The following is a 115,343-nucleotide window of genomic DNA, read 5'->3' as shown; positions in this document are numbered from 1 at the left end:
TCTTTAGGCACTATCAACACAGATATTGGATTAAAAATAACCGATGACGACAAACTGGTTTATTCTGGTTTTATTAATACCGAGAGTTTTAATATTGGCAAAATCTTAAACTCAGAAAACAACCTGAACAAGGTCACAATGGACGTGTCTTTGCAAGGATACAGGGCCGGAAAAAACAAATTTAATTCATTTATTAAAGGCACCATTGACTCCATAGATATCAAAGGGTATAAATACGAAAAAATAGAACTCAATGGACTCATATCCAATCGTAAGTTCGACGGAAAAATAAAACTCAATGATCCCAACGCACAACTTTTGTTTAATGGCAAGGTTGATTTCAGCGGTAAAATACCCCAATTTAATTTTGGAGCTACCTTAAGCAATGTGAGGTTAGACAAATTAAACATTGCCCCAAATCTATTCAACAGCAAAATAGATTTCAAGCTTGACTCCAAATTAAGCGGGCAAAATATCAACACCCTCTCCGGCGACATATTACTCCACAGTGGAAAAATTTTTGTGGACAATATGGAACATGTGATTGATTCATTGATCATTGTTTCAAAACAAGATCAGTTATCCAAAAGAATATCCGTCTTTTCAGAGCTATTTGACGCCGAGCTTTCCGGTCGCTATAATATTAGCTCCATTCCGGATGTACTCCATCAAATTTTAGCACAGTATTTACCCTCGGCATTTGCGGTTCCGGAGGCGATTAAATATTCTGATCAATTTAATTTCTTTCTAAAGACCAAAGAATTTTCGTCTCTATTACAAGCCCTCACACAAAAGGTAAAGATTTCAGATGGCAGCCAAATCGTCGCCAACGTGGATGGAGAGAGCAATCAACTCCATATGACCGCTGATTTTGGTGAAATTAAATACAACTCCATCATAGGCCAAAATTTATCTTTTCATTTAGAAACGGCCAACAACAAGCTAAACTCGCAACTATCCAGCGAATTATTTGGCATCGAAAACCTACTGCCGCTGCACAACCTGAGTACTGCTCAATATATTAATAATGATTCTATTCAACTTCAAATAAACTGGGACGATAAAGCAGAAAAAGCGAGCAAAGGAAATATCCATACCCAAACACGAATAAACAAAAGCAAAGAAGGACAGCTATTCACACTCATTGAATTACTTCCTTCAACCATTACTGTAAAAGATTCGGTATGGCAAATACAAGAATCCCAAATAAACATTAGCCCCAACAGTTTAAGAGTAAATACCTTTCGGGTTCACCATCTCAATCAAGAAATTAATATCAATGGCTCTGTTCATAAAGACAAAGAGGGTACACTGGTAACTTTCATCCAAAATATGGATCTAAATAACCTAAGCTCCATATTCAACATTGAAAAAATTAATCTGGAAGGAACATTAAATGGCTGGATACGCTTAAAGAATAATTTTACACAACCGATCATAACCAGTAGTTTATCACTCAATGGTTTTCGAATAAACCAAGAAGACATTGGCCATCTTACAGTGGAATCCAATTGGAACAACATGCAAAAAGCAGTGATAGTAAGTACCCAAATAAAAAAAGATCGTCTAACATCACTTAACGGAATGGGTTATTTCAAACCTTCTTCCAAAGATTTCAGCTTTAACTTCGCTTTGGACAGTCTTCCCATCAGCTTTCTGGATCTGTACATAAGCAAGGTTATTCAGGACCTTAAAGGTACCGCATCGGGAAATATAAAGTTATTAAAAACAGACTTTGGATTAGGATTGGAAGGTGGTGTTCAAGTAAATAAGGCTAAATTCAATGTTGATTTACTTAAGTGTTCCTTTAACCTGGAAGACTCGGTATTATTTACACCAGAAAGAATTCACTTTAAAAACATGACCGTTACAGACCCCAAAGGCAAAAAAGGAAAATTTAACGGTACCATCGATCACCGCAACTTCCGTGATATGGATTTTGATTTATATGTACATGCAAACAATATGCTATTACTCAACACCAAGAGTAATGACAACCCCTTGTATTATGGTACTGTTTATGCCACTGGAGATATGGCCATCACTGGTTCCACCTATGATTTAACACTTGACTTAAACGCAAAAACGCAAAAAAACACAAAGCTATACATACCTATTTCCGACGATGAGGAATCACTGGACAATAATTTTATTCGCTTCATCACGCCCAATAAAACCGATTTGGTGATTTCTACTCAAGAAGAAAAAGATGAGGAATACAAAGTTGACTTGTCTAACTTCGCCTTAAATATGGGCATTGAAGTTACTCCGGATGCGCAAGTTCAGGTAATCTTTGACCCCTCAGTGGGAAACATACTAAAAAGCTGGGGCAAAGGAAACCTGCAAATACAGATCAACAAAGAAGGAGAAGTAAGTTTCTTAGGAGAATACAAGGCTGAAAAGGGAGATTATCTATTCTCTTTAGAAAACATTGTAAACAAAAGGTTCGATATAAACAAAGGAGGATCGGTTATTTGGGAAGGTGACCCATACAATGCTATTATAGATATAACCGCCACCTACAAGTTAAAAACCTCACTTCAACCTCTCACCAGCGTTTCCAGTGCTTATAGCGAAGAAAACGATGTTTCAACCAGGGTGCCCATTAACTGCGAACTTATATTGAGCGAGCGTCTATCTCAGCCAAAAATTAATTTCAACATAAGTGCACCAACACTGGAACAAAGCACACAAAATATCATACAAGAAGCCATTAGTACAAACGAAGAACTCAATAGACAAGTCCTTTCGCTATTGGTTCTCAATAAATTCTATACCCCAAGTTACAATACTTCCAATTACAGCGGAAGTGTAGTCAATAGCGCCAGTCCGGCTAACACATACACCTACGAACTATTATCCGGTCAACTGAGCAATCTGGTTTCGCAAATGATCGATGACGTAGACGTGGGCATTAGTTACCGTCCTGAAGATGAAATATCTAGTGAGCAGATAGAAGTAGCACTATCAACCCAGATTTTTAATGACCGGGTTACCCTGAACGGAAATGTTGAATATGGAAAATACGACAAGCTAAGTACCATCAATCCCAACTCAAGCAATATAGTAGGTGATTTTGATTTAGATGTAAAACTAAACAAATCAGGCAGTCTACGTGCAAAGGCCTATACACATAGCAATGATGATTTTAGTTTTGACAACTCCCCTACCACCCAGGGAGTAGGCCTATCCTACCAAGAAGAATTCGATACCGTTGGTGAACTTATCCGCAAATACTGGAACTGGTTTAGACCCCGACGAAAGGAAAAGGAAAACCAAAGAAAGAATCAACAAAACACGGTAAAAGAAGAGTAATCACACTCCTGTATCAAAGCAATAACCTCAACAGCAACACTGCTACCAAACCCACTCTTAAACAAACAGTTACTTCGCATAAAATCCATCATTTTTCAAATTAGTACATATCATATGGTTGGAATGTACAAAACATTGTATTTTTTAGTTATTTTCGTGCACAAATTCAAGTGCTAGGTATGAGTATTAAAATTGAAGAAGTCGTAAACCAAGGTCAAAGAAAGAAGTTTGTTGCTTTCCCGTACCAACTATATAAGAATAATAAATACTGGGTTCCTCCCATGAAGGCTGACGAACTAAGTTCCATCACGCCCGAGAAGAATCCTGCATATGACTTTTGTAAGGCCAAATTTTGGTTGGCATATAGCAATGGTAATGTGGTTGGTCGTATTGGTGCAATTGTTAATGACCTTTGGATTGAGAAAATACAAAGAAAAATTGGGCGAATTACACGTATTGAATTTATCAACGACCATGAGGTAGTTAAGCAGTTGACCCAAACAGCCGAAGAATGGTTGAAATCTCAAGGTATGGAAGGAGTAATGGGACCTTTGGGTTTTTCCAACCTAGATCATTCAGGCGTGCTGATCGAAGGCCACGACAGAATACCTTGCATGGCCAGCGATTATCATTTCGACTACTATAAGGAGCATATTGAAAAGCTCGGATACACCAAAGAACGTGATTGGCTGGAATTTAGAATCACCTTTCCAGATGCACTACCCGAAAAAGCTTTTAAAGTAGCTGCCATGATAAAGAAACGCTATGGTTTAAAAACACTTAAACTTTAAGAAAAGCAGCGAACTAGAACCCTATCGAGAAATGATATTTAAGGTTTTTAATGAGGCTTTTGTCGGTTTATTCGGGACATTCAAATTGCCTGATAGATTGGTTAAATTTTATATCGATAAATTTTTTCCGGCAGTAAACCCCCGTTACGTAAAGGTAATGCTCGACAAAGATGAACAATTGGCCGGATTCCTTGTGGCACTACCTTCCTTGTCTAAAGCACTGCAGAAAGCAGAAGGGAAATTATGGCCCTTGGGATGGTGGTATATAAAACAAGCCTTGGCCAAGCCCAAAGAAATGGATTTGATGTTAACAGGAGTAAAACCTGAATTGCAAAAGATGGGAGGCGTTTCTTTATTGATGAATGATCTGTGGGAAACCGCCAATGCTGACGGAATTAAATTTGTAGAAACGACAGGTATGCTGGAAGATAACCATGTGGCTATTCAAATGTGGAAATCATTTGAACATATCCAACATAAGCGTAAACGCTGTTATAAAAAGATTTTTTAATTTCATAGGTTTCGGTCATAGACAATCATCTTGCTCTTTTGTATAATATAGATGCAGAAGCATGCCTATTCTCTATGACCGAAACCCTATTACCTTAGGTCAGACAAAGGCGGCTCCGGTAAAAAATGCTTTAATTCCTTCACCGCTTGAATGGGGTCAGGCGCATTAAAAACAGCACTTCCAGCCACCAAAACATCAGCTCCAGCATTGATTAAGCGCTGGGCATTGGCCACGGTAACCCCACCATCAACCTCAATAAGGGCTCTACTTCCTTTTTTCTCAATAAGCCTTTTTAGATCCGTCAGTTTTTTAAAGGTATTCTCAATAAACTTTTGACCACCAAACCCGGGATTAACAGACATCAACAACACCAAATCGACCTCTGTGATAATTTCTTCCAATAGAAAAACTGGCGTATGGGGATTAAGTGTTACTCCCACTTGCATACCTTCTTTTTTAATGGCATCAATGGTACGATACAAATGCGTACAAGCCTCGTAGTGAACATTCAACAAATCAGCACCTGCTAGTTTAAAGTCACGAATATACCTATCCGGATCCACAATCATTAAATGCACATCAAAAGGTTTATCAATATGCGGACGTAAAGATTTAATCACAGGTAAACCAAAGGATATATTAGGAACAAACACACCGTCCATAATATCCAAATGAAGCCAATCTGCCTCACTTCTATTAATAATTTCTATTTGCGATTCCATCTTGCTGAAATCGGCAGCCAATAAAGATGGGGCTATTAAGTGCTTCATTTTAATTTATTTTCTATTGAACCAAACGTCTGTCTCATGGAAACAATATGCATACCAAGTAAAAAAACGATCAACGCGGTACAATCATATCATTATTCTTTTCCCGTCACAAAAGTAGTAAGGAATAATGAAAGAAAAAAAGCACAAGATTATCCCAAATAAGATCTCAGTATTTTACTCCGGTACGTGTGCTTCAATCGCTTTATGGCCTTTTCTTTTATTTGTCGCACTCTTTCTCGGGTAAGATTAAACAAATTTCCAATCTCCTCCAACGAATATGGAGGCTCCCCATTCAGTCCATAATACAACCTGATAATATCCGCCTCCCGAGCCGATAAAGTTGAAAGCGAACGATCTATCTCTCTCCGTAAAGAATCTGATAAGAGTTGATTATCCGGACTCACAGAATCTGTAGACAGCAAGGTATCATACATATTATTGTCCTCATCCTTACGTAAGGGTGCATCCATCGATATATGCTTGCTCATAGCCTTCAATGACTCTTTCACCTCTTTAGGTGCCAGATTGAGCACCTGTGCGATCTCCTCAGAGGTGGGTTCTCGCTGATACTCCTGCTCCAGCCTCGAAAAGGTGTTGTTCACCTTATTCATCGAACCAATTTTATTCAAGGGTAATCTAACAATCCGAGCCTGCTCTGCCAATGCCTGCAGAATAGATTGACGAATCCACCAAACGGCATACGAAATAAACTTAAACCCACGGGTCTCATCAAAGCGCTGAGCTGCTTTTATCAACCCCAGGTTACCCTCGTTAATTAAATCCGGCAAACTTAAACCTTGGTTTTGATATTGTTTAGAAACAGAAACTACAAATCGCAGGTTTGAATTAATGAGTTTCTCCAATGCAGATTGATCGCCCTGTTTAATTTTTTTGGCCAGCTTGACTTCTTCTTCAGCACTTATTAATTTAACCTTACCTATCTCATGAAGGTACTTATCCAATGAAGGAGTCTCTCTGTTTGTAACCTGTTTCGTTATCTTAAGTTGTCGCATAAGTAGATAGCTTAGGGTGTATTGTGTATAATATGTTTACGGTAAATATAACAAAAAAAGTAAGTTATAGTTTTACATATTGAATAAAAATTACAAGCTTTACATGAATGTGTAAAATATTCAGATAAAGGAAAATTATCAAAATAATTTTGCGATTTAGTTCATATTGATTAAGTTTGCATCAAATCTTCTAGGCATCATTCTTTAAAAATAGAATCAGTTGGCCTTTCAGAATACAAAAAATCAAGTAAAAACAATATAACAACGTTGAACAGTAGTTCATTTCATTTAAATAATTCCCCCAAGAGAATTTATTGGTAAAAATTATGTACGATATTCTTGAATTGAATAAAAAGCTCCTTACTGAATTGAAGGAAATTGCCAAGGGGCTAAAAATTAAACGCGTGGATTCTTTTAAAAAGCAAGACTTAATCTATAAGATTCTTGATGAGCAGGCTATTGCAGCCTCAGAAAAGAAACAAAGCGAAAAACCTTCAGAAAAAAAACCTGTAAAGAGAGCACGTACTCCAAAGGTTCAAAAAGCAACAACTACTACTAAGGTAGAGGCAGAAACTAAACCAAAACCAGAAACAAAGGAACGAAAGGCTGTTGAAACACCTGAAGCTCCTTCGGAGAAAAAAATGGTCAAGGCGGATAAAAAACCGCAGGATAAAAAGCCGCAGGATAAAAAACCAGCAGAAAAAGTAGTTGAAGAAGTTAAGAAAGAGCAGAAGGCTCCTGCCCAAGCTCAAAAACATGAGGAAGCACGAGAAAAGACCAAGGACAGTCCTGAAAACCGTCGCCAACATCGCCAAAACAATGAAGATGGAGGTCGTCGTCGTCCTCATGACAACCGCGATCAAAGAGGTGGAAAAGACAACAACGGTTACCGTCGTCAGGATAAACAAGATAAATCATTCGATTTTGATGGTATTATCTCAGCATCCGGTGTATTGGAAATCATGCAAGATGGGTATGGATTTTTAAGATCATCTGACTACAATTACCTTAACTCTCCCGACGATATTTATGTGTCTCAATCACAAATTAAATTATTTGGGTTGAAAACCGGGGATACAGTTCTAGGAACCATTCGTCCTCCCAAAGAAGGTGAAAAATATTTCCCACTGATCAAAGTAGAACAAATCAACGGTAGGTCTCCACAGATCGTTCGTGACCGTGTTCCTTTTGATCACCTGACCCCCATCTTCCCTGACGAGAAATTCAAGTTAACAGGAAATGGTAAGGAAAGCTTATCTACACGTATTGTAGATATGTTTGCTCCTATTGGTAAAGGACAACGTGGTTTAATTGTAGCCCAGCCTAAAACGGGTAAAACTGTATTATTAAAAGAGGTTGCCAACGCAATTGCGGCTAACCACCCTGAAGTTTTCATGATCATCCTTTTGGTGGACGAACGTCCTGAAGAGGTAACAGACATGGCACGTAGTGTAAACGCAGAGGTTATTTCGTCTACATTTGACGAACCCGCAGAGCGTCACGTTAAAGTAGCCAATATAGTATTGGAAAAAGCCAAAAGAATGGTTGAATGTGGACATGACGTGGTTGTACTATTAGATTCTATCACCCGTCTAGCACGTGCATACAATACGGTATCTCCAGCTTCTGGTAAAGTTCTTTCAGGCGGTGTGGATGCCAATGCTCTTCATAAACCCAAACGTTTCTTTGGAGCAGCACGTAACATTGAAGGTGGAGGTTCTTTAACTATTTTGGCAACCGCCTTAACAGAAACAGGCTCAAAAATGGACGAAGTAATCTTTGAAGAATTTAAAGGTACCGGTAACATGGAGCTCCAACTGGATAGAAAATTATCTAACAAACGTATTTATCCAGCTGTGGACGTAACATTATCCAGCACACGTCGCGAAGACTTGCTGATTGAAAAAGAAAATATGAACCGTCTGTGGATTTTACGTAATTATCTATCGGATATGACGCCTATCGAGGCAATGAATTTCCTTCAGGATAGGTTAAGAAAAACCAGAAATAACGAAGAGTTCTTGATTTCTATGAATGATGGTTAATTCTCTTTGTAAAAGAAAATAATAAAATGGCTTCTCCGTTCATTCAGGGAAGCCATTTTTTGGTACTTTTTTTGATGTGAGAAAGAGCACCAGACAAAAAATACTTTTATATGAAGATATTCGTTTTACATTCATAAACTATTTATATTTTTACGCAAAATAAAAAATACCATATATTCATGAATCCTATATTATTGATACAAAATGCAACGGAACAAACTGCTGAACTGGCAGAAGCTGTTGCTGAAAACCAAATGAATTATATTGACATGGCTATTAAAGGTGGATGGATTATGATTCCACTGGTTCTTCTTTCTTTTGTGGCTGTTTATATCTTCTTTGAAAGATATTTTGCCATCAAAAAAGCAGCTTCGGAAGATTTAAGCTTCATGAATAAAATGAAAGAATATATCCATGAAGGAAAAATTGACTCCGCTTACTCCCTTTGTCAACAAGTGGATAATCCAGTTAGCCGCATGATCGAAAAAGGAATTAGCAGAATCGGACGTCCGCTCCAAGATGTAAACACAGCCATTGAAAATGTTGGAAACTTAGAAATAAGTCGCTTAGAAAAAGGATTACCTACCCTGGCAACCGTAGCCGGTGGCGCCCCCATGATTGGCTTTCTGGGAACCGTTATAGGAATGATAAAAGCATTTTTTGATATGGCCAACGCAGGTAATAATATTGATGTTAGTCTGCTCTCATCAGGTATATATACTGCAATGGTAACAACAGTAACCGGACTGGTAGTGGGTATTATTGCATACTTTGCATATAACTTCCTGGTAGCCAGAGTGGAAAAAGTAGTCTTTAAACTCGAAGCCAGAACCATGGAGTTTATGGATCTATTAAACGAACCAGCGGCATAACAGACCAAAGATTTTAAGTATTCATATGAAACAAGCCATGAAAATGGTTTCACACACAGGAGGATAATTAATGTTGGAGAGTTCCATATGGCCTTTGAAAGGTAAAATTAACCATATGAAACTATCTTTACTTATCTCTTACCTAAATTTCTTTTAATCCAAAAGATATGGCTTTAAAAAGAAGAACCAAAATAAGTGCCAGTTTCAGCATGTCAAGTATGACGGACATCGTGTTTTTGTTACTGATATTTTTTATGATAACATCCACCATGGTGCATCCCAATGCCATCAAATTATTAATACCGAAACAGGCAACTAAAAAAGTGGTGATTGAAAAGTTTATCAATGCCCGCGTTTCGTCTGCTGGTAATTTTTATGTGAACAACAAAAGAGTGTCGGAAGCGACCTTGGAAGATGCACTGCTGAAAACATTTAATTCCAGTGATAAAACATTCATTAAATTGAGAACCGATAAAAATGCGCCTACCGGAGAGGTGGCCAAAGTGTTAGACATTGCTGAATCGCATCAAATAAAAGTAGTATTGGATATTAGGTAGGCCAATAACGAATAAACAACTAAAAAATGGCTTTAAAAAGAAGAAGTAAAGTAGATTCCGGCTTTAGCATGTCGAGTATGACCGACATTGTGTTTTTGCTCTTGATATTCTTTATGATCACCTCTACCATGGTTACTCCACCGGCCAATAAGGACCTGGTTCTGCCCAAGAGCGACCATCAAGTATCGGCCAAGCCCAATACTACCATATCGGTGACAAAAGATTTGAAGTACTTTATTGCAGGAGAAGAGATTTCTTTTTGGAAAATAGAACGTCGATTGAAAGAAATTATGGCTGCCGAACCAGAAACATACATAGCGCTACATGTGGATGAAACAGTGCCTTTTTCTGTGGTTGGTAAAATCAGGGACATAGCCATCCGAAACAAATACAAACTTATTCTGGCCACACAAGCAAGATAACACAAGGTTTATCAAAGTTTAAAACAATGGAAAAAAAATATAACAGTCAAGGTGTAATTGGATCCGTAATTTTTCATGTATTGATTCTTTTGTTGTTAATTTTCTTTGGATTAACCACGCTTCCTCAGGAAGAAGAGGGCATATTAGTGAATTTAGGCAATGTTGAGACAGGCCTTGGTGCCGTTGAGCCCCCCAAATCCAGTCCAAGTCCTAGCCCCACAGAACCACAGACTACTCCCCCTCCACCAACCCCCAGGGAGTCATCCACTCCCAAAGCGGAAGAATCAATAAAAACACAAGACTTTGACGAAGCTCCTGAGATAAAGAGTGCTGAACAATTAAAAAAAGAGAAAGAAGAAAAACTTAAAAAGCAACAAGAGGAAGAAGCTCGCATTAAACAACTGGAGGAAGAAAGAAAAAAACAGGCCGAGGCTGAGCGAATAGCTAAGGCCGAAGCAGAGGCAAAAAGACAAGCAGAACTGGAACAACAACGCAAACTGGAAGCTGAAAGAAAGAGGAAAGAAGAAGAAAAAAGAATCGCTGATCAAACCAGAAATACCGTAGGTAACGCCTTTGGAAAATCCAATAGCAACAGCACTTCAGAGGGAGATGCCGGTGGCTCAGGTAATCAAGGTTATGTGACTGGCGACCCCAACAGCAAGAACCGCTCAGGTAGTGGACTAGGAGATTCTGGCACTGGATTCTCTCTGGATGGTCGTTCTCTGATCGGTTCTCTTCCATACCCTTCGTACAATGCCAATGAATCCGGAATCATAGTGATATTGGTGACCGTTGACAAGTATGGTAAGGTAATCAGTGCTGAATATCAGCTCAAGGGCTCAACAATTCAGAACTCCACTTTAGTAAAATCGGCCATAACTGCTGCTAAAAAAGCAAAATTTAATTCAGATACCAATGCAGCTGCCTATCAAAAAGGAACCATTACCTATCATTTTGAACTCAATTAATAAGGCATAGCATCGTTATGGTAAATAAAACAAGTTGGCGAACACTTGATTGATAGCCATTTAAATGAGTTATATATTTACTAATGCATTTTTCTGTTTTACATTCCCTAACAAATAAACAAAGCAATACCATTAAAAAGAATTATTATATTAGCACAGACAATTAATTCGAAAAAAATAAATTATTTTTTTATTCATATACCAATCGATTTAGTTCATACAAGAATGTCATTTATGTGGAGATATTTCATATTAGTCATATTTTTGACTACACAATCTGGCATTTACACCACAGCTCAAATTCGGACAGAAGTAAAGCTGAGTATGGATTCTCTACCCGATAAACTACCCAGCATAGGTAACTTGGCAGCGCACATTCACCATCGTTTTTCTAACCAAGAAGATATGACTGCTGCAATATATTACTGGATAGCTAAAAACATAGCATTTGATTCCAAGGAACATTTTGCTAAAAAGAAGAAATTCACCTATAATTTCAGGTATAAAACACAGGATGAAAAAAAAACAGAAGATACAAAAGATAAACATGGGATTGGCCGAGGAAGCCTTCAAACGTAAAAAAGCCCTTGCCAAAGGTTATGCCCTGCTGTTTAAAAAACTATGTAATAATGCCGGACTTGAATGCGAGGTAGTGGAAGGCAGTTCTAAACAAACATTAAAATATATAGGGCGCAAAGCAGGACGAAGCAATCATATTTGGAATGTAGTTAAGATTAATAAACGATGGCATTTGGTAGATGTAACTTGGGGTGCAGGTATGGTAAGTGAGAAAAGTAAAAAATTCATCCCTCACTACAATGAAGCTTTTTTCATGACAAGCCCTGCTTATTTTTTCCTCCATCACTATCCAAAAAACAAAAAGTGGTTATTATGCGATCGTAGCAAAGAGGAATTTGCCATACTACCATTGTTCCATCCCATCTATTTAAACTCCGATATTATTCTAAAAAGTCCCTCGGTAGGACTATTAACACCCTCCTACGGCGACACATTGCAGATACAATTCAAACTGCAAAATCCAATGAATAGCTTTGAATCATCATTTAGTTATGCTTATGAAGAAGATCGAAAACCAGCTTTCTTAGAAGTTCATATAGACGAAGATCAAATTATACTTCAGATACCTACAAAAAAGAAAAAATACGATTATTTAACCATCTATCGCAATGATTCCCCACTGGTCTCCTTCAAAATTAAACTACTATCCCATTAAACCAATGATCGTTGGTTGTCTGTTTGAGTAACCCCTGTATAATAAACTTTTGGCAATGACCCAAAACTTACCCGGCAACTATAACAACGCACCAACTACATATCCCTTCTGGTAAAAATAGAGCCAGCACTTTCATTCCATGCCCGACATACAAAAAAAGGGTGTCCCTAACGGAACACCCTACATACATATAATGATGTCAGTAAATAATTACTTAACAACTTCGTAGTTCAGTTCAGAAAAACGCTTATAAGTACTATAACGCCATTTCGCATTTTGTTCTGCGGCATTGAATAGTTCAGCAGCCTCAGCAGGGAATGCTTTAAGCAAAGCAGTATATCTAACCTCTCCTTTCAAGAACTGCTGGAATAAATCCCATTGTGGTTCTTTAGAGTCTAACTGGAATGGATTCTTTCCTTCTTCTTCCAATTGTGGGTTGTAACGATATAGATGCCAGTATCCACATTCAACAGCTTTTTTACTCTCAGCTTGCGAAGCACCCATACCTGCACGCAGACCATGGTTAATACATGGTGAATATGCGATAATTAAAGAAGGTCCAGGATAGGCCTCTGCCTCTTTAAGTGCTTTAAAATACTGTGCTTGGTTTGACCCCATGGCCACTTGAGCTACATAAACATAACCATAAGTAGTTGCCATTAAACCAAGATCTTTTTTACGTATTTTCTTACCTGAAGCTGCAAACTTAGCCACTGCACCCACAGGAGTAGATTTAGAAGCTTGTCCACCTGTATTTGAATAAACCTCGGTATCCATCACTAAAATGTTCACATCCTGACCAGAGGCCAAAACATGATCCACACCACCGTAACCGATATCATAAGCCCATCCGTCACCACCGAAGATCCACACTGATTTTTTCACCAGGTAATCTTTCAATGCAAGTATTTCTTTAGCCACTGGAGCCGACTCTACCTCTAAGGCAGCCACCACAGCTTTAGAAACGGAAGTTGTTGTATCTCCATTCTCTTTATTAGCTAACCAAGCCTCAAAAGCTACTTTCGTGTCAGCATTAACGGCATCCATATTTTCGTTCATCAAACGTTCAATACGATCGCGTAATTTATTCACTCCGGTAGCCATACCAAGTCCATATTCAGCATTATCTTCAAATAAAGAGTTAGCCCAAGCCGGCCCTTTACCTTCTGAATTTTTACAATATGGAGTAGCAGGAGCCGAACCACCATAAATTGAAGAACAACCTGTAGCATTAGCTACCATCATACGATCGCCATACAACTGAGTAATCAATTTGATATAAGGAGTTTCACCACAACCAGCACAAGCACCAGAGAACTCAAACAAAGGTTGAGCAAACTGAGAAGCTTTCACGTTTTGTTGTTTAGGCATAATTGTATCCTTTATAGATACGTTTTTCACCATATAATCCCAACGTTCTGCTTCAACACGCTGTGTATCCAATGGCTTCATCACAAGCGCTTTGGTTTTAGCAGGACAAACATCTGCACAGTTTCCACAACCAGTACAGTCTAGTGCAGAAATTTGTATTTTATATTGTAAGCCATCAAAACCTTTACCATTGGCTTTTTTAGCCACAGTACCCTCAGGAGCGCCCGCCAACTCATCAGAATCTAATAAGAAAGGACGAATAGCAGCATGAGGACAAACGTAAGAACATTGGTTACACTGAATACAGTTGTCTACTTGCCACTCAGGAATATTTACAGCAACACCACGTTTCTCGTATGCCGTTGTACCAGCAGGGAAAGTACCATCTTCATATCCATTAAATGCAGACACAGGAAGATCATCACCTTTTTGCGCATTAATAGGAAAAACAATATCCTTAATAAAAGCAGGCACATCATTGGAGTGCTCTACAGCTTTACCCTCAAGCTTAGCCCACTCTGCAGGAACAGCAACCTCAGTAACAGCACCACCACACTCAACTGCTTTGTAGTTCATATTAACAATGTCTTCACCTTTTTTACCAAAAGACTTCACAATTGCTTCTTTCATTTTCTCCACTGCAAAATCGTAAGGAATCACCTCTGCAATTTTAAAGAAAGCAGACTGCATAATGGTATTAGTACGGCTTCCTAATCCTATTTCCTCGGCTATTTTGGTAGCATTAATGATATAGAATTTTATTTCGTTGGCAGCCAGGTATTTCTTAACATTCTCTGGCAAACGATTTTTTGTTTCTTCGGCATCCCAGATAGAATTCAGAAGGAAAGTACCTCCCTTTTTAAGTCCTTTAAGCACATCATACTGCTGAAGATATGCAGGAACGTGACATGCAACAAAGTCCGGTGTATTTACCAAATAAGGGGAACGAATTGGAGTATCACCAAAACGAAGGTGAGAAATAGTAATACCTCCTGATTTTTTAGAGTCATATGCAAAGTAAGCTTGTGCATATTTATCTGTGTTATCACCAATAATTTTGATAGAATTTTTATTGGCACCTACCGTACCATCAGAACCTAAACCATAAAATTTACCTTCAAAAGTTCCTTCCTGAGCAAAAGAAATTTCTTCTTTCATAGGTAATGACTTGAAAGTAACATCATCCACAATACCTAAAGTAAATTGATTTTTAGGTTCAGCAGCAGCTAAGTTCTCGTATACCGATATAATTTGTGTTGGGGTAGTATCTTTAGATGAAAGTCCATAACGTCCACCGATGATTCTTGGTGCATTTGCTTTTCCGTTAAAAACTTCCACAATATCTAAATACAAAGGATCACCATTAGCTCCTGGTTCTTTTGTTCTGTCCAGAACACATAAGTTTTTCACAGTAGCAGGTACAGCCTTCATAAAATATTCAGCAGAGAAAGGACGATAAAGGTGTACGGAAATCAGTCCCACCTTTTTGCCTTGAGCATTCAAATAGTCAATGGCTTCTTTAATGGTATCTGTGATCGACCCCATAGCAATCACTACGTCTTCGGCATCCTCTGCTCCGTAGTAGGTAAATGGAGCATATTTACGACCTGTTATCTTCGTAATCTCATCCATATACCTGGCTACCATATCAGGTATTGCATCGTAATATTTATTAGATGCTTCACGTGTTTGGAAGTAGATATCTGGGTTTTGAGCAGTACCTCTGGTAACAGGATGTTCTGGATTTAAAGCATTATCACGGAAGGCTTGAAGTTTTTCCTGATCAATAAGACCTTTAAGATCTTCCATATCGATGCTTTCAATCTTCTGAATCTCATGAGAAGTACGGAAACCATCAAAGAAATGCATAAATGGAATTCTTGACTCAATCGAAGCTAAGTGAGCAATACCAGCCAAGTCCATTACTTCTTGCACGCTACCTGTTGCTAACATAGCAAATCCGGTTTGACGTGCGGCCATCACATCACTGTGGTCACCAAAAATAGATAATGCTTGCGCGGCCAGTGAACGCGCACTTACGTGAAATACTGCAGGCAATAACTCACCTGAAATTTTGTACATATTTGGGATCATCAAAAGTAATCCCTGTGAAGCGGTAAACGTTGAAGTTAATGCACCTGCTTGTAACGAACCGTGTACTGCTCCTGCAGCACCAGCCTCGGATTGCATCTCTTCCACTTTTACTGTCTCTCCAAAAATGTTTTTTCTTCCACCAGCAGCCCACTCGTCGATGTACTCTGCCATAGTAGATGAAGGCGTAATGGGATAGATTGCAGCTACTTCGCTAAACATATAAGCGATGTGTGAAGCGGCATAATTACCATCGCAGGTAATAAACTTCTTTTCTTTAGCCATTTGTTTAATATTTAAGTTTTAACTACTATTATTTAGAACTACTCTAATTTACTGAATATCAGGTAATAAAAATACAACAATTTCCTAATTGCATTTAAATTTTAATACAAAAATCCAAAAAGCCATAAGGGAATATTCCCTGGACTTCCTATTTCTATCATATCACGCGCTTGCAAAACGCCTGGTTTATATTTAGGACAGTCCCCATTTCCACAGATCACAAAATGATCCTTGTCATCCACCTTAAAATCCGCTATTTTTGAATAAGTTAATTCATGATTACATCCCACCTGGTTATAAAAAAATGTTTTATGCAAAACATCTTTAGCTGGTTCCTCTCTACGTATCACATACACCAGGTTAGGATTATGCAAATAAATCAAAGAAGGCTTCTTTTGCATATCTTCGGGACCATCGTACAATAATTTCACCAAACGAGCCTGGCGAAGATAATAAAGGTAATTCATGACCGTGGCTCTGGAAGTATTGATATGAGCACTTAGCTTACTTACATTGGGTTGAAAAGGCGCCTCTCCTCCAACTCTATTTAGCAACTTCCTCAACCGAGGTAAATACTTCAACTCAATCTGACGGAGAAAACTAATATCAATTTCCAATATGAAATTAAGACTCTTCATCAAATTCTCTGCGTAATGCGTATCATCCAAAAAAAACGGATAGTAACCATGCTTCAAATAATCATCAAAATATGCCAATGGCCGTATTTTGGTTACAATATCGCCAGCTATTTCTTCATGCCTCTCTAAAATTTCAGAAAAACTATAGGACTCAAAGTCAATGCCGGTTTTAAGTTCCAAAAACTCACGAAAAGAAAAACCTTCTAGTTTATAAGAATGAACGATTTCTTTAAGATGGGGGTTCTCTTCACGTAACCTCATTACGGTTGAACCGGAGAATACGATTTGTAGGTCGGTAAAATTATCATAGCAGTATTTCAATTCTTTCGACCAACCCGGATATTTATAGACTTGATCTAACACCAATGTTTTACCACCTGTTTTTCGAAACTGATCGGCAAAGGAAATAATGGTATTTTCGGTAAAATATAGATTGTTCAAATTCACATACAAACAAGCCTTATCAGTCCCATAAGTACGCTTGGCAAAATCCAACAGAAAATCGGTTTTACCTACTCCCCTGGTCCCTTTAATCCCAATTAGACGATGACTCCAATCAATCTCGTCCATTAACTTACGCCGCAAAGGAACTTGTAAGTTCTCAATCAGATATTTATGTGTTTCAAAAAATGACTGCACCTTGTCCTTTTGTAATTATTTACACGACAAATGTAATATTCGCAAACATTAAATTGCAATCTCCACATTACATTTTTTGACAAAAGCTGTAATTTATACTTAATAAAAATAAGGTTTTTAGCCACTATGTCAAAGGATCAATGCTGTAACGCTTCACACGTTTACCCTTCTAACCAACACTTGAACTCTTTTATTCTTTCGCGCGACACCATAACACCTTCATTGGTACCGGCTACTATTTTAATTTTAAGACGCGATGGTCCCTGCACAATAACATCCTCAATGGCACTCAGGCTGACAATGTATTTTCTACTGATTCTGAAAAACTTTTTTGGATCCAACATGTCTTGCAATTTATCCAAAGCAAAATCTATCAGGTAATTTCTTCCTGTTTGAGTCAATAGATAACTGGCCTTTTCATGACTATAGAAGCAAGCAATTTCCTTGGTGTAAACAGGACGAATATGCGCACCTACTTTTACAACAAAACGTTCTTTATATTGGGATGGTATATTTTGAATGGTATCCAATAGTTTTGAAATATCCGGCTTCAAGACTAGGTCATCTTTCTTTTTAGAGAATTTCTGATACTTCATCAAAGCATCACTCACATTTTCCCGGGTCAGCGGTTTCAACAAATAATCAACACTATTTACCTTAAAAGCCTGCAATGCATATTGATCATAGGCTGTGGTAAAAATGATAAATGAAGAAATGGGGACCCGTTTAAATATTTCGAAACAAATACCATCACCCAAGTGCACATCCATAAAGATCAATGGTGGATGTGAATTCGACTTTAACCACGCCTCTGCACCATCAACACTATCCAACACATCTAGCACTTCAACATCTTGATCACATTCTTTGATTAATAATGTAAGATGTGTAGCAGCCAAGGGCTCATCTTCTACAATCAATACTTGCATAATAAGTTAACTATTTAGTCATCAGACATAAGAATTAGAAAATCCATCAACACCATCACAGTATTCCCTCAAGCTTATTTTCCATTTTCAACAAGGGTACTTTCACCCTAAAATATCTATCCGTTTTATCCACCACAAAAGGTTTATCTGTTAAATAGTGATATCGCTCACTTAAATTTTTCAAACCCACTTTTTCACCATCTATAGGATTCAGATAAGGTTGATAGTTATTTTCTACCACTAAATAATCATCCTCCGGGTATATCTTAATCACTAATTTATTCTTTTGACTAACTTGATTATGCTTAATGGCATTTTCAACCAACATCTGTAAAGTCATTGGAATCAGCCGATAAGCTTTCGATTGATCAAAGTGCGTCTCTACAACCATATTAGACCCAAACCGTTCCATCTGCAGATCTAGATATTTTTTTACGAAATGCATTTCTTCTTCAACTGAAATAATATCTCTTCCTCTAAATCCCAGCAAGTCTCTATAAAATCCCGACAACTTATCCACAAACACCCCTGCTCTTACAGCATCTATACGAATCAATGAGCTTAATACATTCAAGCTATTAAATAAAAAATGTGGATTTACCTGGTTCCGCAATACTTTATATTGCAACGATATCGCCTCCTGTTTAAGCTCTTCCTTAGCCACCAAGGATTTTTTCCATTCAAAAAAGAAAGCCCTGGCATAAAAAAACTGAGTGATAAAATACAGAACCACATACTCAACAATCAATATTCCTTTTCCAAAGGGCCAAAACTGTTCCCAGCTTAAGTCCATTAAAAAACCAAACCAAAACCAATTGGTAAAAAATATCACAATGGACGAATACATCGTAGTTACCCCCAAGGCTACCAAAAAACTAGTAACAGGACGCTTGATCCATGATAACCATCGCTCATCTACCAAGGAAAAAACGTAACCATTGGCAAAAAGACCATATCCAATCATCAAAGAATAACCTACATTACGTATGAAATTCCTAAAGTTGGAAGGCAGATGCCCACTTAATAGTAAGCTTGATAATATTCCTATAAGAATACAAACACCTCCTATTATTAAAAAGCGCTTAAAACTCCACCTACTATTTTTCATATGTTTATAATTTGTTTCTTAATGGTCATATGGAACTCGCCGTGATAATCATTCACCTGTGTGAGAGATCACTCTCATGGCTCGTTTCATATGATTAAATTAAATTTTCAAAGGTCATATTTGTTTATATTCATCTACTCCTTTCTATCACCCTTCTTCAGATATAAAACCTGCAGAAAAATAGCGAAAAAATATCATCTTCTATTCTACTACATATTGTTTCAACATTTCTTGTGTATGCCATTGTCCCCATGAAGGCCACAAATCTCCTTTGGGGCTTTGTTGATTAAAGAGTGCATTGGCTTTTTCAAACAAGGGTTTGGCTTTTTTCTTTCCCCCACCAAACATGGTGGGCGTATGATATATATTATTCGCCCTACAGTAATACAAGCGAGGATTTTCGTTGTCCAGTTCTTCAGCCCTATCCAACGAAGAGTTGGACAATATAGAATACTTCATGCCACTAGCCGGACCTGTGATACGCATAGAATAAAGTAAAGCCTGTAAAACATATATTTCTGATTCCTTCGGCTTAAATTCCAATAACCTGTCCATATAGCTTTGTGCCACATCCAGGTGCCGAGCTATTTCTTCATCCGCTTTCACAAAAAAAGCTATACGCACTAACGAATATGAGGCATAATACAAGGGCAACCATTTATCCTGCTCCTTATTAGCTACTCGATAAAAAGATGCAGAGATAGCCTGTAACTCTCGTGCTGTCTGCACCTTATACATTTGTTTTATATTATTTCGCATTATCTCTTCATAAGTTTCTGCCGATGCATTTGCTCCACATATAGAAACGATCATAAACACAGTAATTGTAACAGTCAATATTTTCATGATAATGGTATTTTATGCCGAACTATACCGGCGGTTATTTTAAAGTTATAAATATTCCTATAAAAGCAGACTGTTGTATGTCATTTCTTATGGGAAGGTAAACAGAAGATCCGTCAGGTCTGGAGATAGGACTTTGTTGATATCCATAAATATTATTTGTCCCTAACACATTAGATAAAGACAAATAAACAATGGTTTGGTTGCCTAACACCTGAGTGAGGTAACTCAGGTTCATATCCAGTCCATGTGTACATGCTCCATGATGTGTCACAGTGCCTTGAGAGCTATCCTCATACCAATTTCTTCCACTGGCCACCCAATACGTTCCTCCCAGCAAACATCTAATAGCCGAAAACCAATATTTCCCAACTACTGAAGCATTATGTTTGGACACGAAAGAAGGTCGTGCATAAAAGTCAAAATTTTTATATTTACGATGCGTATCCATCAAGGAATATGACAACCAGTATTCCAGATTCTTGATGGACGTATTATCGCGCCAAAACACATCCACACCAGCGGCTTCGCCATAACCTGTGCTACGATAATAATCAGGATCGGCATATTCATTCCCTTCATATTTTACCAGGTGGCTGTATTTTTTGTAATAGGACTCTATCCTCAAGAAACGTTCATCCACACGGCCGGCCTGATAAGCTAATATATAGTGACGGGCACTTTCAAAAGTTAGATTGGATGAAAATTTTAAGGCATCAGGGTGCGGATTCTGATAAAAATGACCATAAGAAGCAGATAACTGGCTCCGCTTACCTGTTGCCATAGCAATACCCAGTCGAGGCGCTACACTACTTCTTTTTAACAAAGAAGAGTATTCATACCTGAGTCCTGTAGATAAGGCCACATTTTTAGATAACTGAATCTGTGTTTCTGCAAATATCCCGGTTAAAAAATCTCGAAACCCGGGTTTATATTCCATTGAATCGGGATGTGCCCTATAAGTTTGTGCAAAATCACTCAATGTATGACTAACTCCATATCTCAACTTTATATCATCACCCAAGGCATGAACCACCATCATCCTCATTTCTATATTGGCCTCCTTGTTTTCAATATGTTGCCAGCCATAAATAATATTTGGATGATCAAAGGTGAGCGAAACGCCTGCCTTTATGGACGTCTTATCATTTAATGGTTGTCGATAGGTTATATTTCCATAGTAATTATGATTTTTCGAGTCGGTGATATAATTCAAATCCTCCCTCTCACTATTGGTCTTAAAACGGCTTTCTCCCACATCAGCCGTAAAATAAGCTTTCAACATTCCGTTCTTTTTTGTTTTATGCCGATAAATAACACTACCACTGGTAGCCTCCGTGGGCTTTTCCCAATCTAATTTAGTATCGACCATACCATAGTAGGGCAACATATTAATATAACTGCCAATTATAGAAATAGAATTATTCTCCCATGCATCGGTATAATTAGCTTCCATCCCAAGACTCATTAACGACAGTGACAAAACATCTTCGGTCATCAGATCATTACTTTCCAGTACCAATACCGAAGACAAAGCCTGTCCATATTCCGCAGAATATCCACCCGTATTAAACATGACACCCGAAAACAAAGAAGGCGAAAAACGTCCACGTGTTGGTACATCAGGTACTTTAGAATAATAAGGCTTACCTGCTAAAACTCCATCAATAAGTGTTTTGGTTTCATAAGCCTCTCCTCCTCTCACCAACAAGCGTCCGTCATCATTGGCATGTTGGGTTCCGGGTAGTGTATTTAAAGCACCTGTCACATCCCCCAAAGCACCAGCAGTTGTATAAATATCCCGAGATTTCATGACAGATCCTTTGTACTTATCCCCTGCAGCAAAACTACCTGCCGTTACCGTTACTCCTTCTATACTTTGAAAACTTTCTTTGAGAACAATATCTATTGTATACCGCCCAGGTTTCAAAACCTGCTCAAATAGTTGATAACCAACAAATCGAGCCACCAAAACCACCTCACCTTCTTCTTGGGTAAAAACATCAAACCCACCATTTAAACCTGAAATATTCCCATCGTAGGTATCTTTAAAATAGATATTAACACCTACCAATGGGTCTCCCTCTATATCGCTTACTTCTCCAACAACACGCGTTTGCGCAGTAAGCTGAACCGATAGTATAAAGGATAATATAATAAGAAAAACTGTCTTCATAATCTTTTAATGTTAATGACAATTCAAAATTGCCAACAAACTCACAGATGAAAAAAAAGAGATTACTGAGCTGTTGTTTTTTCAGGATGAACGGTGCATGTTTAACCAATACAAAAGGCACACTGCAATAATGAGATATTCCAATTTAACATTCATTACATCTCCCCATAACAATGCAAAATAATTCAAAGTAAAGCATTGGATGTTGAACACTAAATGATGGAACCATGGATAGAGAAACCTCCAAATGAAAACTATTTGCGAGTAAGTGATATAAATATTATTTTTGAGACCTATCCTGTTGATACAATCTATCAACGATGTTTTATCATATTTTTTACAGGCTCCATAATCATTACATATTCAAAAACAACACACAAACAACATGAAGACTAAAACATTATGTGCTATTTTATTTATATTCACTAAAACTATTTATATAAATGCACAAATCGACACGCTTTATTATAACAGTTATTGGTACGAAACAATAAAAGAAAGAGCTGAATATTTTAGACCAAAACCAGTTAAAAACAATGACTTTTTTTTGATAAATAACTATTTCATCAGTGGCGAATTAGAGATGTCAGCCCAATCCTCCTCCATAGAAGAAGATATTTTCGAGGGTGAAGTAAGGTGGTATTACAAATCCGGAAAGCTGAAAGAAACTGCCAATTACAAAAATGGTTTAATGGAAGGATATGTATGCCAATACGATTCCACAGGACAACTTTTGGCAAAATGCCTCTATAAAGACAACAAAGCTTACCATGGAATTTACTATACCCAAAAAAAAGATATCAGTGTTTTTAGTCATATTAAAAATGGCATATCTACATTAGATGAAATAACAGACATCAATGCGCAGGGCAAGGCAAAAATTATGGTTGAACTGCTGAATGATCACTACCAGCAGAAGATATTCAATATCAAAGGTGAATATATTGGTAAAGGTGAATTTGACCAAGATGGCCATAAAAAGAACGGGATATTTGCCGATATAATGTTCAGACCCATGCAAATATTTAGTTTAGAATATGTAACAGAGGGCAAAGTGGATTCTACATGCTATTTTTATAGAAATGGTTTGATTAAACAAATAACTAAGGGTGAAGGTGATAACAAAACAGACACCTACTTCGATCAATCAGGTAAACAAATGGGTACATTACACTACAAAGGTAAGTATCCTTATGAGGGTTTAAAACTTGAATTTCCGGTTAATATGCATGTTTATTGTGACCATGTGTCCCGTTATATGAAATACAAAAACGGTTATTTACATGGTCAATACATCGAATACCACACCAATGGTCTGCCTCGCGAAGTTGGTCAATATACCGAAGGAGATAAAGATGGCCTTTTTAAATATTACGATGAGCAGGGTAATTTATATTGTGAAGGCTGGTTTAAAAAAGGGAAAAAAATGAATGGTGAATTTGGTTCATATACCAACTACTTGGATAAAAAAATATACAAAGATGGGACGTTTATAGAAGGATATACACATCATAAAAATGGGGTACTTAAAGAACATGTCATCATAGATTCATTGCGCCTATATTATGACAAACAAGGAAACGAAATTGCACGATCAAGCGATAAGAATAACCGCGTTTATAATGGGACAAGTGCCCGTTTTAGAAACAATGGTAATATCGACAGTAAAAACTTCTACCGAAACGGACGTTTATTTAAGACGCTAAAATATAGAAAATATGATGGAAGTTTAAAGCTGGAATACTACTACGAAGATGGGAGAAAAACAAAAGGAATTGCATATTATTCAAGCGGTGAAATATTTGCAAAGATTGAAAGTCCGAATAGTAATCTTGAAAAATGGACCTATTTTAGCAAAGAGGGTCATGTAATAGCTATTTTTGAAAAGAGAGACCATGTAAAAAATGGCGACCTATACGACTTTGACAATGACATCATTGATAATATTACCCGCTACAGAAACGACACCGTCGTATACAAAAAACAATTTACTTCTGGGGGCAATGTATTATATGAAGCAGATTTTAACGGGTCTGTTAAATATTATAACAAATGGGGAAAAGTAATAGCACAAGGAAGCTATCGCGATGGCCAACCTTACGATGGAACCTTTTACACTTACGACCATGATCTTCACGTCAAAAAGATATTCCACATGAAAAATGGGGTAAAAAAGAACTTATAGAGGAAACTTGAAATAAAATACTAGCATCCAAACATATTGGTTAAACTCTGAAAAAAAATTGCTGTTACAACGATGAATGATAAAAAAAGAAACAGCCTAATTCTACTTTAACAGATTTATTGCTTTGAATAACAGAGGTCTATGTCACGCTGTCGCTTTTCATGTCGCTGCTGCAGTTTTTCCAGCATCCGTTCATCGGTCATTTCACGATAAAATTTGTATACCATAAAATCCATAATGTCTCTTGCCGACAACAATGGGACTTCGTCTTGATTCAATAGTTTTTCTTTCAGCATAAAGCTGCCCACCATTAAGTTGAGGGCTACTTGGTGATGCCATGACAGCCATTTGCGGGTTTGGAACTGATCCAAGCCTACTATCTGTTTTTGCTCTTTGAAGCTATGCTCAATGAAAAAGCGTTGTGCCTGCATGTATGCCAGCGCCTGATGCGTGTATTGAGCAAGTTCTGCGTTAGTGAACGAATATTTTATTTCTACTCCCTGCTTTGTCTTTCTTTTCGAAATGACCAGCAACCGTTTCTCAACAATGTTCTGAACCTTATCCCAAATGTAAACTGTCTTAAAATGGAACAATCCCTTCAGCTTTCCCTTGGCAGAATCACGAATGTCAAGCTTTTTCCAGTCCTTGTTTGTAAGCGTTTCTATATATTCGTTAGCGTTTACCGATGGGGTGCTTGCCTTCGGCCTTTTGGGTGGGCGCCCACGATTGCTCTTTCGCTCTGGAATATGTAGTTCTGGTTTTTCAAGGTGGATTTTTTGATCGCTATGAATGTCAAGCATGTACACCAAACCCATATCCTCAACCGAACGGGTAAACGCAAGGTCATTGCCATAAAGTCCATCCCCCCCAACGTAATCGAACTCGATACCCATTTCCAGTTGGTGCTTCACAATATCTGTAGCCAGCTCCGGTTTTGTCTTGAAAACCCTGTCCTCTTTGGGGATGCCAGCAGTTTCACACCTGGCGTTGTTAGTACACCATGACCTTGGAAGGTACAGTCTCGTGTCGACCAACGCTGCATATTTGTCCGTGCACAAGCAACCAAAAACTGCAACCTGCGAGTTTGCAGTCTTCCCAACGTTCCCGCAATACTGGTGATCAACACCAATGCTTTTGTCACCTTTTTTCACCCATCCGCTTTCGTCTATGAGTAATCCTTTTAATTTTTGGTTTGGGAGTGATTGGTCTACCTGATTTGCTATTTGGTCGATGACAGCTCTTGCATCCCAATTGGATTCGGTGATAAAATGCTGCATCTTATGGTAGTCTGCGTTTAATGTCTCAGTGATGCGTTCGATGTTTTTCAAATCGCTTAAAGCTAGACCTTCGACGTATTGAGTAGCTTTGTCGAAGTTGGATTTTGTTCTATTTTTAAAATGGTGCTGAAATTCAGATAAATACACTTCAAGTCGGTTGTTGACCGCTAGCAGTGTTTTACCATTATTCGTATATTTTTTTAAGTTTTTCGCCCGTTACCCATTGCAAACTTGAGTTTTGTTCTTTGTTTCAATTGCAATATACTAATTTACTGTTTATTACGAAAGAAAAACAATACTAAATTATCGTTTTTTCAGTGATCATTTTAATCTGTTAAAGTAGAACTAATTGTAAACAAAAAAAGGATATCACAATAAGCAATATCCCAAAAACGGAAGAAACCGTTCATGAATGAACAGCTTCTTTTAAAAATTTTATTTTTTAAATTCAACAAGCTTCCATCGTGCCACATTGTTCTTAGACCATAATAATACGTTAGAACCTTTCTGACCGTGAACCGTTTCAGACGAAAGACAATTGCCACCCTTTGTCATGATATAAACATAGCCATCTTTATCATTAACAATCTTAAATCTTTGAGCATCAGTAAGATTAATTTGATATTGAGTGACATTGGTTTTTCTTTTATCAATTCCTTTATAAAAATCAAGTGCCTTACCTGAATTTACATTTTTAATATAATAATACCCTCCGGTAGCATTTATAAAAGTAAACTGCTGACCTGTAGATTTATTATTATCCCACAACTGAACATTAGCTCCATTGTCTTTACTACCTTTGTGTACATCGAGAACTCGTCCTGACTTGTTCACAATTTGATATTTAACACCTTCTTTAACTTGTGCCTGTACAATGGTTACTGCAACAAAAAGAAATAACACTGTAAAAACATTTTTCATCATTTAAACTTTTTAATTATTAATAATACACATATAATCTTCTACTTATGCATTCGCCTTAGAACAACCCATTACTCTTCATTATAAGCCACTTATACAAGTAGATTCATATATTTTAAATCCTACTAAAATGGTATACGCTATACCTCACGAACAGTTACTAAAATATTCAAAAATCAAGAAATTGATGAAAATACGATTGTTCATATATAAACGAAGGCTGTTTTTTTCCACAAGCCTTCGTATTAATTTTCAAACAGTTCGATCTCACAATAAGCCTTACAGCCAAATATCTATTACACTACTATAAGATTTATTTCCTGTCGAAGATATAGCGACCACCTGATAGTACATCTTAACGTTTTTACCCCTATCACAATCTTTTATAGAAGTACCGCTTACTTCACCTACCTTTGATTTATAAGCCATATTCTTTGAACTAGCCACATACACCCAATATTTAACTGCGTCGCTAGCCTTATCCCAGCTAATAGACACACAATTTTCATTCAAACTAAGAGACACTCCCTCAGGTTTACCCGGAATAATCTCATTCGAAACAGGTTCTTCATAAACCATATCCTGCACAACAGTTTGTCCTAATATTTCTCCATCTTTATTTTTGGCCACTACCTGTAAATAATAAGTTTGTCCATTCTCCCAACCCATATCTTTTGTATAGGCAATCATATCCACTAATTGGCTATACTCCCAATCTGGATAAAAGTATTTATCGGTTGCAGCTAACTTAAAATCACCATCTGGTTCAGATGAACTATACATCTCAAGTACTAAGTCGCCATATCCTGTCCAATCACTTTGATCTGCAAATAAATCTGAAGCGACTATCAAGACCTTCATTCTTAAACCTTTTCCATAGCTCTCCTCATATCCATAAGACTCTATCTTCAAATCTACAATTTCACTGGCAGTTGTAAAAGATACTGTTGCTGCATCAGAAAAAACCAACTCTTCATTTCTTTTATTAAAAGCATACAAAAACAAAGTATATTCAGTATCTGCCTCTAAGGATGAGATCCGAACATTATTCTCACCTTCGGTAACATCGTCGATGGTTATTAGAGGGACCGACTCTCCAGTTCTGGTCTCGGCATATATGCTTATACCATCACATGTCCCACTATAGGTGAATTGAATATCAACACTCGTTTTTTCTGGAGAAAGTGCGGTCGCTTCCGTTGGGGAAGAAGGAGCAACAAGAGGTGCTTCCTCGTAAGTTATTTGTAAGATAGCCAGCAATTTACTAGCTTCAGAATCAGCATACGCTTTTACTTCAACAATATCATTATCTTCAATTTCAGTAATCACTGCCTGTGTACCTGTATAAGGAATATCAGATATACTCTGACCTCCCACAAATACATAATAGGCAAGAGCACCTTCATAAGCATTCCATTGCAGAAGCACCGTACCATGATTTTCTGTAATATTTCCACCTGTAATCTCTCCGATTTGCACTTCATTGTCATCATCTTTACTACACGACATCATCACAAGAGTAAAGAGAAGAATCGTAAATAATTGAATTTTGTTCATGATTTGTTTTTTTTGTTAAGTAATTTATCTTAAGTATTATTTATGGTTATACACCCAAAAAAACTCTGGAGTATATTTAAACTTCCTTTTAAATGATTTGGGATAACAAGCCATGAAATCGGGGTTATCGCCAAAAAGTTCTACAAACTCTTTATTTCTAAATGAACCAAACAAAAAAGGAATGAGACCAGGTTTTTTAATCAACAAGCTCTCTCTGGTACCTTTCTTTTGCACTCGGAAAGAAGAGTAATAATCTCCCATTTCTCCCCCACCAAACAGGAGCGAGAATAAATTAAAATCTTTTCCAAACTCAGATTTCATATGACCAAGACTCACGTAAACCTTATATTTATCCGCAAAACCATTATTTACCAGCAACATTAATTGTGAGTTTTCCTTTCCTTTAGCTGATACTTTTGTAACCACCCTTTCGAGGATAAGTGGCTTATAATATTTCTCCTTATTAAAGGAATCAAATTGGGAGATATTAAAAGGAAGATTTTTATTGCTTACATCACTGGCATTTTTCCCGCCAATACTTATACCAACATTAATAGCAATATCCTTGTCAACAAACTTCATGTCGGGATTAAAAACAACACGTTGCACATCAGCTTCTTTAATTTGATGCAATTCTCCATCTGTTCCATGCCATTGCCATTTATTCATTTTAATGGTCATTCCCTGTTTAAATTCTCCTTTAATCGACTCTCCTGAACGAAGTGTGATAACACCTGTACCTGGCAGGGGAAATTTTTCAAAACCATCTCTGAACGATACACATTCAACCGTCGGGTTCTGTGCCCACAATACGGAAGTCAACCCAATTAAAACACCTAGGATTTTGATTCTTTTTCTCATGTTCATTACTTTTTTTATCATGTTTTTTAAGCTAAATTTCAAATAAAACATCCATATATCGGACTTATATCGAAGGCCAAATATAGGAGACAAATAGCCACAAACTACCCGTCAACACTAGGATTTAAAGATTCTGGAATATTTTTAAAGATTTCGGAATGTATACACATCGCAAAAAAAAGTTTTTGAATTAGAAGGCTTTTGAATATTTTTGCCTCCTTTCAAAAAAAATCTATGAATTCAACTATTACAACTTCTATTATTGCTCTGCTCTTAGTCATCATGTCTGCATGTGGAAAGAACAGCACATACGATTCTCAAATTGAAATCATCCATGAACAAGCGGTGAAAAATCATAGAACATCACGAGATTCTATCCCATACTTTCTTAATGAGTGTTTAAAATATGATACACTTCAGTTATCTGATTTATCTAAGGCCCGTATTCTTCATATAAAAGGTCTTGACTATGAGGCAAAATTAAATTATGACAGTGCAGGCATTACCTTTTTAAATGCTGCCTCGCTATTAAACGACCATACTTTGAAAGCCACCTTACTATTACGGTCGGCAGTTGATGTATTAACAAACCAAGAATATAAGAAGTACAATCACATAATGGCAGATGCAGAAAAATTGGTAAATAAGTTGAATGACCCCATTCATCTTGCAGCATTCCAGGCTAAAAAAGGTGAGTATTATATTGAAATTGCAGCATACGAAAAAGCGATCCCGTTTTTCACCAAAGCCGATAGTATATTAGAAAACCACGATATTCTAATAGGCCGCGAGTATTTTCAATACCGCATTGGATTTTCTTATCGTCGCTTATCTAAATATTCTCAGGCATTTGACCATATAAAAAAATCCATCTCCTTTTCCACCCAATTAAACAACAACTACAGGTTAACCTTGAACCTACTGGACATTAGCAGGATGTACAGAGATGCGCAACGGTTTGATGAAGCACTAAAATGGGAACAAAAGCATCTCGACCTTGCTACCGCACACCAAAACAGGGAGCAAATACAAAGGGGCTATGAAAACATGGGGATTATTCATGCTGGAAAAAAAGATTGGGATACAGCAGAAACATATTTCAAAAAATCATTAAAGATGGCTATTGAGATAAATGAACCCGCAAGTGTTGGCGATGCCTTGAGCAATACCGGAAATTTTTACTATCTCAGGGGCGATTATGATAATGCACATCACTATTATCAAAAAAGCTATGAACACAGAAAAAAACACTATAATAAACCTTTGTCAATTATATCTAGCTTATTCCACCTTGGAGACCTCGATCTGGTAAATCAAAATTTCAAATCAAGTGAAGCCAACTTAAAAAAAGCCGTTTTTCTGGCCGATTCAGCAAACCTCATTGGCTGGGCTGTTACTGCAAGTAAACGCCTTGTTGATATCTATAAAAAAACAAACGACTATAAAAAACATACAAAAGCACTGGAACAGTATGTTAGTTATAAAGACAGGTGGAACAGTGAAGTACAAAACACCAAATTTAATAAGCTCACTTTACAGTACGAAAAAAAGCATAATGAGGCCATTATTGCAATGCAGGCCAACCAACTTAAAATCGGCAGACTTCTTCTGATAATCATAAGTATATCTCTAATTTTTGTAATTTCAATCACCGTATTTATTTTCATTCATAAAGCAGCGAGATTAAGAGCTTTTAGGGCTATCTACCGACAGCAATTACTCGTAAATGATCAAAAGCGCGTAATCGAGAGTCTGCTTAAAGAAGTGAACACAATAAAACCCGAAAAATCAGAAAGCGTATTACGTTCCCGTTTAGTGGAGTTACTTGAGAAACAAGAGATTTATAAAAATCAAGATGTATCTCTTGAATTTGTGGCCAATAAACTGGCCACAAACATTACATATGTTTCTAAACTTGTTAACAGTGAATTTAATTGCAACTTCAATACCCTCATTAACCAGCACCGTATAAATTATTGCAAAAGCTGCATAAAGGATAATGAGGAAAAAATACCCATGAAAAGTATTGGTCTCAATGCAGGATTTAAATCACAATCAACATTCTACGCAACATTTAAAGAATTTGTAGGTATGACCCCACTACAATATGCAAAAATTAGCAAAATGGAAATAAAACAGAAAGCTAGCTCAAACCTCGTTTAAAATTGAAGGTAGTAGAAGGTTGCAGTTGTTCCGAAGCTTTAAATTTCTTGAACAATTTTGCTGGTAAATGTTTGGATGGTGACTCTGTGCGTAAATCAAACATAAACCTAAAAAAACCTTCTTTTTTGAGGAGTTGAGCATACTGCAATAAAGCCACTGGAGTATTTGAATACACCGAAGTCATGCCATTACGCACATAACGCTTGAACGCTTTATCTGTATTATCCATAAATTCATTTTCAGGATGATAAACTTCCACGGGCATACGTGCAAAAAACAGCTCAGGGTTGGCATACACCGGCACAATACCATCTCTGGACGTACCATTCTGCAGGTTTTCGAAGTCATTTTCAACAGGATAGGTAATACACTGCACACCCAAGGACTTGATACCTCTGACAGCTGCATCATTATACACATATACCCGCTCGTTGGTAATCACTCGACACCCCTTTGGCAACATATCCAATTGGGATAAATGACTCAGTACAAAATTTTTCATCCCACTCCGACATAGCCACTTGATATCTTGTAACATTTCCTGCAAATGGGTTTCTGGAATAAAACCCGGAAGTTCCACATAAAAACGTGACAAATTTTTCTTAAAGAAGGGACTATCAAATGGTATTTTTCGCCAATCTTTTCTGGGAATATCCAATAATATTCCTTTAAAATCATCCACCCTCAGTTTACGCAACCATTCAATATTATCAATACGTACAAAAAACTCAAGATGGCTACCTTGTTGATTTTTAATCTGTATGTCCTGTCTAATTTTCCTCTTATAGGCACCACTAAGCGACTTTACATTCTGATGTTTTAAAGCATCAAACTTATTGGAAAAGTTACGTGATGGTAAACCTATTAAATAAACATCGTCTCCCTTTCTGATGTGTTTACTGGTAAATACGTGATAAACGTCATTCTCCTCACGCACCTCTTTCACCTTTACAGAAACAGACTCTCCCAATTTATTAACAACACGCAACTGTTGTCCCGCCTCAATGGAGAGTTTTGATTGAACAAAAAAACCATCATCACATAATTTTTTTACCGCACCCAGAAAAATCCCATTATTCGTATTATTAGAAATAGCTCCTTTCACTTTACCTCCCATGAAATATTCAGTTTTTTCACGACCGAAATCCCACTTCAGCATTTCTTCTGCTTCAGGCAGCTTGTCGGGATCATCAATGACCATCCGGTATGCCTGAGCCACCCGATAGACATAGGCAGAGGACTTCATTCTCCCCTCAATTTTCAAAGAGGCTACTTTCATCTTGGTGAAATCAGGTACCAACTTAACTTGCTGGTTATCCTTCAACGAAAATATAGCATGCTTTTTACCATCATCCTTAAAGACCCGTCTACAAGGCTGGGTACACTGTCCCCGGTTCGCACCTTTACCCCCTAGATAACTACTAAACAAACACAATCCAGAAAATGAATAACACAAGGCTCCATGCACAAAAACCTCCACCTCAATTTGTGCTTTTTGCATTATCAGCTGTAACTCAGCATGGGTCAGCTCCCGCGCCATAATCACCCTATCAATCCCAGCTTTTTTCGAAAAGTTAGCCCCAATAGAGTTATGATTAGCCATTTGTGTACTGGCATGAAGAACCAAAGAAGGAAAGAATTTTTTTGCCAGATACCATATCCCCCAATCCTGAATAATAACAGCACTCACCGAGGTCTGAGACAGAAAATTTAGTACATCCAACAATTCCGGAATCTCATAGTTCTTGATGACTGTATTGAGTGTTACATAGATTTTAACATTCTTCTTCCCTGCAATATCCAACATGGTAATCAATTGGGCATTTGAAAAGTTAACGGCGCGACCGCGTGCATTAAACTGCTTTAATCCCAAAAATATGGCATCTGCCCCACCCTCAACTGCCGCATGAAACGACTCAATATTCCCTGCCGGGATTAACAACTCAGGTTTAAAATCCATCTAATAAATTTTCTGTGCTACAAATATTTTTGCAAAAGTAATAAAAAAGTCTGCAGATTACATCCCCATAGCCAACAGAAGGAAAAACAAATCAGGCATACCCACGTATCTTATATACAAGGTATCCTAACCATTCTTTAAATAACAGTTCCCAAGTAGCCATCACAGATGCCGATGGAATCAAGCATTCCCAAACTTCAGGTGGTCTATTGGCTTGCAAGGCGTCAGTCTTAAAAGGAGTCACATCTATGCCTGCTTTAGCAAAGCAGCCCAAAGCTCTTTTCATATGAAAACCCGATGTCACCAACAAAAACTTTTTATCTGCTATACCTTCTCTCTGTAGCATCTTTAATGTTTCTATTGCATTTTCATGAGTATTTCTGGATTTCCATTCCGTTAAAATAGAATCTTCCGGCACTCCCAACCCAACAAGGTAATCCTTCAAAAACTCACCACTACTTTTTTGCCTAACAATAATCCGACTAGAACCGCCTGTAAATATAAAACGCTGTGCTTTGCCTTCTTTATACAAACGCAAAGCTTGCAACAAACGGTCGCTACTGCGGGTAAATTGAATCCGTTGAGATTTTGCACGATAATTTGAAAATCCACCCAACAAAATAATACCTTCAAACTGATTCAATCCACTGGTGTCTTCCAACTCACCTTCCCACCACCCACTCACATGATAATACAAAAGTTGGTTAGAAAAAACAATCAAAATACCCAAAGCCCCTAACAATAACCATCTTCGCCATTTGAATCTTTTAAAAACAACATACGCCCACAACAAGCTCAGAACCCACCAAATGGGGGATATAAGGAATAACAATATTTTAGAAAGAATAAAAAACATGTATGAAAATTATTTTAATGCTTGAAAAATACAAAGAAGATTTGATATATTGTAAAATCATTTCAGATGGAAGCAAAACAAAAATTATCATGCATTTTAAAGAGCTAATAAAATCGAGATATGCCGTTCGGACATATCACGAGAACAAGGTAAACCCAACATTAATAAAACAAGTCGTCAATGCAGGCAGGCTTGCTCCATCGGCTGCCAACCGTCAGCCCTGGAAATTCATTGCCGTCGACGATGATGAAATTCTGAACAAAATTCATGCAGCATATCCCAGAGAGTGGTTTGCTAAAGTCCCCAATCTTATCATTGTATATGGTAATCACGAGGAATCATGGAAAAGATCATTCGATGGAAAAGATCATTGCGACATAGATACCGCAATAGCGATCGATCACATGACCTTGGCGGCCACAGAGCTTGGATTGGGAACATGTTGGGTCTGTCACTTTAACCCCCAATTAATACAGGAAGTGATTCAAAATGAGCCATATTGGGAACCCATGGCCATACTCACCATTGGTTACCCTGTTGAACTAAAGGCTCCACATAAAAAACGCAAAACAATAGAAGAGGTATTAAGCTTTAACGGCTGGTAATCTAGCTAATAAAAACCATTTTACACCAGAATTTAATTCAGCGTTTTTTCACTTTCTTTCCTGCGGCATTCACATTCATTCGTGAAGTGAATTCAATCATGTGAGGTATTTTGTAGACGGCCAACCTGGTGCTACAAAATGCCTTTACCATTGTTTCGTTTAACACCACATCAGAGTTATTCACCACCAGTGTTGCTTTTATAGCTTCCCCCAGAATATCATCAGCCTCTGCACTAACAGTACAATCTACCACTCCTGGCATCTCAACAAGCACAGCTTCTATTTCACGGGGACTTACTCTTTTTCCGCCTGCCTTAATAATTTCCTTTTTTCTAGCTGCATGATAAATAAAACCATCCTCATCTATTTTTCCTAAATCACCAGTATACAACCATCCATTTTTAATAGTAGACGCTGTCTCTTGCGGATCAAGGTAATAACCTAACATAACATTATCTCCCCTGGCAATTATTTCGCCCACCTCACCAGGCTGAATAGGATCCCCACATTCATTCACCACCTTTAGTTCCACACCGGGCATCCCTTTTCCTATAGAACCAAGTTTATCTTTTAAACGTTCCGAAGGCAAGTATGACAAACGTGCTGTGGCCTCTGTTTGACCATACATTACAATAAACTCTACCCCCGGTTGTACCTCCTGAAATTCCTCAATAAAAACATCATGTAATTTACCTCCTGCCTGTGTTACATACCGTAAATGCGGAAATGTCTGCGATGTGAAAGTATCTGATTTTCTTAATAAAATCTGAAAATGACTGGGAACCCCGGCAAAGCCGGTACATCTATATTTTTCAAGATCTTCCAATACCGTACCTAAAAACAAAAAGCGATTATTCAAAACTATTTTACCTTTCACTTTTAAATGTGTATGTAAAAGAGATAATCCGTAACAATAAAAAAAAGGTAAGACACACTCCATGATATCGTCTGAGGTAAGTTGTAAATAAGAGATAATAGAGGAAGTGTTGGCGATGATGTTTTTATGGGATATCATCACTCCTTTGGGAATAGCTGTTGAGCCTGAAGTATAAATAATCTGAGCCAAGCTGTGCATATCAAAGTCTTCCTCCTCCTTGTATTTGACCTTTATTTCACTGTCAAAAATTCTTAGAAGATCCTCTTCATTCCATACCTCTCCCAGTTCCACTTTCATTCTGTTTTGAAACATGGCAGTAACAAATGCGATCCTTACTTTCGCTTGCTTCTTTATAAAAGCCACTGACTTGTGCTCTGTTGCCGGATTTAAGGGAATCACCACATTACCTGATTTCATAATAGCCAGATAACAAACAATGAAGAAATTATTATTAGGAGATAACAAAATAATATTATTTCCACAGCCCACTACCCTTCTCAAATGATTTGCCAATGCAGCCACCTGCCATTTCAAATCATAAAATGACAATTGTTCCTTCTTACCCAAGACAAACAAATCTTCTTTTCTTACTTTCTTAGGCAATAAATAATCAACACAATTCATGTTCAAGCATTTGTTAAATAATGGCTAAAGAAAAACCTCGCAAGATCACTATGCAAAATACTGCTTTTTATTAAAGATATACTATGATCACTCACACAGGCAGGATGCTAAATATAATAATGATGTAGAGGTGCAGTCCGTAAATATTCCGTGGTTTTCTTTTTACGTGCAAAATTTTTAAAAATATTTGCCACCTCTACTCTTGTCATCTCCATTACAAGAGCTACCTCTTCAGGCGAATAACCATTTTCCCAACCATACCACAGCAGATCCATTATTTCAAACGGCATTTGATAAAAAAATTCTTCTTGTGTTTGCTCAGCCGAATAGGTATCTGTGGTAGGTGTCCGGTCAATAATACCCTGCGGTACTCCCAGATGCTTTGCTATTTGATATACCTGCGTTTTATATAAATTACCAATAGGCATCACATCTGCCGCACCATCGCCGTATTTCACAAAAAAGCCCTGTTGCACTTCATGTTTATTCGGTGTTCCTATCACAGCGTAATTCAAGGCCTCAGCATGATAATACAACATATTAGCCCGGCTCCTTTGTTTAAAGTTAGAAGCGGCCACAATCTGCAGGTATTCTTTCATAGGTAAACGAGCTGACTTCTCAGAACCATCTGCGAATGTCACTGACACATAATGTACAGGGGGTAAATTTTTATTGACAAACTCCTGCGGTATTACCACCTTCATCTTATCCACCGACGGATCATATTCTGGTATCACTCTCTGCACAGCTTCATCTCTCCTGACGTAGCACCCAAAGCCATCCAAGGCACCACTAATATTTTCAACAATGCACTGCACACCAAACTTATCAGCCAGTTCTCTCGCCAGACTCTCGCTATCAGGACTAGAATCTGTTTCAGGTAACATAAGTCCCAATAATCTGTCCGCACCAAATGCACGCACTGCAATAGCCAAAGTAACAGAAGAATCAATTCCTCCACTAATTCCAATTACGCCACCATATCGTCTAAATTTTTTATTCACATCTTCACGAAGTTGCTCACAAATAGCATCAATCACTTCATCTATATTAGTGATATGAAGAATATCCTTACTAAACAGTTGACGGTTCATTTGTATATTTTTTTAGTAAATTACTAATAAATTCGATTCATCACCCTTCCCCTATTGACTTCATCGGGTTTAAGGGGTTTATAATTTTTTATATATAAATCAAATAACACCTGAGTAGACAGCATCCCCATCAGTGCCATATTCTCCACCTCACTAACAATATGGTTTTGACGAAGTTTAGACACCAACTTCGCAACACTCTGGGGGTCAAAAGCCCCCAGGTCTTTTAATTTGGAAACATCTAATGTCGCATCCACAAACCCAGACTTTTCATTCAACAAGGCCTGAGAAATAGGAGCTCTATAAGCCTGTTTCGGCCTATTTAAAACTGAGTGAGGAATCACATCTTTCACTACCTGCTTAAGTAAGAATTTCTCATCGAGTCCTGCAATTTTTAGATCATCAGGTAATTGGGTACAAAACTCCACTATTCTATGATCCAGAAAAGGATAACGCCCTTCCACAGAATTACCCATGGCCATTCTATCACCCTGCGAAGACAATAAATACCCTGACATAAACATCTTAGACTCTATAAACTGCGCCTTTGCCAATGGTGAATAAGCTTTCACTTCAGCAGCAATTAACTCTTCATACTTTTGAACAAGGCTATTATCATCAACATTATATTCCTTTGACAAAAATTTTCTGATTCTACTGGTATTATTCCAACGCAACAAATGAGAATATGCAGGAGAACTTGTTTCTGATAATTTATATCCAAAAAAAAGTTTTAACCCCGCTGCCCCGGAATGGGCTATATGCGGCAAATAGGGGTATAATTTTTTCAACAACAAAGGGCGCCATTTCGATTGGGGATATTTAGACCAGAAATGACGAATAATTGCTTCTTTAAATATATTATATCCACCGAGCATTTCATCGGCCCCTTCACCAGTAATAACCACTTTAATACCCTTGTCTCGTACCAATTTTGATAATTTAAACATCGGAAAAGGAGCTGTTCTTAAAATCGGTATTTCTGCATGCCAGATTACTTTCTCAAATAACCCTGCCACATCTTCATTTTTAAATGACACCGAATGGTGTTTAGTATCAAAATGCTGCGCAACCTGCTTTTGAAAAACGGACTCGTCATAATCCTTCTCCTCAAAACCAATAGAAAACGTACGCAATGCTTCCGGAAACATCTTTTTTATAAAAGCTGTGGTTGTCGTAGAATCGATACCTCCACTCAGATATGCCGCCACTGGCACATCAGCCCTCATCCTTAAGCTAATCGCATCACGAAAGAGATCACGAAATTGATCCACTGCATCCGTCAATGATATTTGTTGTCTATTAGCAAAAGACAAAGACCAATAGGGTTTTATAATGATATTTCCATTTTTAATTTTAGCATAATTTCCCGCAGGTAACTCATAAATATTTTTGAATGCAGTATTGGGCGATAAGGTCGTCCAAAAGGTAAACACTTGATTTAAACCTTCAACACTCAATGCTCTATTTACTCTGGGAAATTCAAACAAGGCCTTTATTTCAGAGGCAAAAACCAAGCTATTGTGATCTGGTTTGGTATAAAACAAAGGACGAATACCCATTCTATCACGAGCCATAAAAAGTTCTTTTTCCAGCGTATCCCAAATCACAAAAGCAAACTGTCCGTTCAATTGCGAAAGACCTTCGGCACCATATTCCTGATACATATGAAGCACCACCTCTGTATCACACTCGGTATAAAACCGATGCCCCTTTTTCTCCAGTATTTTTTTTAGTTCCGGATGATTATACACCTCTCCGTTATAAGCTATCCAGTACCTTCCATTCTGCACACTCATGGGTTGAGTACCAGAAGCGATATCAACAATACTCAATCTAACATTACCAATACATGCGTTATCTGATAAGAACAAACCACAATCATCAGGTCCTCTATGACGAATACGAGTTAACATTGCATTCAACACAAACTCAGTATGTTTAACCCCACTATTATTTAAAAATCCTGCAATACCGCACATAGCTTAGCTTTTTACATGAGCCATAGAATATTATCATCCTCCAGCCGACAACAACTACTGAAAAGCTATTTTACGCTGCTTTTTTTTTCTCTATATACGCTGCTATTCTTTCCACACTTCCAAAGTTCTCCTCCTGTAGTTCGGTATCCTCAGCGGTAATATTATATTCGCTTTCTAAAAAACTAATAAGACCCAACAACCCCATAGAATCAAAGATTCCTTCGTCAAAAATCAAAGTTTCATCACTGATGCTTGTTGGATCACAAAATGTAGTCTCGGCAATAAAATTCCTTATTTCTTCCTTCATATCGCGCATTGTTATTTATTCAATATGTTACCATAACACAAACCAAATCTATAATATTTCAACCAATTGATAAAACTTCTTTGTCCAATGTATTAAAACTATACACAAAGATCTATTTTTCAATACATAATACATCACACAAGAGCCTATCGGCTATTTCAATACCAGTTCCTTATCCAATTCGGCATATTGGCTATTCTGTGATTTATACTCTGGCACCACTTCTTTCATCCTGGTTACCAGTAATTGGTTATTCTCCATTTTGAGTGCCAACAACATACTCTTGAGCTTATCATTCACTAGCGCATAGTTATACCTTCTCACATTAGCAATCATTATTTTTTTATGATGTGTTGGCAAAGTATTTTCCTTAGAAGCCAACAGTTCTTCGTACAGTTTCTCTCCAGGTCGTAATCCGGTATAACTAATTTCAATATCTTCTCCTAATTTCAAACCAGACAAACGAATCATCTCTTTAGCCAGATCATCCACCTTCACTGGATCACCCATATCAAACACAAATATTTCACCGCCATGACCCATAAAACCGGCTTCTAAAACCAATTGACACGCCTCTGGTATGGTCATGAAATATCGCGTAATATCCTTATGAGTAACGGTTATAGGCCCTCCCCTTTCTATCTGTTTTTTAAACAAAGGCACAACAGAGCCATTGGATCCTAATACATTACCAAAACGAGTAGTCACAAATTCCGTATTGACACCTTTCTGTTGCGAGAGCGCCTGTATATATATTTCACATATTCTTTTGGAAGCACCCATTACGTTGGTTGGGTTAACGGCTTTATCGGTAGAAATCATCACAAACTTATCAACCTTATACTCCACAGCCAGGTCTGCCAATACTTTTACACCGCCTATATTCACGCGTATCGCTTCATAAGGAAACTGCTCCATCATTGGTACATGTTTGTAGGCCGCTGCATTAAACACTATTTGGGGACGATACTTATCAAAAACACCCTGCATTCGATATTCATTGGTAACATCAGCCAAGATCACATCAAAGGGCGCATCACTATGACTAAGCAATAACTCTTGCTGCAAGTCGTACAATGCCGACTCTGCCACATCCACCATCACAATTTTTTGAACGGGAAAACGCAACAACTGCCGCACTATTTCTGAACCAATGGATCCCGCAGCTCCCGTAACAAGAATTACTTTTCCACCTAAACCATTCATGATCTGCAATTGATTCAACTTAATCTCCTCTCTGCCTAGTATATCCTCTATGCGAATATCTCTAATCTGATTTTGATTGGAAATCCCATCTACCCAATTACCTACCGAAGGCATCACCTTAAGTTTCCAACCTTTATCTAAACAAGACTCCGCTATTTCATGTTTACGTTGAACTGTAATATGGTTAATCGCTAAAATAACCACTCCCACGTTTTTATCATCTCCTACGTGCAAAGCTTTTTTCCAACTGATAACAGGGATAGAATGTAAGTTCATATTACATTTAGTTGAATTATCATCTATAAAAGCTACCACATTGTAATGATTGTTCTTATCACTCCTAATAGCTTCCAAAGTAATTTGGCCCATTTCTCCTGCTCCATAAATAAATACATTGGTATAAGTATTTTTCTTGGTCAAGGAACTATAAGTTTCTTTCACAACCATTCTGAAAGCAAAACTAATAACTGCTGTCATCAGAAAATGGAAGATAAGAACTAGACGAGGAACATTAAACAAATGATAATTAACAAGGTCCAACACTGTATTTGTCAACATTAAAAAGCTAAATGCTGCAAAACAGGCCACCGCCAATAACTTAAACTCATTATAATTACTATGTCGGATAACGCCTCTATAGGATCTGAACAAAAGGAATGAGATCAGATATACAAAACATACCCACCCCCCATTAAACACCAATTCTGAAACTGAGTACGAAGAAAGCTGAATATTTAAACGAAGAATAAAGGCAATTAAAAAAGCATTGACCGAAATACCAACATCTATGACTAAAATCCACCAAGGAGAGATGACCCGCCCATTAAAAATATTTAACAAAATAGTCTTCATGATTTCACTTTTGGTTTCTAAAACTAAGTTTATGATATTCGTTGTTAATCACGGGTATTACCTAAACAAATTATAACTTTTCTACGTGTAATCTGAATATAGTTAGCCATTAACTTATGAATTATGATGAACGACAAAATAGCTTGGGTAAAAGAGCTCAATGATATTGCAAAAAAGGGCAAATCCATTTCTTAAGATTTACCCTTTGATGCATATCTTCAAAGTTGCATACTTCTAATAATAAAGCAATCGGTGTCTAATGTGCAAGAAGAATCAAAGCAGGCATAAATTCACCCGACCGATCTTCGTAAAATCGATCACACATGATACACTAAGCAACTATTCGACACCTCATTGGGGGGCAAACCTATTGGTTGGATTGTCCATATTCTAAAATATCTTCAGAATATGTACCATCAGATTCCAAAACCGGTCTTTGCTCAACTGGTAATTCGGGAATACTTTCAATAAAAGCAATATCTTCATCCGAGAGCGTTTCTCCCGTATCCGTAAGTTTATGTATCATGGTTTGCAATTTAGCTGCCATATCAGTATACTCTGGCAAATCAGACGATCCAGCCTTAAGACTATTATCAACATACATTTCGTAATTTACCATTCTCCATTGTATCAGATCCAAAAATCGCCATAATACCTTAGAACTAGTCACACCTAATATCTCATAAATCCCACTATAATCAGGGGTATCCATATGCAAGTTAGCACAATACAAGCGAATGGTAATAGTCCTTGTTTCGCCTGCTCCTAGGTTTAGCCAAGTAGTCTGTATTTGAATTCCATGCTGAAAATCACCAGCTACACATTTCCAAACCAAACCTTTAGGAAAGAAAACTGTTCTTCTGGAAACACTATTATTCTGTAGAGTAACCTTTAAGATCACATCCTGCCCACTACCAAAACTATCCCAATTGGAATAAGACTTTAGGCTTGCAGCTGTTATCTCTTCCTCTTCCACAGCACCTGTAATCGTACCCACAATACTTATATCCTCTGGCATATCGAAACTTTCCGAAATTTCTAACTGCCCTTGATTATTACCCATCCCAGGTATATTTCCTGGTGCTTCCTGCACAGACTCCTTCTCGCAAGACACAAAACCCAGTGCAACAAAACACATCACAACACTAAACAAATTCTTCATAATCATTTCGGTTTACATTTATTTATTGTACAATATAAGCTAACGGTACATGAGTAAGAAGCATTAATTGACAAACGCTTTTAGTTTATTGACTAAACTAAAACTCTAAAAAACAAGCTTTTCACTAAAACACACCAATCTTTTAGTATTTACAAATTAAACCCGCTTTAAGAATGCTGATTTCACTTTGATACAAGCCTATTTCAGCCTGTTTCAGGAGTTCATTGAAAACAAAGATAAAGACACAAGAAAAACCACCACTTAGAAAATACTCTGTAAAACTTTTATGTCGAAAAGTTTAAAAAGGGCTAATATTCAAATATTTGAAACTATATTAAAATTAACTCGTAAATTTGCACAATAGAATATAATCCATACTTTTAAAATAAAACGACTTAAATTTTCGTTAGCGCAAGGAAGGCTTTTAGAAATAGAATGAGCCTTCAGACAACACAACACAACACAACACAACACAACACAACACAAAATTCACAACAATGAAGAAGTTAATACTGATTGTATGTATGTTTTTACCGATATTATTATCGGCACAAGACATTGGGGGAGATTACTACGTAGCAGTTGATGGGGACGATTCGGGCCCCGGGAGCTACGAAAGACCTTTTGCCACCTGGCAGAAGGCATTTGAAACAGCCCAGGCTGGAGAGACAGTTTACTTTAGGGGAGGTGTTTGGTATCCTCAGGATCATTCAAGAGGAAGTACCATCTGTGAAATTCATGTTGGTGATGGCATTGGACATGCGGGAACCAGAGAAAAACCCATACGTTTTTTCGCCTACCCGGGAGAAAAACCTGTTTTAGATTGTTCACAGGTGGACATGACAGGAAACCGGTTTAACGGGGCATTGGACTTTTACGAAACAAGTTGGATTCATGTCAAGGGGCTTACCATACGTAACGTTCCTCAACCCGAATCAGGCGAACTAGCTAGTGGCGTTGGCGCAGGCATGTGCAGCTATATGACTTTTGAAAATTTAACCGTTCATAATGTTGGTGGTCGTGGTATGAGCTACTGGGGAGTAGCTGGACATCCTGACATCCCTGAAATACCTACTGACACCACCCGTTTTATCAATTGCGATATATACGACTGTGTGGACCTTTTAAGCGAGGTTCCCGGTAACGGCTCCGATGCTGTCAAGATGGACGCCGAGGAAGGTACCTATTTATATTTTTATGGTTGTAGAGCCTGGAATTGTGGAGACGACGGTTTTGATATCAGTGGTCCGGGACTAACAATTTTTGAGAAGTGCTGGTCGTTTGGTCATAAATTAGAAGATGCATTGGATGGTAATGGTTTTAAATTTGGGGCCAACAGAGGCTCTGGAGCAGTACAAACAGCTGATGGCAACACGCTAATAGGCCCCAATATTCCTGGCGTACGTAAGATAGTAAAAAATTGTATTTCGGCCAACAATGCGGGTTTTGGCTTTTATGAACTGGCTTATTCACCCTATTACCCTAACCGTGCCTTGGTATACAATAACTTTTCATATGCCAATGGAATTGGTATAGAAATCAATGTAAACCCTGCTTTTGAAGGAATTACACCCAGCACATACTATAACAACATTATCTACAAAACCGTTCAGGATGATGCAGGGGGCAGACCTTACAATCTATCTAGTGTCAACACCTATACCGAAAGCAATAACACATGGGACTTTGCCGGCCCCGAAATCATTGGTAGCTTACCTTGGTGGCAACCAACTGACTCAGTCATTGTTACAGATGACGATTTTGTGAGTTTAGATTTGTCACAACTGGAACTTCCCAGAAAAGAAGACGGATCTTTACCTGATATCACTTTTGGAAAGCTAAACACAGGCTCTGATCTGATTGATGCGGGTATTGATGTGGGCACTCCATACTATGGAGACAGTCCGGATATAGGATATGCAGAATATATCCCAAACAACTACAATCCATTAAAAATCACTCAGTATTCACCCGAGAAAACACTCGACATGGTCTCGGTTTCTTATTATTCTCCAATAACAGGCTCGGTTTCTGTAATTGTTTTAAACGAAACAGGAAACCAATTACTATCATCCAGCAGTAATGCCACTGAGGGATATAACAACAAGGTAAACATTGATTTATCAACATATGAATCTGGAATTTACACCGTCAAACTTAACGATGGCTCCTCATCTGTTTCCGTAAAAGTCACCAAAATACCTGCTGATATTGATGTTGATTACAAAATTGTTAAAAAATTCCCGAACCCAACCACCGATCTGTTTGCTATCCAATTTACTTGTCCGGAACCAGCTACCTTATCTGTAACCGTTTCCGACGAATTGGGAGAGGTCGTTATGTCAGACTACTACCCTGCTCAGCAAAACCTAAATAAAATGGTGCTAAATCTTTCACCATTAGAAAAAGGAAATTATAAGATAACCTTAAACAAAGACAACAACATACTGAGCACCAAGGTTACGAAACAGTAATAGCGACAGCTATCCCATTAATATTTAAAAAAACCGCATGCCAAAGGACTTCCTTTGTTGCATGCGGTTTTTTTAAACAATACGCTTCACTTCTTGTTTTTTAATTAAAAATAAACGTTCTTAATAGTACATATATTTTTATTATCTGGAACAAAAAAATAATACATAAACAATATGAAGGGTATATTATATTTTCTCATCTTCCCGGCATTAATAATAAGCATACTTTCGTGTGACAATACCAATGGCACAGTAAATAATGAGACTATGGAAACAGATATAAACATTGTATTTCTTCACCACAGCACAGGAAGTTATATTTGGAACGGAATAAATCGCACAATACTTGTGAAAATTGCAGATAGAGTAAGTCCTTGGCTTTTTGAATTCATTACAGGCGGCCCACGCGTACCGTCCTTAATGCGGCAATACAATGAGAAAAACCACACCAGATATAGCTTTACGGAGATGGAATTTCCTAAAAAATCACCCTACGGTTGGAACAATTATCCTTACGATTATTACAACATATGGGTAAAGAATGGTGGGCCAACCCCCTATATGGAAGAACCTACCCTTGAGATGTTGACCCAACAATATCAGGTAATTGTTTTTAAACACTGCTATCCATCCAGCAACATTGTGGAAAATCAGGATTCAGCAGACATTCATTCAGAAATAAAAACCTTGGCAAACTACAAGCTTCAATATAATGCGTTAAAAAGAAAAATGCACGAGTTTCCAAATACTAAGTTTATTGTATCAACGGGTGCTGTGCAAGTTAAATATTACCTACCTCAAGACCAAGCATTGAGAGCCAAAGAATTTCACAACTGGGTTATTAACGAATGGAATGAACAAGGAGATAATATATTTATTTGGGATCTATATGAGCTTCAAACAGAAGGTGAGCTATATTTTAAAGATGAATGGGCCCTTACACCTTATAATTCGCACCCAGGTGGAAAATTCTCTGAGAAAGCTTCGCAATTATTCTTTAACCGTGTTTTAGATATTGTTGAGCACAACGGAGAAAACACCGCACTGACAGGTCAAGGCTTGAAATGACATAGAGAACACATCACCCAAAAAAAGCCGGTCCCCAATGTGTCCGGCTTTCATATCAATAAAATAGTTTGTCTCTCAATCGTTGAAAAAAGACACTTACATTTTTATAATTTTTTTAGCACCACCAACATCCGACTCTAGCACCACAAGATAAATACCTTTAGGCAATGAGCTTATTTGAAAACGGCAGGCACTACCATTTATTTGTTGCACATCCAAAAGCTGCCCTGAAAGACTATGCAAACTTACCAATTGTCCTTCAGCATTTGTATCACAACTTACATTTACCTGATCCTGGCTTACACTTACCTTGATTCCTTCATCGTCATTTTTCTTTTGAATATCAGTTGGTTGATCCCCTTCCCAACCGGCCAATCGAGCCAACATCCACCACATAGCTTTTCCCAACCTCATAGCACCCACTGTACCAATATGCCCAATATAATCTCCCTTCATATTATCAGGATGAATAATTGGAAATCTTTGCTCCACAGAATTATGATCAGTCCAAACCGTAGTGGCCTGCTCCCCTTTGTCATTATAACTTAAAATATCAGCCAGATCGAAAAAATACACATCCTCTTTTCCCTCCACATAATCTCTAATGTATTGCCACTTCAAATATTGCTGATAACCACGTTCATTAATATTCCATCCTTGCGTATCATTATCGTCTACCGGACCTGTAGAAAATATAACTTTGGTCTTAATATCTTGATCTTCGCAATATTGATTATAGGCTTCTACACTATTAATATAATTATTCATACTAACGCCATTGCCTACAAGCAGCGAGTCCATCCGATTCAAACCAAAAGGTAAATTACCATCCTTCCCATATAAAGTACTTCCTGCCCATCTCACATGGTAAACCGGATCTACCTCGCCATAGGGTCCATTACCATATACATGATCAAAATTCGCATCAAATGACCAACCATACAACATGGCAAACAATTCCGGGCCGTTATCATGACAATATTGCAAATGCTTCTTTATCCTCTCCAAAGCCACATCGTTTGTCCACCAGTCCCCTCTACCTATAATATATGTCCATTGATCCGGCGTCGAATAGCTTCCCCAAGTCGCCCCACTACTTCTTAAAGCATTGGTTTGATAGCCATTAGGAACACCATCATACTGAACTGTAACCGGGTAATTAGAATCTATATCATATAATTCTTGCAGACCACGATGATAAGCTGTAGCATGTGAAGCGCCCGATATGGAAACCCACTTTGTTTTAACAATATCAATCCACTTTTGAGGAATTCTATCATACTGATCAACCACGGTATGATCTGCCACCACCTGTGCATGATTCATTAAGTACATGGCTAAAAATACCATGAGAACAACCTGTTTTTTCATATATTTAAATTTATTTTTCAATGGTCATATGGAATTTTCCAACATTAATCATCCTCTTGTGTGAAACAATTCCCAATGCTGGTTTCATAAACTATCATCGATTAAATTATGGAGACACCATCTTTGCTTAAAAAAAGGATTAAAAAACACGCAGCACACCCCTTACTCGCTCTGCATAAATACTAAAGTAGAGATAATAAATAACAGGCAAGCCCTGCTGCAAATCAAACACGCGTACGACAAAAAAGTTCGTTTAAAAACGGTATTAGCTATACATCAGGTACTCAAAAACCCTTGTCTCTCAATATCCTTATAAATTCATGATTAAAAACAACTACTCCCTTTTGATTAAGGTGGTTACTGTCAAAAAAATGCAATGTATCGTTGAGCTCTATTATTTCATTAAAATTAAGATAATCTCCGTATCCATGCATGACATCATCAAACGCATCATTATTACTATAAGAATCATAAAGTGCGGAAGTAATAGGAGCAAATACCAGTACCAATGGAATATCTTTCTTTCTAATGATGGACAAGGTATTCTCAAATGCCTGGAACTGCGAATCATTAAAATCCCAGGACTGAGTACGAAAGTTTTCCTTCTCAAAATAAGATATATCTTTCTCTACATATCCTCCTGTGACATAAGTATCTCCATCAATATACATCGGCTCTATATATTCTGATCTGGCGTTAAACGGATCGCGCAGAAACTGATACAACAAGGTATTATACAATCTTATATTCCATAATCCTAAAACTTTCCATAAAGACTTCATATCCACACGATCGTTGTACAAAATATCAACGAATGACTCAACCCCGTCTATAGAAAAAGTAGTTGGGTAAACTTCATACACAATCATCTTAGGATTAAGCCGTTCCAAATACCTATCCAATAAAATTTCTGTCTGCAACGGTGTCTGTGCACTAGAACCCAAATTAAACGAACGCCAACCTTCCTCCGCAAAAATACGAGGATCAAACCCTCTGTAAGTATGCGAGGATCCCAAGAAAAGAACATCCACATTGTCTGTTTCCTTGGCTTCCTTTAAACGAGAAAAAGTGTGTCCAACAATGGCCTTATTTAATATATTAGGTGTAGCAATGGCAGGCAAATACCTACCAGTTACAAATATTAAAATGCAATAAACAACTATTGCAAAAGGTACAAACTTTACAAAAAGCTTTAAAAATTTTATCATCAACTCAATAATTTAGAACTGAAAGTATATAAAAGGACTCTCTTCTGTTTTCATATAAACCCCAATAACAAATACAATTACAGCATAAATAAACCAACGATAAGGTCTGTTAAACCTACGCTCCAATGATTCCAATGCATATTTATTCTCTCGTCCCAACCACTCTACCACAACCGCCAAAACAATCAATACTACACTAACAAAAGCCATACGTAGATGAAGGAAGTTAGGTCTTTCAAACAATGATTTAGAAAAGACACCAGCTATATAACTAAACGCATGGTCTAAATCTTTAGCTCTAAAAAATATCCAGGCAAAAAGGGTTAATGAAAACGTGACTATGATTGAAAAGAAATCTTTAATAGAAGGCCATATATTTCCTTCAGCAACCACTCCCAAATGGGTTCTATTTTTACCCATAAGCAATAACGGCAAAAAATAAAGGGCATGCAAAACACCCCAAACCATAAAAGTCCAATTTGCCCCATGCCAAAAGCCACTGATCACAAAAATAATAAAGGTATTACGTATTTTCATACGAATTCCGCCCCTACTGCCTCCCAATGGAATATAAACGTAATCACGAAACCAGGTAGACAAGGAGATGTGCCAACGTCGCCAAAACTCGGCAATGTCTCTTGAAAAATAAGGAAAAGCAAAATTCTGCATTAAATGAAACCCAAATAAACGCGAAGTACCAATAGCGATATCTGAATAACCCGAGAAATCGCCATAAATCTGAAAGGTAAAAAACAAGGCCCCCAAAACCAAGGCACTACCATTCATATGCCCTGAATTATTAAAGATATCGTTGGCAAATGTGGCACAATTATCTGCTATTACTACTTTTTTAAATAGCCCCCAAAGAATCTGTCTCATACCATCCTTGGCCTTATCCAACTCAAACACCCTTTTTTTGTAAAATTGAGGAAGAAGTTGTGTAGCACGTTCAATAGGCCCAGCCACCAATTGAGGAAAAAAACATACAAAAGCAGAAAAAGCAATAAAATCTTTAGTAGGTTCTAATTTTCGTTTATATACATCGATGGTATAACTTAAGGTTTGAAAAGTGTAAAAACTAATACCTACTGGCAGGATAATATTTAAAGAACTAACACTGATTTTAGTACCAAAGAAAGCAAAGGCATCCACAAAATTATCGAGAAAGAAATTGTAATACTTAAAGAATCCCAGGAATCCTAGATTTACAATAACACTTGTCCACAACAACATTTTTCTTCGATTATCTCTTTTCTCCACCAGCAGTTTACGACCCACTGAATAATCAATGACCGTGCTAAAAAGAATCAAGGCCAGAAATCTCCAATCCCACCAACCATAAAAGATATAGCTCCCCACCACAATAAATATATTCTGGAGTCTCAGACGTTTTGCCACCAGCCAATAACACAGAAAAAACAAGGGCAAAAAAACCGCAAAATCAATAGAATTAAATAGCATTTAGCAAAGATTGAAGATCTAAATTATACGATGACAGCACTTATTCTTTCTTACTTTTCCAACGAAAAACTTTGGACGTTCCGGGCAGTACACTACTGTTATCCGGTACATTCATATAAACAGTAGCATTGGCTCCTATTGTTACATTATTTCCAATAGTAATCTTACCAAAGATTACAGCACCTGCATACACCTTTATATTATCCTTTAACACCGGAGCTCCATCATCCGTTCCTCCAATGGTGACCTGTTGATATACAGTACAATTTTTACCAATTGCTTCGGCCCCTATAGCCGTAGCAAAACCATGTGTAATGGTAAATCCTTCACCTATACTTTTGGTTTGGATAAATAACGATGACTGTTCTCGACAAATAAATTGCAGCAAAAAGGAAAACGGCCTGGTTCGATAATAAAACAGATTACGAAACTCCTTACACAGAGAAAGCAAATACAGTAAACCAAAGTAAGTCCCGTAATTCTTTTCCATATCAGCCAAAGCCCTTTTCATATCGGCTTTAATAATTTGCTTGTTTCTATGAACAGAAAACAAAACCAAGTGCGGAAAGCAACGAATTGCATTAAACACTATTAACATATACTCTTGTGGCCTCATTTTTTATACGCTTTATCTAAATACACAAATAACAAAATAGATATACATTTCCTAATCGCTAAATACCAAACATCATATCCCGTGCAACACTCATCCCATTCATATAAAAATCTATATGCTCCAGCTCCAGATTACTATTGATACCCAACCTAGGTATTGAAAATATATTTTGTGCTTGATGTCGGGATATATTTCTTTTTTCAGTGGTAAAGGCCATTTTTAAGTTACATCGCCGTGCTATATCAAATTCCCGTTGACCTGCCTCCACCGCTGTTCCATATGGATAAGCAAAATACTCCATCTTTTTATTGGTAATTTGCTCTAACACAGCGATCGACTCCTTCATTTCACGCACCGCATCATCCTCTGTCATGGCACTCAATGCCATATGATGAACGGTATGTGCACCAATGGTTACAAGAGGATGATCACTCATCATGCGAACCTGATCAGGGCAAAGCATTAACTTTTGATTCAATCCGCTCATTTCTACATCCGTATTTTTTATCACGGTCTTTAACAAGTCCATGTATTCTGTCTTGTTTTTACACTTTAATATCAGTGTTTTTATTTTCGCAAATGCCGTTCGTTTTTCTTCATCATTCCTCAGGCTATACTCATAAGTTTGGGTACCATAGCTAAAACTCAATTCTTCCTGATTTAAAATAAGGTCTTCCATAAGATACCACCACATAACACTTGTATCATTAAGAAATCCGGTAGTTACAAATACTGAAAAAGGAACCTTGTATTTTTCAAAAACAGGTAAGGCATGTGTTAAGTTATCCAGATACCCGTCATCAAAAGTGATTGTCACAAAACGCTTGCTTCTTTTTGAGGTCGTTAATCGACGGTAACACTCATCCAGTGAAACGATATCTATCTTTTGCGCAATAAAATGCTTTATAATGTTTTCCAGATAATCCTGACTCACCTGCAATCCCTTAGTAATCAGACGCTCATCCTCATTAAAAATACGATGAAACATTATAACATGTCCAACTCCTCCAAACCATGGCCTGAACAACTTATAAAGATGTGTTTTATGTATTAGCTTTGCTCTACTCATTGTTTCCTTATCATTTTTATTCCACACCCCAAATTATTTAACTCTTTTGTCGGCTTAGTGATGATGCCACGACGCATATTTAGTCTTTGCAAGAAAACTCCAAATACTGCGTTATTCTCATTTTTGAAACAGTCATTTACAATCAGTAAACTCCTTGGTTTCAAAACTATCGAAAGCCTTGTCTTTGAAGCTTTCTTATCAAAGACTGAAAAAACAGTCCTTTTCTTGCAGCCACTATTTAAATAAAACACTGTTTAATAACATCAACAATTTTGCTCCTGTCCGATTCCGAAAGATTAGAGCCCGACGGAAGGCATATACCCTTCGAAAAAAGATCTTCCGACACTCCATTCAAATAAGCAGAATACCGTTCAAATACAGGTTGTAAATGCATCGGTTTCCAAAGCGGTCTGGACTCAATATTATGTTTCTCTAATTCAGCACTTATTTCAGCATGAGTAACACTGCTTTTTTCAGGATCAATTAACATGGTAGTCAACCAACGATTGGAAAAAAAACGCGCATCTGATTCTTCCTGAAAAGACAAACATGCTATTTCCTGTAACTGTGCCTTATAAAAACTAAAGTTATTTCTTCGTTGCTGAACTCGATCATCAATAACTTCCATTTGGCCACGTCCTATCCCTGCTAAAACATTACTCATTCGATAATTATAGCCAATTTGGCTATGTTGATAATGAGGGGCTTGATCTCTGGCCTGCGTAGCCAGAAACCGTGCATCATCCACCTGTTTTTTGTGATTAGACAGCAAAGCTCCTCCTCCAGAGGTAGTGATAATTTTGTTGCCGTTAAAGGATAAGGCAGACATCATACCCCATGATCCCAAGGGCTTTTCATCATATCTGCTACCCAAAGCTTCTGCTGCATCTTCAATAATGGGTACCCCATAATAATTAGCCACCTCCACTATCTGATCCATTTTTGCAGGCATACCATATAAATGAACAATAATAATGGCCTTGGGCATAAAATGCTGCCCTTTGGCTTTCCTTGCCTTTAATGCTTGCTCCAGAAGTTCCGGATCCATATTCCAGGTATCTCTTTCACTATCAATAAATACAGGCTTAGCACCTTGGTATACAATTGGATTAACTGAAGCTGAGAAAGTAAAGGTAGAGACCAACACCTCATCCCCAACCCCAACCCCTAGCATGATCAGTGCCAGGTGAATAGCAGACGTTCCAGAACTAAGAGCTGCCGCGTACTTCACCCCACAGTACTCCGCCAGTGTTTCCTCAAATGCATTTACATTGGGTCCAAGAGGTGCAATCCAATTATTATCAAAGGCTTCCCTTATGTATTTCTGTTCATCTCCTGACATATGCGGAGAAGAGAGGTATACTCTCTGCTTATTTGTATGCATCGAATTACTTTTTAGGTACTGCTATAATTTTTTCTTTGAAACGATAAAAAACAACGCTATCGTCATTCACATTCTGATCTACAATCATACCGGCTGATATTTTGTTTCGATGCCCCAATGAAACACCGGGCAATGTAGCACTATTAATCCCAAACAAATTCTCATCACCAATGCAGGTATTCCCTGAGAAACTGACATTGGGACTAATAAAATTAAAACTTCCCATCTTCGTATCATGACCTAAACTAGCACGAGAATTAATCAAGTTATAACATCCCACATGTACATTGGGTCCAATATTTACATTGGGTCCCAAAATAGTTCCGGTTCCAATACGTGCCGACTTAGAAATATAAGCCGATTGGTGAAACAAGGAGATAAAACGTGCTCCCTTTTTTAAAAAATCATCAATTATAGGTCTCCTGTATTTTATATTGGCAATGGCCATTATATAAAAATATTTAAGAGAAACATCATGATTTCCAAGGCTTCCCAGATAAGGCGCATCATAGTTATAAGACTTATAGCTATCCGGATCATCATCAATGAATCCTATCACATTTATATCCGGGTTTCCATTCCTTCCCTTGGAACAAATTATATAATCATTCACCTCAGCGGCATGTCCTCCTGCCCCTATTATTATAACATCAACCATCATTTTTTAGTCTATTTTGCCAAATATCCGCCATCCACTATCATATTGGTTCCAGTAATCCATTTGGAACCCTCTGATAATAAAAAAGCACAAGCATTGGCCACATCCTCTGGTTCACCCAAACCAAGCGGATGTTGTTCTTTTACAAATTCAAGCGCCTCTTTATTTCTGGAATAAATGGCTGATTTCGACATGGGAGTTTCCACCACTCCGGGCGATACTGTGTTCACCCTTATTTTACGAGCACCCAATTCTACAGCCATGGATTTAGAGGCCGACACCAGTGCCCCTTTGGTCATGGAATGAAGTGTTTTTCCTTTTGCTCCTACCACCCCCATTACCGAACTCAAAAAAATAACACTGCCTCCCTCCTTGGAAAAGTTAGAGGAACTCACTACATATTTAGTTAAATTCAAGGCAGAAAACACATTTGTTTCCATAAAACTGTTCATTTTATCAACCGATAGTGCATTCAGCGGTAAAGTAGTAGAAACACCAGCACAATTGATTAATCCGGATATCATTCCCAAACGCTGAGTCAAATTCTTCACCATAGCAGGTATGCGATCGAACTCACATAAATCTATCTGCACAGACTCATGTCTATCTTTATGGTGCATTGCTTCCATGGTTTCGCTTAACCTATTTTCATCTCTACCAAGCAAAACCACAACTGCACCCAGCCGACTACAAGTAATGGCACATTGTCTGCCAATGCCCGAAGAAGCACCAGTAACCAGCACTAATTTATCATTCAATGTAAATGGATGATTACCCATGAATATAGTTTTAGGTTCAATGATCAATTACTTATACACAACACCCCTATACCTCTACAATGTCTGCCACATAACAATCTTCCACATCAAGTATAGCCGTACCCCATGACAACCCCACCCCAAAGCCACTTAACATCAAACGAGTATGACTCTTAAGCTTATCTTTTAATTCAGACACAATGGTTATAGGGATGGATACAGAGGAAGTATTGCCATATTTTTCGATGGTAGATGGGATTTTATCAGCAGGCAGCTTCAGTTTTCTGGCGATAAATCCATTGATATAACTATTGGCCTGATGAAAAACAAAATAATCGACTTTATCAAGATCATTCTGTGCATACTCATTCAGACGTTTAAAATCGCGTGGTATTTCACGTAACACGAAATTAAATACATCCGCACCATTCATATAAGCCTGTTCATCAGATCTCATATTGCCGTACTCATCTATCACTTTTTCCTTGACGGTTTCCTCACTGGACATCTGACGATATCCTCCTGCCGGAATTTTTATCAGTGATTCCCTTTCACCATCTGAATTCAATGAGAACCAACTCTTTCCAAATTCACCACCCCCTTCAACCAGGGCAGCAACACCTGCATCACCAAATAAAAAACTGGTTTTACGATCTCTTTTTGAATACACCTTAGACCTGGTTTCTCCATCCAATATCAATGCTCTTTTTACTGCTCCAGAACTGATCATCGAAAAGGCGATGGAAAGACCATATAAAAAAGCCGAACACCCCAAGGTGACATCAAAAGCAATGGTTGATTTGGGCAACTTCAAACGTTCCTGCAAAATAATAGATGTGGCAGGCATTCTGTAATCAGGTGTTTGAGAAATAAATATTAACAGATCAATTTCTTCCCTATTAATATTCATTCCTTCTAACAGTTTCTCAGCAGCAGCAAAACACAAATCTGACGCACACGTATCCTTATCTGCAAATCTGCGCTCCTTTACTCCTATTTTATCAACAACTTCTTTTATCTCATCCTTCGAAAAGAACTCGTCATAATTGTAATTGTCAATAACATGCTTGGGCACAGCTCCTGCAATCCCCTTTATTCCAATATTATCAAAAGAAAACAAAGCCATTATGGTAGATATTTAGTTTTTTGCAGAAACGCGTTTAAAAAGGTCTTCAACCGTAACAAAAGTATTATACTCTTTCATTTCCAGTTCCACCCCAAAATCAGCATCCAGCATAGCCAATACTGATAGCTCAGCCAAAGAATCATAACTTTCATAATCTCTAAAATGATCCGAAAAATTAATTTCTGATTCTTCCATTTCTAGCGCTTCAGCCAGCGCAACAATAAATTTATCTTGCATATGATTAAAAATTAATAAAACTTCACTGAGCTGTGCAAATTTCAATCATTCACCTGTGTGTCCAATTATTTGCACTGCCCATGCCAGTTTCATATGTTTATATTTTCTTTCAATGGTCACATCTAACATGCCCCAATTGTCATTTTTATGAATGAGAAAAGGTTCATCATGACTCATTTGAAAAAGTATCATCCAAGCCAATAAAACAGGCGCGAGTTACATACCGAATATAAACTTTTTTTAGCGTATCTTTTTTAGAAAAAGATATTATTGTCTCATTTTTTACACCAATTCATCATTCTATTATACGAACTACCATAAAGGCTTCCGCATAACGATAACCAACAGTGCATCCCCTGTATTTAGCCAATGAAGAGATAGCTTCAAGTGACCTTGAATTAGGGAAGGCTCTCAGTTGACTTTTAAACTCCTCCATGGCTTTTAACTTAAATGAGAATTCATTGCTAACATCCACAAAATAAGTGGGTACAAAAATATCTGATGCAAAAGGAGCAGCCCATTCTGTTTCCGATAGAGTTTCGTATGCATACAGCTTTTTTACTGTATTACCCTGTACAGGTCTGGCAGCCACCAGGCCAGCATTGAATACTGCTTGATGATCGTGATGAATATCTCCCCTGTGTGGCAAAAACAATTCGTGTATTTTATACTGCTGAATAACCTTAGAAATCTCACCTGACATATCAGCCTTGGAAACCAGATCCAGATCTGGTGCTGGAAAATCAAGAAAGATAGTCTCTTTCACTCCCAAAATTCGGTGAGCCTTCTTGGCCTCTTCCCGCACGTTTAGCACTTTCTCCTCACTGTATCGTTTTGCAGATCCACGTGTAACCACCAACACGTACACATGATGCCCTAATAAGGATTTCTTTTTTATCAATCCACCACAACCCAATACCTCATCGTCGGGATGAGGAGCTACAATCAAAATATTATGTGTCATAAAAGTATAGTATTATCTAACCTAACCTACTCAGAAATAAATCAGGCTAATTATATTCTTTTTTCTTTAGCATTTTATACACCCATTTAGCCAATGAATGATTCTCAAGTTTTCGAAGACGCCAAACCAATTTATACCGGTATTTTTGGATCACAAAACTAGAACAGTCAAACACCTGATATTCGCCTCCAAACTCCTTTTTAACTTCCACCCCTAAGTTTTGAGCTTTTCGTATCACATTTCTAATTGATGCTGTTCATCTTCGAGCAACGAAGCGTTTACCAAAACCGAAGAATCGAGCCAACATGTTCTAAAAAAACGTTCAGCAATAGGCATCATAGACAACAAGCGAAAAGGAAGAACAGCCACCAGCTCATGTGCACTATTTCTTATGGTCAATCTTTGCTCCATAGAATAACATTTACGATCTCATTCAACAATACACTTCCTATCCCAACGATGGTTTATAAATGCTATATCAGGACCTAATCACCTTTCACGTATCATTGTCATTGATATGATGATTTCGATTTATGGCCTGATAAATTTTCAAAGCCAAGGGGTTTGTTTCAAATTTTCGCAACCACCATACAAACAAATACCTTCGCTTACGAATGGAATATCCACAACTATCATATTGACGTATCTCACCGCCAAATCCAATTTTATAAGAGTAAATACCATACAAAGGATCCGATTTATCCGGTTTTTCTATGGTAATACCAACCAGATCATACTGTTTAAACCCCTTATCACGAGCAAACTTCATCATTTCAAACTCCAACAAAGAAGAACCATCTGTGGCTCTATTTAACTCATTATCGGAGGCTCCCAGATATGCATAAATCATATCTTTATGCGAAACCATAATATTACCGGCCACAGGCTGTCCCTGATAATACGCTATGGCAACGTATGACCGCGGTGAATGACTCAATATATTTTTTAAATAACGAGCTGATTTATAGTAAATACGACTATAATAAGCACTTTTATGCGCAAACATTTTCTCCTGCAGATGGCAATAATCAGCAATCAAAGAAAAAGCATCTTCACCTTCCTTTACTTTTACTTCAACTTGGTTCTTTAGCGCTTTGCGAATGGCATATCTTTTACCTTTTTTAAAGCTAGCATATAAATCATCATCGCTTAAAGTAATATCATTGACAATGGTAGCACACTTTGTGGATGAATCAAACAATTCTAAAAATAACTCTTTATCATGCGAAACAGACTTAGACGAGACATTCAGCACAATCACGTTCCTCTTTTTCAGAAATGAAACCAGTTTTAAAAACACCATCTTTTTAAGTGTATAGGCATCTTTTTGTGAATACGTATCCGTAACGAGCACTGAAGAATCACACCATGAAAATTTAAAAAACTTTCCTATAATAGGTATTACCTCTAATATTCTAAATGGAATTCCTGCTACCAGCTCCCTATTTTTATTTCTCACTTGCAAGACATAAGCGTTTTTAAATGTTTTCCACCATGCTGAAGTAGAAAAATAGCTAGACTCTTGCGTCTTGTTTAAGAAAGCATCCCATTCATGTGCATCTATATTCGGTATGGAGACAACACTTATCCCGAAATCATCCTTTAAATGTTTTGCATAAATTACTTTTTGCGGTGATGTTATTGCACTATCCATCTTTAATATATATTTTTCAATTACCCGATGAAACGCTTCATAAATACAACCATCTATCCACGCAGATAAATCAGTATTTATCAATTTATTTCATCGACATTATTTTACACTAGAAAATACTTTAAAAACTCTTTTACGAAGTTTTCATGCACCCTCGGAGTTTAATAAAAACGGTTCTACCACAACTGTATTGTAATGACAGGGTATTGGTCATCACTCTTCCTTTAGAATATCTGTTACCACTTCATAAATAAAATTCATCTCTTTTCTGCTATACCTCTGATCAATTGGTAGAGGAATCATAAACTTAGACATGTGGGCTTCAAAAGTATCCATGGCCACTTCTTTCAACACATTATTCCATAAACGACCCACATAGATATTATGTTCACGAAGTTTCTTGTCCAAATCTGCAGATTCAATCACCAAAGGATAAACCATGGGCACACATGATTTATCTAAAAGCATCAAGGGATCAATCTTGTTTATTTTACTAAACATGAAATGGGCATACATGAAATTTTCCACCCTTTTTTTTCCGATCCTTGCGTAGTTGATATTTTTCAATAAAGTATGAGTTAGCTGCGACATCCTCAAAGGCGCTGACTGATCAATTCGCTGTTCATTTTTCATTCGCTCCTGATAGGTCGCATTGGTGCCAAACTCAATGGTTTTAAATAAAAACGACGCCGTTTCAGAGGAATAGTCCTCATCATATTGTACGATTCCTTTAGAGGCACAATCGCCAATGACATAACAGCCATCAGGAACACCAAAAAATTTACGAGGAGAATAGATATTATAACACCCATCTATGGGGCTTGCATAAAATGCAGCTGAATTGTCCACAATCACATTTTTATATCTATCTGCTACCTTTTGCATATTTTTATGGGCGATAATACCAAAATAGTTAACAACAATAATAGCTTCATTTTCTTTAGGCTTTACCCCCATCGGTTCAAACCGATCATTACAATAATACTTTTGGGTTACTATTCCATGCTCGCTCAAATATTGATGAACCGAAGGACATAAATAATATGGTAAATGAACAGTTGTACAATGATATAATTTGCATGCATGATAAATACCTGCCCGTGCCGAATTTAGCCGAGCCATACCCAACTGATTATTGTAATACTCTCCTGTTCCTTCCAGATCTAAGCCAATAAAACTACCTATTTCCATTATTGATCTATTTTTTGTTCTTCCTGTGCCTTTAATATCAAGCTAAAATCATAACCACAATTCATAAAAAAATCAAGTGCCGAAACATTTGATTGGAAATCTTTCCATAATTGTGGGTATTCAACTGGTTTAAACACAGAGTATCTCAACTCAACACCCTGTGCATCAAAATCTTCCTTATTCTGATAAGCCTTAGCTCCCGTTCCAGAATAATAGACATCGCCTTTCAACGCAGCACAAATACCCAATATTTTTTCTGTTTTACTGGCTTCTATTCCTAACTCCGACGAACGTACAAACTGCGTTTTGAACCCCAGTTTTTTAGAAAAAAACTGAATGAAAGCAGCGTTTAGCGCTACAATATCTTTGTAGTCGTTGAGCAGTATATTTGTATAGTCATTGTATACCTGCTCAAAATAAGGTGCTTTCTTATAATTCATAGCAATGGTATCCTGGTGCTTTTTCTTCCAATTGATCTGATCTTTGGAAGTCACCATGTCAATACGGTCGCCATGCTTTTGGTTGACGGGAAATTTCAATCTGAAAGAACCATTGGAAGTTTTAAGATAAGTATAGTTGTGCATCCCTTGATTTGAATATTGCACATCATCCAAAAAAACAAATATATCTGATTGATAAATCTTATAGAAGTAACCTAACCAAGGCAAATAGTTAGGTTGATGGATACCAATTATTTTATTACAACTCATAATAATGTATTAGGATTTACGATATATATTGTCATGTTTAAAAAAAACCATAAAGGAGGCCAGGAATAACTTGGCATCATATAAAAACGAATAATGATGAACATATTCTACATCAATGGGAATATTGATATCCCAGTCATGTATTTCACGACATCTTATTTGGGCCAAGCCACTTATCCCCGGTTTCACCATGAAACGTTGTTTCTCAAAATCATTATATTCAGCATATTTTTTAGGAAAATGAGGAACAGGAGGCCTTGGCCCTATAAAGCTCATATCCCCTTTTAGTATATTAAGTACCTGAGGCAATTCGTCTATACTTGTCTTTCGGATAAATGCACCCACTTTAGTAATACGGGGGTCATCTTCATAAACTTTAGATGACTTTTTAATATCACTTTGATCAGTCACCATAGATCGGAACTTATAAACAGTAAACACCTTACCATGAAGCCCCAATCTGTTTTGCTTAAAAACAGCCGGTCCTTTAGAGTCCAATTTAATAGCCACATAGACAACGATAAAAACCGGAATTAAAAAGAAGAAAGCTATGAGAGCCAACAAGAAATCTATCAACGGTTTAAGTACTTTTTTATACATCATATTGCGTTATTAATTCGGTATTTTTTGAAGTATGAAATTCAGATGCTTGCAATGATTTAATACGATACTCACTTACCATAGCTTGATGAGCAGACAATGCCTCAATAAACTGCAGTATTTCATCCAATTGACAAGGTTGAAACGACTTACCCATCTTATAATTTACAATTAATTTTTCTAAATCTGAACCTTTAGCTGTAATGCCTAAAATTGGTGAGCCCACCGACATATAATTAAATATTTTACTGGGGATAGCCACGGATGCAGCCTTCTCGCTTAATGTAACCACAGACAAGTCGGCTGACGACAATGAATAGGGCAACATATCTACTTCTTGCCATGGGAGTATCAGGCAATTATCCATTTGATTGCTTTTTACTTTTCGCTTAATTTCCATTTCCATTGCTCCTCCCCCAATCATGACAAACATCACATTATTCTTTTTTATTTTTGATGCAAGTTCTACCAATAAGTCTACCTGATGAGAATAGCCAAAATTCCCAGAATAGAGAACAATAAACTTTCCCTCTAGTTTATATTTTTTGACAAACAGATTATCTTCTTTTTTAATGGGTTTAAGAAACACATTATTGGTCCATAGAGGTACTAAATCAATTTTATCTGACTCAACATATTTTTCCAAAGCCTTACACATTCCCGGGCTAAGGGTATATACCCTAAATGCGTGTTTATAGGCTTTTTTATTGGCTTTGGTCCACATTTTTACAATCATAGAATCGCGCTTCACAAAGCCATAATCAGCCAATGCATCTGGATAAACATCAAAAATAAGCAGGGAATATCTATTATTTGCCAATAAGGATAAAAGTGGAGCCAAAGGAGGATTGCTGACGATCAGCAAATGCATATTCCTGAATTTGAACCAGATTAAGAAAAGGATTTGAATGGTTCCTCCGATCCAACTTAATAAACGTTTAATCGTTGAACTTCGGTTGTACCTTAGTATTTTCCAAACCTTTATCCCTTTATTAAGCACAACATCCCGCTGTACAATTCTACCTGCCACCAGTGTGGTTTCATAACCTTTTTTATGGTATTCATTGGCTATATCAATCATTAAATAACCAGAATCCTGGTTAATAATGGCAATGCGCTTTAATTTATTTTTATTGCCCACACCTCAAACAATTATTTTTTGAATATATCCAACAATATTTGCGCTGCATCTTTTATTCTGATATTATGATCATCGTAAAATTTCGCATCCCAATTACGATCGGGATAGTTTTTAAGTATATCGGCCAGCTCATTGGAATTATGGGGTTCAAAAAAATCTCCCGCTTCACCTAGCTGCTCCTTATTCACTTTAATATTCGAAGCAATAACAGGTACCTGCAACGATTTGGCATCTTCAATCACCGTACTCCATCCCTCAAAAAGACTGGGTTGAATCACTGCCTGACTACGACTCATCAGACTAATCTGCTCATTTCGAGGGATCATACCCAACATACTAATTTGGTCATGCAGGTGATTATCATCAATAATATGATGCAGCTCCGCCATATAGGCAGAGTTAGATGCCGAAGGAAATCTTCCGGTAAAAGCTATATGCTGAATAATACCCTTTGCTTTAAGATTAACCAATGCCAGTAATACGGCTTTATGGTTTTTATGCCTATGAAATTGATTGGCTACCATAAAATATTTTTCAGGAAGTTGGTATTTTTCTTTCAACGACTGAAAATCAAGTGCTTCAAGTCCATCCATAATAGACACAAAATGATAAACCTGAAAATTAACTTTCTCCATCCTTTTGAAAAGCGTTTGAAAATCGTCACGTACCGCTTGACTGGAAACAACCATCATATCTGTATTCCGCAACATAAATTTAAGACGGATATTTCGGTGTAAAATAGTTGTTTGCGTAAAAAACTCTGGATAAAATTTATGCTGTAAATCGGCATACCAAGCAATCACTTTGGCTTTAGTGGTACTTTTAACCGGACAATCTCTAACCGGATATATGGCATCCAAGCGATACGCATCAATAATATCATCAATAAAAATATTTTTACCTTTTAGCCATGACTTCAAAAAACCTTTTGCGACAGAAGTATGATTCCATTTAACCACATGAAGATAAGGATAAGAAATCTCACTTAAATATTTCTCAAGGTCCTTGCTAACCAATAAATAAATTTCTGGCTTATCCTCATCATTTAAATAATTGAGCGTTTTAACTATATTGATAATATAGGTTATCCCTCCCATCCATGATGGCTGAAAATTAAACAATAACCCAAGTCTTAGCCGATTTTCGCCTGTTGAAATTTTCATACGCTCATATTTTTTACTTACACTCATTCAGTTACGTTCTTTTTAAAAGCAGTTACCCATGCATGATAAGCTTGCAGTCCTTCTTTCATATCAATAGTCGCCTTATACCCATAGGATTTTAATTGATGAATATCAGCCTTCCAATTAATAGGATCTCCCTTACGCACCTGCCCCGAAAATGAATAATCAATTTCGTGATCAAAACAGTCAAAAAACATAGCTACAACATCTTTAATTTTCTCTTCCACCCCATTCCCAATATTAATCACATCAGCGTTAAACGCAGAAGTATTGGCTACCATCTCAATGGCACGAGCTAGGTCTCTTACATGAATAAAATCACGCGATTCTTCACCTGTTCCAAATAATTCAATGGGATTACCAGAGACAGCTTTGTTATACAGATCCCAAAACAATTGTTTTTTTAATCCATCGCCGTACACCGAAAAGATGCGTAATGAGCAAGTATTTAGCTGAAAGAAACTATGGAACTCCTGGCAGATCTGCTCTGCCTGAAACTTATGAAAACCATAAGGAGACAAGGGCTTCGTAGCTGCGCTCTCATGAATAGGCAAACTTTCAGGGTTTCCATAAATAGCAGCACTGCTCAGGTTTATAAACTTACACTCGGGTTGAAATTGGTTGATAGCCGTAAGAATTTTAAACACATTTACCGTATTCAAATAATAATCCCTCATTGGGTTTTTTAAAGAATCTGGCACACTTGCAGCCCCCGAACAATTAATACAGAGATCATATTTTTCGTAATGAAATACCGTATTATAATCAGAATTGGATACATCAATTAAAAAATAACGATCCACATCGGCATAATCAACTACCACATCTGCCTTCCAAACGCTGTGACCTACTTCTTTAAAATACTGTACCAAATGATGACCAATAAAACCCTTAGAACCAATGATTAATACCTTCATATAATATTTTTTAAATTCAAACAAGCATCTTACTTGTTAGCACAACTCACCATAGGTCTATTAGAAAAACACCAATACCCATGTAACACACAAGGTTAATTCATGACTAGCTCCACATAAAATCATGAAATTCTTTACAAATCCTATCCTTTGAAAACCTTTGAATACTTTTATGGGCATTTTCACCCAATTTATCACGTAATATGGGGTCAGAGATGAGTAATGTCAGTTTCTCCTGAAAAGCATGTAAATCAAACAAGGGCACCAAAAAACCATTTTGACCATCATCAATCATTTCAGAAGGGCCTGCCACACAATCAAAAGCCACCACAGGAAGGCCTGCCGCCATTGCTTCTCCAATAACATTGGGAAAACCTTCAGAACTTGAAGTAAAAGCAAAAATTGAGCTTTGGAGGTAGAGCTCTTCCACATGATCATGCTTTCCCGTAAAAATAACTCTATCGCCAATTCCTAAATCGTTCGCTAACTTTTTAAGTCTTTCCATATTACGTTGCTTCAAATGATCATAGCCAACAATCATTAATTTCCAATCAGGCGCATCTACTTTAGCAAACACTTCTATCAATTTATCCTGATTTTTACTATCAATAAGTCTTCCCACCATAATAACAATATGCGCTCTCTCAATCTTCTGTTGTGGCATATCAAATTTACGTATGGGATTACCAATCACCGCTATATTACGATGATAGTTTCTTTTGAGGAATATTTCTTTGGCTTTCTCCGTCTGTAAAATAATGCCTTTTGCTGTGGGATATAATTTCTTTCGTAAAAAATCCTGCATCTTACCCAGACTTTTATCCGGCTGACTTCTGTCAGATACAAAAACGGGTAGCTTAAGCCCCAACATAGATATCAAAACAAAATTATTCCAATGCTCACCAAAGCTAAGAACAGCAGATGGGTCTACCCCTTTAATTTCCCTTCTTAAATAGCGAATAGTTTTAAGAGTCGACAACAATCTTTTTTTATTATCGAAATCAAATTCAGGTATATGTAAAACAACATTAGGAGGTATCTCGTAAAATATTTCACGGTTCAAACCATACAAAATCAAATGCGTTTCTACATCGCTTTGGGCCGAGAAATAGGATGCTAACTCAGACATCACCCTCTCCATACCTCCTGCCTGTAAAGAATGAATAACCAGACATATTTTTTTTTTAATCAGCGCCATGATATCTACTTAGCTATAATATTAAAATTTTGAGTGATTCTCTTTCAGGATACCTACCTCGTTTCTACTAACAGCTTTGATAACGTCATCCACCATCCATGCATATGGGTTAAATTTCCCTGCATGCCAAGTCAAATCATGATCCCAATACCCGGTACAATCGTCGTAACCCTCCTTGGCAAATCCATAACTTATTTCAACAATCAATGGCTTATCTTCCATGAACACAAAATCAAAAGCCATACATTGCACCCCCAGTTTATGAGCTACATCAAAAGATAAACGTATGGTTTCGTCATTAAAATGTTCCTTTTCGTACAAAATAAAACCACTACCCGAAGCCCTAAAATCATTTTCGCGCACCATTCGTTTAATGGCAAAAGCTTTATCACCAACCACACAGACCCTTATATCGCAATCATTTTTAGGTATAAAATCCTGAAAATAAACATAGCCCATTTCCTTTCCCGTCAGCCGAGCATATTCGGTAGGATAGAAGAAACGTACAAACCCTTTGGTAAGATCCCATAAATTGGTTTTCCCCAACCTAAACAGACGGAAACGTTCTTTAAGGTTACCCCAGGCATCGTACTGCTTAAAACCCTTTCCGAATGCCTTATTGATTAAGCGATTGGCTTCCTCCACAGAGCGAACCAGTCGCACATTATCTGAGCCCGCTCCATTACGCAACTTAAAAACTTTAGGCAGGCTGGTTTGACGGATCCACCGTTTCGCATCTTTTTTACTATAAAACACATGAGCAGGAGCCAATGGAGCATCAATAGCTTCCAATAAATACTTCTGAGCTACCTTATCGTCAAAATGCCAAACCGTTTCATAATCAGGAAACACCACTTTACCTGCTTTTTCAACAGAAAATAAAAGCTGTTTTGCAAACTTACTTTCCTTGGCTCCTTTATGGTTAAAATGCCACATCAAGGCATCGCAATCAGCTAATTGGTCAATTATATTAGTGCTATAGCAATCAACCAATTTATAGTCGATTCCTTTAGATTCACAATAAGGAATCCAACGTTCGCTAAATGAACCTAAAGCGCTATGTATGCCTATTTTCATATATTTATATTTTTCTTTCAAAGGTCATATGGAACTCACAAAAAAAATCAATCATTCCCCTGTGTGGAAAATTGAATAATTAAATTTCACATGTTCGTTTCATATACTCTTATTATCCATTACTGAAAAATGATGTTACACCAATACGCATTGCTAATAATTTCCGTCTAAGTAAACGGAAGCCCAAGTTTCAAAGGCGATGACAACCCACAACGCATCCAATTCACTGGGTTTAAGTCCATTCACATTAGCCACCCATTTACTAATCAGCTGAGGACTAAATATCCCCCGATTTTTCACACCAGGTAATACTTTGTGGTTTAAATATTCATTAAATTTATTTTGAGAAAAGAATTCCTTAAGCGGTATACCAAAGCCCATTTTATTCCTAAATGCAAAATCATTACCAAACACATCCGCAGTCATTTTCTTCAGTAGGTATTTCTCGGTATTCACTCCGTTGCCATTCTTACGGTTCAGTAAATAATTTTCAGGTATGCTAAACGAACGACTTACCACCTCATTATCAAGGAAGGGCACTCTATTTTCAATTGAGTGCGCCATCGACATTTTATCTTGTCGAATCAAGAGGTCGGGTAAATACGATAAGAGTTCATACTTAACTTGTCGGTCGAAACGAGATCCGGACAACTGCGCATATATATCTTTTCTATCCTGCGCCGCATGTTTAACATTAAAGTCAGGACATAGCTGCTGAGCCATCAAGGGCTTCATAAAAGCAGTAGCCATAACAGCTCTGTTCTCTGCACTAAAATAATCGAACACAGCAAGGGGGTTTCGCCTATTATTTTTTATCTCTCGCAAAATATTCATCCCTGAATACGGATACTTTATCTCATTAAACCGTTCATACCCACCAAAAACCTCATCAGCTCCTTCTCCACTTAACAATACGGTTACATAATCCTTGGCTCTTTGCGACAGCTTATAAATACCAATGGTATTGGGATGATTAAGCGGTGATTCTAGGTGCCAGGTCGCATTCTCCAAATGATCCAGATAATAATCTGAATCCAACAAAAACTTACGAGCAGGTATATTTAATTTATCTCTTACCTCATCAACATACTTTTCCTCCGAAAAACGTTCATCATCAAATACGATGGACACTGATTCGAAATCGTTCTTATTTTTATTGGCCAGCCAAGTAACCAGAGAAGAATCCACCCCCCCCGAGAGTTGACAACCCAGTTTAACATCGCTCATCAACTGACTTTGCACACTACGGTGTAACCAGGTCTCCAACTTTTTTTGAACCTCGCACAAATTACTACTACTTTCCTCTACCCGATCGTACTGATCTATATCAAAATACTTCTTAAGCTGGAGACTTTCACCTGACTTATACTTCAGATAATGCCCTGCTTTTAAGGAGTTTATTCCCTCAAATAAGGTGTCATTAATTGTATTTCGAAACAATAAATACTCGTCTAACTTAGCATTATTCAAACTAAAAGAATATCCATCCAAATACTTAAAACTCTTTAACTCAGAAGAAAAGGCAAACACTGATCCTGTGTTCACATAGTACATAGGTTTGATTCCGAAACGATCTCTGGCGATATACAGTTCTTTCTTTGGTAAGTCAGCTATCACAATAGCAAACATACCATTTAGCTTATTCAACATCCCAACGTATCCATATTTAAGATACAATGCCAGAACAACCTCCGTATCTGTATTACTTTTAAAACGATAGCCCCAAGCTTCCAATTCTTTTTTATAATCAAAAGCATTATAAATTTCTCCGTTAAAAGCAAGAATAACACGTCCGTCCTGACTCGCCATAGGCTGATGTCCATTAGCTGACAAATCCATGATACTAAGACGATTAAATCCCACAACCCCCTCAAAACCATTTTCCACGGTAACCGGTTCCATATTACTCAGTTCCTGCGATTGGCTATTGTCAAGACTTATTGCGCGAATTCCAGTATCGTCAGGCCCACGGTGCTGCTGAACTTTTAACATCGACAATATCCTCGTTGTATCCTTTATGGCACCAGAATTGGTATTTATATATCCGGTTATTCCGCACATTCTGTATTTAATTTAAATGAAAGCGTACAATACTATACTACCCTCTTTGGGTTTAGGTGAAAAGTATGGGTAATTTTATATATCCCGTTTGTTTTTTTGACCAACGTTCCTTTTTTATTCATATTTCCTAAGCATTCGCAGCAAAACATCCCTATGAGATTCGCAACGGGACAAATTTAGGTGAAACAAACGCTTTTGGCGTGTCAACAATTTTGGCAACCAGCCCCTCTTTTGTAATGCCGTAACATAAGGCCCAAAATAAGGTTCAATAAAAGCATCATACATGGGAAATACAGAATCACAATAAGCTTGAAATTCAGCTTCTAACTTGGCATCATCATCAATAATTTGATGAAGCGCTTGCATATCGGCCATAAAGACCTGGTGCTCTTCTTCGTTCAATTTAAATACACCGGGTTGATCATTGCCTTGCTTAAGAGGTATGATCTCAAAATCAATCTTCTCAACTATAGACAATCGAACTGCATATCCACGATTCCACGGAGTGTTTATTTTTCCAGGCCAATCATACACAAAATTACCTAGACCATAAAATATTGGTTTTTCATTGTAGATCTCGTATCCTGAAAAAACATGAGTATGGTGCGATATCACCACATCAGCTCCCTGATCGCAGAGGTAACGGTATAATTTCTTGGTCCTTGGAGAAGGCAGCTTATAAAATTCATTTCCGGCATGAGCAATCACAATCACAAAATCATGCGTCTTCTTCGCTTTTTGGATATCATAATGACCTTGTATGGGGTCAATAGCATTGCCCACAAAGCGCTGATCAGTAGTTGATAAAAACTCATTGTCCGCATAATTCAATATGGCTATTTTTTTTCCCTGTATTTCTGTAGAATATGGTTTACTGGCTTCTGTGACTGCTGTACCTATTCCAATGGTAGCTATATTATTCTGCTTACAAAGATTCAAGGTATCCTCCACGCCTTTACTATCATAATCCATGATATGGTTATTGGCCATGGCTACCACTGATACATCTACGAATTTCAGAGCATTTATGGTGTCCGGGTGTGCTTTTTGGTAAGGCCCTGTTTTGGGTCTCGTTTTATTACTCAGCGTAAGTGGACATTCCAGATCCACTACATTTAAATCATTCCCCTGAAACACCGCTGCAAAATCATTGAATATGGATGCATAATGGCCGTTATGGCACAATTCTTCAATTCTATTTATCGGACAAAAATCTCCTGTAATTAATATGTTGATCGCTTTTGTTTTCACGGTTTCAGTTTTATTTTTTTGAAGAAGGAAGAAAGCTGTTGACTAACGACATGTGGTAATAGCACCCTTTACAAAGTAGACCTCATCACTACGCTCCGTTCACAATCATATCGCCCAACTGATCTGATGTCATAAATTCTACTTCGGGCCATTGACGGAGGATACCTGCTAACAAGTCATTTAACCGCTTCAGGTTATCTTCTCTGTTTTGAGGATCAAGCGAACCCATAAAGTTAATACGATGTGAACTAATAATGGCCGGTTTATTCCATTGAAATGCAATACCAATCCGCCGTATACATTCATCCACTGAATTATTATCCGCAGCAAGGGAGGGCTCAAAAAAGCAGTTACGCATGAGATATCGTTGCCCATAATTATTTTTACTGCCCATAAAATGGTATTTTTTACCATATACATCAAACGTACCTGTGGGAACCGACTGTACAAACAAACCTTGGATATATTTCACCCCATTATCTGCCAATGTCTTCTCAACATGACTATCCCAGGCATAACAAGGAGGGATAAAAGACTTAGATCTAAATCCAAAAGTATCTGCGAACAGATCCAATCCCTCACGCAGACTTTCCTTCATAAAAACCAAATCTTTGGGTGTATTGTAATCCAAAACTTCCATAAAATTATAATCACCCACTCCAGAGAAAGTCGTGCGATGCTCGAAGGTAAACATGATCTCAGCAGTTTTTTTTCGAAGTGCTTCCATCCATCGTATTACATTCACATGTTCACGGGCATGAAACTGCGGATGAAACACTTTTTGTATGTCCCCTTCTTTCCATAAGGAGAGCACCCTGTCTCTTCCCGGATATGTCTCCAGGGTTTTCGCCACGGGTTCAACATAATATTGAGAGAAATCTGACTCTCTGATCTTATCAAAATCAGGATTTCCCATCACCACATTGGCTGTTATTACTGCTGGATTCCCCTTTGAATCAATATGTGAATTCAATACTTGAAACAAGCTAAGGAGGTCATCATTACTCTCCAGCGTGTCTAACCTGTTATAGTCGGAATTTGCAATATCAAATCCTTTATCCTTGAAACGATTCAACACCTGTTTGGATGGCATACGAATGCTTCCCCAATCGTCGCTTTCAATAACCACAATTTTCCGTTTGGTCCGAAAGCCCGGAATATTGATCACATTTTGCGAAAGTACTTTTTTTATTCTTGATACATTAAGACCCATTGGCAACAATTTTACCTAATTCTTCAGAAGTAATAAATTCCACATCAGGCCACGTTTTTGTGATCTGTTTAAGTAGTTGCTCCAATTGTTTTAAGCCTCTACTACGATTTTGCACATCCAATCCTCCTACATAATTGACCCTATGGGAACTAATCACAGCAGGTTTTCGCCATTTAAATGCACTGGCTATTTCAGATAAACAACTATCAACCCAGTCTTTGCCGGAATCACTGGGTTCAAAAAAACAATTTCTAGTGAGATAAATTAAGCCATTCTTACTTTTCTGTCCCGACCAATGAATTCTTTTATTGGTCTTACCATTACCAACAGGTTCATCCTGAACCTTTGAGGTTGACAAAAACTTAATACCCGAGCTAACGCATGATTCTTCAAGTTTTTTACTAAACGGACCGTTGGGTGGAACAAAGAAAGAAGCTCTATAACCCAAAAGTTGTTCAAACAGATCAAGTCCTGTGCGAATAACCTCCTTTTGATATTCAAGATCTTCCACTTGTCTAAAATCAAAAGCGGCTTGATACTCCAAACCAATATCCGGATCTTGCGCAGTAGAAATACCCCACAATTGGTTATCAAAGGCCAAAAGAGTATTTTTATGCCCACTTTTAAGAGCCCTCAACCAGGGCAAAACATTCAAGTGTTCGCGTCCATGAAACTGAGGCACAAACAATCTATTTTCTATCCCTTGCAACCATAAAGCATAAGAAGACTCACAACCCTGATACCTGTTTAATGTTTCGGTAAATGGCTCAAAGCTATAAGTATTAAAACCATTCTCTTTGATTTGTTCAAAATTAGGGTTTGCCATCACCGAAACCGGTGTCAGCACGGCTGGCCTATTGGTACAATCTTTAAACGACGACAAAAGCTCCAGTAGAAAGGACAAATCATCAGACGTAGCTAAAGAGTCATATTTGTTAAACCTAAACCCTTCGTCAGACACCAAGTCGATACCCGCATTCATCAAATTATCAAACGCTTGCACACCAGGCATTCGTACGCTACCCCAGTCATCTGACTCAATCACCAGAAGTTTTCTCCTGATATTAAAACCCGGAATATTAGATATATGTCTGCGTGTGGAAGGTGATAGTATTTTTCCAATCATTGACTATAAAATTTGTAATTAAAACAATACAAGAGCCAGCGACAATTCTTGCACAAAAAATGGGATACCTAAACCAGGAGCAAAAAGCCAAGCATTCAAAGTATCAGAACCCTGTCGAAAGACCACGGCAGAATGCACCAGCATGGGAAACAAGCCAATGGCCGTCAGATAGCTAATACGTTTACCTCCTGATTTTTTGGTAAAAAAAAGAAAAACATACATGGTCGCAAACAGAAAAAAGACCAGTTGGAATCTTCCGCCAAGCGAAGGCAATGTTTTTCCAAAATTCACAAAAGTCAGCATCAACAGACTAAAACAGAAAAGACTTTTCTCTCCTTTACCGCTCATGATATGGCTGAACTTATATCGTATTACCACCAAAGCCAGTAATAAAAAATACAATACCATATCGGTTCCCAAGGTCATAAACCAGGCCGCCTCCTGGAGCTGTTCTTGAACGCCCTGTGCGTATGATTCATCAGAATACATAGAATATCTATCTTGAAACACACCTCCCATCCGAAGAGAAATAAGTGTCATAAAAGGAGCAATCACGTAGGGAACAATAAACGACAATATGGTTAAAGGGATATAAATAACCTCCCGATTTCCGACCAATACATATATGATTAACAAGCCATTGGCCATAAAAAAACTCCAATGAACAAATATGGCAGCAAAAGTTAAGATTAAATAGCGCATATCCTTTTTTACCACCACATGATATCCACCATATACAAAAATCCACGCCGCGGTCCACATTCTAAAACCAGAAATAGCCATCACGGGCAACAGCATAGCAAAGAAAGCCAACATAATCAGTGCATCCAGATTAGGATTTTTACGAAACACATCGTGCAACTTATTAATAGTACCTAAGTAAAAAAATCCAAAGATAGCAGCAAATACAGCAAATAAGGCTCTATGATCTGTTGTAAATCGTGACACAAAAAAAGACAGCAAAGGTTCCAACAGATCAATAGAATCACGATCAGAGTAAAGATTGGTAAAAATTTCAAACAAATGAGAAAAAGGCAGTTGACTATTTCTTTCCAACTGAAGAGCGTAACCTGCCGCATCAATATAATAACCTATATCTACCACATTGGTTGCTCCATAATAGATCAAGAACAGATAAACCACATTTTTAGCTTCCCGTTGACTATAATTCGTTAAAGCCAAAATAAAAGCCAAGAAAGGCCATATAATAAATAATATTAGATAGTACCTGGTGTTTTTAACGTTAGAATGCCAATAGTCATCTAAATAATTATTCATGCTTTTAATGTACTTTATTAAATTAGATCGAGAAATTGTTTCGATACATTAGAGATATGGTACTGCTCGGGATTAGGCAAGGCCATGCTATCGGTATAATCTCCCATTAAAAAACGATGCACCTTTTGAGCGTCAAAATCACGACCTATATTCAAAACCGGTTTATTAACAATCGCATAATCAATCAATTTACTGGGCGAATTCAACAGTGTATTATTATCAAAATTAACTAAGAAATCCATTGTCTTCAATATTTTCATGAGCGCTGCTCTGGGTATGTAGCCAGACACCTCCATTTTATCTTTTAAGCGATCCATATATCCATCCAGCATAGCTGTTGAATTGGTATAAATCAAAAATTTAAAAGGAAGATCCAACGAGACAAGATATTCCAACAGGGGTTGTGGGTCACGCACTCCGGGTATAAAACCACCTGCATAGGCGAATGTAGGAATACTACGACCTGCACTTTCGGCATGAGTTGTTTGCAAGTCAAACAAAAAACCTTGGGGTATAATTTTTATTTTACTATGAAACTGCGGATAATAAGCCTTGATAGCTGACTCTATGGGAATGGCTATGTATTCGGCCTTCCGACCCCACCACTTCTCAAAAAAACCAAAGTAAAAAAGTTTACGAAAGGTATCCAGTACATCTCCCATATATGGATCCCCACAATCGGCAACCCACTTTTTCGCAATGGTATGTTTTTCTTTCCTGGCCCAGGCAACCCCCCAGTGAACAGGGTGCGGAACTGCAAAGGAAATCAACAAATCATACCCGTTTTCTTTTTTAAGCATTGTCTTAACCCGAAACATATCCTCAATGGTGGGATATTCCAAAAACATCAGCAACAAACGAGAAATAATACTGTACACCAATGAAACAATTCTGTTTTGGGAACTAGGCAAAGCTTTTAATATTGACTTTGGCCACATCTTCAGCTGTATTGGATACGCTTTTAGAAACTCGGTATAGTCATGATCTCGGTATTTTGAAATAACGGTGACTTCATGCCCCTGACGACAAAATTCCTTCGCTAATTCTGTTACACGATAACTACGCGGCGATATTTCCGGAAAAAATCCATTTGATACCAATAAAATCTTCTTTGATTCAGCCATTTTTAATACTTGTTTTAAACAATTCAATCCACTGAGGTCCAATCACCCCTATATGAAATTTCTTTACAGAATCTTTCGCCCGCAATGCTATGCTAGCTCGCTGAGTCGCATCGGACATCAACAACTCCAATTTAGCTACAAAATCAGGTATATCATTCTGTCTTGCTATTACACCATTTTCTCCATCCACAACGATATCCTTCAATGAAGGCCAATTATTAAAAGCAATGGGCACTACACCATACTGCATGGCTTCCGGCATCACAAGTCCAAAACCCTCATAATCGGATGTCAAACATATAATAGAAGCCTCTTTATAAAAGGGTTCAGGCTTTACAAAGCCCTTAAAAAAAATACGTTCTAATTTTAGTTCCCTGGCTAATTCCTGTGTTTTCACGCGATCGGGACCATCTCCTAAAACTAACAATTCCCAATCTGAATAAATACGGTATAAATGTGACCATATACGTAACATTATATCTGGTCGTTTTGAGGACCAATCCAATCTTCCCACAAAGAGAATTTGTTTTTTCTTAGGATTATTGAACTTCACTTCCTCAAACACACAAGGGTTGCTAATAGCTACTATTTTTGAAGAATTTATTTTTAGCTCTTTGGACATATTCTTTTTAAACTCTTGAGATAAAAGAACCAGTTTATCACTGTTTTTCAATAAAGTACCAATCACTTTTCTATACCCAAATATTTTAAGTGCTTTTACACATATCTGCACTACCTTACCCAGACGCATATTTCGGTTTAAACCATGCAATGGATCAGTGTGATACAAGGATACCTTACGGGCTTTACTAGCTCCTGTCTCTAACCAAAATTTAGATCTTTCATTGGAAGCATCGTGGTTAAGTACAATATCGATGTGCTTTTCATGTAAAACATGGTGATAAAACTGCACATTTGTGGCCGAAAAAAAATCGCCATGAGGTAAGGTAAATATTTGTGCCGGAAACTTATACGTATCATTTTCATCATACTCATGCATTAAATAATAAACCCTATGGCCATTTTGCACCAAGTACATAGCTAAAGAATCGGCAACCCGTCCAACCCCACCCCTATTGGGGTTTAGCCAATTTTGGTATACAAACAAGATATTCACCTATAATTGCTTTTTAGAGAATTTTTTACTGAATATACCCACCGATCTAAGGGATAAGTAAGCATACAAAAGGAAGGGAGAAATATTATACAAGCGCCCCAATGAAGTATAAAATCGACTACAGCCGTTAATTTCAAGCTTTCCCAGTCCTTTATGTTTCAACATGCTGTTTATTTTAAAAATTTTGGTCAATCTGGTAATCCCCACAACCGAATGAATGGATAGGATAACAAATTTAACAATGGATTGATTGATAAATTCCACATCTTTATTCAACAAACTTTGTACACTTCTAAAATTCATTAGATTGTGAGCGGCAATTAAAAATCCGTTGACCGCCCGTTCTGTATTAAACAAATTCGAATGAGTAGCAGAGCCTGGCCTAGTAGTACGTTGTAAAAAAGACTTGCCTTCAAAATTACATTTGGAAGCTAAAAACATGATACGCACCAAAAACTCTCCATCCTCCAGATAAGGAATATTAGGAATAAACCTTAATTTGTTTTTATTCATGAATTCACGATCGAACAATATGGCCCATATTCTATCGGGATCCGGAGGATCTGATTGACGAGAAGCGTGGTAAGCCTCCGTTCCAGGATACACCTTACCTACCAATTGTTCACTAAAAACCTGATGCTGCACATGATTATATTCGTCTAGTATGGAAAAACCAAGAAAAGTAACTTGCGTATTTTGCTGCTCAGCATAAGTCAATATACGCCCCAAACTATTGGCATCAACAAAATCATCAGGATCAACAAATAACACATATTTACCTTTAGCATGATCCATACCATTATTTCTGGCTTTTGAAACTCCTTGGTTTACCTGATCTATCAAAACAATATTACTAAATTCTCGTTGCAACCTCTCTATCAATTGCTTACAATGATCAGGTGATCCATCATTCACACAAATAATCTCATACTCATCATAGGGAATATCCTGATTCTCGAGACTACGTATACACCTCTCAACATAAGGTTCAACATTATACATGGGAAGTATTACGGAAAGACGTATCATAGTAAAATCAGTTTTCAATATCAAATAAGCGATTCATGCAGATAATAATGAGAGGGTCAGCTTAAGTAAAGAAGCTGTTACGAACTATAATTATGCTAATTAATTCTTTTTTTTATTTTATTGAGCACCAACTGTTTAATATCCATTAATTGATTGAGTTTATAATAAGAATAATAAGAAGTAAGCAACAGTAAAATAATTCCCACCACATATTTCATGAAATCATCGGTCATAAAGACAGTTAAAAAAGAGACCACAACAAAACTATAGGATATCAAGAACCTGCCATAAAACTTTTTTGGAAAGCCAAATTGATATTTTCTTTTCAGAATAACAAAAGACATGCTTCCACCCATCAAAAATGTTAAGATAAAAGAAATACCAAGACCATTTAGTCCGTACATCTGATAAAACAACAAATTCATTCCCAACATGATAGACCCAGAAACAACTTCAAGAATTAGGAATAGACGGCCATCTCCCTTGGCCAAAAACACATAACCCATAGACCAGGATACCGCCTTAAACTGCATACCTAACACAGTTAGATTAGCAAACATAACAATGGGCAAGAAATCAGCCGTATATAATAGTCTAATTACAAAAGGCATGGTAACAATTAATAAAGCAAGTAAAGGTGCCATGATCAACAGGGCTGTCTCTGCCTGCTGGCTCACCAGCTTTTTCATTTGTAGATTATCTGCATGAATGGCTGATAAACGAGGAAAATAATCGGTAGCCATTGCCGTAAATACAATGCCTGTATACTGTCCAACCACACCCCATCCTGCATTATAAAGGCCCACTTGTTCCACGCCGCCTCTATTACTAATATACGCGTTGAGTATATAGGTTGTCAAGGTAGCTATAAAACCAGCTAAGGTCATGGATATACCAAGTTTTGCCATGCCTGTTCCGTGCACCCATGTCTCCTTTCTGCTTAGGCTGACCTTCTCAATTTTAACCTTGCGTGAAAAGTACCATGTCAAAAATAGTACAGTAACGCCTGTTATCAAAAACGAAGGCACAATACCCTTAAGTCCATAAAAATAATAGAGAGGTATAGATGTTACGAGTCCTAACACAGAACCAATAACGCCGGCCTTGGCCAAATCCTGCAGCCGTCGGGTACCTTGTAAAATGGCTTTTTGTCCATCACTGATGGCCTGCAGCAGTAATGTAATTGATAGCCACACAAAAGCCCAGGTATATTCACTATTCCCGAAAGACCATTTACTCAATAAAGGGGCAAGGGATAGTGTAATAATAGCGGCAAGCGCACCAGTAAACCAGGTCCATCTTTTAAGTACAGTTATAATTTTAGCTAGTCCAACTTTATCTCCTTTACCATGCACCGCAGAAATATCACGAACGGCACTGAGCGAAATCCCCAATCCAGCCACCGATATGATCAATTGCAAAGGAGCATTGAACAATCCCATAATACCCACACCTGTAGCTCCCAGTAGGATAGCAATAAGCTTTACCCTTACCACTCCCACCAAGATATTTATTACCTGTACACCTCCGAACAAGGAGGTAGCCTTAAATATCTGACGATAGGAAGACTTATCCTTCTCCTCCTCCTGAGAGGAATTCTCTTGGCTTGAATCAGCATACCCCCTATGATGCGCACCGTCCTCCGACTCATTTTGCTCATGCGTACCAACTGTACCTATATTTTTTTTCAAATTTATTTTTTTAGCAATGAACACTCAGGTTAAATGTATTAATAGCCGACGCCACGATTTTAGCTTCGTCGATAGTCATCACCTGACTAATTGGCAAGCTTAATACTTCACGATGTATCATTTCGGTAATTGGGTATGTAAGATGGTTAAGTTGTGGATATGCCTTTTGTTGATGCGGTGGTATGGGATAATGGATAAGTGTTTGTATTTGCTTATCAGCCAAATATTTTTGTAATAGATCACGCTTACGATGCCTTATAACAAAGAGGTGCCATACATGCCCCAATTGATCATTCACCTGAGCACTTCCATCCACCAGAGGCAGTTTCACATCCGTATTTTGGATATGATTCATGTAGAATTGTGCGATTTCTCTTCTATGCATATTATCGTCATCAAGTTTTTTAAGCTTCACCCTTAAAATAGTCGCATGCATCTCATCCAACCTTGAATTCAGACCTTGGTAGTCATTGACATATTTTTGAATAGAACCATAATTCCCCAGTGCCCTAATTACAGTGGCCAATTCACTATCGTTGGTAGTTACAGCTCCCCCATCACCCAAAGCTCCTAGGTTCTTACCCGGATAAAAACTATGTGCTGCAGCATCACCTAGCGCACCACTTCTGACTGATGAAACACTCATTGCTCCAGCTGCCTGTGCATTATCCTCAACAATCTTCAGTTGATATTTATCAGCCAGCTCCCTGATATCCTTGTTCCAGCATATTTGACCATATAAATGCACCACCATGATGGCTTTGGTTTTTTTTGTGATATGCTGTTCTACCAAAGAAAGATTCAGGTTATACGTATTTTCATCAGGCTCCACCAACACTGGTACCAATCCATTATCTGTGATAGCTAAAATAGAAGCGATATAAGTATTTGCAGGTACAATGACCTCATCCCCCTGCTCCATGATACCCAATTGAATATATGCTTTCAGAATCAAGCGAAGCGCATCCAATCCATTGGCTGTTCCAATACAATTTCCTGTTCCGATAAATGTGGCATACTCCTTTTCAAACAAAGCCACCTGTTCTCCTTGAAGATACCAACCACTATCAATAACCTTTTTTACAGATTCCGATAACTCAGGTTCATAACTCGAAGTTATTTTTTGTATATCTAAAAATTTTATCATCGTTTTTATTGAAAATTCTAAATCGACATTTCTATTTCCGCACAAAGCCAAGAAGGATTATTCACAATTACTTAGCAATACCAGCCTTGGTACCTAAGCGTCTTTTTATTACTAAATAATAACTAAACGGATTTGCATAAAACGTAAACAAATCATACAAAAATAAGTTGATGCGACTTCTTTTATTGAATAGCGACCAACGGAATAATTGCGAGGCATACCATATAAAGCGCTGATTTAAAGTAATGGCTTTGGGTAAATAAGGATAGGTATATTCTTTTCTAAATGCCTCGTGTCTAAAGTAGTTAAGATTAACAACGTAGCTATTACCATTATTATTAATGGCCTTTGAATGTCTCCGGTAATTAACCGTAATTGCATTCATAAAATACAACTTATGGTTATTTTTAGTCAGATTTAGCCACAAAGGATAATCTTCCAGCAATTTAAACCGTTCATCAAAACCACCTATGGAGCGTAATGTGTCTCTATGAAGAAAGACCGAAGGAGTAAAATGTATTCGATCGGAATACAGTAACATTTCGTATTGAGACCGGGCTGTCTGTCTGTCGCCCATAATACTCTCTTCACTAATACTACCCGGAATCGTCTTTATATAATGATGATCCTCAAAGGTATCCTGATATAATTGCACCTTAGAAAACAGTACTTTGATATCCTTATGCTGCTCCACAAAAGCCATATTGTCCTGAATACAGTTCGGCAGAAGCACATCATCCGCCCCTATAAACTTAATCCATTGCCCTGCAGCCTCTTTCAGACTACGATTAGCATTGGCAGAGACGCCAATATTAACCGCTCCTTCTATCACTTTGACTCCCTGAAAGCACTTTTCATGATCATCTATGGCCAACCAGTCCTTCACCATTGCCACCGTATTATCAGAAGAGGCATCATCCCCCACAATCAGTTCAATATTAGGATACGTTTGCCACTTAAAGCTCTCCAATGTTTCTATAATAAACTTACTACTATTAAAAGTACTAACAACTATGGAGACCAACGGACAGGATTCTTTCATATCATTTCTCATCAGGATTCACTCTTTTGTATACATTTATCTGAACTATCCGTGTTTTGGTTTGTGACCGTCTTTATTTCTTCCTCGGTAAAGAGACGAATTAACTTAGCGGGCGACCCACCTATAATAGCAAAGTCGCCAAAAGATTTATTAACAAAACTATTGGCAGCCACTACGCAATATCTACCCAATTGTACATTGGGCATGATGATGCTTGATGCCCCTATCCAGGAATGTTCTCCAATATGAATCTCACCCTTTTGAACTGGAAAAATCTTTTGCATTTCCTCCGAAGCATTCGGACCGGAACCAGACATGATACATACATTTTGGGCTATACTCACGTTATGGCCAATATTTATCTTTGCCCAGAAACCCTCTATCATGGAATTCATTCCTATGTAAGATTCTTTTCCGATAAACAATGGGTTGTTGGCTCCTCCAAAAACGCTACATCTTTTTGAAATTTTCACCCCATCCTCAATAAAAACATTATTAATACTGGTAGATGGATCTATATCAACATCATTCCCTAACTGAATATTAGACAACTTCATAACTACTCTTTTTTAAAAATGATTTCATAACGGCCACAAAGTAATCCAGATCCTCTTTCTCCAGTGTCTGATGAACTGGGATAAAAAAAGCTTCCTCACCATAGAACACACTACACTGTACCCCGTGTGAATAAAAATATGCCTTCAGACCAGGCAAATCTAACTGTGGATGAGGTGATTTAAACATAAAAACACTGGGAACAATTCCCTCATTCATTTGAAACCTTTCCGAAATACCTAACTCTCCAAATCGTTGTTTTAGATAATTATAATTAAAGAGTCTTTTGGCTGCAATGTCACCTAATGAATCAATATGTGCAGACAGTACATTCTTAACATACTGAAGAACATCTGAATTCATACCATAATGTTCTTGTATAGCTGTTACATGCTTACTCACCAATAAGCCTCCAATTTGTATGGGAAACATTTTAGGAAAACTATAAATTACGTAATCTCCGACAATGCCTGGGTCTTCTCCATCTGCGTTACGCGACAAAAAAGTATTGGCACAATCCTCAATTACAGGCAACCCCAATGCTTTTAACTTCTCCGGGTATTGATACGGAACACCAAATTCATGATTAAGGAATATGGCCTTGGTTTCCGGCACTATATCCCGTGACCAGAGGCATTTCTTTTCTATTTCGGCTGTTACACACCCACTAATATAGAAGTTTCCTGATGTTGTTAAGATAGTAACTACATCCTTTTCCTTTAGATTTAGATGATTTAGTACCAGACTAATTGCCTTCCGACCATTGTTGGTATATAAAAACGGCCTATTACCAAACCTTTCCTTGAAATAAAGATCTACCTTATTGTTCTCAGGAAGAAGATGATTTTTAGCCAAATCAGCGGTTCTGAACGGACCTATGCGATAGGAAGGCAAACTATATGGATCAGGATCAATGACGAACATACTATAATACTGCTTTATGTGATTTCTTTAACACCTAAATACCAATTGCAATCAATCATCTCTGGCTTTAGTGCTTCTCTTTATGACAACCAAATATAAACCTGAGCGATGATTCAGCTTCATGCGTTTCTTTAAACCTCAGTAATCCGGGATTTGGTATTCCATCTTCGGTTGAGATTCCCAGATCGACATATTTAAAACCTTGTTTCTGATAATGACTCCATAAATTAAACAATAAAAAATCCATGGCTCTCAGAGGTCTTCCCATATCATTGTCACCCCAAAAAACAGCATAAACAATTTCTGGGTGTGCACGATAAAAAATTGCAGATGCCAGCATATCATTTTCTGCCGAGCATACTTTAAAGAAGTCAACCGGCCATATATTAGCCGTATTATTTATATCTTCCAGTTGCATATAAATGGAACGTCCGAACTTAGCTCTGTTCTCTTTTATCAATTCGTAGGCTTCTTTTATTTCATCTTTATCTGATATACATGCAAACTTCAATTTGTTCCTAAGCGCTTGTCGATAGTATTCTCTGCTATTTTTTTGGGTATAACGACCTTCAAACTTATCCAGATGAACATAACTCGTTATTTCTGGCGTTTCATTTTGAAAACCCGCTCTGTAAAAAGCACTTACACACTTAGAGTTAAATGTTCGATGATAAATATCCGGAGGCAGAGATATTCTAAACGAATCATATTCGTGTAACAAGATATAGGACTTTAAGTCCATGACAAATAAATCTAGCTTATCAGAATACATATTCTCCTTCTTAAAATGAAAACCACCAAAAGGAGCAGAGAAAGGAGAAAGCAGTTTATTATCCTTTACACCGACCACCAATCCAATCTCAGGCTTACCTTCATCCTCAACCAAGAACAGCAGCCTATCCACTTTATTGCTATTCAGATCAAGAAAAGACGCCGCAATAAACGGGTGTGGATGAACAGGAAAGAACTGCTGAAAAGATTTTGCATCCACTTCAGTCAACATGATCCATACTTTTAAAAGTTAAAAACTCATCATAATTACGGATATAATCATCTTCACTATATTTCTCTGATGCCAACACAAAACAAATAGCTCCAGACGAGAAGTTAACAATCTCTCTCCAAATGCCAGGTATTACCATTAGTGCGAAGTTAGGACGGTTCAGCTCAATGATTTTTTTATTTCGTCCATCATCAAGGATCACATCAAAGCAACCACTGGCAGCCACTATAAGCTGATATAAACCTTTATGCGCATGACCTCCTCTTTCGGAGCCACCAGGAACGTCATACAGATAATACAATCTTTTAATATCAAAGGGTAATTGATCACCATTTTGAATAACTGTAATATTTCCTGCCCTGTTATTAATTTTTGACAACTCAACAACATTGCAATTATGAATATCTGACACAAAATTTAACATAGAAACTTAGATATAATAGGATTATGTGAGTTTTTTTTGTTTTATGAAATCATCAAAATTCCTGATATAATCATCGGCATCATAATTCGTTGAAGAGACGATAACGGCCAACGAATTTGTAGAAAAGTTCTCAAGGCCACGCCACATCATTTTAGGAATAAATACCCCATAGTACGATCGATTCAAAGAAAACTTATACTCCTTTTCTCCATCATGTAGTATAACATCAAAACTTCCGGACAAAGCAACAATTAGTTCCTCAGTTTCTTTGAAAGCATGACCGCCTCTTACCTCCCCTCCTGGAACATCATAGATCCAATAAACTCTTTTAATTTTAAAAGGCAAATGGGTGTCTTCCTCTATAAACGACAAGTTACCCCTGAGGTCTAAATGCTTAGGTAGCTCTATTAATGATGGTTGCATATGGTTGATCATATTTAATTCAACTTATTTTTTCTTACGTTTGGTCTGACCGTTGATATAGCCATATTTTTTTCCGTATCCATATTTTTTATTGTTGGCATTGGAATCATTAATAAGCAAGCTAACATGCTCATTACTGGCCATACATTCCTGTAAAGCATGTCCCATCATATCTTTTAAGGTTTTATTAATACGAGCAACCATTAAAACAGTATCCACATGGGTGGTTAAATGATGCGTATCTGATATTAAACCAATGGGAGCAGAGTCTACAATGATATAATCAAATCTCTCTTTTAATTTTTCAAACAACACTTGGGTTTTAGACGAAGCCGCCAACTCTGATGGATTGGGAGGCACAGGCCCCGAGGAAATGACAGAAAGGTTACTATGAAATGTTTCTTGAATGATTTCGTCAACACTATGTTTTCCAATCAAAAAAGTAGATACGCCCACCTCATTATTAAGGTCAAAAGCATTGGCAAATTTTGGGTTTCTAAGATCAAATCCTACCAGCACTGTATTTTTCCCCAATAAGCTATAGACGGCCGATAAATTAATGGATGTCAAAGTCTTACCATCACCCGGCATAGCCGAAGTAACCAAAATCAATGGATTCTTCGTTTCTTTGGTAACAAACTGCAGTTTAGACCTAACTAGTCGATAGGCCTCTGCCACCACCGATTCGGGATTATCAAAGATCTCTGTAAATGAATTCCCTTTAATATGGGGTATACTACCCATAATAGGTAAGTCTCCAAATCTAGTAATGTCCTCTTCTCGCACCCGGTTATTCAATGCAAAAAACAAATAAAAGAAAAGCATGGGTATAACACCTCCCAGAAAGATGGCAATAAAATATATCATGGTTGAGTTTGGGGCAATCATCTGGCTATACATCACACTTGCCGGATCTACCACTTCATTATCCGGACGGTTTGAAGCCTTTTGCATTTGAAGCTCTGACATTTTTTGTAACAGAAAAGTATAAAGCTCATCATTCAGTTTAAATTTTCTTTCAATACCTAACATTTGTCTTTCTGTTACAGGCAGTGCTGCTGCCTGAGAATTTATTTTAGCTATTCGATCATTGTTTTCCTGCATAGCTAATTTATTGGCTCTTTGCAAACCGTTCAATGTTTCTAACAACTCTGCCTTTCTTTTGGCGACTCTCTGGTTGAGCAGACTTTGCAAGGGGTTTTTTTCACCTCCCCCTTCTCCTGACATCTGTTCCTGCAGGCTTCCCAGCTCCGATACCAAGTTGTTAAGTCCAGGATCCTCGATCCCCATACTAATAGGTACCATAGGTAACTCTCCTACTGCGTCTTTCTCTAAATAATCGGCCAGATAGTCGTAATAATTAGCCTCCAAACGTAAACGCGCTTTCTCATTCTCCAATCTGGTTACCTGCGTAATAATAGCCTGCCCTTGGGCCGACAAATCCATGACCCTATTGGATGACCTGAATTGAGACAGCTGATTCTCTGTAAGCACCAATGAATCACGAATACCCACCAATTGGTTATCTATAAACTGGATTCTACGGTTAGCTTCCATATTTTTTTTCTCCAGTGAGATATCTTGGAACACGGCAGTCAACTCATTTAAAAAATCAACATCCTGTGTCTGGTTGGTGCCACTAATGCTGATTTCCAATATGGATCCAGAACGCGTTAATACATTCACAGACATTCTACCATTAAAATACTTCACCAATCGATCCAGACTCCGCACAACGAAACTCACATTATATCCTTCAAACTCTCTAAACCACTGCTTGTTGATACAGTCAATTCTAAAATTCCCATCTGGAAACTTAATGATTTTACCGAAGGAACTGGTGATATTTATGTTTTGCACTTCAGAAAACAATCTGAAATCATTGTTTCCCAAATACTCTACATGAAACTCCACATTTCGAGGTAATGGATTTTTACCCTCATAGACCAGTTTAATGGGACTATTCGGATAAAGAGAGATATCATTTCTAACCGTTTTATAATAAAAATCCTCTTCGAATCTCAGACGTTTCAAAGCTCTCTCAGTCAATTCTCGAGATGCCAGAATTTTAATCTGATTCTCTAAATTACGCATGCCCCCTGGAAGTCCGAGCCCTTTTAACAATTCGTCATTATCAGAGCCGCTATTACCTTCATCCTCAAATATCAACACCGAAGTTGCCACCCTATAAACAGGCATGGTATGACCAATGTAATACCTGGCAGCCACAAAAGAAAGCACCATAAAAAAAACAAAAACATACCATCGTTTCAGCAATATTTTTATAATGACGCCCGGGTCAATACCCATATGTATAGTTGATGCAGTCGTTTTATTTCCATTTAACGACTTATTATTATTTTTCATATATTCATAATTTGTTTCTTAATGGTCACATACCCAACGGACTAATTTCCAATAAACCTACACATCCCAGGAAAGGTATATCCATTTATGTTGCAATTGTTAGTTCTGAGACAAAGCCAATACCACAAGCCCCAGATTCATAACCCCCAACAAAACAGAATATATAGCAGAATTCATTTGAAATGTTTTCCCTTTAAGGGGCGGGGCATAAATAATATCATTGGGCATCACATAATAAAATTCAGAGGATAAAATATTTCTATCGGCCAATGAAAACTCTTTAATAATCGGACCATATTGCGTAGGGCGTATCAGCTGAATACGTCTACGGTCACTATAATCATCTAAATCTCCAGCCATGGCTAGCGCCTCAAATATGTTAACACGATTTTTGGTCAACGGATATTTACCGGGGCGCCCCACCTCTCCCAATAAGCTTACATGGTTATTAACCAGGCGGACAGTGATAGAAGCATCCTTCACATAAGCCTGAAAAGTAGTCTCCAACTTGGCTTTTATGTCTGCTAAATTATTACCCATCACTTTTATCTTTCCAACGAAAGGAATCTCAATATAGCCACTATTATCCACAACATAACCTTGAAAAATAGCGCTCTCTTCCGTTAAACTCCCATCACCGGATACAGCATTAAACATGGCAGACCATTTAGGATCAGGTGATGACACGTTAATAAACAAATTATCAAAAGGCATCACCTTGTAATCTGGAGGTTGAATATTAGAACGTCCAAAACTATCGTCATTCACCACCTGTTGCAGTTCACCCTTATATTGCAAATAGGTAAGTTTTTTTCGCGACACACATGAGCCCAATAAAAATATCAATAATACAATACTCCAACTTACATTCATTTTAAAAGCCATATACAATTGTTTGCGATTAGAATTTATTTTAGCCATTACTTTTTAGCGTAACCCAGCCTTAATATCCGTATCGATTAATTCAATATTTAATCCGTTTTTAGCCAATAAGAAAGCAATATCATGACCTCCAAAGGCTTCACCTGCCTGGGGAGGAACTAGACTTAACAAGCCCTTACCCTTTAACTCGGCTAGTTTTTCATCAATATCATCACATTTAAAACAAATATGATGAAATCCACCTCCTCGTTTAACAAAATTATTTAAAGATAGATTATCTTCCAGTGGTTCAATTAATTTAACCAAAACACTATTTTCTTTCTTTAAAAAGACAACCCTTACCTTCTGCTTTGTGTTCACCACAGGTTCTGTCATCTGAATATAACCAAAAACATCTTGCCAGTAATTAAGTCCTTCCTTAATATCTTTCACTGCTATACAGATATGGTCAATATTCATATTATTCTATAATTTTAAATTCTACTCTTCGGTTTCTTTCTCTTCCTGTCTCCAGTAGGTTAGATCGTATGGGGAATTCGTCTCCATAGCCCTTTGAAATCAATCGGTACTGACTAACTCCTGAATCAACCAGATAGTTCGTAATAATTTGTGCCAACAAATTGGTCAGGTATACATTCTTTTCAGGGGACTTCATATTATCAGTATGGACACCTACCTCTATTTTTAGGTCCGGATGACTATTCATAAGTTCTACAATATTATTTAACATTAAGATGCCGTTTGTTGTCAATCGATTTCTTTCGTTAAAGAACATATCCCATTGATCGCCGTACTTAAGAAGAATACGTGTGAGTTCCATCTTAACAGAATCCGTTAAAATGCTAAATGTCACCTCTGGTTTTTTGAAACCACTCGTTAGCAACTCTTTATATGCAGGATACAGTGACATCATATCGGTGTTCTCCTGCACGAAATACCTAAAGGTACCGTCTTCGCTTTGAAAAATTTCATGGATAGCGTATTTAGACGGGATGCGATTAAAAACCGGGTCGGTGGGTAGCATTTTTCGCGGCGACGAAAACACTTCCAGTCGATATAGAGAAAGTGGATTTAACTTGTTATCTGCAAGATAAGTATTTACAATTTTAAAATTATTTCTAGAATGGATAGCTGCGGGCTCTAAAAACTGAGATACTCGTAAACGCTTCTCTTTCTCATTCTTTAAGATATACACGGTTTTATGCACTGCTTTTTTAACAAGGTTGCCATTCTCTTTAGACCGGAGCACTAGCCCTAGCTTCACATTTTTTTCACCTGGATGATCAAAAGCATAATGTGTAACCATCCCTGTTTTATGAACAGTATCATCCATTTGCCAATAATGATCAATTATTTCGAAGTCACGAAAATAAGATTTACGGGCATCAAAACGTATGGGCTCATTAACCAATCCGTGATTAGAAGACTCTATATAAGGCTGTTCAATATTTGAAATAGAAATTTGATACGTGTTTTTATGAAAGAATAACTCTCTCGACTTTTTATCAATCAATCGAACCTTCGCGGTATATTCTCCTGCGCCTGCAAAACAGTGGCTAACCTTTTTTCCGTATTGCTTTATTCCATCACTAAAAACCCATTCATAAGCTAATTTTAAGGTATCTACTTGTGAGCCTCCTGAATCTGTTAAGGTAATGCAATAATTATTTTGCAACTGACTCTCACTAAACCACACAGGTCTTTTCTCTGCTGAAAAACTATAAATATCGATGGTTCTCCCCCTATCGGAGGAGAAATAACCTTTGTTACCCAACGAGTCTGTCACCATCGCAAAATCATCGAACTCCGAATTAATAGGTGAATCTAGTCGCAAAGGAGTATACCATCCATCATCATTCGCCTTGGTTACATAAATATCCTTGCCGCCCATTCCCTCTGGTCTATCCGAAGAAAAAAACAATTCTCCCACTTTATTTACAAAGGGGTAAGATTCATTTTTATCGGTATTTATTTGCGGTCCTAAATTAACAGGATCTCCCCAGTAACCATTCTCCCAATCACAATAATAAAGATCTGCGCCCCCATATCCATCTGGCTTATCGGAAGAAAAATACAAACGTTTTTCATCGGGTGATAAGCATGGACTCGTTATATTAAACCAATCGTTATTATACCTAAACTCCCGAACATTCCCCCACTTCTCCGACACCAGATGAGCCGAATAAACACCCAACTTATTTCTATTGTACAGACTTTTTTTCAATTTATGCCCAACAATCATATTCCGGGAGAAATAAATAACATCACCGTTTTCGTTGAACGTAACCGGCCCATCATTAAGCTTAGTGGTTATTTCCTTTGAAAACAGATCTGCATTTTTCCATTTACCCTTTTTATCCGGTTCAACAAAGTAAATGTTAAACTGTGCTCTGTTGGCATCATTGGAATAATTTACCAGTGAAGAATTTCTTCGATTAGAGCAAAAGACAATGCCTCCCTTGTAAAAAACAGGCGCGAACTCATCAAACCGATTGGAACTAAAAACCGTCTTTTCTATGGTGTAAATATTGCTTTGCGCTTTTAAAAATGACAAACAATTAAAAAACAAAAAAGACAATAATAATAATTTTATTTTCATGTGTATTAAATAATAAGTATAATGCAAAGTACTAAAAAATCAATGGGTTCGGTGCATCAACTTTATATTTAAAAACGTATCTGAGCATAAGCTCATGTGATTCTTTACTATTTTTATTCAATGAACCTATTTCAAAATTATAACTATATGCGACGCTTATTTGTTTACTCATATTAATCTTTAATAAGGCGCCAAACAAGCGGTCGTTGCGATAAGAGCCTCCTAACCAAAATTGATCATTATAACTAAGCATTGTGTTTAAATCATATTGCCACTGTTCAGATACATCATTGGTCGTATATTGAAGTAACACCGAAGGATACAACCTAATTTTAGAAAACACATTAAATTGATACCCGGAGTTCAATAGATAGGTGTATTTAGAAAAATCATTCTTTGTAACATACTGATCTTTTTCCTGGTCAAAGGTATGATATAGTAACTCCGGAACGGAAAGGCCAACAAAATAATCCTTAAAAGAGTAATGTATCCCAAAGCTCACATTAGGAATAGAATACGTTTTAGAGCCCTTTATCCCCACATCCTTTCCTTGATCGAGATTGGTTAAATTACGAAAAGCAAATTTAGTCCGCACAAGCATCGCACCTACACCAAAAGAAAGCACGCTATTGGGCATTAGTATTCTATAGGCATAATTGGTACCTAACTGATTTTCCCTTTTTCCTTCATAATTATCACTTATCAACGTCAGACCTAAACCAAACTTTTGCTTGAATAAAGGAGCGTCTGCACTAAAGACCATTGTTTCGGGGGAGCCATCCATTCCAATCCATTTTTTCCCATAAAACAAGGATAAATTCAGCGCTTCATTCCCTCCTGCATAAGCTGGATTTATACGCAATGGGTCATGAATATATTGAGTATTCATTGAGTAATACTGTCCCTCACATATACTTCCCGCTGAAAAAATAATTAACAGCAAGCCTACTATTCTACACTTCTTACCCATATAAATATATCCACTCTGAAAGTTCATGACTATTATTTTGCCTCGTATATTATTATAAACTGATAATAAAAATGTGAATCATATATGCCCAAAATTAGATATTGATAAAATAAATGAAGATGAATGATATCCATGACTGGCACATCTCCGACTGGTCAGTCCCACCTCACAGTGCCTAACGGATTAACAGTAGTATGCTGAATCAGGATGCGATCATTATCATTTCTCATAAAAAACATCATTACAAATGTTCTCCTTGAAAAACACAATGTATTTCGCACTTGAACTTTAACAAACTTAACTAAAAAAAGGTGTGTTGATCATTGAATTTGACAAACGACCAAAATCTTTATTCAAAGCAGTATTTTATTACATAAAAGCGTTTAAAACAAGGTCAGATATCTTTATTAAACTATGATTTTAAATAACTTAATATTAACACTAAGCTTACATCAAAGACGCAAAAACAACTTTATATTGATTAGCTATGGTTGCCCAACTATGGGACTTCTCTAACTTTTCGAAAGCTTTTTGTGCCTTATGGAAAGCTTCGCTCTTATGTCCATAAAAATAAAGAATTTTATGCTGCAGGTCATCCATATCTTCCGACACAAATAAAGAAACCTCCTCATTGGAGAATACAGCCGTGTTTGCAGGAATATCACTACAAATAATGGGGACTTTTACCGATGCGGCCTCCAACAACATGATAGACATCGCTTCGTACAAAGTAGGATAAACAAATAATTGTGCATTCGCAACCAGATTCAACAATGCTACCTTGTTTTTGAACAACCCCACAAACTCCACATTTAATCCCTCAGACAGGGATAATATTTGCCTTTTATACGCAGGAATTTGTTCCAGATTGCCGACCACTTTAATCTTTGTTTTAAAATCCATCGCTTGTAGCGTACGCAGCAATATATGCAAACCCTTAGACGGAATAATTCTACCTGCAGCAAATAAAATATAAGGCTCCTCATCACTTACTGAATCATCCTTACCTATGGCTGTTCGAATATCTACCCCATTGGGAATAAACACAACTTCACGCTGGTAGACCTGATCATAGACTTCCTTTAATGGCTTTGATACGGCCGTAAATTGATCGGCCATTTTAAAAGCTATCTTCTCATTCAAAGTAAAGAAATAATTAACCCACCAGTTCCATTTCACATGCTCCTGAGGTCGCGCATGCGATGTTACAACCACCTTATAACGTAACTTTAATAATGGTAGTATAAATGCGCCATCAGTATGATGAAGATGCACCAAATCGTATTTTTTACAAAAAAGAGCATACAAAGCACATTTTACATAGTAAACGAAAACATTTAGTTTAGATAAAGGAAATTTTTTAAAGATAATTTGGCGAACATCTCCCAATGAAAAAGTTTCACTAGCATGAGTTTCTACTGACAATACGGTAAAACCATATGTATCCTTTAACTGATCGATAATATTCTCACCCACTGTAGCTGCCCCTCCAAAACTTGGTAGCCCCTTTAAACCAATGACTAATACCCTAGGCTTCATATGAGAATTCTGTTGCATATGTCTATCTTTTATTACTCCATATCTTCATGAACAACACCCATCGATTTCACGCTGAAAGAAAAAACAGATGCGTCCATATATCATTTAAATTATTCTTTATATAGTGAGGCTTCTCAAAACTGAAACTTTCTTCATCTTGATTAGCCGAAGGTACTTATTTTGTCAATCAATACGATTTTACTATTAAAAAAGGCCAACTGTTTTATTTATCTTAAGCCTATCAACAATCGGTATTATCTTCTTATATATTTTATCTAGTTTTGTAGAACTGGCAAATAATTCATTTAATTTTTTTACATCCTTATCAGTCAAAGGATGTAAATTCACCACCAATACCAAATACAAAAGAAAAAACAAAGCGCTGCCCAGCAACCACCCCGGAATACTTGCGCAGTAAAAAGAGACAGGCAATAATAAAAGAACGATTAAAAACGTAATTAATCCATATCTAATAAAGATTTTAGGTGCATAACGGATGGGAATATATCTACGAAGCATAAACAACATAAAAACATTTTTCAAAAACTCCCCAGTCACTGTAGCCATTGCCACCCCAACAATACCATAAATCTTCATCAGGTAAATACCTGCCACAATACTAAATACAGCTATAACCCTTGAATACAAGTTAATCTCAACCCGCTCTTTTAATTGTATCACCAAGTTAAGTGGATAAAAGAATCCATTCAACAGAATCCCCAATAAAGTAATACAACAAACCCAATAAGCCGGCAAATATTTAGCTTCAAACACATGGATGATAACCCCTTTGCCAAATAGTAAAAAATAACATACAGGCAGCATAAACAAGGGCACCAGCACTTTTATGGAAAACATATAAAACTCATTGATTTCTCCATCACTGCCTGACTTTGAAAAACGTCTAAAAAACACGGGTTTCAATATGGATTCAAATTCCCTAAAAGGCAGCACCTTATAAAACATCTCAAATATTTTAAGTGCAAAACCATACAGTCCCACATAAAAAGGAGACGACATGGCGGCAATGATGTAATGGTCGCTCGTTTTACCTATAATACCATATCCCAATTCCGAAAAAAACGATAACAAATAAAACCTTAGTACCCTACGCTTTATCTCCTTACTATTTCCATAAACTCTATTGTGTTTCTGCCATTGAATTTGCTTTAATATTTCACGAAACACATACACCACAAATATCATAGAAACGCCAGCCTCTACATACAACAAAATATTGACCGATATTTTATGAAGCAATATAAAATAAGCTGTAGATCTGAAAATCATCACCCATATACCAGCCTTTGCGCTCATGGGATGCTTTAGGAAGGATGCAATAATCGTTTCAGAAAGAACCTTTAATGCATAACAAATAACAAATACGAAAAAAGCTTTTATGTGAATATCCAGTTCTTCAATATGAAAGATCCTTGCAAAACCATTTCTAAATATAAATAAAACTCCGGAGAACACGATTATTAAAAACAAGGACAACATCAATGAATATCCCAGCATTTTACGCACTACACGACCATCCCCATTTTCACGAAATTCAGGAATGTAACGCAATAAAACATTTTTTACAGGACTTGTTATAAACAGTTGATACACAAAGAAAAGCCCAAACAAAAAGGTATAAGTACCATAAGTATCTACCGGTAACTTACGTATAACCAACACCGTAGCAACAAGACCCAAAAGTTGGGTAATCATTTTAGCGGCATACACCCACATCGTATTTTCTATGAGCTGTTTTTTATTTGATTCTGCCATACAACTTGTTTATAGATTCGTATTTTTTCAGGTACATATAATTTTACCTGATGAGATGACTGCAAGTTTTTTAATTACGTTTATATTTATTTTTACCAATCACACAGCGGAGCAAATATTTGACAAACTCAAACTTGATAACCGTTTCAATATCCATTGCTTTCGACTCCACATCCATACGTTGTATATGATTATCAATGATATCATCCCCGATCCCCCTCACTCCAAAAGAAAGCTCACAGTCTTCCTTTATTTTTTCAAACAAATCAACACTTATAAGATGATCTCTCAAAGGAAAAGCAAATACTCTATAATCCAAATCAAATTTCGCGCACACCCACTCAATACTATCCAGTGTTTGCGATAACTGATCATCAAAATGCAATTCATCATATTTGGGATGATCCATACTGTGCCCCCCAAACCCAAAGCCTTCCTTTATCATTTCCCTAATTTGACCACTACTTAAGTAAATGGGATGATCCATCAGATATTGCTGAAAATCAACATCAAATAATCTGGCTAGGTCATTAAGTATAGACGAATGAGAATAATCAATGGCCTGGACACTTTCATGAAAACCTTCACAATAGATTCCTTGCTCCGAAAAAATATTTTTCCATCGTGCTCGCTTGGCCTCTATCTCAACATTAGAAACACGATGTAATATTAAATTTTTTTTCCTTTGATAATGAAGCGCTGCATTATCAACAAAACAAGGATTTAAAAAAACGGTTGCAGAAACACCATGTTTTAATAAAATAGGACGAAAAACATCATATACCACCCTTAAACCGTCATCAAAAGTGATCAATACACACTTTTTCCCCGAATATTTAGACGCCCAATTATTGGCCAACACATCTCGTATGTTCACAAATTGATAGTTTTCTTTCAAGAAAACAATATCATTTTCGAACTCCTCTACTGTACGGTACGTATTTCGGTTGATGATCGGATCCGGATCAATATCTTTGATGCTGTGATAGTTTATCACCAACAAATCACGATGTGTTAATTGTTGTAGCATTCTAAAGGGAAAGATAGCTATCATCGAACCCAATAGTTGTCTTAGGTTTTGCTTAAGCTTTTTCAATTTTAAAAATAAATAAATTAGTCTACTGCAAAACTAATGATTCGTATGAATAATACGTGATCGTTAGTCTCTACCATTTATCCTTCCATCAATAATACCGAGTCTTTTAAACTGACATATAGAAATATTGGAAACAGAATAATCCAAAAAGCAATGCATAAAACTACTATAAGGAATAACTTCGACAGAGCCTGTTTTGGTAAAAACATATATTACAAATCTCAAATAAATATTGTTCTGGCCAACCCTGCGGTCTTTTTACTGATTGTTGTGTGTTTAAATGAGAATTACTAATTTATTGAGAATTACGAAATATGGTTATGGATAAGTTGTAAAGACTTTCGTTATACTTGAAATTATTATTGAAATCTAATATCAACATATTTAATTACAAACTATTATCTTCAAAGTATCAGTGCCAAAAGTTGGGTGTAAATGTTGTTTGTAGTTGTCATGCAAATATTTTTGTTAATCTGAATAAGAAGAATTTCACATCAACAACACCTCTGAATTGCCTTCTGAAATCCTTTACTTTTGCATTGAAAGATTCTGCTGCAGCATTGGTACTTCTGTTATCGAAGAAATTAATGATGTTCTGAACATGAAAACGGTCGATTATCCTGGTAGCCTTTGAAAAACATTTTTTAACAATTTGGCTCATGCTATTTGCCATATCTAACGTCACTTCCTTAACTATACGCCGTTGCTCATCAGTGAAATTTTCTTTAATCAATTTGATAATATCCGCGGCATGCGTTCCTTTAAAGATCCCCACTATGGATCCCTTTTTTCCTCTCTTGGCTTTATTGGTAAGGATTGTATATAATTCTCCATTAGATAGCGCTGTTTCGTCTATTAATAAAGAATAGCCAATATTTTTGGGATATACCAGATAATCTTCGGCATGCTCCAGTTGGTTCCAATCAGTATAACCACTCAGCTTATTCTTGTACTGGCGCTGAAAGTTACGACCATTCACGCCCAGATAAACTTCAAGACTCCGACAGCTTATAGCATTAGAATCGACTAATTTCTTTTAAAAAAGCAGCATACTCTTCGCTCATTCGAGTACCCTGCGCTATTACTTCCCAATTACGGCTTACTTGTTTCTTTTTACTATTAATGGTAATCTCCCAACGTCGTCGCCTTACCTTTAGCTTTACTAGCATATTACGAATAGGATAATTATCAATATAACGAGCTTCCATAAAGCCACTCGACCTATAGGGATAAGATTGGTATTCTGATGGTATAATGTCTTTTTCTTCAAGTGTTAATTCCAACTGTTTATCGTAAATATGCTTTACGCTTGAAGATTTTCTATAAGATACGATCTGGAAATAATCTAATATCCCTTCTGGTAAGAATAGAGCCAGTAGCTCCGATGATAGTTCTTCTTTCTCAATTTATTAAATCCGTTTCTATTTAACAGCTAAACAAATACTTTTTTTTAACAGACCCAACTTTTTTGCGTGATCCTAAAAAACATACTGTAACGCCCTTTGTGGAAATGACGATGCGGGAAGGCAACAAAAACGTAGCACTGAAAAATGCCAAAAGAATTCTATCCAGCCAATAAAGTACAATGGGGTGCCCATTAAAAACAGACACCCCACATTACCCAGACAAAATAAACAAACTAACCTATTAATCGTTTTGAAACTTCATCCCAATCAACTACATTCCAAAATGCATTGATATAGTTGGGACGCAAATTTTGATATTTTAAATAATATGCATGTTCCCAAACATCTAAGCCTAAAATTGGCGTTCCTTTTACTTCAGCAACATCCATCAAAGGATTATCTTGATTCGCTGTGGAACTCACCACTAAACTTCCATCTTCTTTTTTTACCAACCATGCCCATCCTGAACCAAATCGGGTAGCTGCAGCTTTTGAAAACTGCTCTTTAAATGCCTCAAACGAGCCAAAATTTTTCACTACTGCCTGAAATAAATCGCCTGATGGCATCCCTCCTCCTTTGGGAGACATCACCTTCCAAAATAAATCGTGATTATAAAAACCACCTCCATTATTTCTTACAGCCATAGAATGCTTTGAAACATTCTTTAATATATCTTCAATAGATAATGCGGCCAAATCAGTTCCCTCTATAGCAGCATTTAGATTATTAGTATATCCAGCATGGTGCTTCGTATGATGAATCTCCATGGTGCGTGCATCAATATGTGGCTCTAAAGCATCGTAATTGTAATTAAGTTTTGGTAATTCAAATGCCATAATTCTTTTTGGTTATGAATGTGATACAAATTTATTTTTTATTTAGATTAAATCAAAACAATCAAATAAGATTTTTTCATCTTTTTTTCCGTATTGATAGAATCAACAATAGAACATCACTCCACTCAAAATGTTTACAGAAATATTAAAAATATTATCTTCGCCAGAAATAAATAAATAAATAAATAAATAAAACAAACCTACTTACTCAGGTTATAGTTGGCAAATAGGCACATTAAGGTATACAAAACATTATTATATATTTAAGTTTATTACACAATGGCCATGTGGAGCTTATCAGGCTAATTTGTCTACTTGTGTAAGAAGCAAATTCTTAAGGCTTGTTTCATCATTCTATCATCGTAAATCATAAACAGTGCACAAAGACATCTTAAAATTATCTGTTCCCAATATCTTAAGCAACTTAACGGTTCCTCTGCTAAGTATGGTTGACTTACACCTAATGGGGTATTTGGATTCGGAAATATTTATGGGAGCAGTAGCTTTAGGAGGAGTCATCTTCAATTTTGTGTATTGGGGATTTGCTTTCTTAAGAATGAGTATCAGCGGTATAGCTGCACAAGCCTACGGAAAAAAGAACCATCAGGAAATGGCCATGGTATTATTCCGGGGTATGTTAATCGCACTCACCGGCAGTTTAATCTTGCTTCTCTTTCAGTCGAGTCTGGAAAGACTAAGTTTTTGGTTATTAGAAGGCTCTGCGGATGTAAAAGAATTGGCTCGCAATTATTATTACGTAAGAATTTGGGCTGCTCCAGCAGCCATTTCTCTAATGGTGATCAATGGCTGGTTCTTAGGAATGCAAAATGCCTTGTATCCAATGCTTATCTCTGTATTGATTAATATAATAAATATCGGATGCAGTTTTTTACTGGTGCGTGAGTTTGGAATGGAGGAACGCGGCGTTGCTATGGGTTCTGTAATTGCACAATACTTCGGTCTCGTTTTAGCACTTATTCTATTTTTAAAAAAATACAAAAACACCCTGCATTATTTGAACATAAAGGCCATACTAGTCACCAAACACTTGAAAGACTTTTTACATGTGAGCAGTGATATATTTATCAGAACTTGGTGTGTTATATCCGTATTTACTTTCTTTACATCAAAATCTGCGGGTTTTGGCGACATTGCCCTGGCTGCCAACAGTGCATTATTACAATTTCTCTTTTTATTTTCATATTTCTTAGATGGCTTTGCATATGCAGCAGAAGCTATTGTTGGCAAATACTTTGGTGCCCATAACAAGAAAAAACTAAAAGAAGCCTCCAGAAAACTTTTTTACTGGGGTACATTTTTCGGGCTATCCTTTACCTTGGTATATTTATTTGCAGGTAAACAAATGCTACACTTTTTTACAGACAAAGAAATGGTCATAAATGAAGCATCTCAATATCTCATTTGGCTTATTTTTATCCCAATAGCCAGCTTTGCCTCTTACATATGGGATGGCATTTACATCGGAGCCACAGCCTCCAAAGCCATGAGAAACACCATGCTAATTTCATCGATACTTTTCTTTTTTGTACCTTATTATTTGCTCGTTGGAACCATAGGCCTACATGCATTGTGGTTGTCTATGTTACTATTTATGTTATCACGTAGCGTCTCTCAAAGCATATGGGCTCAACGAGCCGTTTTTTCTTTACTGAAATAAATTGAAACCAAGTTAAAATATCAACGTAAGACTTATTTTGTTTCGTACCTTTTTTTACCTAATACCATATAATATATGAAACAAGCATGTAAATTCAATCAATTCATTTGCAAACAGGGCAATAAAACACATGGCATTCACGAAAGCCTTTGAATATAAAATTTGATGAATACGAAATTTATTCGGGAGTTGCATCTGACCATTGAAAAATAAATTTAAACAGATGAACAAACAATATCTACTGATAAGCAAACAAAACACTTGAATGATCCTTTAATATGATATGTCTCCTATGAAAAATACATGTTGGTTCGCTGTACTTAACACCCTAATGATAACATCAATGCTCATTAGCTGTAAAACAATGGATCAAACCGCCCCATCAAATGCAACTTCCACCTATCCGGTCCCTCAAATAAAATCTAATACCATTGGACATAACGAAACAATGGTAAGCGGTCATTTAATAAAAAAGAAGGGATCTGAATATTTTATCATCGACTCCATCTTGATGCGAGGTAATTCTGCACCTGTGATTTCCAGGGGAGAAAAAATATCCATTCACAAGTTTTTGAACGACAAACCACCGCTCCTCGAAAAAGTGGATGGCATCTTAATTAGCAAAGTGGCCAACCAGGCCCATGCGATAATCTGGAATTTTAAATTAATTAAAGAATAGCACAATATCATTTAAACACATGAGATACAGAGTTCTATTTTCCATAGCCATTTTAACAATTATTACTTCACTGGTAATAAAACACCATTATTTACCCCATAAACCATCAAATCCTCCCAAGATACGATCATCACACTCTCCAAAGGCGGCGGCACAAACCATCAAGAGCAGAGAAACGTATGTTTTTAACATGCTCAGGGATCCGGCTCTTAATCAAATACCAGATGGTATTAGGACTAAGGAACTAGCATTATATGCCTCACTTCCTAAGAGCACCTTAAAGAGTGGTAACCAAACATATGAATGGCATGAAGCAGGGCCTAACGATGTAGGTGGTAGAACACGGGCTCTGGGTATTGACGGCCGAAACTCAAATATAATTATTGCAGGCGGTGTTTCTGGGGGCATCTGGAAATCGACAGATCAAGGACAGACATGGCAATTAAAAAATTCACCCGAAGAAACCTATTCGGTTACCACCTTATGTCAGGATACACGGGTCGGCATGCAGGATATCTGGTACTATGCCAGTGGAGAATTCAACGGTAACTCTGCTAATATATCAAACACAGCCTATAGTGGCTTTGGCATCTACAAATCGACAGATAATGGTGAGAGCTGGAAAATTATATATGGAGACAGCAACAATCCATTCCAATGGGACCATATTTCTGATTATATATCTAAAATAAAAGTTGATCCCAATAGTGGCGATGTCATTTTGGCCGCTCATAGTTATGGACTAATACGACTATCCGAGTCAGAAGGCACATATTCACTCAACAGTCTGCTTGGCGACTTTAACAATCATACCTATAGTGATTTTGACATAGACGCACAGGGTAATATACTAGCCGTATTATCTCAGGCTAACTTTAATGACGATGCCACACCCACAAATGCACCCGGGGTATACTATAAAAAGTATAATGAAAGCAACTTCTCTCCGATTGACCCAAACGCAAGTTCATTCCCCACTACCCATGAAAGAAGTATAATACGCATTGCTCCATCTAATCCTAACGTAGGCTATGTATTTACCAATATTGATGAAGACAACGTGTCTTTTCACAAAGTAGACCTCACCAACAGCAAGTTAATAGATCGTACTGCCAATCTACCGGACTACAACGACAATAATGGTCGACTGGGACCTCAAGCCAATTACAACATGACCCTTTCCATAAAGCCAGATGATGAAAACTTCATTATAATAGGCAACACTTGTTTATTTAGATCTGACGACGGATTTGCCACCAAACCGGATAAGTATTATGCATGGATTGGTGGGTACGAAACCGATGGCAGTAGCAGTCAATACCACAATCATCATCCGGATTGCCATGTAACTATTTTTGATCCCAACAACAACGATGCTGTTTGGAGTGGACACGATGGAGGACTAAGCTATGTAGCAGACATTACCCAGAACACCACATCCAGCACATTCATGCCTTGGATAGATAAAAACAATGGATATAATGTCACCCAATTCTATACCATTGCAGACATTAGTAAGGCCAATGACAATCGTTATATTGGAGGAACTCAAGATAACGGAACACCCGTATTTACTTATAACTCTTCCACCTCCAGCTCGGTAGATATCAGCAGTGGAGATGGAGGTTTTTGTTACTTAGGTACAAATTACGCCTATGTTTCATCTCAGAATGGAGTTGTAATCCGCACAGGATACAATGAACAAAATCGCCCTTTAAGTCCATATTTAAGCAGTGAAAACTCAAACTGGTCAGTAGTATCTCCATCCGATGCAAGCGGACAATTATTTATTAATCCATTTATCATCAACCCCAATAACCAGGAAGTGATGTATTATGCAGCCGGAGAAAAACTATGGATTAACACAGCTATCGAGGACATTCCTGATTTTGAGAATTCTACCATGTTAGGATGGGCTGCTCCCACAGTACTGGAAACGCCCAATTATACCATCACTGCCATGGCCGTTTCCTCAACTCCAGCCAACATATTGTATTACGCAGCCTACTCACAATCAAGCGATCCCCTCCTCTACAAAGTCGAAAACAGCACTAGTAGCGAAGCCAGCATGGTAAGACAGGATATATCCATTACAGAAGCCACCTCTGGCTCCTACCCCAATTACATAGCCATCAACCCATCAGACGCCAACGAAATTATTGTCATATTCTCTAACTACAATGTACCCAGCATCTTTCACTCTATTGATGGAGGTGGTCATTTCACACAAATTGACGGCAACCTCAATTATTCAGCTATTTCCAGTGAACCAACAACATCTGACGTTTCGGTTAGAAGCGCTGCTATTTTAAATTGGAACAGTGAAAAAACATATTTCATCTCCACCAGCATTGGCGTCTACAAAACATCCATCCTCAATGGTATTTCTACAGTATGGGAAAATGTTTCCGCAAATAGCTTAGGAAATGTGGTATGCAATATGATAAAAACAAGCGACTTGGACGGCAAAGTAGTAGTTGCCACCCATGGCAGAGGAATATTTGTTGGTAAACCAACTACCAGTACAGAAGTGTATCCAGATACCACAGATAAAAACAACACATCATTTACCATTTACCCCAATCCAAGCGACGGCCTATTTAACATACAAACAAACAATAATTCAAACAGTCCGATCTTAATATCCATTTTCAACAGCAATGGAGAAATCGTCTTCAACAAAAAAGTTCATTCGAAGGAAGAACTCAACACATACGTCTTTGACCTCACGGGATCGAGCACTGGAGTATATCTGGTTCAGATTCAACAAGATCACCAAGTAAATACTCAAAAAATCAGTATCCACTAAAAAAGAGGGTAAGGCCTTCCCCGGCCTTACCCTCTTACAAACATAACCAATATATTAACCTAACCTTTTACAAAAATTGATTTAATAATGTGTTGGGCCATTTTAGGATTCTCTTTGAGTCGCCGCGTTGAGTAACCAAACCAATCTTCACCATAGGGAACATACACACGCATTTTATTCCCATCTCCCACTATTTTGTTTCGCAATTCAGGAGCAACACCATACAACATTTGAAACTCATACATATCCTTAGGCACCTGATACTTTTTAATTAACTTTCGGGCGCCTTCCACCAAAGCTACATCATGCGTTGCGATACCCACATATACACCTCTATAAAGCATCTTTTCCAACAGTTTAAGATAATTTTCGTTGATAATCGACCCTTGCTTATATGCGATCTCTTCAGACTCATTGTAAATACCTTTACACAATCTAAAATTCAAAGGAGAATCGGGGGTATGCAATTTGAGCATCGCATCCACATCATCGGCTGTTCTTTTTAAATAGGCCTGCAATACCAACCCTACACGATTAGGAAACTCGTGCTTTAAGCGCTTGTATAAAGTCAACTCCAAGTCAACACATTTGGAATCTTCCATATCTATCCGCACAAAACTGCCATATTTCGACGCCAAAGACACGATCATTCTAATATTTTGATAGCACTCTTCTGGGTCAATCAACAATCCAAAGCTCGTTGGTTTTAGCGAATAAGTACCGTCCACTTGCGCACTTTCAAATGCTTCAATAATTTTCAGATATTCATCGCGATTAAAACTAGCTTGCTCCATGTTATGAATAAATTCGCCCAGCAAATCTACCGTAACACTAACTCCGTGCATATTTAAGCTTCGAGAGACACTAATGGCATCTTGCACAGTAACACCTGCTATATATTTCTTAGAAAACATCCATATGAACTTTTTAGGGAAATATGGCACCACCGAAGCAACTGCTTTATTAATCATATCCAACATTTTCATCAACCGTGTATTATTAAATTTATCAGAACTTATTGATTTTATAACAACTCGATTGATATTGTTATCTACTGTAAAATTCCATTTATTTCTCATGCAAAAAAATGACTATTCTCACAATATCCTGACAAACAACCCTATCCTGACATAAATCATACTTATGTATCAAAAGCTCGTTACAAGGGCTGCAATGGAAATAAAACAAGTAGCTACTAAACAAGACATAACTTCACGATAGCACATCAAAGTCAAGAGCGGAAATACTTTCTACCGAAGCGATCTAGAACAAGCCAACAAGCTTAAAACAATCAAATCCTTTGGTACATATCAACCACCTCACTAGGCATTCGAACAATAGATAAAAAGGTTTTAATCAACCAAAAAGAGGTGTTCGTCACAACAAAATGGAATCTAATACGTAACAAAGGCAACACAACACATTAAATCAACCACGGTGATCAATCAACACAACACACAATTTCGCCTGGTTCTTTGTATTATTTTGTCCTCACTAATTTACAACACTAGTTTTGGACAAGACTGCTCCCACCTATCAAAAGGAAATGACATTCACCCAATGGGGAAATGTGCTCCCGTTGATGTAGATTGGGAAGCTACGTATTATGGCGTAAACGACAAAGGAACAGCGACCATACAAATACAATACGACTGGAATGATGGCTCTCCTGTTGAGCTAGTCAATGCCACTCTGATAGATGCGACCAATAGAAACTGGCAAGCCACCCACAGTCACACCTATCCCAACACGGGCAACCAATGCAACTATCACCCAAGGGTAGCTCTGGTGGTAAATGGTATTGTATGTACAAGCTCTGAACAGGAACAAATTGTAACCGTGTGGGACACCGACAATCAAAATGGTGGTTATTTGTCCATCGCACCTGATCCTAAACCAATTTGTTTTGGAAATGATGCCTTATTTCAGTTTGAAGATATTAGTCAGTGGAACTGTACTCCTCCCGATGAAAACGATGCCATCAACAATGCCGATAGGTGGGTTCAATGGATATATGGAACCGGCGGAAGTACAATTACCAATGCCCAGGTAGATGGATCTGTGCACACATACCCATGGACCGGATCCATCAACTACGTCCCCGGGCCGGTAGAATCCCCTATTGCACCCTATAATACAACATTAGACATCTATATTCCCAACGGACACCCGGTGGGTGCTTTTTTTGAGGTAACACTTCGCAACTGGAATGTTTGTAATCCCTACGATGCAAACCTCTCTGATGGACTACCTCCGGCTGATCCTATCAATGGAGATTTTCCTCCTGTCACCACAACAGCCCGGGCTATTATTGTTGACTTACCAGATGCATCCGTGGCACCTGTTGCTGCTATATGTGCGTCAGAAGCTCCTTTTTTGCTAATTGCCTCCGATGGAGGTGGGCAGTGGTCTGGACCAGGAATCAGCGATCCTTCAAATGCCATGTTCAACCCCCAAACAGCTGGTCCAGGTATACATACTATCACTTATGCCATTACCGATGGAAACGCATGTTCAGACATTGGTTCTGTAACCATTGAAGTACTGGAATCACCCAAGGCCTCCATCGCCCAGGGCGACACAGCTCATCTTTGTCCGGGTATGACCATCGCCCTTGACGGAAATTCCACTTTAGGCACAGCTCCCTATACGCACAGCTGGAGTGGTCAAACAACTGGACTTAGCAATACAAATATTGACAATCCGGATTTCACTTCTACCTCTGGTGGACTCTATGAACTCATATATCGAGTAGAAGACCAGAACACTTGCTGGAACACCGACACCATCATAATGGACATTCAACAAGTAAACATCAGCATTACCAATCCGGACATAGAGGTATGCCAAGGCAACAACATAACGCTTAATCCCGAACCTTCGGGCGGCTCCGAATTTTATGTACTCCATCAATGGACAGGAACAAGAACAGACAAATTATCTGCTACAGACATACAAACCCCTGTTTTTACAGCCAATGAAACAGGAACTTTCACATACCTCTATACAGTACATGATTCGCATGGCTGTGAGAATACCCAAACAATCAAAATCACCGTACATGGACAACCCTCGGCGAACCCCGGCAACCACATTACAGAATGTGGTTTACAAAGTACGCTAACAGCTACACCAAGCATTGGCCTCGGAAGTTGGAAGACAATTAATGGCCCCGGCAACCTTATGTTTTCATCCTTTTCCATTCCCAGCCCAGATATAACAGCAAATACATACGGAGATTACACCCTTAGGTGGACGGAAGAAAATAATGGATGTACCGACTCTGCCGACATCATTGTTTCTTTCACAGAAATACCACTTCCTAGCGTTATGCAAGATAAAGATACCTGCGGCTTATCCATACAACTCAGCACATTCAAACATGTTGGAACCGGCATATGGAAAATGGCCGCAGGAATCGGCACTCCAGCTTTTGACGATGCTGCATTGACCCAAACAAATGTAACTGTTGACATCCCTGGCAAATACAAATTTACATGGAACGAAGACAATGGAAATGGATGCATAGGTAACGATACGGTAGAAATCAATTTTCTTCAAATACCCATCGCGCAAATAGCACTTCCTATGGCAGGCTGTACGCCCTTAGAAATAAACTTCACGAACACATCAAGCTATGCAGATAGCTATCACTGGGATTTCGGAAATGGCATCATATCAAACCAGGAAAACCCTCAACAAATATTCACCAACCATACGGCCATCCCTGTTGATTACGAAATCACTTTCATCGCCCGTACCATAAACGGCTGCGCAGACACGGTTCAACACACCATCGAAGTAGCTCCAACTCCTGTTTCGCTTTTTGAAATAGACAAAGCTGTTGGATGCAGCCCCCTTGAAAGTAAGTTCACCAATCAATCCCCAAGCGGAAATTCATATGAATGGATATGGGGAGACGGCTCCTCCAACATCACCACAACAAATGCTTCACATACATTCAAAAACAATGAAACATACACACAATCTTTTAAAGTAGAACTCATCAGTAAAAATACTTTTGGATGCACTGACACGTCAAAAATATTCACAACGGTCTATCCCAAACAGAAGTTTAACCTTATGGCCAGTCCTGATAGCGGATGTGCGCCCTTAAATGTAAACTTTATAGGAGACATAGGAGCCTATCAATACGAATGGGATTTCGGAGATGGAAACCATACCTTAGGAGGAAATATACATTCAAAATTATTTACCAATAATGAGCAAAAAAAAGAAAAACACCTAGTGACACTGTATACCACATCGGGCTTTGGCTGTTTAGACACTGCCCAAGTGAGCATCATCACATTACCTTCACCCACTGCTGAGTTTGTCCCCAACGATTTTGCCATCTGCTCACCTAAAAATATCGTATTCGACAACAACTCAGAACACAGTCTGAAATCATTCTGGGACTTTGGAGATGGGAATACGGCTAACACAGTTAATACGGAAAGCATCGATCACTCCTACATCAACAACACTTTCAGCCCAATTAATTACAAGATACGATTGGTTACTGAAAATAGTTTTGGATGTAAAGACTCCATGGATGGTTTCACTACTGTAAATCCCAGTGTGGCAGCTAAGATAACAGGAGATGGCAAGGGATGTGCCCCCATGGAAATTAGTTTTGGTAACGAATCTATAGGCGCCAACAATTTTGTATGGAACTATGGAGATGGACATACATCCACATCTTACCTCGGCCTGAATGTATTCACTAACAACACCACTACCGACAAAGAATATAAGGTAAGTATGATTGCAAGCTCACCCTATGGATGCACAGACACAGCTCATTCTGTAGTCACTATATATGCAACACCCGATGCCAATTTCACTGTCACCCCCGAGGAAGTACAGATGCCGGAATCAACAATAGAAATCAACAATCTAACCCTAGGCAATAACTGGCTATACCAATGGGAGTTTGGTGACTCTAACACCTCATCCCAACAACAACCCATACAGCACACATACGCCGACTATGGACTATACGATGTGTCACTCAAGGTATATTCTGAAAAATGCGAAAACACCCTAAAAAAAGGCGTTAGGATCAAAGCTGGGCTGCCCACCGTAGAATACGGCCCACCCACACAAGGATGCCCTGCCTTAAAGGTAGATTTCTTCAGCAATGCAACCAGCGCAGAAAACTACTACTGGGATTTTGGCGATGGCAACATCTCTGCTTCTCCCAATCCTACCCATACCTATTTTACCGAAGGAACCTATACCGTAACCCTCAGCGTAGAAGGACCTGGTGGCACAACTACAAAGAACGACCTTAAAATTGATGTCTATCCCGAACCCACAGCTTTATTTGAAGTACGTCCCAATATAGTGACCATTCCCGGAGAAGGTGTCACGTTCATAAATCAGTCGATAAATGCAGATACCTACCTATGGAATTTTGGTAACGGACAAACATCAACCCTTGAAAACCCGATACACGAATATTCATCAGCAGGCAATTTTGACATTAGACTACAAGCCGAAAACCAATACGGCTGCTCCAACTCATACATTCAATACCAAGCCGTAACAGCCAAAGAAGGAGGAGAAATCACTTTTCCCAACGCCTTCACCCCTAACACGGCCGGACCCGGAGACGGAAGATATGACCGCACAGATAATAACAATTTCATTTTTCATCCCGCAGTGGCCAAAGGAGTAGTCGAATACAAACTCCAAATTTTCACACGATGGGGACAACTGATATTTGAAAGCAACCAAATCGAAGTAGGTTGGAACGGGTATCACAAAAACCAACTATGTATCCAAGGGGTATATATCTGGAAAGTATCATGCAGATTTAGCACTGGACAATTTAAAGTATATACAGGAGATGTAACCTTACTGAGGTAATTAATATGAACAGACTTATCAAATACATATCCACTATTTTTGTCCTCACATGCGCATTCGTCAATAGCGCTCAGGCCCAGGATTCGCATTTTTCACAATTCTATGCCAACCCACTATACATGAGCCCTTCATTAGCCGGATCAACCAATGGAGGACGATTAATTGCCAACTATAGAAATCAATGGCCTGGCATACAAAATGCCTTTAAAACCTATTCCATATCATTTGATAACTTTTTTTCCAGCCTTAATAGTGGTCTCGGCTTCATGCTATATCAAGACAAAGCGGGAAGTGCAGGTTTAACCACCACTCATTTAGCATTCCAATACAGCTATAATCTCGTCATTAACGACCAATGGCAAATCATACCTGGCTTACAGTTTGCCTACGGCGATAAAACCATTGACTTCAGCAAACTCCGTTTTGGTGACGAAATAGCTGGTCTGGGTGGTTCAGAATCATGGAGCAGGCTGAATAACGAAAAAGCAAACTACATTGATTTTGCAGCCTCAGCTTTTCTTTACAGTGCCAAATCTTGGTTCGGAATTACGGTAGATCACCTATCACAACCCAATTATTCCTTCTTGAATGAAGAGATGAGAATGCCCTTAAAAACAGTTTTGTTTGGCGGGGTCAACATTTGGAACGAAAGAAGACGACTAAAAGGTCATGCACGCTCCTTCTCTCTCAGCTACAGATTACAACACCAAGCCCAAAATATACAAACCGATCTGGGGGTATACTGGTTTAACGACCCTATTGAAATTGGGGTATGGTATAGAGGACTTCCATTTTTGACATCCAGCGACAACTCAGGAATCAACCAGGACGCCATCGTTACATTGCTCTCATACAAATATGGTCCCCTGCGCTTTGGCTACAGCTATGATATCTCCATATCTCAATTAGGATGGACTTCACAAGGCGCTCATGAGCTATCTGTTATTTTCGAGTTTAACCAAAAAATGAGCCTACGTCTCAATGGAAAGAGACCCGCCTTGCCATGTTCTGAAACAGCCAATCCTCTGTCTAGTACAAGCCGAAGTAAATACAAAGGTAAAAGACGAAGGGTATTCTAAGGATAAATGATATACCCTAGCAAAGAATAGATAACAGCCTATACCAAAAGCTAAAAAAAAGGAGATCTCTATGAGACCTCCTTCTTTTTTATTATAAAACATTAGGCTATTTCTACCATTCGAGCAGGCTTTGGTTTTACCTCTTCTCTTTTGGGTAGCACAATACGCAGTACGCCATTTTCGTAGCTCGCTGAAATAGCACCATCATCCACCTTTTGTTTCGGAACATTAAACGTTCTGGTAAAACCTGCATAATTGAACTCTCTTTGCGTATAATTCACATCTTCCTGAACCTTATCCTTATTGGCCGAAATAGTTAATTTACCATTATGAAACTCAACATTAAAATCATCCTTTTTCAATCCTGCAGCAGCCAACTCAATCAAATACTGATCGTCATTCTCCATAATGTTCACCGCTGGAATTGTTTTAGTACCTGAATACATTCCACTCTGATTCATAAAAAAGTCTCCTCCCATAAAATCATTCAAAAATGAATCTAAATTTCTGTTTGTTCTTCTAACTAGTGTCATCATAAAATCCTCCAAATATTAAATTAATTATTTTAAATTTCTGAACACTCCAACTCAAACCTCATACCACACTATGTATCAAGACATAAAGTCACAAAAACAAACAAAGAACTGTCATTTTGTCTTGATAAAAACAAAGAAGGCGTCATTTTGACTTATTTCAAAAAAAATATCTAATCACTTTAAATTAAGACAATGTTAACGGATGGGTAATAACAAAGAAGACTTAAAGACAGATATTTGCCCATATAAAACAAAAGTTTTCCTCCCTACAATTTCTGTGTGTACCGGAGGTCATGTTCATCCTGAACATGACCTCCTTTTTATTACTTGACTATTTGCTTAGAAAAACATATCACAAAAAAACTTTAAATAAATTTGGGATTTAAGAAAAATCATCTACTTTTGCATCCGCGTTAACGAAATAAGACGAGCGCAACAAGGAGATTCAGTAGCTCAGCTGGTAGAGCACATCCCTTTTAAGGATGGGGTCCTGGGTTCGAACCCCAGCTGAATCACAATTAAAAAAAGACATAAAGTTGTCTTGGAAGAAAAGATCGGGAAAACCGATACAATAGGATGATTCAGTAGCTCAGCTGGTAGAGCACATCCCTTTTAAGGATGGGGTCCTGGGTTCGAACCCCAGCTGAATCACAATTAAAAAAAATGGGCATAAAGATGTCTTAAAGATAAAATCGGGAAAACCGATATAGCAGGATGATTCAGTAGCTCAGCTGGTAGAGCACATCCCTTTTAAGGATGGGGTCCTGGGTTCGAACCCCAGCTGAATCACAAAAGAAGTCAGATAATTGACTGAAAGCACATAAATTCAAAATTTATGTGCTTTTTTTAATTTCATCAAACCACACGCAACCTCAGAAAACAAAGCCTCCCCAAGTAAAAAACGAGCCAATATCTTATTCAATGTGTATCCAGACATAGAACAAACCTATGATTTATCACATCATCTGTATCTTATTTACAGCCGAAATATTACTAAACCCGTTGCCATGACTCATCTGGCACAATGGTTTAATCAAATAGAATTAACAGATATAGATTCTTTTCAAATTCTCAGAAGAACCTTTGAGAATAATTATCAGAACATCATTAATTTCTTCGATAACAGAAGTACCAATGCAGCAGCAGAATCTTTCAATACAAAAGTAAAGGATTTCAGAAGACAATTCAGAGGTGTTGTTGATGTAAAATTCTTCTTATTCAAATCAACAAAAATATTTGCATGACAACTATAAACAACATTTATACCCAATTTTTAGCACTGACACTTTTAAACTAAGGATTTGAAGTTAAGGGTGTTGATATTCTATTTTAATAGTAATTTCAAGTATAACGAAAGTCTTTACAACTTATCCATAACGATATTCAATAGCTCCCGATAAATGAGTAATTCACATTTGAATAGACAACCACAAATATAACGACCGCAGGGCTGGCCAGAACAATAGCCCCGGGGCCGGCGTTGGCGAGAATCTTGATGGTGGCGAGTTGTTAAGTTATTGAAGTTGTTAGCTTGTTAGCTTGTTAGGTTGGCGAGCCGGTAAAGTCGTGGAGTTGTATTTCTCATTTAATAGATATCTTCCATTCGTATATGGAACTATCAGTAAAAGACCGCAGGGCAGGCCAGAACAATAGCCGTGGCCGGCGTTGGCGAGAAGCTATGAACCCGGAAAATGCATTAGAAAATCTATTACGCCTTTAAATGGCTTCAAAAGAAGTCACTTCGTTACTTTTCTTCAACTCACCATAGCTGGTGCTATGCCTCGTCTCAGAAAAGCCTTCTTTTATTGCCATTTCAACGCTCATAACGAAGTTCTAATACATCATCCGGGTTTCTGGGCGCACTTGAGGTCGTAGTGCGCCGGACGGAAAGGGAAGTTGATGCAGGGCAGGTAGTGATCTATTGTTCTAGACCTTTTGGGTTCTTTTTATGGCAATGATAAATTAGCGAAGCTTATTCATGAGGACCTTTAAAAATAAACCTCCCCGAGTAATTCGGCGAAGCCTGATCATGAGCGCCTTTGAAGATTAAACCTTCCCGAATAAAAAGAACATATATAGAAATTTAAGGAGCAAGATATATGTCATATAAGTAGAGGTAGTACTCTCGCTTTGTAAACTATAATTTCCAATTTATAGACCATATTCAAGTAAAACAAAAGTAGTTACAACTCATCCCTAACCATATTTCGTAATTCTCAATCAATAAGTAATCCCCATTTAAATACCCAACTTTCAAAATAAAGACCGCAGGGTTGGCCAGAACAATAGCCGTGGCCGGCGTTGGCGAGAAAGCTATGAACCCGGAAAATGCATTAGAAAATCTATTACGCCTTTAAATGGCTTCAAAAGAAGTCACTTCGTTACTTTTTCTTCAACTCACCATAGCTGGTGCTATGCCTCGTCTCAGAAAAGCCTTCTTTTATTGCCATTTCAACGCTCATAACGAAGTTCTAATACATCATCCGGGTTTCTGGGCGCACTTGAGGTGGTAGTGCTATTGGCCTAGCGCGAAAGAAATGTGTGCCGGACGGAAAGATAACCAAAAAGCTGCATTAGAAAATCTATTACGAAGTTCTAATACATCATTTGGGTTGGTCGCTGCAGGGGAGGTAGCGATCTAATGTTCTAGACCTTTTTGGTTCTTTTTATGGCAATGACAATGACGCAGTTATCATGAGGTCCTTTTAAAATATACCTTCCCGAGTTAAAAGGACATATGAGGAAAGTTCAATTTTGAAATAGCATCAAGTAAAGCATAGAAGGTTGCAATTTAGCGAAAACCAAATTCAACATTTCTCAATAAATGAATAATCCCCATTTAAACGCCCAACAATCAGTAAAAAGACCGCAGGATTGGCCAGAACAATAGCCATGGCCAGCGTTGGCGAGAATCTTTACGATCGAGTTGTAACACAACTCCGAACCATACCAGAAACGCAACTAATTAAAAATATTAGCATCTACACTTTACTATTCGTTAAAATATAAAATAAAATGGACAAACTACATTTACTTATTTCGGCAATTCTATTGGGCTTAATTTTTAACAGCTGTTTAAAAGACGAAGAAAATGACAAAAAGAAAAATGTGAAAATTACAATCTATCCCGAAACAGGATACGGAACCAGCATCATGAGTGACGTTTGGACCCAACCTTTGATTTTCTCAGATAGCGACAATGGTGATAAAAAGCAGATGATGGTTGACATCATTTTCGAAGATCTCAACTTTAACTACGAGAGAGGATATAAATACACCTTTAAGGCTACAAAAGTATGGATGCAAGAGCCTCCACAAGATGTCTCTTCCATTAAATATACTAATATCTCTCTTATTTCTAAAGAAAAAGTTATAACCCAAAACATAGAAGAAGACATTAAACTTTATATATCCCCAAACACTAAAATATAACAACACAATCATTCTTTGGCGGTCATTTGAGCGCCAAAGTCCTTCACTTCAAAGAGAGCATGGCTAGAGAAATAAAAACCAAACAACAGATAACCTGAATACAACAAAATAAACCATTCACATTTTCGTTTTTATAACAAACTATTTTAAGCTACTTTTACAGTTCGTTATTTATCCAGTAAAACAAAACAACAGCTTGTAAGACATCAACACAAACAGACACACGATATCAAGCCCTAGTAAGTTTTAAAAATGAAAATAAAATATTACGCCTCATATATTATCATCCTGCCTCTTCTTTTTTGGGAATGCTCAGGAGGAAAGAAGATCTCACAAGCAAAAAAAGCCTTTGAAATTGGCGAATACACTAGAGCTGCCGAATTATACAAACGCACCTATACTAGAGAAAAAAACAAATACAACAAAGGAGAATACTCCTATTACATGGGTGAATGTTACCGAATTACCAATAAACCCACCAAGGCAGCCTCTGCCTATTCTAAAGCCATACGTTATAATTATCCGGTTCGTGAAGCCCAATTATACATGGCTGAATCATACCGTAAAGCTGCCAAATACGACAAAGCTATTCCTGTATACGAAACATACCTAGACCAAGTACCCACAGACACTCGGGCACAAAAAGGTTTAGCATCATGTATGATGATGCAAAAAGAGCCTAAGGAGAATCGCTACATGATTGAAAAAATTAAAAAATTGAATAGCAAGTTCAGTGATTTTTCTCCTGCATATGCCGGCAACTCCTATGACTATGTAATATTTTCATCAATGCGTACCGAAGCTAAAAGAAGAAGAAAAAACAAGATTACAGGACAAGGCACATCCTCCCTTTACTATTCAAAAATAGACAGTAAAGGAGAGTGGTCCGATCCGGAGGCCTTTGAAGAACCTATAAACAACCCTTCCTTTGACGATGGAGCACCCAATGTAAGTGCAGATGGCAAAACACTTTACTACACACGCTGTCGTTTCGACAACGAAAAACCAATGGGTACAGAGATCGTATACTGTACACGGAGTGGCGGTAAATGGTCTGAACCCGAAGCTATTATTATTGGCGAAGACAGTCTAGTAGTGGCTCATCCTGCCATTGACACCAATGGTGATTTCTTATATTTTGTGAGTGACAGAGATGGCGGATTTGGAGGCAAGGACATATGGAGAACACAGCAAACAAAAGACGGCACCTGGAGCGAACCTCAGAATCTAGGTTCTGCTATCAA

The 115,343-nt window shown here is 37.6% G+C and carries 94 protein-coding genes and 3 tRNA genes (2 of these 97 only partly in view); 26 read left to right on the top strand and 71 right to left on the bottom strand.

Annotated features, from left to right (window positions below; translation table 11 throughout):
• From CYTFE_RS0101645 to CYTFE_RS28215, 3 genes are all read left to right on the top strand, one after another.
• Positions 1 to 3,315 carry the 3' portion of a translocation/assembly module TamB domain-containing protein gene (locus CYTFE_RS0101645; RefSeq protein WP_027470387.1) on the top strand. Its footprint begins 1,131 nt before the window's first position, so only the last 3,315 of its 4,446 coding nucleotides appear in the window; the start codon falls outside the window, past its left edge; it ends in the stop codon at positions 3,313 to 3,315.
• 179 nt (positions 3,316 to 3,494) lie between these two features.
• The gene (locus tag CYTFE_RS28220; protein WP_052342921.1) at positions 3,495 to 4,106 is read left to right on the top strand and encodes a hypothetical protein; all 612 of its coding nucleotides are present in this window, start codon (positions 3,495 to 3,497) and stop codon (positions 4,104 to 4,106) included.
• Between the two features lie 31 nt (positions 4,107 to 4,137).
• Positions 4,138 to 4,617: a GNAT family N-acetyltransferase gene (locus CYTFE_RS28215; protein WP_052342920.1), complete on the top strand. Its 480-nt coding sequence runs from the start codon at positions 4,138 to 4,140 to the stop codon at positions 4,615 to 4,617.
• Positions 4,618 to 4,706: 89 nt separating this feature from the next.
• Here CYTFE_RS28215 and rpe read toward each other — a convergent pair whose 3' ends face one another.
• The gene (rpe, locus tag CYTFE_RS24480) at positions 4,707 to 5,387 is read right to left on the bottom strand and encodes a ribulose-phosphate 3-epimerase (RefSeq protein ID WP_044213518.1); all 681 of its coding nucleotides are present in this window, start codon (positions 5,385 to 5,387) and stop codon (positions 4,707 to 4,709) included.
• Between the two features lie 149 nt (positions 5,388 to 5,536).
• Positions 5,537 to 6,400: a sigma-70 family RNA polymerase sigma factor gene (locus CYTFE_RS0101630; protein ID WP_027470386.1), complete on the bottom strand. Its 864-nt coding sequence runs from the start codon at positions 6,398 to 6,400 to the stop codon at positions 5,537 to 5,539.
• Positions 6,401 to 6,726: 326 nt separating this feature from the next.
• Here CYTFE_RS0101630 and rho point away from each other — a divergent pair, with 326 nt between their 5' ends.
• From rho to CYTFE_RS0101595, 7 genes are all read left to right on the top strand, one after another.
• The gene (gene rho, locus CYTFE_RS0101625) at positions 6,727 to 8,445 is read left to right on the top strand and encodes a transcription termination factor Rho (protein ID WP_027470385.1); all 1,719 of its coding nucleotides are present in this window, start codon (positions 6,727 to 6,729) and stop codon (positions 8,443 to 8,445) included.
• 179 nt (positions 8,446 to 8,624) lie between these two features.
• The gene (locus tag CYTFE_RS0101620; protein ID WP_027470384.1) at positions 8,625 to 9,317 is read left to right on the top strand and encodes a MotA/TolQ/ExbB proton channel family protein; all 693 of its coding nucleotides are present in this window, start codon (positions 8,625 to 8,627) and stop codon (positions 9,315 to 9,317) included.
• A 167-nt stretch (positions 9,318 to 9,484) separates the two neighbouring features.
• Complete coding sequence (locus CYTFE_RS0101615) at positions 9,485 to 9,874, top strand: ExbD/TolR family protein (RefSeq protein WP_027470383.1); 390 nt, start codon at positions 9,485 to 9,487, stop codon at positions 9,872 to 9,874.
• Positions 9,875 to 9,900: 26 nt separating this feature from the next.
• Positions 9,901 to 10,296 carry an ExbD/TolR family protein gene (locus CYTFE_RS0101610; RefSeq protein WP_027470382.1) on the top strand — a complete coding sequence of 132 codons (396 nt, stop codon included), beginning with the start codon at positions 9,901 to 9,903 and terminating at the stop codon, positions 10,294 to 10,296.
• Positions 10,297 to 10,322: 26 nt separating this feature from the next.
• Complete coding sequence (locus tag CYTFE_RS0101605) at positions 10,323 to 11,264, top strand: TonB family protein (protein ID WP_027470381.1); 942 nt, start codon at positions 10,323 to 10,325, stop codon at positions 11,262 to 11,264.
• Between the two features lie 234 nt (positions 11,265 to 11,498).
• Positions 11,499 to 11,843 (top strand): hypothetical protein, encoded by a 345-nt coding sequence (locus CYTFE_RS0101600; protein ID WP_044262478.1) that lies wholly within the window; start codon positions 11,499 to 11,501, stop codon positions 11,841 to 11,843.
• Positions 11,779 to 12,498 (top strand): transglutaminase domain-containing protein, encoded by a 720-nt coding sequence (locus CYTFE_RS0101595; protein ID WP_027470379.1) that lies wholly within the window; start codon positions 11,779 to 11,781, stop codon positions 12,496 to 12,498. Before CYTFE_RS0101600 ends, CYTFE_RS0101595 begins: the two co-directional genes overlap by 65 nt.
• A gap of 210 nt (positions 12,499 to 12,708) precedes the next feature.
• Here CYTFE_RS0101595 and nifJ read toward each other — a convergent pair whose 3' ends face one another.
• The 6 genes from nifJ to CYTFE_RS0101565 form a co-directional block, all read right to left on the bottom strand.
• Positions 12,709 to 16,245, bottom strand: coding sequence for a pyruvate:ferredoxin (flavodoxin) oxidoreductase (gene nifJ / locus CYTFE_RS0101590; RefSeq protein WP_027470378.1), 3,537 nt, complete (start codon positions 16,243 to 16,245; stop codon positions 12,709 to 12,711).
• 101 nt (positions 16,246 to 16,346) lie between these two features.
• The gene (locus CYTFE_RS0101585) at positions 16,347 to 17,522 is read right to left on the bottom strand and encodes an AAA family ATPase (RefSeq protein WP_027470377.1); all 1,176 of its coding nucleotides are present in this window, start codon (positions 17,520 to 17,522) and stop codon (positions 16,347 to 16,349) included.
• A 161-nt stretch (positions 17,523 to 17,683) separates the two neighbouring features.
• Complete coding sequence (locus CYTFE_RS0101580; protein ID WP_027470376.1) at positions 17,684 to 18,451, bottom strand: LytR/AlgR family response regulator transcription factor; 768 nt, start codon at positions 18,449 to 18,451, stop codon at positions 17,684 to 17,686.
• A gap of 55 nt (positions 18,452 to 18,506) precedes the next feature.
• Positions 18,507 to 19,559, bottom strand: a complete 1,053-nt coding sequence (locus tag CYTFE_RS0101575; RefSeq protein WP_027470375.1) for a sensor histidine kinase — start codon at positions 19,557 to 19,559, stop codon at positions 18,507 to 18,509.
• A 201-nt stretch (positions 19,560 to 19,760) separates the two neighbouring features.
• A complete protein-coding gene (locus CYTFE_RS0101570) occupies positions 19,761 to 20,405 on the bottom strand; it encodes a hypothetical protein (protein ID WP_027470374.1) in 645 nt (214 codons plus the stop codon).
• 34 nt (positions 20,406 to 20,439) lie between these two features.
• The gene (locus CYTFE_RS0101565; protein WP_027470373.1) at positions 20,440 to 22,578 is read right to left on the bottom strand and encodes a TonB-dependent receptor; all 2,139 of its coding nucleotides are present in this window, start codon (positions 22,576 to 22,578) and stop codon (positions 20,440 to 20,442) included.
• Between the two features lie 385 nt (positions 22,579 to 22,963).
• On the opposite strand from CYTFE_RS0101565, the gene CYTFE_RS0101555 reads away from it, so the two are divergent.
• A complete protein-coding gene (locus CYTFE_RS0101555) occupies positions 22,964 to 24,763 on the top strand; it encodes a toxin-antitoxin system YwqK family antitoxin (protein WP_027470371.1) in 1,800 nt (599 codons plus the stop codon).
• Between the two features lie 116 nt (positions 24,764 to 24,879).
• Here the strand turns inward: CYTFE_RS0101555 and CYTFE_RS0101550 are convergent, their stop codons facing one another.
• The 4 genes from CYTFE_RS0101550 to CYTFE_RS0101535 form a co-directional block, all read right to left on the bottom strand.
• Entirely contained in the window at positions 24,880 to 26,187 is a 1,308-nt protein-coding gene (locus CYTFE_RS0101550; protein WP_027470370.1) for an IS701 family transposase, read from the bottom strand.
• A 288-nt stretch (positions 26,188 to 26,475) separates the two neighbouring features.
• On the bottom strand, positions 26,476 to 26,964 hold the full coding sequence (locus CYTFE_RS0101545) for an RICIN domain-containing protein (protein WP_081735880.1): 489 nt from the start codon (positions 26,962 to 26,964) through the stop codon (positions 26,476 to 26,478).
• 276 nt (positions 26,965 to 27,240) lie between these two features.
• Complete coding sequence (locus tag CYTFE_RS0101540; protein ID WP_044262474.1) at positions 27,241 to 28,518, bottom strand: fibronectin type III domain-containing protein; 1,278 nt, start codon at positions 28,516 to 28,518, stop codon at positions 27,241 to 27,243.
• Between the two features lie 36 nt (positions 28,519 to 28,554).
• The gene (locus CYTFE_RS0101535) at positions 28,555 to 29,379 is read right to left on the bottom strand and encodes a hypothetical protein (protein ID WP_152541745.1); all 825 of its coding nucleotides are present in this window, start codon (positions 29,377 to 29,379) and stop codon (positions 28,555 to 28,557) included.
• 234 nt (positions 29,380 to 29,613) lie between these two features.
• On the opposite strand from CYTFE_RS0101535, the gene CYTFE_RS0101530 reads away from it, so the two are divergent.
• Positions 29,614 to 31,542, top strand: a complete 1,929-nt coding sequence (locus CYTFE_RS0101530; RefSeq protein ID WP_154665599.1) for a tetratricopeptide repeat protein — start codon at positions 29,614 to 29,616, stop codon at positions 31,540 to 31,542.
• On the opposite strand, the gene CYTFE_RS28210 is transcribed toward CYTFE_RS0101530, so the two are convergent.
• Complete coding sequence (locus CYTFE_RS28210; RefSeq protein ID WP_027470365.1) at positions 31,523 to 33,502, bottom strand: peptidase U32 family protein; 1,980 nt, start codon at positions 33,500 to 33,502, stop codon at positions 31,523 to 31,525. The genes CYTFE_RS0101530 and CYTFE_RS28210 overlap by 20 nt on opposite strands.
• A 91-nt stretch (positions 33,503 to 33,593) precedes the next feature.
• Positions 33,594 to 34,358 carry a YdcF family protein gene (locus CYTFE_RS0101520; RefSeq protein ID WP_027470364.1) on the bottom strand — a complete coding sequence of 255 codons (765 nt, stop codon included), beginning with the start codon at positions 34,356 to 34,358 and terminating at the stop codon, positions 33,594 to 33,596.
• 2 nt (positions 34,359 to 34,360) lie between these two features.
• On the opposite strand from CYTFE_RS0101520, the gene CYTFE_RS0101515 reads away from it, so the two are divergent.
• Positions 34,361 to 34,963 carry a nitroreductase family protein gene (locus CYTFE_RS0101515; RefSeq protein WP_235208147.1) on the top strand — a complete coding sequence of 201 codons (603 nt, stop codon included), beginning with the start codon at positions 34,361 to 34,363 and terminating at the stop codon, positions 34,961 to 34,963.
• A 37-nt stretch (positions 34,964 to 35,000) separates the two neighbouring features.
• Here CYTFE_RS0101515 and CYTFE_RS0101510 read toward each other — a convergent pair whose 3' ends face one another.
• The 6 genes from CYTFE_RS0101510 to CYTFE_RS0101485 all read right to left on the bottom strand — a co-directional run bounded on the left by CYTFE_RS0101510 (position 35,001) and on the right by CYTFE_RS0101485 (position 43,067).
• A complete protein-coding gene (locus CYTFE_RS0101510) occupies positions 35,001 to 36,464 on the bottom strand; it encodes a class I adenylate-forming enzyme family protein (RefSeq protein ID WP_027470362.1) in 1,464 nt (487 codons plus the stop codon).
• Between the two features lie 107 nt (positions 36,465 to 36,571).
• A complete protein-coding gene (gene nadE / locus CYTFE_RS0101505) occupies positions 36,572 to 37,558 on the bottom strand; it encodes an NAD(+) synthase (RefSeq protein ID WP_027470361.1) in 987 nt (328 codons plus the stop codon).
• Between the two features lie 23 nt (positions 37,559 to 37,581).
• Complete coding sequence (asnB, locus tag CYTFE_RS0101500) at positions 37,582 to 39,540, bottom strand: asparagine synthase (glutamine-hydrolyzing) (protein WP_027470360.1); 1,959 nt, start codon at positions 39,538 to 39,540, stop codon at positions 37,582 to 37,584.
• Positions 39,541 to 39,610: 70 nt separating this feature from the next.
• The gene (locus CYTFE_RS0101495; protein ID WP_027470359.1) at positions 39,611 to 39,856 is read right to left on the bottom strand and encodes an acyl carrier protein; all 246 of its coding nucleotides are present in this window, start codon (positions 39,854 to 39,856) and stop codon (positions 39,611 to 39,613) included.
• A gap of 144 nt (positions 39,857 to 40,000) precedes the next feature.
• Positions 40,001 to 41,905 carry a polysaccharide biosynthesis protein gene (locus CYTFE_RS0101490; protein ID WP_052342919.1) on the bottom strand — a complete coding sequence of 635 codons (1,905 nt, stop codon included), beginning with the start codon at positions 41,903 to 41,905 and terminating at the stop codon, positions 40,001 to 40,003.
• 367 nt (positions 41,906 to 42,272) lie between these two features.
• A complete protein-coding gene (locus CYTFE_RS0101485) occupies positions 42,273 to 43,067 on the bottom strand; it encodes a hypothetical protein (RefSeq protein WP_027470357.1) in 795 nt (264 codons plus the stop codon).
• A 497-nt stretch (positions 43,068 to 43,564) separates the two neighbouring features.
• Between CYTFE_RS0101485 and CYTFE_RS0101480 the strand changes: the two genes are divergently transcribed.
• Both CYTFE_RS0101480 and CYTFE_RS0101475 read left to right on the top strand, forming a co-directional pair.
• Complete coding sequence (locus CYTFE_RS0101480) at positions 43,565 to 45,541, top strand: T9SS type A sorting domain-containing protein (protein ID WP_081735879.1); 1,977 nt, start codon at positions 43,565 to 43,567, stop codon at positions 45,539 to 45,541.
• Positions 45,542 to 45,808: 267 nt separating this feature from the next.
• Positions 45,809 to 46,609, top strand: a complete 801-nt coding sequence (locus CYTFE_RS0101475) for a hypothetical protein (protein ID WP_052342918.1) — start codon at positions 45,809 to 45,811, stop codon at positions 46,607 to 46,609.
• 96 nt (positions 46,610 to 46,705) lie between these two features.
• Here CYTFE_RS0101475 and CYTFE_RS0101470 read toward each other — a convergent pair whose 3' ends face one another.
• The 49 genes from CYTFE_RS0101470 to CYTFE_RS0101220 form a co-directional block, all read right to left on the bottom strand.
• The gene (locus CYTFE_RS0101470) at positions 46,706 to 47,980 is read right to left on the bottom strand and encodes a T9SS type A sorting domain-containing protein (RefSeq protein WP_027470354.1); all 1,275 of its coding nucleotides are present in this window, start codon (positions 47,978 to 47,980) and stop codon (positions 46,706 to 46,708) included.
• A 284-nt stretch (positions 47,981 to 48,264) separates the two neighbouring features.
• Positions 48,265 to 49,188: a hypothetical protein gene (locus CYTFE_RS0101465; RefSeq protein ID WP_027470353.1), complete on the bottom strand. Its 924-nt coding sequence runs from the start codon at positions 49,186 to 49,188 to the stop codon at positions 48,265 to 48,267.
• 12 nt (positions 49,189 to 49,200) lie between these two features.
• On the bottom strand, positions 49,201 to 50,649 hold the full coding sequence (locus CYTFE_RS0101460) for an MBOAT family O-acyltransferase (RefSeq protein WP_027470352.1): 1,449 nt from the start codon (positions 50,647 to 50,649) through the stop codon (positions 49,201 to 49,203).
• Between the two features lie 40 nt (positions 50,650 to 50,689).
• The gene (locus tag CYTFE_RS0101455; protein WP_052342917.1) at positions 50,690 to 51,265 is read right to left on the bottom strand and encodes a serine acetyltransferase; all 576 of its coding nucleotides are present in this window, start codon (positions 51,263 to 51,265) and stop codon (positions 50,690 to 50,692) included.
• Positions 51,266 to 51,323: 58 nt separating this feature from the next.
• The gene (locus CYTFE_RS0101450) at positions 51,324 to 52,361 is read right to left on the bottom strand and encodes a polysaccharide deacetylase family protein (RefSeq protein ID WP_152541741.1); all 1,038 of its coding nucleotides are present in this window, start codon (positions 52,359 to 52,361) and stop codon (positions 51,324 to 51,326) included.
• 211 nt (positions 52,362 to 52,572) lie between these two features.
• Entirely contained in the window at positions 52,573 to 53,718 is a 1,146-nt protein-coding gene (locus CYTFE_RS0101440) for a DegT/DnrJ/EryC1/StrS family aminotransferase (RefSeq protein WP_027470348.1), read from the bottom strand.
• A 4-nt stretch (positions 53,719 to 53,722) separates the two neighbouring features.
• Positions 53,723 to 54,379 carry an acetyltransferase gene (locus CYTFE_RS0101435; RefSeq protein WP_052342916.1) on the bottom strand — a complete coding sequence of 219 codons (657 nt, stop codon included), beginning with the start codon at positions 54,377 to 54,379 and terminating at the stop codon, positions 53,723 to 53,725.
• A gap of 8 nt (positions 54,380 to 54,387) precedes the next feature.
• Positions 54,388 to 55,155 carry an SDR family NAD(P)-dependent oxidoreductase gene (locus CYTFE_RS0101430; protein ID WP_027470346.1) on the bottom strand — a complete coding sequence of 256 codons (768 nt, stop codon included), beginning with the start codon at positions 55,153 to 55,155 and terminating at the stop codon, positions 54,388 to 54,390.
• Positions 55,156 to 55,201: 46 nt separating this feature from the next.
• Entirely contained in the window at positions 55,202 to 56,260 is a 1,059-nt protein-coding gene (locus tag CYTFE_RS0101425; protein ID WP_027470345.1) for a ketoacyl-ACP synthase III, read from the bottom strand.
• 12 nt (positions 56,261 to 56,272) lie between these two features.
• A complete protein-coding gene (locus CYTFE_RS0101420; RefSeq protein ID WP_027470344.1) occupies positions 56,273 to 56,497 on the bottom strand; it encodes an acyl carrier protein in 225 nt (74 codons plus the stop codon).
• Positions 56,498 to 56,792: 295 nt separating this feature from the next.
• Complete coding sequence (locus tag CYTFE_RS0101410) at positions 56,793 to 57,461, bottom strand: PIG-L deacetylase family protein (protein ID WP_027470343.1); 669 nt, start codon at positions 57,459 to 57,461, stop codon at positions 56,793 to 56,795.
• A 46-nt stretch (positions 57,462 to 57,507) separates the two neighbouring features.
• On the bottom strand, positions 57,508 to 57,699 hold the full coding sequence (locus CYTFE_RS0101405) for a hypothetical protein (protein WP_027470342.1): 192 nt from the start codon (positions 57,697 to 57,699) through the stop codon (positions 57,508 to 57,510).
• Entirely contained in the window at positions 57,696 to 57,872 is a 177-nt protein-coding gene (locus CYTFE_RS29755; protein WP_154665598.1) for a hypothetical protein, read from the bottom strand. Before CYTFE_RS29755 ends, CYTFE_RS0101405 begins: the two co-directional genes overlap by 4 nt.
• Positions 57,873 to 57,957: 85 nt before the next feature.
• Positions 57,958 to 59,115, bottom strand: coding sequence for a lipid II:glycine glycyltransferase FemX (locus CYTFE_RS0101395; protein WP_027470341.1), 1,158 nt, complete (start codon positions 59,113 to 59,115; stop codon positions 57,958 to 57,960).
• Positions 59,116 to 59,328: 213 nt separating this feature from the next.
• Entirely contained in the window at positions 59,329 to 60,306 is a 978-nt protein-coding gene (locus CYTFE_RS0101390; protein WP_027470340.1) for a hypothetical protein, read from the bottom strand.
• A complete protein-coding gene (locus tag CYTFE_RS0101385) occupies positions 60,306 to 61,016 on the bottom strand; it encodes a WbqC family protein (protein ID WP_044212835.1) in 711 nt (236 codons plus the stop codon). The genes CYTFE_RS0101390 and CYTFE_RS0101385 overlap by 1 nt, the downstream gene beginning before the upstream one ends.
• A gap of 9 nt (positions 61,017 to 61,025) precedes the next feature.
• Positions 61,026 to 61,619, bottom strand: a complete 594-nt coding sequence (locus CYTFE_RS0101380; protein ID WP_200871307.1) for a sugar transferase — start codon at positions 61,617 to 61,619, stop codon at positions 61,026 to 61,028.
• Positions 61,609 to 62,757: a glycosyltransferase family 4 protein gene (locus tag CYTFE_RS24470; RefSeq protein WP_052342915.1), complete on the bottom strand. Its 1,149-nt coding sequence runs from the start codon at positions 62,755 to 62,757 to the stop codon at positions 61,609 to 61,611. The genes CYTFE_RS0101380 and CYTFE_RS24470 overlap by 11 nt, the downstream gene beginning before the upstream one ends.
• 11 nt (positions 62,758 to 62,768) lie before the next feature.
• Positions 62,769 to 63,920, bottom strand: a complete 1,152-nt coding sequence (locus CYTFE_RS0101370; protein WP_161636255.1) for a glycosyltransferase family 4 protein — start codon at positions 63,918 to 63,920, stop codon at positions 62,769 to 62,771.
• A gap of 23 nt (positions 63,921 to 63,943) precedes the next feature.
• Positions 63,944 to 64,858, bottom strand: a complete 915-nt coding sequence (locus tag CYTFE_RS0101365; protein WP_027470336.1) for an NAD-dependent epimerase/dehydratase family protein — start codon at positions 64,856 to 64,858, stop codon at positions 63,944 to 63,946.
• Between the two features lie 106 nt (positions 64,859 to 64,964).
• Positions 64,965 to 66,056 (bottom strand): glycosyltransferase family 4 protein, encoded by a 1,092-nt coding sequence (locus CYTFE_RS0101360; protein WP_044262469.1) that lies wholly within the window; start codon positions 66,054 to 66,056, stop codon positions 64,965 to 64,967.
• A 21-nt stretch (positions 66,057 to 66,077) separates the two neighbouring features.
• A complete protein-coding gene (locus tag CYTFE_RS24465; protein ID WP_044212832.1) occupies positions 66,078 to 67,133 on the bottom strand; it encodes an ATP-grasp domain-containing protein in 1,056 nt (351 codons plus the stop codon).
• A 153-nt stretch (positions 67,134 to 67,286) separates the two neighbouring features.
• A complete protein-coding gene (gene asnB, locus CYTFE_RS0101350) occupies positions 67,287 to 69,194 on the bottom strand; it encodes an asparagine synthase (glutamine-hydrolyzing) (RefSeq protein ID WP_027470334.1) in 1,908 nt (635 codons plus the stop codon).
• Between the two features lie 114 nt (positions 69,195 to 69,308).
• Positions 69,309 to 70,445 (bottom strand): CapA family protein, encoded by a 1,137-nt coding sequence (locus tag CYTFE_RS0101345; protein WP_027470333.1) that lies wholly within the window; start codon positions 70,443 to 70,445, stop codon positions 69,309 to 69,311.
• A gap of 88 nt (positions 70,446 to 70,533) precedes the next feature.
• Positions 70,534 to 71,658 carry a hypothetical protein gene (locus CYTFE_RS0101340; protein WP_044212830.1) on the bottom strand — a complete coding sequence of 375 codons (1,125 nt, stop codon included), beginning with the start codon at positions 71,656 to 71,658 and terminating at the stop codon, positions 70,534 to 70,536.
• A complete protein-coding gene (locus tag CYTFE_RS0101335; RefSeq protein WP_044262467.1) occupies positions 71,648 to 72,784 on the bottom strand; it encodes a hypothetical protein in 1,137 nt (378 codons plus the stop codon). Before CYTFE_RS0101335 ends, CYTFE_RS0101340 begins: the two co-directional genes overlap by 11 nt.
• Positions 72,785 to 72,802: 18 nt before the next feature.
• On the bottom strand, positions 72,803 to 74,062 hold the full coding sequence (locus CYTFE_RS0101330) for an EpsG family protein (RefSeq protein ID WP_027470330.1): 1,260 nt from the start codon (positions 74,060 to 74,062) through the stop codon (positions 72,803 to 72,805).
• Positions 74,063 to 74,079: 17 nt separating this feature from the next.
• Positions 74,080 to 75,186, bottom strand: coding sequence for a glycosyltransferase family protein (locus CYTFE_RS0101325; protein ID WP_027470329.1), 1,107 nt, complete (start codon positions 75,184 to 75,186; stop codon positions 74,080 to 74,082).
• Positions 75,179 to 76,303: a glycosyltransferase gene (locus tag CYTFE_RS28205; RefSeq protein WP_052342914.1), complete on the bottom strand. Its 1,125-nt coding sequence runs from the start codon at positions 76,301 to 76,303 to the stop codon at positions 75,179 to 75,181. The genes CYTFE_RS0101325 and CYTFE_RS28205 overlap by 8 nt, the downstream gene beginning before the upstream one ends.
• Positions 76,304 to 77,332 carry a glycosyltransferase family 2 protein gene (locus CYTFE_RS28200; protein WP_052342913.1) on the bottom strand — a complete coding sequence of 343 codons (1,029 nt, stop codon included), beginning with the start codon at positions 77,330 to 77,332 and terminating at the stop codon, positions 76,304 to 76,306.
• A gap of 95 nt (positions 77,333 to 77,427) precedes the next feature.
• Positions 77,428 to 79,023: an O-antigen translocase gene (locus CYTFE_RS24450; protein ID WP_161636253.1), complete on the bottom strand. Its 1,596-nt coding sequence runs from the start codon at positions 79,021 to 79,023 to the stop codon at positions 77,428 to 77,430.
• Between the two features lie 10 nt (positions 79,024 to 79,033).
• Complete coding sequence (locus tag CYTFE_RS0101305; protein ID WP_027470328.1) at positions 79,034 to 80,170, bottom strand: DegT/DnrJ/EryC1/StrS family aminotransferase; 1,137 nt, start codon at positions 80,168 to 80,170, stop codon at positions 79,034 to 79,036.
• Between the two features lie 67 nt (positions 80,171 to 80,237).
• Positions 80,238 to 81,224, bottom strand: a complete 987-nt coding sequence (locus CYTFE_RS24445; protein ID WP_052342911.1) for a glycosyltransferase — start codon at positions 81,222 to 81,224, stop codon at positions 80,238 to 80,240.
• Positions 81,224 to 81,769, bottom strand: coding sequence for an acyltransferase (locus tag CYTFE_RS24440; protein ID WP_044212826.1), 546 nt, complete (start codon positions 81,767 to 81,769; stop codon positions 81,224 to 81,226). Before CYTFE_RS24440 ends, CYTFE_RS24445 begins: the two co-directional genes overlap by 1 nt.
• Positions 81,756 to 82,691: a DegT/DnrJ/EryC1/StrS family aminotransferase gene (locus CYTFE_RS0101290; protein WP_027470327.1), complete on the bottom strand. Its 936-nt coding sequence runs from the start codon at positions 82,689 to 82,691 to the stop codon at positions 81,756 to 81,758. The genes CYTFE_RS24440 and CYTFE_RS0101290 overlap by 14 nt, the downstream gene beginning before the upstream one ends.
• A 67-nt stretch (positions 82,692 to 82,758) precedes the next feature.
• Positions 82,759 to 83,694, bottom strand: a complete 936-nt coding sequence (locus CYTFE_RS0101285; RefSeq protein WP_027470326.1) for a hypothetical protein — start codon at positions 83,692 to 83,694, stop codon at positions 82,759 to 82,761.
• Positions 83,684 to 84,118, bottom strand: a complete 435-nt coding sequence (locus tag CYTFE_RS0101280; protein ID WP_027470325.1) for a sugar 3,4-ketoisomerase — start codon at positions 84,116 to 84,118, stop codon at positions 83,684 to 83,686. The genes CYTFE_RS0101285 and CYTFE_RS0101280 overlap by 11 nt, the downstream gene beginning before the upstream one ends.
• Before the next feature lie 21 nt (positions 84,119 to 84,139).
• The gene (locus CYTFE_RS0101275) at positions 84,140 to 84,541 is read right to left on the bottom strand and encodes a sugar 3,4-ketoisomerase (protein ID WP_027470324.1); all 402 of its coding nucleotides are present in this window, start codon (positions 84,539 to 84,541) and stop codon (positions 84,140 to 84,142) included.
• A 24-nt stretch (positions 84,542 to 84,565) separates the two neighbouring features.
• The gene (locus CYTFE_RS0101270; protein ID WP_027470323.1) at positions 84,566 to 86,908 is read right to left on the bottom strand and encodes a GumC family protein; all 2,343 of its coding nucleotides are present in this window, start codon (positions 86,906 to 86,908) and stop codon (positions 84,566 to 84,568) included.
• A 99-nt stretch (positions 86,909 to 87,007) separates the two neighbouring features.
• A complete protein-coding gene (locus CYTFE_RS0101265) occupies positions 87,008 to 87,829 on the bottom strand; it encodes a polysaccharide biosynthesis/export family protein (RefSeq protein WP_044212823.1) in 822 nt (273 codons plus the stop codon).
• A 6-nt stretch (positions 87,830 to 87,835) separates the two neighbouring features.
• Positions 87,836 to 88,249, bottom strand: coding sequence for a VOC family protein (locus tag CYTFE_RS0101260; protein WP_027470321.1), 414 nt, complete (start codon positions 88,247 to 88,249; stop codon positions 87,836 to 87,838).
• 1 nt (position 88,250) lies between these two features.
• Positions 88,251 to 90,389 carry a PKD domain-containing protein gene (locus CYTFE_RS0101255; protein WP_027470320.1) on the bottom strand — a complete coding sequence of 713 codons (2,139 nt, stop codon included), beginning with the start codon at positions 90,387 to 90,389 and terminating at the stop codon, positions 88,251 to 88,253.
• Between the two features lie 31 nt (positions 90,390 to 90,420).
• On the bottom strand, positions 90,421 to 91,386 hold the full coding sequence (locus CYTFE_RS0101250) for a PorP/SprF family type IX secretion system membrane protein (protein ID WP_027470319.1): 966 nt from the start codon (positions 91,384 to 91,386) through the stop codon (positions 90,421 to 90,423).
• Between the two features lie 420 nt (positions 91,387 to 91,806).
• Positions 91,807 to 92,916, bottom strand: a complete 1,110-nt coding sequence (locus CYTFE_RS24435; protein ID WP_044262466.1) for a glycosyltransferase family 4 protein — start codon at positions 92,914 to 92,916, stop codon at positions 91,807 to 91,809.
• A gap of 186 nt (positions 92,917 to 93,102) precedes the next feature.
• A complete protein-coding gene (locus CYTFE_RS0101240) occupies positions 93,103 to 94,674 on the bottom strand; it encodes a lipopolysaccharide biosynthesis protein (protein WP_027470318.1) in 1,572 nt (523 codons plus the stop codon).
• A 70-nt stretch (positions 94,675 to 94,744) separates the two neighbouring features.
• Positions 94,745 to 95,770 (bottom strand): polysaccharide deacetylase family protein, encoded by a 1,026-nt coding sequence (locus tag CYTFE_RS0101235; RefSeq protein WP_027470317.1) that lies wholly within the window; start codon positions 95,768 to 95,770, stop codon positions 94,745 to 94,747.
• A gap of 451 nt (positions 95,771 to 96,221) precedes the next feature.
• Positions 96,222 to 96,749, bottom strand: a complete 528-nt coding sequence (locus tag CYTFE_RS24430; protein WP_081735878.1) for a transposase — start codon at positions 96,747 to 96,749, stop codon at positions 96,222 to 96,224.
• 37 nt (positions 96,750 to 96,786) lie between these two features.
• Positions 96,787 to 97,146, bottom strand: coding sequence for an ISAon1 family transposase N-terminal region protein (locus tag CYTFE_RS0101225; protein ID WP_027470316.1), 360 nt, complete (start codon positions 97,144 to 97,146; stop codon positions 96,787 to 96,789).
• A gap of 263 nt (positions 97,147 to 97,409) precedes the next feature.
• Positions 97,410 to 98,012, bottom strand: a complete 603-nt coding sequence (locus CYTFE_RS0101220; RefSeq protein ID WP_027470315.1) for a superoxide dismutase — start codon at positions 98,010 to 98,012, stop codon at positions 97,410 to 97,412.
• Positions 98,013 to 98,388: 376 nt separating this feature from the next.
• On the opposite strand from CYTFE_RS0101220, the gene CYTFE_RS0101215 reads away from it, so the two are divergent.
• The 3 genes from CYTFE_RS0101215 (at position 98,389) to CYTFE_RS0101200 (ending at position 103,178) form a co-directional block, all read left to right on the top strand.
• Positions 98,389 to 99,690, top strand: a complete 1,302-nt coding sequence (locus CYTFE_RS0101215) for an MATE family efflux transporter (RefSeq protein ID WP_027470314.1) — start codon at positions 98,389 to 98,391, stop codon at positions 99,688 to 99,690.
• 292 nt (positions 99,691 to 99,982) lie between these two features.
• Positions 99,983 to 100,369: a hypothetical protein gene (locus tag CYTFE_RS0101210; protein WP_027470313.1), complete on the top strand. Its 387-nt coding sequence runs from the start codon at positions 99,983 to 99,985 to the stop codon at positions 100,367 to 100,369.
• Between the two features lie 19 nt (positions 100,370 to 100,388).
• Positions 100,389 to 103,178 (top strand): T9SS type A sorting domain-containing protein, encoded by a 2,790-nt coding sequence (locus tag CYTFE_RS0101200; RefSeq protein WP_044262463.1) that lies wholly within the window; start codon positions 100,389 to 100,391, stop codon positions 103,176 to 103,178.
• Positions 103,179 to 103,237: 59 nt separating this feature from the next.
• Here CYTFE_RS0101200 and CYTFE_RS0101195 read toward each other — a convergent pair whose 3' ends face one another.
• Entirely contained in the window at positions 103,238 to 104,149 is a 912-nt protein-coding gene (locus CYTFE_RS0101195) for a proline dehydrogenase family protein (RefSeq protein ID WP_027470311.1), read from the bottom strand.
• A 589-nt stretch (positions 104,150 to 104,738) separates the two neighbouring features.
• On the opposite strand from CYTFE_RS0101195, the gene CYTFE_RS24425 reads away from it, so the two are divergent.
• Positions 104,739 to 109,052 (top strand): PKD domain-containing protein, encoded by a 4,314-nt coding sequence (locus CYTFE_RS24425; RefSeq protein ID WP_027470310.1) that lies wholly within the window; start codon positions 104,739 to 104,741, stop codon positions 109,050 to 109,052.
• A 5-nt stretch (positions 109,053 to 109,057) separates the two neighbouring features.
• Complete coding sequence (locus CYTFE_RS0101185) at positions 109,058 to 110,131, top strand: PorP/SprF family type IX secretion system membrane protein (protein ID WP_081735877.1); 1,074 nt, start codon at positions 109,058 to 109,060, stop codon at positions 110,129 to 110,131.
• 101 nt (positions 110,132 to 110,232) lie between these two features.
• Here the strand turns inward: CYTFE_RS0101185 and CYTFE_RS0101180 are convergent, their stop codons facing one another.
• Positions 110,233 to 110,667: an Hsp20/alpha crystallin family protein gene (locus CYTFE_RS0101180; protein WP_235208354.1), complete on the bottom strand. Its 435-nt coding sequence runs from the start codon at positions 110,665 to 110,667 to the stop codon at positions 110,233 to 110,235.
• 442 nt (positions 110,668 to 111,109) lie between these two features.
• On the opposite strand from CYTFE_RS0101180, the gene CYTFE_RS0101175 reads away from it, so the two are divergent.
• The 6 genes from CYTFE_RS0101175 to CYTFE_RS0101145 form a co-directional block, all read left to right on the top strand.
• Positions 111,110 to 111,182 (top strand) — tRNA-Lys (locus CYTFE_RS0101175).
• 63 nt (positions 111,183 to 111,245) lie between these two features.
• Positions 111,246 to 111,318, top strand: a tRNA-Lys gene (locus CYTFE_RS0101170).
• A gap of 65 nt (positions 111,319 to 111,383) precedes the next feature.
• Positions 111,384 to 111,456 (top strand) — tRNA-Lys (locus CYTFE_RS0101165).
• Positions 111,457 to 111,491: 35 nt separating this feature from the next.
• Positions 111,492 to 111,911, top strand: a complete 420-nt coding sequence (locus CYTFE_RS29240) for a transposase (protein ID WP_152541935.1) — start codon at positions 111,492 to 111,494, stop codon at positions 111,909 to 111,911.
• Between the two features lie 1,771 nt (positions 111,912 to 113,682).
• Positions 113,683 to 114,099, top strand: a complete 417-nt coding sequence (locus CYTFE_RS24415; RefSeq protein ID WP_052342910.1) for a DUF4377 domain-containing protein — start codon at positions 113,683 to 113,685, stop codon at positions 114,097 to 114,099.
• 252 nt (positions 114,100 to 114,351) lie between these two features.
• Positions 114,352 to 115,343 carry the 5' portion of a tetratricopeptide repeat protein gene (locus CYTFE_RS0101145; protein WP_027470306.1) on the top strand. It continues 565 nt past the right edge of the window, so the window shows 992 of its 1,557 coding nt (coding positions 1-992); it begins with the start codon at positions 114,352 to 114,354; its stop codon lies beyond the right edge, outside the window.

It is taken from the genome of Saccharicrinis fermentans DSM 9555 = JCM 21142, from assembly GCF_000517085.1.
GTDB lineage: Bacteria > Bacteroidota > Bacteroidia > Bacteroidales > Marinilabiliaceae > Saccharicrinis > Saccharicrinis fermentans.
Note: the sequence above shows the minus strand (reverse complement) of the source record. Positions and strands in the feature narration are given on the sequence as shown.

Coding starts and splice junctions, on each gene's coding strand:
- CYTFE_RS0101620 (WP_027470384.1), top strand. CDS start 8,625: ATGAATCCTATATTATTGATACAAAATGCAACGGAACAAACTGCTGAA.
- CYTFE_RS0101275 (WP_027470324.1), bottom strand. CDS start 84,541: ATGCAACCATCATTAATAGAGCTACCTAAGCATTTAGACCTCAGGGGT.
- CYTFE_RS0101325 (WP_027470329.1), bottom strand. CDS start 75,186: ATGGCTGAATCAAAGAAGATTTTATTGGTATCAAATGGATTTTTTCCG.
- CYTFE_RS0101485 (WP_027470357.1), bottom strand. CDS start 43,067: ATGAAGAATTTGTTTAGTGTTGTGATGTGTTTTGTTGCACTGGGTTTT.
- CYTFE_RS0101200 (WP_044262463.1), top strand. CDS start 100,389: ATGAGATACAGAGTTCTATTTTCCATAGCCATTTTAACAATTATTACT.
- CYTFE_RS24445 (WP_052342911.1), bottom strand. CDS start 81,224: ATGAGAAATGATATGAAAGAATCCTGTCCGTTGGTCTCCATAGTTGTT.
- CYTFE_RS0101435 (WP_052342916.1), bottom strand. CDS start 54,379: ATGATGGTTGATGTTATAATAATAGGGGCAGGAGGACATGCCGCTGAG.
- CYTFE_RS0101600 (WP_044262478.1), top strand. CDS start 11,499: ATGTGGAGATATTTCATATTAGTCATATTTTTGACTACACAATCTGGC.
- CYTFE_RS0101545 (WP_081735880.1), bottom strand. CDS start 26,964: ATGATGAAAAATGTTTTTACAGTGTTATTTCTTTTTGTTGCAGTAACC.
- CYTFE_RS0101440 (WP_027470348.1), bottom strand. CDS start 53,718: ATGCATACAAATAAGCAGAGAGTATACCTCTCTTCTCCGCATATGTCA.
- CYTFE_RS28215 (WP_052342920.1), top strand. CDS start 4,138: ATGATATTTAAGGTTTTTAATGAGGCTTTTGTCGGTTTATTCGGGACA.
- CYTFE_RS0101630 (WP_027470386.1), bottom strand. CDS start 6,400: ATGCGACAACTTAAGATAACGAAACAGGTTACAAACAGAGAGACTCCT.
- nadE (WP_027470361.1), bottom strand. CDS start 37,558: ATGAACCGTCAACTGTTTAGTAAGGATATTCTTCATATCACTAATATA.
- CYTFE_RS0101185 (WP_081735877.1), top strand. CDS start 109,058: ATGAACAGACTTATCAAATACATATCCACTATTTTTGTCCTCACATGC.
- CYTFE_RS0101280 (WP_027470325.1), bottom strand. CDS start 84,118: ATGTTAAATTTTGTGTCAGATATTCATAATTGCAATGTTGTTGAGTTG.
- CYTFE_RS0101570 (WP_027470374.1), bottom strand. CDS start 20,405: ATGAAAATATTGACTGTTACAATTACTGTGTTTATGATCGTTTCTATA.
- CYTFE_RS0101535 (WP_152541745.1), bottom strand. CDS start 29,379: ATGAGAAAAAGAATCAAAATCCTAGGTGTTTTAATTGGGTTGACTTCC.
- CYTFE_RS0101530 (WP_154665599.1), top strand. CDS start 29,614: ATGAATTCAACTATTACAACTTCTATTATTGCTCTGCTCTTAGTCATC.
- CYTFE_RS0101360 (WP_044262469.1), bottom strand. CDS start 66,056: ATGGCGCTGATTAAAAAAAAAATATGTCTGGTTATTCATTCTTTACAG.
- CYTFE_RS24435 (WP_044262466.1), bottom strand. CDS start 92,916: ATGCAACAGAATTCTCATATGAAGCCTAGGGTATTAGTCATTGGTTTA.
- CYTFE_RS0101410 (WP_027470343.1), bottom strand. CDS start 57,461: ATGACACATAATATTTTGATTGTAGCTCCTCATCCCGACGATGAGGTA.
- CYTFE_RS0101610 (WP_027470382.1), top strand. CDS start 9,901: ATGGCTTTAAAAAGAAGAAGTAAAGTAGATTCCGGCTTTAGCATGTCG.
- CYTFE_RS24440 (WP_044212826.1), bottom strand. CDS start 81,769: ATGAAGTTGTCTAATATTCAGTTAGGGAATGATGTTGATATAGATCCA.
- CYTFE_RS0101365 (WP_027470336.1), bottom strand. CDS start 64,858: ATGAAGGTATTAATCATTGGTTCTAAGGGTTTTATTGGTCATCATTTG.
- CYTFE_RS0101495 (WP_027470359.1), bottom strand. CDS start 39,856: ATGCGCGATATGAAGGAAGAAATAAGGAATTTTATTGCCGAGACTACA.
- CYTFE_RS0101290 (WP_027470327.1), bottom strand. CDS start 82,691: ATGTTCGTCATTGATCCTGATCCATATAGTTTGCCTTCCTATCGCATA.
- CYTFE_RS0101180 (WP_235208354.1), bottom strand. CDS start 110,667: ATGATGACACTAGTTAGAAGAACAAACAGAAATTTAGATTCATTTTTG.
- CYTFE_RS0101380 (WP_200871307.1), bottom strand. CDS start 61,619: ATGATGTATAAAAAAGTACTTAAACCGTTGATAGATTTCTTGTTGGCT.
- CYTFE_RS0101465 (WP_027470353.1), bottom strand. CDS start 49,188: ATGATAAAATTTTTAAAGCTTTTTGTAAAGTTTGTACCTTTTGCAATA.
- CYTFE_RS0101270 (WP_027470323.1), bottom strand. CDS start 86,908: ATGAAAAATAATAATAAGTCGTTAAATGGAAATAAAACGACTGCATCA.
- CYTFE_RS0101430 (WP_027470346.1), bottom strand. CDS start 55,155: ATGGGTAATCATCCATTTACATTGAATGATAAATTAGTGCTGGTTACT.
- CYTFE_RS0101335 (WP_044262467.1), bottom strand. CDS start 72,784: ATGATTGGAAAAATACTATCACCTTCCACACGCAGACATATATCTAAT.
- CYTFE_RS0101510 (WP_027470362.1), bottom strand. CDS start 36,464: ATGAATTGTGTTGATTATTTATTGCCTAAGAAAGTAAGAAAAGAAGAT.
- CYTFE_RS29755 (WP_154665598.1), bottom strand. CDS start 57,872: ATGGAGCAAAGATTGACCATAAGAAATAGTGCACATGAGCTGGTGGCT.
- CYTFE_RS0101605 (WP_027470381.1), top strand. CDS start 10,323: ATGGAAAAAAAATATAACAGTCAAGGTGTAATTGGATCCGTAATTTTT.
- CYTFE_RS0101520 (WP_027470364.1), bottom strand. CDS start 34,358: ATGTTTTTTATTCTTTCTAAAATATTGTTATTCCTTATATCCCCCATT.
- CYTFE_RS0101340 (WP_044212830.1), bottom strand. CDS start 71,658: ATGGGTCTTAATGTATCAAGAATAAAAAAAGTACTTTCGCAAAATGTG.
- CYTFE_RS0101480 (WP_081735879.1), top strand. CDS start 43,565: ATGAAGAAGTTAATACTGATTGTATGTATGTTTTTACCGATATTATTA.
- CYTFE_RS0101260 (WP_027470321.1), bottom strand. CDS start 88,249: ATGAATATTGACCATATCTGTATAGCAGTGAAAGATATTAAGGAAGGA.
- CYTFE_RS28210 (WP_027470365.1), bottom strand. CDS start 33,502: ATGGATTTTAAACCTGAGTTGTTAATCCCGGCAGGGAATATTGAGTCG.
- CYTFE_RS28200 (WP_052342913.1), bottom strand. CDS start 77,332: ATGATACGTCTTTCCGTAATACTTCCCATGTATAATGTTGAACCTTAT.
- CYTFE_RS0101575 (WP_027470375.1), bottom strand. CDS start 19,559: ATGAAAAATAGTAGGTGGAGTTTTAAGCGCTTTTTAATAATAGGAGGT.
- CYTFE_RS0101385 (WP_044212835.1), bottom strand. CDS start 61,016: ATGAGTTGTAATAAAATAATTGGTATCCATCAACCTAACTATTTGCCT.
- rho (WP_027470385.1), top strand. CDS start 6,727: ATGTACGATATTCTTGAATTGAATAAAAAGCTCCTTACTGAATTGAAG.
- asnB (WP_027470360.1), bottom strand. CDS start 39,540: ATGTGCGGTATTGCAGGATTTTTAAATAATAGTGGGGTTAAACATACT.
- CYTFE_RS0101555 (WP_027470371.1), top strand. CDS start 22,964: ATGAAGACTAAAACATTATGTGCTATTTTATTTATATTCACTAAAACT.
- CYTFE_RS24425 (WP_027470310.1), top strand. CDS start 104,739: ATGGGGAAATGTGCTCCCGTTGATGTAGATTGGGAAGCTACGTATTAT.
- CYTFE_RS24465 (WP_044212832.1), bottom strand. CDS start 67,133: ATGAAAATAGGCATACATAGCGCTTTAGGTTCATTTAGCGAACGTTGG.
- CYTFE_RS0101565 (WP_027470373.1), bottom strand. CDS start 22,578: ATGAAGACAGTTTTTCTTATTATATTATCCTTTATACTATCGGTTCAG.
- CYTFE_RS0101285 (WP_027470326.1), bottom strand. CDS start 83,694: ATGTTGACTGAAGTGGATGCAAAATCTTTTCAGCAGTTCTTTCCTGTT.
- CYTFE_RS0101390 (WP_027470340.1), bottom strand. CDS start 60,306: ATGGAAATAGGTAGTTTTATTGGCTTAGATCTGGAAGGAACAGGAGAG.
- CYTFE_RS0101490 (WP_052342919.1), bottom strand. CDS start 41,905: ATGAAGACTATTTTGTTAAATATTTTTAATGGGCGGGTCATCTCTCCT.
- CYTFE_RS0101595 (WP_027470379.1), top strand. CDS start 11,779: ATGAAAAAAAAACAGAAGATACAAAAGATAAACATGGGATTGGCCGAG.
- CYTFE_RS0101425 (WP_027470345.1), bottom strand. CDS start 56,260: ATGGCTTTGTTTTCTTTTGATAATATTGGAATAAAGGGGATTGCAGGA.
- CYTFE_RS0101470 (WP_027470354.1), bottom strand. CDS start 47,980: ATGAAAAAACAGGTTGTTCTCATGGTATTTTTAGCCATGTACTTAATG.
- CYTFE_RS0101420 (WP_027470344.1), bottom strand. CDS start 56,497: ATGCAAGATAAATTTATTGTTGCGCTGGCTGAAGCGCTAGAAATGGAA.
- CYTFE_RS0101265 (WP_044212823.1), bottom strand. CDS start 87,829: ATGGCTAAAATAAATTCTAATCGCAAACAATTGTATATGGCTTTTAAA.
- asnB (WP_027470334.1), bottom strand. CDS start 69,194: ATGTGCGGAATAACCGGATATATAAATACCAATTCTGGTGCCATAAAG.
- CYTFE_RS0101220 (WP_027470315.1), bottom strand. CDS start 98,012: ATGGCATTTGAATTACCAAAACTTAATTACAATTACGATGCTTTAGAG.
- CYTFE_RS0101540 (WP_044262474.1), bottom strand. CDS start 28,518: ATGAACAAAATTCAATTATTTACGATTCTTCTCTTTACTCTTGTGATG.
- nifJ (WP_027470378.1), bottom strand. CDS start 16,245: ATGGCTAAAGAAAAGAAGTTTATTACCTGCGATGGTAATTATGCCGCT.
- rpe (WP_044213518.1), bottom strand. CDS start 5,387: ATGAAGCACTTAATAGCCCCATCTTTATTGGCTGCCGATTTCAGCAAG.
- CYTFE_RS0101330 (WP_027470330.1), bottom strand. CDS start 74,062: ATGAATAATTATTTAGATGACTATTGGCATTCTAACGTTAAAAACACC.
- CYTFE_RS0101580 (WP_027470376.1), bottom strand. CDS start 18,451: ATGCAAGTATTGATTGTAGAAGATGAGCCCTTGGCTGCTACACATCTT.
- CYTFE_RS24415 (WP_052342910.1), top strand. CDS start 113,683: ATGGACAAACTACATTTACTTATTTCGGCAATTCTATTGGGCTTAATT.
- CYTFE_RS0101395 (WP_027470341.1), bottom strand. CDS start 59,115: ATGGATAGTGCAATAACATCACCGCAAAAAGTAATTTATGCAAAACAT.
- CYTFE_RS0101240 (WP_027470318.1), bottom strand. CDS start 94,674: ATGGCAGAATCAAATAAAAAACAGCTCATAGAAAATACGATGTGGGTG.
- CYTFE_RS0101515 (WP_235208147.1), top strand. CDS start 34,361: ATGAAAATTATTTTAATGCTTGAAAAATACAAAGAAGATTTGATATAT.
- CYTFE_RS0101250 (WP_027470319.1), bottom strand. CDS start 91,386: ATGAACTTTCAGAGTGGATATATTTATATGGGTAAGAAGTGTAGAATA.
- CYTFE_RS0101455 (WP_052342917.1), bottom strand. CDS start 51,265: ATGAGGCCACAAGAGTATATGTTAATAGTGTTTAATGCAATTCGTTGC.
- CYTFE_RS0101475 (WP_052342918.1), top strand. CDS start 45,809: ATGGAAACAGATATAAACATTGTATTTCTTCACCACAGCACAGGAAGT.
- CYTFE_RS28220 (WP_052342921.1), top strand. CDS start 3,495: ATGAGTATTAAAATTGAAGAAGTCGTAAACCAAGGTCAAAGAAAGAAG.
- CYTFE_RS0101370 (WP_161636255.1), bottom strand. CDS start 63,920: ATGAAAATTTCAACAGGCGAAAATCGGCTAAGACTTGGGTTATTGTTT.
- CYTFE_RS0101460 (WP_027470352.1), bottom strand. CDS start 50,649: ATGCTATTTAATTCTATTGATTTTGCGGTTTTTTTGCCCTTGTTTTTT.
- CYTFE_RS0101615 (WP_027470383.1), top strand. CDS start 9,485: ATGGCTTTAAAAAGAAGAACCAAAATAAGTGCCAGTTTCAGCATGTCA.
- CYTFE_RS0101305 (WP_027470328.1), bottom strand. CDS start 80,170: ATGATAAAATTTTTAGATATACAAAAAATAACTTCGAGTTATGAACCT.
- CYTFE_RS0101255 (WP_027470320.1), bottom strand. CDS start 90,389: ATGAAAATAAAATTATTATTATTGTCTTTTTTGTTTTTTAATTGTTTG.
- CYTFE_RS0101210 (WP_027470313.1), top strand. CDS start 99,983: ATGAAAAATACATGTTGGTTCGCTGTACTTAACACCCTAATGATAACA.
- CYTFE_RS0101195 (WP_027470311.1), bottom strand. CDS start 104,149: ATGATTAATAAAGCAGTTGCTTCGGTGGTGCCATATTTCCCTAAAAAG.